A 115,343-nucleotide genomic window follows, 5' to 3' on the forward strand; every position below is an offset into this window, starting at 1 on the left:
CGCCGCGGTCGGCCTCGCGCTGATCGCCGGCAACCTGGCCTGGTCACTCTGCGAGTCGAGCGACCTGCGCGAGCTTGCTGCAAGAGCATACCGGCGATGTCTGTTTCGCACCGGCAAGGGCCCGGACCGTTCACTCGAGAATGCTTCAAGCGAGTAGTCGAACGCAGGTACCGTATTGCGTAGCCGGTAAAGCCGGCTCGCTTCGAAGCGAACCCTTTTCGGACGTTGCGCGACGATGAATCTTCGAGAACTGAAACATCGGCTTCTGCCGAAGCAATATTTTTCGCCTGCGGCTATGGCAGCCGGCAACGACCGTGACCGGGCGATTCTGTTCGTGGACCAGAGCGGCGAACTCGGAGGCGCGGAGTTTGCGCTGTTACCGCTCGCGGCCGCATGCTCCTCGCGCAGCGAGGTCGTGCTTTTGTCGGATGGTCCGTTTCGCGCGCGGCTTGAAGAGCGGGGCGTGAGCGTGCGCGTGCTCTCCAACGCACGCGTTTCGAAGATTGACCGTGAGGCGTTGCGGTTTGCCTGGTTATATGCGGCGCCGGGCATCATCCGACAGATCTGGGCGATTGCGCAGGTGGCGCGCCGTTACGACGTGCTCTTTCTCAATACGCAAAAAGCGCTGGTTCTCGGCGCGCTCGGCAAGCCTTTCCATCGGCGTCAGGTGGTCTGGTATCTGCACGACATCATGTCGCCTGCGCACTTCGGCCGAGCGCAATTGATGATCGTCAAGTGGCTCGCGCGCCATGCGGCAGACCGGATCGTCGTGAATTCACAAGCGAGTGCGCAGGCGCTGATGGAACTCACGGGGCTGCCCGCCGAGGCCATGTCCGTGGTCCACAACGGTATCGACGCTGCCGCATTCACGCAGGTCGACGCGCACGACATCCCTGCATTGCGCCGCCGTCTCGGGCTTCCGCAAACGGCATGGCTCGCGGGGTTGTTCGGACGACTCGCGGCATGGAAAGGCCAGCACGTTGCGATCGATGCGCTGGCGCAGTTGCCGCACGTGCATCTGGTTTTGGTGGGCGGGGCGCTCTTCGGCGAAGACGCCTATGCGGCGAGTCTGCGCGATCAGGCACAACGGCTTGGCGTTGCCGAGCGCGTGCATTTCGCGGGCTTTCAGGACGACATGCCTACGTGGATGAAGGCCGTGGACGTTATCCTGCATACATCGACCGAACCGGAGCCGTTCGGGCGTGTCATCGTCGAGGGAATGGCCGCCGCGCGGCCGGTCGTGGCGACGGGCGCGGGGGGCGTTTCGGAAATCATCCGGCACCGCGTGAATGGCTGGATCGTGCAGCCCCGCGACGTAGCGGGCCTGGTCGAAGCCGTGGAAACCTTGCGCCGGACACCGGAACTCGCGCAGCGCCTCGCGGACCAGGCATGTGTCGACGCGCAGCGCCGCTTCTCTGTTGAGCGCTACCTTCGCGAAATGACGGACGTGATCGAAGAGGTCAAGCGCCGGGCGTAATCAATCTTTGGTCCGGCACGCCGGATTGGGGCTCTAGCGCCACGGTCGCCCGCGGGCGCCGGCCCCCTGTCGCTCCGGGCGTGCCGTCGGCGAGATTGCCGCTACCGGGCGCCGTGTCCAGTGAAAACGCGCCATACGTTCGAGGTCCGAACGATTGGGACAAGCTGGGACAAGGCACCGCGCCGCGCCAGATAAACCGTCATGTGCCCGAAGTAGAAGAATACGAATCCCGCGAAGCGCATCAGATTCGGTTCGATCACCCGATACCGCTTGACGCCGATGTAAAGGCGCGCCGCCTCGCAGCACAATTGATAGCGCGTCAGCCCGGCCGCGCGGGTGGCCGTGAGTACGCCGCGGCCCGTCATCGTCTCCAGCGAGCGCAACCCGGGTTCCAGTTCGATCGAGTAACCACGCCGCAACATGCGCAGACACAGCTCGGCGTCTTCGGTGCCGAAGAAAATGTTCTCGTCGAACGTTTCCTGCGTAAACAACTCCAGTGGAAAGACCGAAGCGTTGATTTGCACCGTCTGCGGGACGTCGCCTTTCTTGAAATAGCAGGCGAACGACAGATGCATGGGCACGCACACGTGCAGATGCGGCCCGTTTGGGGCACCACCCGTCAGGACCGTCAGATACCGTCGCTGCGCGGGCGTGGCTTCATAGTGCTTGCGTGCCGCCGCGAAGAAATCCGCGTCGATCAGAATGTCGTCGTCCAGGAAGGAGAGATAGTCGCAGCGCGATGTCTGCGCGAGACAATGGTTGATTGCGTTGTTGCGATTGGCGCAGACGCCCCGCCTCGGTCCGGCCAGGTAGACCACACCCGGATGGGCCGCTACCGCCGCCTCATTTGCGGCGCGCACCGAAGGATCCGGCGAGTCGTCGGAAACGACCACGAGAGAGGGCGGTGGATCGCAGCGAGCCAGTTGATCGAGGCAGGCGGTCAGCCGGTCGACGCGATTCATGGTCGTCACACAGACCGCGAATCTTGGTTGTTGCGTCAAATCGCCAGTCTCCTTTGCCTTCGCACCGTCCGTTTCAGTTTCTGTCAGGGTTGATGCCATGGTCATCGCTGCGCTCCTGCGGGTGGGAACCCGGCGTCCGATGCGTTTGATCGGTCAGCCAAAGTCGCCTGGTAAGGTAGGGGTTCTCGACGAACACTCGCTGGATGGCTAAGAGCCTTCACTGTCGGTGTGGACCAGTTTGGACACCTGCCGCGATGCGGAATCATCCTTGCGCGCATTCGAAGCAGTGTCACTGAACGATGCATCGTGTCGTAAAGCACGATCGAGGGGAAGCCCTGAAAATTTGTGGACGACGTTGCGCGTGATCTGGTCGACGATGACATGACTTGCCGCGTTTGGATTCATCAGAACTCGGGCCCAATCCGTCGTGCCGCAATTGAATACCCATCCCTGCATCGGGTCGCTGCCGGAGGCGGGCTGCGGCGAAGGTTGAAACAGGCCCAGCGCCCCGGCGCCGGCGATCTCCCAGCCATGCAATCGAGGCGTGGCCGCCAGCGTCTCGAATCCATTGGCGACGGGCGGCACGCCATCGACCTCATAGCCTGCCAGTCGGTCTTCGGCGCCGAACTGCTGGCCGTTTTTCAGACCGGTGCCCGTGAACACCCAATGGTCCGCCTGACTGACAGTGAAACCGATCGGCTCGCGCCCGCACTCGACCCAGCCTCTGAACCTGCGCCAGGTGCCCCATTTTCCGCCACCATAGCCATAGCTCAGCCCGATCAGATCGCTCTCGTTGAAATTCGGCCAGCTATCGCCCAACCGATTCATTTCCTTCATGTCGTGCGAGCCGAAGTCGATTGGCCGGTAGCACGTGTTGCCGCTGAACACGGCCAGATTGCCGCCACCCGCGATGAAGCCCGCGACCTGATCGCGCATTTTCTGGCTCCAGTACTCGTGGTGCCCGACGCTCAGGACGCAGCGGTACTTCGCCGGATCCAGAACCGCGCCCCGATGCAGATCGAGATCGGTGTAGAAGTCGCAGGCCAGATTCGCGGCGCGCAGCCAGCGGATGAACTTCGCGTCCCAATGAGTGAACTGCTGTCGCGGAGACTTCGGATCGTAGGGATCACCCGGTTCGCCGAGTTGTGCGCCAAGCCCTCCGCCGGGACGGCGAAGGCTGACCTTCGTCGCGGGGTGCGTGCGATGAATCGGATCGCCGTAAAAACAGCCGCCGCCCGTGGAGTTGTACGCGTGATAGGTGGCTGTCGGAATGACATAGGCGAGCGACGCCTCGGGAGTCCGGGGGCGAGCGACGATCAAGGCCATGCTGTCGCTGTCGGGCGGCCAGCCGAACACCGCCTGGTGCGCCGAACACCGGCGGCCAAGATCAGTCAGAGGCTCGCCGCGCGGACCGACTTCGTAGGCAACGGCAACATAAGCGCCGCTCCGCAACTCGGGTGTGTTCGGCTTGATCGTAATGGTCGGCCACTCCCAGTCCTTGTCGAAACGAACCTGGGTTTCGGCGTCCACCGATTGGAACACGTACTTTCCATCGACGAGTTCGGCCTTGACGTTGTTCGTGGCCGAGACGATGACGCCACTTACGCTCGTTAGCGACTCGCTGCTCTGCTGTTGATAGATCGCAATGGAGAATCGCCGACGCGGCTGAACGGCAAGCTCAAAGAACTGACCCGAACTGAACGAAGGATAGATGGGATAGATCTGCATGCACCATGGACCTCGAAATGTCTCTGTTGGTATCCGGCTTCGGTTGCCGAAGCGTTGATTCTACACAGTCGCCGGTCAAGCCTTACGTAGTATTAATTACTGGAGCTTGTCAACCCTGAGCGCATCAATGGCCGGGTCCAATTTCATCGGCGCGCGCAATCGCTCAAACGATAGAGTCGAAAGCCACGTTACGTCTTTACATGCAGTTCGACTCACCGGAGTCGCGCGTGGAAAACGCATGCCGCGCAGCGAGTGCGCGATCGTGCACACGGGCGGCCCAGCCTCATTCAAGTTGGCCGGTGCATAGTGCGGGTTCCAGTATTTGCGGTACGTGCGAAAGCGCACGTTGGCCGTGCGGTTTTCTTTCAGCGAATGCGCTTCGAGCGCGGGCGCTACCGCAGCGATGACGAGGCAGCAAGAACGCGGCAACGTTCGTGCCGTAGGATGTAAAAACGCCCCATCGGTCGGGTTCGATGTCACGGCAGCGCGCCTCATCGAAAGAGCCCCGTTCCCGAGGCACTCGTGGTTTTCACAGCAGGCCGCAGCTCTTCCGTGCGCGGGGGCAGTTCATTCCCGCGCATGTCGGCACGAAAGCGCGCGAGACGTACTTCGATGAATGCGCTAAGCGCAGCGTTGAAGTGTTCGGCAGCGAAGCGCTCGGCATTTTTCCGGCAATGCTGAGGTGCGAACAGTCGTTGGTTCCGTTCAAACAGATCGACGGCAGCGAGCAGCGACTCGCCCGTTTGTTCGCGGAAGAAGACGCCTGTTGGACGTTCGTTCGGAAGTCCGACGACCGATTCGAGCGCGCCACCCTTGCCGAACGCGATCACCGGCGTACCGCACGCCTGGGCCTCGACGACCGAAATGCCGAAATCCTCTTCAGCGGCGAACACGAAGGCACGCGCTCTTTGCAGGTGGTCGCGCAAGACCTCGAACGACTGATAGCCCATGATCTCTACGTTCGGCCCGGCCGATGCCTTGATCTTGCGCATGTCCGGTCCATCGCCGATCACGACGAGTCTGCGTTGAGGGGTCTTTGAGAACGCCTTCACGATGAGGTCTATCCGTTTGTACGGCACCATGCGCGATGCCGTGAGGTAGAAATCATCCTTGTCCGTACGCAAGGGTAGCCCGTTGACATTCACGGGCGGGTAGATAACCGTTGCATCGCGCCCGTAGGCTTTCTTGATCCGGCGTGCGACGAAACGCGAGTTCGAAATCAGATAGTCGACGTTTTGGGCCGAACGAAAGTCCCATCCGCGAATGTAATGCAGCAGTACGCGTGCCAGGATCGATTTCAGACCCGATGTGAGACCTGATTCCCTGAGATATTGATGCTGCAAGTCCCATGCATAGCGAATCGGGGAATGCACATAGCTGACATGCAACTGGTCAGGCCCGGTGAGCACCCCTTTTGCTACTGCATATGAGCTGGAAATGACGAGATCATACGCAGAGAGATCGATCTGCTCGATGGCGAGCGGCATGAGCGGCAAGTACCCGCGATAGCGCTTGCGCGCAAACGGCAGCTTTTGAATGAACGTGGCCTGCACGGGCCTGCCCTTGAGACACGTGCGATCTTCGAGAAAGTCTACAAGAGTATAAATATCCGCCTGCGGAAAACATTCGACAATGTGCTGAAGGACCTTCTCGGCACCACCGGAGACCACGAGCCAGTCGTGAACAATCGCAACTCTCATACGCTTTATTCTCACTTGGTGACGTGCGTTCAGGGCGAACATGCAGAATCGTGTATTCAATGCGTCGCAGACATGCTTCGACGAATTGATGACGCGGGCACTACACCGTGCATGACGGCCATTCCATCGGGGCGGCTCGGGCCGGAACGATGACCATTCCGGTTCGAACCGCAAGGGCCGCCTCACGGCGGTTGACCTATGAATGCGTCTACAAGTGATGCGTGGGACGGGTATGCCTGACGCACGATTGCGAGCGGCATGCGTATCCATCCCCCGATTAACGACAAAGCTAGGCGCCGCAAGATCGGTCAAGCAAACGTCGTGCGGGGCGCCAGTGCTTCAATACTGACTTTCGTTCGTGAATGTTGGGTGAAGTGTCCGATAGGGACAGTGCGCTAGGCCACATATGACGATTGCGCATTTCATCTGACGAGTATAGGCAGGTCGTCAAATTAATTGGGATTCCGGATTAATTCAGGAAATGTGTGCGCCCCATACAATTTACCGCGTTTCAAAATAATCCGACCGTCGATTACACAAATTACCGAGTTCGGCGAGCGAAGGAGGAGACGGACGGTGGTAGGGCTCTGCGAGTCTCAATGACGCAGCCTTGGCGGCCTTCCATAAGGTCGTGCGGGCGTTGCGTTCAGCAATAGGACGTCGGGTTCGTCAAGGGCAGGCGGTCATTGTGTCCGCCTCGAAAATCGGCCATGTCATTTCGACTGCCGAAATGCGGGCACACTGACTCGATTCACTCGCGCGATCGTCCTCTGGACATTCGGCAGACGAAAGTTGCTCGGCTGCGATCGGTTCGTATGATGAATTGATTGAATTCACGCGCCTCGTGTTGCCAACGATGATGCCCCACACCGGTTGACCACCCGATTGCTACGAATAATTTCCTCCGCCACACGCGACACCGCCGACGCCCCATCGCGCATTTCATGGATGTAACCGCGTAACGCGCGGAAAAATACCTGTAGTCGAATTGGCAGATTCGCTCACTAGGATGCGACTCACGTGCTGTCGTCGCGTGCATGTCTCAAGTCCTGGAGAACGGAATGCTGAGTCCCCACGAAATTGCAACCTTGCTCCTGATCCAGCGCACGCCCTTTCAAGTGGAAGCGTTGGGTGAGGATACGGTTCGCCTTCTACATGAGCAACTTGTCGAAATCGAGCGGCTTGCGACCGGTCGCGCATTGCCGCGGCTGACATCGAGAGGCCGCGAGATGTTGCGCAGGCTCGATGCGTTCTCCAAACTCCAAGCGCTGTCGCACGACGAACCCAGCGAGCGCAACGCGTGAACAGAAAGGCGCGTCCGACTCGGAGGTGTCCGGCAGGACGCGCTGAGCTGGGACCGGAACCTGATCGCCTATGACATGTGCGCGACCTCGATCACCGCATCGGCGAACGCTTTTGGCGCTTCCTGCGGAAGGTTGTGTCCGATCCCGCCGCCGACGTTGCGGTGCGCATACTTGCCCGTGAACTTCTTCGCATAGGCCGAGGGTTCTGGATGCGGCGCGCCGTTGGCATCGCCTTCCATCGTGATGGTCGGCACCGCGATGGTGGGCGCCGTCGCGAGGCGCTGTTCGAGCGCGTCGTATTGCGGTTCGCCCTGCACGAGCCCGAGACGCCAGCGATAGTTGTGGATCACCACGGCGACGTGATCCGGATTCGCGAACGACTGCGCCGAGCGGTCGTAGGTGGCATCGTCGAAGTCCCATTTCGGTGACGCGAGATGCCAGATGAGTTTGTTGAAGTCGTTGCGGTTCGCCTCGTAGCCCGCACGGCCGCGCTCGGTGGCGAAATAGAACTGGTACCACCATGCAAGCTCCGCTTTCGGCGGAAGCGGAGCGCGGTTGGCGGCCTGGCTGCCGATCAGGTAACCGCTCACTGACACCATCGCCTGGCATCGATCCGGCCACAGCGCGGCGATGATGTTGACCGTGCGCGCGCCCCAGTCGAAGCCGCCGAACACCGCCTTCTCGATCTTCAGTGCGTCCATCAGCGCGATGATGTCGACGGCGACGACCGCCTGCTGCCCGTTGCGCGGGGTATCGGCGGACAGGAAGCGCGTCGTGCCGTATCCTCGCAGGTACGGCATGATCACGCGATAGCCGGCGGCCGCGAGCAGTGGCGCGACTTCGGCGAAACTGTAGATGTCGTAGGGCCAGCCGTGCAGCAGGATCACGACCGGGCCGTTGGCCGGTCCCGCTTCCGCGTAGCCGATGCTGAGCGTTCCGGCGTTCACCTGGCGAATGGTGTCGAACGATGCGACACGCGTGGAGGCCCGCGTCCGGGCGGCGCTCGCGTTCCCGGCCGATTGCGCGTGGGCGAGTCCGCCAAGCCCGAATTCGAGCAGGCCGACGCCTGCGATAGTCGTCTTCAGCAGACTGCGTCGGCGAGGGTTCATCTGGTCCGGCATCGCTGTTTCTCCTTTGAGCGTGATTCGATCATTATTCGATTGGGCGCGGTCGCGCGGCGGTGAGCCCGTGAATCTTCGGCCATGCGTTTCACCGCCCGCATCGCCGCGTTCAGACTACGCTGATCACGACATCGATGTTCCCGCGCGTTGCCTTCGAGTACGGGCAGGTCTCGTGCGCCGCGCGCGTCAGCGCCTCGGCGACTTCGCGCTCCACACCCGGCAGGCTGACGTTCAACCGGGCCTGAAGAAAGTAGGCGCCATCGGCATTGCGCAGGTCGACCTCGGCGTCGACGGCCGTATCGGCGGGCAGCGCGACCTTCATCTTCGCGGCCGCCAGTCCCATCGCGCCGATGAAACACGCGGACCAGCCGGCTGCGAACATCTGCTCGGGATTCGTTCCGCTGCCCGTCGATCCCGGCGCCGAGAGCTTGACGTCGAGGCGTCCGTCGGAACTGCGCGATGCGCCGTCGCGTCCGCCGGTGGTGTGGGTCTTGCCGGTGTACAACACTTTATCGATGGTGGTCATGGTAGTGCGCTCAGTGATGCGAATAGGTGGAAGAAGGATCGCCGGCCACGAACCGGACGCCCGATTGCGACGCCGTATCGGCCATTCCGCCGAACGCCGGCGTGGCGTGCTCAGCGCCGGCCTGATCGAGTGCGATGGTCTGGCTGACCGGCCCGCGTTGCGACGCGGGCGCGCCGGCGATCGGATCGTAGTGTGGCGCAGGGCCGTAGCCGCTGCTGGCGAAGGCGGAACCGGCAGCCGCCGCACTGACTGCGATCAGCAAGGTGGCGATGAGATGTTTGTTCATGATGGAACCTCGGTCAAGTGTGTGTGAGTGTGCGTGGACGGGCCGGTTCAGCTTCCGCGATAGAGCGTCTGGAGGCTCGCGATCTGGCCGTCCTTCTGCGCCCGCACCAGTTCGTGACGCACATCGGCACGCGTCTTCGGCGAGGCGCTGAACTGGCTCGAAACGGATTGCTCGGTGCGCACGGCAGTGGAGGTCGTGGCGGTGTCGGCGGCTTGGGCCAGTCCGGAAGCGGCGAATGCGGCAAAGGCCAGGGCGATGATCGAAGTTTTCATGGTGTTCTCCTTGAAGCGATGAAAGTTTGGGAAACGTCCGGATCGCATCGGCTGCTGGCAACTCGTCGCGATCCGTCGTTGATGCATTGGGTCAGGCGTGTGATCAATGAACCGGTTCAGCTTCCGCGATAGAGCGTCTGGAGGCTCGCGATCTGGCCGTCCTTCTGCGCCCGCACCAGTTCGCGGCGCACATCGGCACGCGTCTTCTGCGACGCGCCGGTCTGGCTCGAAGCGGATTGCTCGGTGCGAACGGCCGTAGAGGTCGCGGCGGTGTCGGCGGCTTGGGCCAGTCCGGAAGCGGCGAATGCGGCAAAGGCCAGGGCGATGATCGAGGTTTTCATGGTGTTCTCCTTGAAGCGATGATGGGTTGGGTACCGTCCGGATCGCATCGGCTGGTGGTAACTCGTTGCGATCCGTCGTTGATGCAATTTGAACGCGCCCACGTATCTGGCTTGTGTCGGGATCGGGGCGTTTTTGCAAGCCTGTGTATCAGCGGCTACGCAGATACATTGCGATACGAAAGGCCTCTCGTTCGCGCACTATTTCTGCGCCAGCAACTGCTTGATCGCCGCCTCGGTCAGCGCGTAGTCGCCTTCGCCGAAATGCGTGTAGACCACCTGTCCGTGCTTGTCGATGAGGTAGAAGGCGGGCCAGTACTGGTTGTCGTAGGCGCGCCAGGTCGCATAACGGTTGTCCTGCGCGACCGGGTAGGTGATGTCGAAACGCTTGAGCGCGGTCTTCACGTTGCCGGTGTCGCGCTCGAACGGATACTCCGGCGTATGCACGCCGATCACGACCAGGCCCTGGTCCTTGTACTTCTGGTTCCAGGTCTTCACGTAAGGCAACGTGTTCACGCAGTTGATGCACGAGTAGGTCCAGAAGTCGACCAGTACCACCTTGCCGCGCAGTTGCTGCAGGGTCAGCGGCTCGCTGTTGAGCCACTTGTCGATGCCGGTGAATTCCGGTGCGGGCGCCGGGTGCGAAAGTGCGCCGGCGTGAGCCGCGCCGGCGCTTGCCGCGAGGGCGGTGAAGAGCGTGGCGGCGGCGGTGAGCGTCCTGAGTCGGTTGAACATGTCAGAGTCCTTTGAGTGCAGGGAGGTGGCCGGAAAAGGCCAGCGGGGTTTCGATGAGGTTGTGCACGATGACGGTCCGTTCGTTGAACATGACCGTATTCAAAAGCCCGCGCGTATCTGGCATGTGTCGGCAATCGGGCTGTCGTGCAATGTTTTGTGTCCGGCGAAATGCCGGATACATTGCGATACAAAAGGCCGGCGGATTCCGTCTATAAAGCAGTCATCGATCGAAACGGAGAGTCACATGGATGCCGATGTGCTGAAGGGCGCCTGTCATTGCGGGCGCGTGAAATTCGAAGTGCGCACGGCCGTCGAGCCGGCGATGCGCTGCAATTGCAGCCTCTGCCGGCGCAAGGGCGCGCTGATGACGCCGCCGTTCCCCGTCGATGACCTGAAGATCCTCGACGGCGAGGAGGCGCTCGCGCTGTACGAGTTCAACACGCGCGTGGCGAAGCACTATTTCTGCAAGCACTGCGGCATCTACACGTTCCACCAGACCCGCACGGACCCGCGCTTCTGGCGCGTGAACATCGGTTGCCTGGAAGGCGTCGATCCGTATACGCTGAGTGCGAGCGTCGCCGATGGCGCCAGCTCCTCCGTGGTGGAGGACGCATGAGACGCTTGCTCGCGATCGTCGCATTCCTCGCGGGCGGGATCGCGGCTGAAATGACGCATCCGGTCCTGTGTCATCTGATCGTGCCGGCCCGGGTGCAGGTGAAACGCAGAAGGCAATGACCAGAGTATGGAAAACACCGACCACGTACTGATCGTCGACGACGATCGCGGCATCCGTGAACTGCTCGCCACGTATCTGGAGAAGAACGGCATGCGCGTCTCGCTCGCCGCGAACGGACGGCAGATGCGCGCCGTGCTGGAGCAGGGCGCACCCGACCTGATCGTGCTCGACCTGATGCTGCCCGGCGAGGACGGCCTCGTGCTGTGCCGCGAGCTGCGCGCGAGCAAGTTCCGCGCGGTGCCCGTGCTGATGCTCACCGCGCGCAGTGAAGAGGCGGACCGCATCGTCGGTCTGGAGATGGGCGCCGACGACTATCTGCCGAAGCCGTTCGCGGTGCGCGAACTCCTTGCGCGCATCCGCTCGGTGTTGCGCCGGGCGCGCATGCTGCCACCGGGCATGGAAGTCAGCGAATCGGTCCAGATGCTGAGCTTCGGCGACTGGCGGCTCGACACCACCGCGCGCCATCTGCTCGACGAGAACGACACGATGGTCGCGCTCTCCGGCGCCGAGTACCGGCTGCTGCGCGTGTTCCTCGATCATCCGCAGCGCGTGCTCACGCGCGATCAGTTGCTCAGCCTCACGCAGGGCCGTCAGGCCGATCCGTTCGACCGCTCGATCGACCTGCTCGTGAGCCGCCTGCGCCAGCGCCTGCGGGACGTCGCGCGCGAGCCGCGCTACATCAAGACGCTGCGCAGCGAAGGCTACGTGTTCTCCGCGGCGGTCGTGCCGGTCGAAGGTCCGAAATGAACCTGCATGCCCTGTTGCACTGGCCGCGCACGCTGTTCGCGAGGCTCGCGCTGATTCTCTTCGTCGGGCTCGCGCTCGCTCAGGCGATGTCGTTCTGGCTCACGATGACCGAGCGCGACCAGTCGATGACCAACGTGATGATGGGTTACATCGAACGCGAGGTCGTGAGTTCGGTCGCGCTGCTCGATCTTCTGCCGCCAGGCGAGCGCGCGGCGTGGCTTCCGCGTCTCGCACGGCGCAGCTACAGTTTCATCCTCGGGCCGGGCGAGGGCGGCGCGCCGCCCGATGCGCAGCTTTCCGCGCGGGTGGCGGAATCGATCGAGTCGGGGGTCGGCAAGCGCTATCCGGTCACCGTGAACGCGCTTCCCGGCGACACCGAGCATCTGCAAGCGCACCTGCGCCTCTCCGACGGCGCGCCGCTCACGATCGACATGCGGCCGATGCCGGGCACGCCGCTGTCGGGCTGGCTCCCGCTCGTGCTGGTGCTGCAGCTTGCCGTGCTCGCCGCGTGCTGCTGGCTCGCGGTGCGGCTCGCCACGCGTCCGCTCAAGCAGCTCGCGCAGGCGGCCGACACACTCGGCCCCGACCTGAAGGCCGACCGCCTCTCCGAAGACGGCCCCGATGAAGTGGCACGGGCGGCGCGCGCCTTCAATGCGATGCAGGACCGCGTCGCGACCTACATGGCCGAGCGCATGCAGATCCTCGCCGCCATCTCCCACGATCTCCAGACGCCGATCACGCGGATGCGTCTCAGGGTCGACGTGATGGACGACGACGCGCAAGGCGCGAAGCTGCAACAGGACCTGCAGGAGATGGAGTCGCTCGTGAAGGAGGGCGTGACCTACGCGCGCACGATGCACGGCGCGACCGAGGTCCTGCTCCGTGTCGATCCCGATGCGCTCTTCGACAGCCTCGTCTGCGATTACCTCGATGCGGGCAAGAGCGTGTCCCTTCATGGCCGCATTGGCGCCGAACTGGTGACGCGTCCGCAGGCGCTGCGGCGCATCGTCGGCAATCTCGTGGACAACGCGCTCAAGTTCGCCGGCGAGGCTGAAATCAGGGTGAACGAACCGCGCGACGGCACCGTGACGATCTCCGTGCTCGATCGTGGACCGGGCATCCCGCCCGAATCGCTGGGGTCGGTGTTCGAACCGTTCTTCCGGCTGGAGGGGTCGCGCAATCGTCAAACGGGGGGCACCGGGCTTGGCCTCGCGATCGCACGGCAACTCACGCTCGCGATGAACGCGACGCTCACGCTGCAGAATCGGCCGGAAGGCGGGCTGGAGGCGCGGATCGTGATGCGACGGGTGATTGAATCGGCCGACTGATCTGGACGGGTAAACCCGGTCAAACATCCCTTGGCGGTTCGAACGACACCTGAAAATTATTCAGCAATAGTTGAGCTGGACTGCATTGATCGAGAGGGTTGGAACGCTGAAACTGCGTCTACCAACTAACACGATCGATGGAGACAAACATGTTGCTCGACAGCAAAGTGGTAATCGTCACCGGTGCAGCCTCGCCGCGTGGTATCGGCCGGGCCACCGCCAACGCGCTTGCCGCACAGGGCGCAAAGGTAGTTATCCTGGACCTTAAGAAGCAAGACGCCGAAAGCGCCGCACGCGATCTTGGCGAAGCTCACCTCGGCCTCGCGTGCGACGTAACCGACAAGGTCGCGTGCATTGCAGCTGCTAAGGCAGTCATCGAAAAGTACGGCCGCGTCGACGGGCTGATCAACAACGCGGGCATCACCCAGCCGTTGAAGACGATGGACATCGAAGCGGGCAACTTCGATGCCGTTATTGACGTCAACCTGCGCGGCACGCTCTACATGTCGCAGGCAGTCATTCCGCAGATGAGAACGCAAAAGAGTGGCAGCATCGTGTGCATGTCGTCGGTTTCCGCGCAACGCGGCGGCGGCATCTTCGGCGGGCCGCACTATAGCGCTGCGAAGGCAGGCGTACTCGGTCTCGCTCGCGCGATGGCGCGCGAACTCGGCTCGGACAACATCCGCGTCAACTCGATCACGCCGGGCCTGATCCAGACCGACATCACCGGCGACAAGCTCACCACCGAGATGCGCGCGGACATCATCAAGGGCATTCCGCTAGGCCGTCTCGGCGATGCGGCCGATGTCGCCAACGCGTGCCTGTTCCTGTCCAGCGACCTGTCGGCCTATCTCACCGGCATCACACTCGACGTCAACGGCGGTATGTTGATCCACTAAGAACGGCATCCACCGCGATCGTGGCGGATGAGTCAATGCACCCGGGGACAACCGGGGCGATCTGCAGCCTTGCACAGAACCAGAGTAAGGCGCTAAAGCGCCAACTCTGGTCGACAGGAGACAAGCATGAAAACGAAGTCCGCTGCGCCGTCAGTGACGGCCGATGGGATGGCGCTCGCCGATACGTCGAGCTTCGAAGCAAAAACGTATGCCAAAGTCGGACGGCGCTTGATACCGTTCCTGATGCTGTGCTACCTGGGCGCGTATCTCGATCGCGTCAACGTGGGCTTTGCGAAACTGCAGATGCTCAACGACTTGCGCTTTAGCGAAACCGTCTACGGCTTTGGCGCAGGCATTTTCTTTCTCGGCTATTTCCTCTTTGAGGTGCCGAGCAATCTCATGTTGCATAAAGTGGGCGCGCGCAACTGGCTTGCTCGCATCATGCTGACGTGGGCGGTGATTTCCGCGTGCTTCGTCTTCGTGAAGTCGCCCACGACCTTTTATATCCTGCGCTTTCTGCTGGGTGTCGCCGAGGCTGGATTCGCACCGGGCGTGATCCTCTATCTGACGTACTGGTTTCCTTCGGCACGACGCGCCAAGGCGCTCTCGCTCTTCTTCATGGCGATTCCGCTGGCTGGCATTGTCGGTGGGCCGCTCTCCGGTTACATCCTGCATGCGTTCCAGGGCGTGCACGGCCTGGCCGGCTGGAAGTGGCTGTTCATCCTCGAGGCGCTGCCGTCGCTGTTGCTTGGCGTCGCGATCCTCTTCTACCTCGACAACGGCATCGCGGCCGCCAAGTGGCTCACCGGCGAGGAGAAGGCCCTGCTTGCACGCAACGTCGCGAACGACAACGCCCACAAGGTCGCCCACGTATCGATCCGGTCATTCATCGGCGACCGTCGCCTGTGGTTGATGGCTTCGATCTACTTCTGCGTGGTGCTCGGCCAGTATGGCCTGACGTTCTGGCTGCCGACGATCATCCGCAAATCCGGTGTCGCCGATCCGCTGTGGGTGGGTGTCTTCACCGCCATTCCGTACCTCTGCGCGATCATTGCGCTGCCGCTGGTAGGTGCAAGCGCCGACCGTCATCGCGAACGCCGTCTGCATCTGGCGATCCCGATGCTCGTATCCGCGGCAGGCTTCGCCACGCTGCCGATGCTGGGTGGAGTGGGCGCGTCGCTGGTGTGTGTCAGCCTGGCGGCTGCGGGCATTCTCGCTTCGTCGTCGCAGTTCTGGTCGTTGCCTACTGCGCTTCTTGGCGGCATGTCGGCTGCTGCGGGGATTGCCGCGGTCAACTGCTTCGCCAATCTCGCCGGTTTCTTCTCGCCGGCCATCGTCGGCTGGTTGAACGACCTGACCGGCAAATCGACGGCGGGACTCATCTTCATCTCAGTCGCCATCGTCATCGGTGCAGGACTTGTTTTCCTCGTGCCGGCCAAGAGCGTCAATCGCTAAACCCACTTCACTTTCAGGAGACACCATGAACACACCGTCATCAAATGCGGTGACGCTCGCCGAGCGCGCCTATCGGATTCGCAGAAACGCCTTGCTGATGGGCGAAGTGCAGGGGCAGGGCTATATCGGCCAGGCTCTCGACATCGCCGATGTACTCGCGGTTTCCTACTTCGGCGCGATGCGTTACCAGCCTCAGAACCCCGAATGGGAAGACCGCGACCGCTTCCTGCTCTCGAACGGTCACTATGCGATTGCGTTGTATGCGGCACTGTTCGAGGCCGGCTTCCTGCCGCCCGAAGAACTCGAAACCTACGGCAGCGACGACAGTCGGTTACCGATGTCCGGCATGGCGAGCTACACGCCGGGCATGGAGATGTCGGGCGGCTCGCTCGGCCATGGCCTCACTATCGCAGTGGGTCGCTGTCTTGGGTTGAAGCGCAAGGGTTCGGACGCATTCGTCTACACGCTCTTCTCCGATGGCGAACTCGATGAAGGCGCGATCTGGGAAGGCCTGATGTCGGCGGCGCACTGGAAGCTCGACAACCTGATCGCCATGGTCGACGTGAACAACCAGCAAGCCGATGGCCCGTCGTCGCAGGTCATGGCGTTCGAGCCGCTTGTCGAAAAGCTCGAAGCATTCGGCTGGTACACGCAACGCATCGACGGCAACGATATCGATGCAGTCAAAGCGGCCTTCGACAACGCGCGCAATCATCCGGAGGCCAGGCCGCGGATCATCGTCTGCGATACGCGCATGGGCTGCGGCGTGCCGTTTCTCGAAGAACGGGAAAAGAACCATTTCATCCGCGTTGATGCCCATGAGTGGCAACTGGCGCTCGCCGCACTCGAAGCAGGGAGACAAGCATGAGCGATACCACCATCACCAAGAAGCCGCGCCTGAAGACATCGGCGATGATCGCCTCGATCGCGGGCGAAGGACAAGTCACGCGTTCGGCGCCGTTCGGGCATGCATTGGCGCAGTTGGCCCGGGAAAAGACGAACGTGGTCGGCATGACGGCCGACCTAGGCAAGTACACTGACCTGCACATCTTCGGCAAGGAGTTTCCTGAACGCTACTATCAAATGGGCATGGCCGAGCAACTGCTGATGGGCGCGGCTGCCGGCATGGCGCATGAAGGTGCGCAGCCGTTCGTGACGACGTATGCCGTGTTCGCGACCCGACGTGCATACGACTTCATGCACCAGGCCATCGCGGAGGACAACCTCGATGTGAAGATCATCTGCGCGTTGCCCGGCCTCACGACCGGGTACGGCCCAAGCCATCAGGCGGCGGAAGACCTCGCACTGATGCGCGCGATGCCGAACATGACGGTAATCGATCCGTGCGATGCGCTCGATACCGAGCAAATGGTGCCCGCGATTGCGGCCCACAAAGGCCCGGTGTATGCACGTCTCCTGCGTGGCAATGTCCCGGCCGTGCTCGACGAATACGACTACCAGTTCGAACTGGGCAAGGCCAAGCTGCTGCGCGACGGCGCCGAGGTGCTGATCATCTCGTCGGGGATTATGACCATGCGCTCGCTCGAAGTCGCGAAGGCGCTGGCGGCGGACAAGGTCGGCGTCGCGGTGCTGCATGTGCCGACCATCAAGCCGCTCGACACCGAGACGATCCTGCGCGAAGCGAAGCGCACGGGACGCATGGTCGTGGTCGCCGAGAATCACACGGTGATCGGCGGTCTTGGCGAAGCGGTGGCGACCACGCTGCTCACGGCAGGCGTCACGCCGATGTATCGCCAGATCGCGCTGCCCGATGAGTTCCTCGCTGCGGGCGCGCTGCCGACCTTGCATGACCGCTATGGCATCTCGACCAATATGATGGCCGAGACCATCAAGGGCTGGCTTGGTTAGGCGCGAGGGCCCGTTCGGGCCCTGCTGAGCGGCGAGAGGTGATCACCACGAGGACGTACTGATCGCTTTTCGCTGCGTCAGTTCACCGACGCAACGTGAAGACAAAATGAAGACCGCGTGAAGTTTTCATTGAGCGGGGATCGTCGCTCAATTTAATAAAGTTTGGGAATGAAATAAAAAGTGCACGTCAATAAATGCACTCTTATCGATTGGATCGTGGCGCGCGATCAGAGTGCAGTCGTGATGTACACCTTGGTCGAGCGCGCGAACCTGAAACCGGAGCAGACAGGTGAAGGAACCGTCGGCTGCGGTTGGAAGACGGGACTGCCCACGGCCGTGATGGTTGCTCCGGACGCGGGCGAACGATCGCTTTCGTCGTTGAAGGGCCTGATTTCCGCGCGGCTTCAGCTTATTGCTCCCCGCGCGGTCCGAACTCAGCTGGACGCAGCGTGGGGTGCGGCCGACGCTGCGGACTTGGAACTGTGGTGCTTATGTTTGTGGGTGGGCCTGGGTTTGTTGTTCGGGTAAGCCGCAGCGCCGAACGACACGGAAGGGGCCGCAAAAGCAGCAACCAGGAGGAGGGCAAGGCTTGTTTTGCAGACGTTTTTCATGTTTGGCGGCGGGTTGGTTGGAGGTGGATTCAGAAAATGGGCAGACCGGCGCATAGCTGTAGTGCCAAACGATTGTACAGAACCATAAAAGTCGGTGAATACGGGAACTCCCGATGTCACGTCGATGCGACACGTGGCGCAGCGGACTTGCGCACGCTGCGCATTTGGTGCTTTCCAGTTGTATGGCAATCGTGCGCGCGCGTTAAATGCACCTCGCTGATGAGTGGCATCGGATTGGTGCATATGATCGCCAAGAGCCAAATGAAGAACCGCGCCCCAAGCGCACTGACGCTACACAAGCTTATTCGCTGACAGCATAAGCAATCCTCATTCACGCAGCATGCGCGGGAGCACAACGCTGCGGGCGTCGATCATCGTTTGATCATCACCGGCACGGCGAAAAGCAAAGCCGTCATCGTTCCGTGCGTCGCGGCGCACGAGTCGTGTGCGCATCGCGAGCGCGAGCAGACCGCCCAAGATCGAAGAGGGCAAGGTTGCATGCGCGGTTACGCCATTCGTCGTGAAGGTTCCGGCCCGCCCGTTCGGAATTCGCTGTGCGACGCGCGGCGGGTCCGTCGCTTGCTGGAAAGCGGCTGTCCATTCACTCCGCCCGAAGGGGAAATCGCCATGAGCCGGACTTCCTATCCAAAGCCACCATTTCCCGATCAGCAGCAAAACCGGCAGCCCGGCCTCACCGCGCCGATGGACCCACAGCCGGACCACGGCGAAAAGACCTATCGAGGCAGCGGACGTCTCGCCGGCAAGGTCGCGCTCATCACCGGGGCGGACAGCGGCATCGGCCGGGCGGTGGCGATCGCGTATGCGCGCGAGGGCGCGGACGTCGCGATCGCCTATCTGAACGAGGACGACGACGCCAAGGAAACCGCGCGCTGGGTCGAGGAAGCAGGGCGCCGCTCGCTGCGCTTGCCCGGCGACCTCACCGATCGTGCGCATTGCCGGGATCTGGTGGCGAAGACGGTGGCGGAGTTCGGGCGCATCGACATCGTCGTCAACAACGCTGCGTACCAGATGAGCTACGACGGCCTGGAAGACATCAGCGACGACGAATGGGACAAGACCTTCTCGACCAACATCGGCGCGATGTTCCGCATCGTCAAGGCGGCGCTGCCGCACATGCCGCCGGGCAGCGCGATCGTGAATACGAGTTCGGTCAATGCCGACGCACCGAACCCGGGTCTCATCGCCTACGCGACCACGAAGGGCGCGATCCAGAACTTCACCGGCGGGCTCGCGCAACTGCTTGCGGAGAAGGGCATCCGCGTGAACTGCGTGGCGCCGGGGCCGATCTGCACGCCGCTGATCCCGTCGACGATGCCGCCAGAGAAGGTGAAGAACTTCGGCTCCCAAGTGCCGATGAAGCGCGCGGGCCAGCCTGCCGAACTCGCCGCCGCCTATGTCATGCTTGCCTCCGACGAATCGAGTTACACGTCGGGCGCGACCATCGCCGTGACGGGCGGCAAGCCGATCATATAGAGAGGCGCATGCCGCCAGCCGTCTGCCTGCGAGGCGCGCAGGAAACCCGGCAGGCCGACCGCTAGCGGACACCTGTATTCGCGATTACTTGTCGCTTTTCTTGGGAATTTTCTTTCCGGACTTGCGTGCCTGATTCAACGCGATAGCCACTGCCTGCTTTTGCGGTTTGCCATGCTTCATTTCGGTCTTGACGTTCTTAGAGACCGTGTCTTTCGAGGTGCCTCTCTTCAGCGGCATGATGCCTCCTGTCAGGTTGATCGTGCGATTCAGCGGGTGACGATGTATTGCTGGCGACAGCCCGCACCGACAGGGCGAGCATCAATCGTTCCAGGCTGCGTGAGGGACAGCCGGGTCCATACCTTGCTCATTCAAGTGGCACGAAGACTTAGCCTGTCGGGGCCGCCTGCGCATGGAAATACGCGCGGCGTTGCCTCCTCGACGCCACTCAACGTACTTGCGGCCCAGCAGAAGCCGACCATGACCAACGACAAACCTGGCCGCCGCCCCCCTCGCGCCACGCAATCCGATCCGGACGTCCAGCGCGACCAGCAACCGGCGACCCTGGACGACTGCCGCCGTTGCGCACTATGGCGCGACGCGACGCAGGCGGTGCCAGGCGAAGGACCGCGGCACGCGGCGATCATGCTGGTAGGCGAGCAGCCAGGGGACGCGGAGGACGTGCAGGGCAGGCCTTTCGTCGGACCGGCTGGAGCACTGCTCGATAAAGCGCTCGAAGAGGCTGGACTGGAGCGCAAGGACGTCTACGTCACGAACGCGGTCAAGCACTTCAAGTGGACGCCGCGCGGCAAGCGTCGCATGCACAAGACGCCGGGACAGCGAGAGATCGAAGCCTGCGGATACTGGCTTGAGCAGGAACTCCAGACCGCAGGGGCACGCGTGATCGTCGCGCTGGGCGCTACCGCGCTAAAAGCCGTGCTGGACGATTCGCACGCCCGGTTACAGGACGTGATCGGCAAGTCGATCGAGCATGGCGCGCAGACGGTTGTCGCGTCCTATCACCCATCGTTCGCGTTGCGCGCGCCCGATCCCGAGACGCGGCGGCGTGTCTATGACGCGATCGTCGCGGCCCTTCAGGCAGCAGACAAGCTGAGCCACCAGCGAAAGCGATCGGGCTGATCCACACTGGCGCGGCGCGACGCGCGGACGCCATCCATGGAGCATCCGTGAGCGCGCGGAAGCAATGGACAGTAGAATTGTCACGAGCCACCCGCGGTGGCATCGGAAGAACGCACAGTTCGGCAGTCGACCCGTTCCAGGAATACCGCATGAAAGCCCGGCACGTCCCGTCATCACGTGGACGCGCCCTCTCTGCCCCAAGGAGATCTCATGAAGGTGCTCGCTGTTCACCCCAGTGGCTTGATGTACACCCGCGTATTTCTGCGTCTCGAACCGCTTGGCCTGGAGACGGTCGCTGCCGTCATTCGCGAGGCCGGCCACGATGTCCAACTGATCGACCTGCAAGTCGAATCGCATCGTGACCTCGACAAGCTGATGCGCAGTTGGCGCCCCGATGCGGTCTGCTTCTCCGGCAACTACCTTGCCAATATCCCCGAGATCGTCGATCTGTCGAAGTCGATCAAGGCGCAATGGCCAGATTGCTTCGTGTTCGTCGGTGGGCATAGCGCGTCGTTCACGGCCGCCGACATGCTGAAGCACGCCGACGGCGCGATCGATTGCGTGCTCAAGGGCGAAGGCGAAGCGAAGGTGGTCGAACTGCTCGATGCCGTCGCGCGTCGCGGCGAACTGTCGGCGATACCGGGCGTCGTCACGCGCAACGGCGAAGGGCCGCCACCCGGCTTCGCCGAGAGCCTCGATCAGATTCGCCCCGCGCGCGACCTGCTGCGGCACCGGCGCAAGTACTTCATCGGCGTGCTGGACCCGTGCGCGTCGATCGAATTCGCGCGTGGCTGCCCTTGGGACTGCACCTTCTGCAGCGCATGGACGTTCTACGGACGCAGCTATCGCTCACGCAGCCCCCAGGTCGTCGCAGACGAACTGGCGTCGATCCGCGAGCCGGGCGTGTTCATCGTCGACGATGTCGCGTTCGTGCATGCCGATCACGGCATGGCGATCGGACGCGAGATCGAACGCCGGGGCATCCACAAGAAGTACTACCTGGAGACGCGGGGCGACGTGCTGTTGCGCAACAAGGAAGTCTTCGAGTACTGGCGTACGCTGGGCCTGCAATACATGTTCATCGGCATGGAGGCGATCGATGCCGAGGGGCTCAAGGCGTTTCGCAAGCGCATCGATCTCGACAAGAACTTCGAGGCGCTCGGGTTCGCGCGTTCGCTCGGCATCACGGTCGCCGTCAACCTGATCGCCGATCCCGACTGGGACCACGACCGTTTCGAAGCGATCAGGCAGTGGTGCCTGGAGATTCCCGAGATCGTCAACATCAGCGTGAACACGCCGTATCCGGGCACCGAAATCTGGCTGCGCGAACATCGTCAACTGACGAGCCTCGACTACCGGCTCTACGACATCCAGCACGCGGTGCTGCCGACGAAGTTGCCACTGCGCGAGTTCTACACGGAACTGGTACGCACGCAGCAGGTGCTTAACCGCAAGCATCTCGGGTGGACGGCGCTGCGTGGCGCGGCCGGCGAGGCGACTCGTCTGTTGATGCATGGTCAGACGAACTTCGTGCGGATGTTGTGGCGTTTCAACTCGGTGTTCAATCCGAACCTGCAATTGAGCGACCACGCGCGGGAAGTGCGTTATTCGATGACGCCGCCCGCGGCTTCGTCCGAGCAAGCCAGCGTGAAGGTGCTGTACGTGCACCGGCCGGCGGGCCGCAAAGGACGCAAGATAGACGATGCGACGGAAAGCTTCGTCGACGAGACCCGCATGGGGGCGGGTTAGGGCTTCGTGTTGCAAGCAGCACCCAACCCCGAGGGGACAGACTTGGACAAAAAGAAGGGCGCCACGCGGAGGAGTTGCGTGGCGCCCTGAACGCTCTGGCGGTCATGACCGCTCGAGAACGTGGAGACAGGATCAAATATATCGAAAAGCCGATAAGGTAAAACGACGGACAGCGGGCGGGTTCTGCTTCAAATCGCTGAATTGGCGGACGCCGGGCGAGCGCATATTAAGGTGACGCTCGAAATCGAGCCACTCCTGGTCATCTCCGGGCCTCGTCAAAGTGCGAACAGCAATGCAAGCGTTACCCGTGGAGTCGTGGCCCATTCGAACGCGGCCAATGACTCTCTTCCTGGAATGAGGCTACTGCCGGAGTAATACCATGTACATCGGAATACTGGTCCCGCATGTTCGACAACCCGAAGATCATCGCCTGCACCACGAGCACGCGTCGCCGCAGGTCATCGCGCGACCGCTTCATCGCAGGACATTCTGGCAAGTAGTCAAATGGATGTTCGACAAAGTCATGTGATCGCAATGGCCGATTCGTGACTTGCGCAGGTGAGGGTCGTCCGGCCGTGAAGCTCTTGCGGCCTTTTTTCGGCGCCTCGCAGCGACGCAGCGACACGGACGATTCGACGATTGCCGGTCAGTTGCAACCGTAGCCGGTACGGCGATTCCACCAGCAAATCGCCTTGCCATCGGTGCAAACAAACATGCTGCCGACGGTGTCGCATTGAACGGTTGATTGCCGACTCGCTGCCGAGGACGAATTGTCCTTCGAAATCTCCAGGTCCGACGAGGCCACCGCGGCCTCTGTCGCCGCACGAACCTTCGCAACGCCTTCGGTGGGAGTTTTTGTCGTGGTAGCAGTGGGGACGACGCTACACGCCGAAACGGCGATGCTTAGACAAATGGTAACCCGGCACCATTGGGTCGTCGTTAGCGAAACCATGGTTTCCTCCTGCTTGGCGGGCGCAACCCGCACGAGTTCAGTTCTCACGGAGGTGATCCGTCTATCCGGTGGCCTTGAAACGGCAATATGCCAGCGGGCGCTACACGCGGAAATACCGGTTGGCGAAAGCGGACAAGTAACCATTTTATTCCCGCGTGTGTCGCCCGTTCCTGAACCGCTTCACCCTGATAAGGGAACACCCTAGCTTGTGAGTCGCTTCGCTTGCATTTGGGGCGTGTTAAAACCGCCTTTCCTTCAAAACCGGTGTTTCACGGGGCCATGCGTGGAGTAGCGACAGCGCGGCCGACATGGCGCCGCTTCAATTATTCCTTTCGAATGAAGTCAACGTCATATTTTTTCGGGCGTTAATCAACCAAGGCATCCAGCCTTACCTCTCGGAGAATACCCTCATGAACAAGATTTTTGCGGTCGCTGTGGCAGCATTCTTCTCGGTCGGAATCGCTTGTGCCCAAACGTCCGCCCCGGCTGCGGCAACCGCCAAGCCCGCTGCAACAGCAGGAGCAGCGTCGAACTGTGAGGCCCAGGCAATCGATAAAAATGGCAAGCCGCTGTCCGGCGCAGCCAAAACCTCGTCCATCAAGAAATGCGAAGGCAGCAACAAGAGCAACGCCGCCGCTGCGTGTGCGACCAAGGCTGTCGGAAAAGACGGAAAGCCGCTCGCGGGTGCTGCCAAGACATCGTTCATGAAAAAATGCGAGGCTGATGCCGCCAAATAATCCTGCGGCCACCGAAGGCCGGCTCGATGGCTGCTGGGTTCGTTCGCCGTGGAGCTGGTCTTCGTGGCGGCTGCATGCTTGCCGGAACGCGATGATGGTCGATGGTCAACGCGGCGCCGTGCGCGCTTCGGCGGCCGGAATGCCCGATGCCATGCCCGGGCTGGCGGTCTCACTCAGCAGAGGAACGGTCGATAGAAATCGGTCGAACCAGGGTTCCCAAATCGGAATTGCGCGGTCGACCATGAACATTCCATGACCGTCGCGACCGAACGGCGGCTCGATGACGAGCTGTCCGGTCCCGCCGGCGGACTGGAAGGCGCTAAACCACTGCCTGACTACCTCGGGTGCGAAATACTGGTCATTCTCGACGTAGTGCCAGAGCACCGGCACATGAGTGGTCGCGGCGAAGTGGCCGATGGTCGCTGTCATGCTTTCGGGCGCGCAGGGTTCACCGGGACGCTTGGTCGGGTTTCCGCCCCGCCCTCCGGAAAAATTGACCACTGCGATCACGCCAGGCGGTGAAAGGCTTGCTGCCGCGAGCGAGGCGAATCCGCCGGCCGACTGGCCCACGAGCACTATTTTTTGGCTGTCGACATACGACAGCGTCCCCGCGAATCGAATGGTTGCAAGCAGGTCTTTTGCAGCCTCCAACCCGGCATGCCCATAGTCAGGCGCTTCGCAAGACCCTGTGTCTTCGGCGAAGCTGCCGCCGGTGGCGCCATATCCGCGGCGTATGGGCACGATGACGGCGAATCCTCGGGCGACGAATTCCCGGATTTGCGCGATCTTCCTGAAGCGCCCGATTTTGCTTCGGTCGAATGCGTTCGGCGGGTTGCCGTGGCTGAGAACGATAAGCGGAAACGGTCCGTCGCCCTCGGGCCTGTAAACGGTCGCGGTCAGTTCGCGTTGCTTGTCGCCGAACAGGCCGCGCTCGGTCATCGGGACCTCAACAATCGTTTCGTGCAGGTCGGAAGCCAACTGCGCGGGTTCTTCTGCCTGTGCTCGTTGCGCGAGTCCCACGATCAAGCAGATGCAGCCGAGGATCCGCAGCAGCAGGGCGGCGGTGGCGATGCGCCTGGTGACATGAGCAAGCACACGCGCTTGTCCCGCAAGCGATGCATTTCTATCGATAGCGGGCTTCGATGGTCCGGTGGTCATGGAGGCAGCGTGATTGGAAGTTTCGGAACCGTTTGACGGATGATGGCGATACCGGACAAGAATCTTTTCTATTGCTTCCCTTGTCCGATAACCGGCTCAGTATCGCTTGATGTTCGTAAGCTCATGAGGGAATGCCAGACCTCGTCGGCGTAGATCGCAGAGAGTGCGGCGGATGAAACCTACATTATTTATTCATGAAACAGGCTTGCCGTGAACTACATTCGTTAGTAAAGGAATCACGCGGCGCTGATGGAAGAACGCGAAGTTAGGCAATCGTAAGTTCAAGAATCGACATATACCGGAACCGCAGTCGGGGAACAAATTTGCAATCACGATATTCAGCTTCGTAAGGATCACTATATACCAGGAAAGACGCGATCAAGTAGTGTCATTCAAGGGGCGACGCGCGTGACAGATTTCATTGTCTCGTCGTGTCGAGGATGACTTTGAGACTTCTTTGGCTCCAGCTCCCATCAACGTCTAACTGACCAATTTGGGTCACTTTCAGGGGTCTGTAATGAATACAGCTGCACGTAACGATGCTTTACCTGATGAACCGCTCGTCGATACGACGCCATACGGATACGGTCCGGACGATTCAATCACCGATGTCACCGAGAATGCCGCGATCACGCATCACACGTTGAAGATTCATGGAAAATCGATTTCCTATACGGCGCGGGCAGGTCATCTCGTGACGACCGATACTTATAACGCACGGCCTGGCGCGAAATTATTCTACGTGGCGTTCACCGTCGATGGCGCGGCGCCTTCCACGCGTCCGGTCACTTTTTTCTATAACGGCGGTCCCGGCTCATCGTCGGTTTTCCTGCTCCTGGGGTCGTTCGGACCGAGAAGGATAAAGACGAGTATGCCGAGCTTCACGCCGCCGGCGCCCTATGCGCTGGAAGACAACCAGGACAGCCTGCTCGACCAGAGTGACCTGGTGTTTATCGATCCGGTCGGCACGGGTTACTCGACAGCGGTCGAGCCTCATACCAACAAGGATTTCTGGGGCGTCGACCAGGATGCGACTTGCATCAAGCAGTTCGTCAAGCGTTATCTGACAGTGTTCAACCGTTGGAACTCGCCGAAGTATCTGTTTGGTGAATCCTATGGAACGCCGCGCACCTGTGTGCTCACCTGGCTGTTGCACGAGGACGGCGTGGACTTGAACGGGATCGTCCTGCAGTCTTCGATTCTCGACTATTCCCAAGCGGGCAATCCGATCGGCATTCTGCCGACGTTCGCGGCCGACGCCTGGTTCCACAAGAAAGTGACGCTCGACCCGGTTCCCGCCGACTTGCCCGACTTCATGGAGAAGGTGGCAGAGTTCGCAAGCGATCCCTATGCGAACGCATTGGCCGCTTTCCCGACAGTCGATCCCACCGTGCTGAAGTATCTCAGCGATATCCTTGGCATCCCGGGCATCGTTCTCCAGTACTGGCAGCTCAACCCCTCGATGGGAAACGGCTCGGTGTTCCTGACGAGCCTCCTGCTGGATGCGGGGCTGGCTATCGGCGCCTACGACGGCCGGGTGACGGGCGACGACACCGGCATCGCCGAATACGTCGCGCCGGACTCGGGCGGCAACGATCCCACGATGGCTGCCGTGGGCGGCGTGTATACGGCGATGTGGAACGTGTACCTCAACGAGGAATTGAAATACACCTCGATATCGCCGTTCATGGACCTGAACGATCTGGCGTTCGATAACTGGGACTTCAGCCATGTCGATCCGACGGGCGCCCAACGGGGTGGCATCGGAAGCCTCTACACGGCGGGCGATCTTGCTGCCGCGATGGAAATCAATCCGTACCTGAGAGTGTTTTCGGCAAACGGCTACTACGACGCCGTAACGCCATTCTTCCAGACTGTGATCAATTTTCAGTACATGCCGGTGGGAAGCCCGCAGCCGCTGAACAACCTGACGATCAAGTATTACCCGTCGGGGCATATGGTCTATCTGGACAATGCGTCCAGAACCGCGATGAAGGCGGACCTCGCGTCGTTCTATGGCGAGGCAGAGACACATGTCGCCAATATCAAGGCTGCGATCCAGCCCGAACAGAAGGCAATAACGGGCGTTGCGAGATATCGCAGGCGTTCCAGCCGCACGCCTTACTGAAAGCGTGGCCGGTATCGAGCGCGAGCCGGCTACCCTCAACCAGCGCTTTCTTCCTTGCGCCTCTTGCGATGTGCGGCAACCTTCGCGCGATTGCCGCAGATCGCCATGCTGCACCAGCGGCGCGCATGGCCGCGTGTGTGATCGGCGAACAGCAGCGTGCAGGCGGGGCCTTCGCACGCCTTGACTTGCGTGAAGTCCTCGTCGCACACGACTCTCGCCAGTGCTTCGACGATCGGCATCAGCAACGACTCCGCCGCCGGCCAGCGCCGGCGCATGTGGAAAGCGAAGCCAGTTGCACTGTGTGCATCGTCGATGACGATCTCGCCGTGCTGCTCATCGCGCTCCAGCACGCGATTGAGCGGCTCGAGATCGCGCAGGTCTTTCGCCGATAACGGGCGTCCCTTTCGCTTGTACACGAACGTCCTGAACCACTCGCGCAAGTCGCGTGCCTTCGCCGCGACTTCGTCGAGTTCGGCCGGCGTGGCTTCTCCGCGTATGCGCCGGATCACGTCCGCGGGTACGAACTCCGCCTGTTCAAGCCAGCTCAGCAAACCCTCTCCGTCGGCGATCCAGTCGATCGGCTCATCCACCGGTGTGGCCACCGAGTTCAGGAAATCCAGTCCGGGCGCATCGGCGAGAAAGATCGCCGGAATCTCACGGTAGTTCATTTTTCAGGTCAGGCGCGATGTCACGATGGTTTAATCGTAACCGCTAAAAATGGTCTTGACAAGTTACCGTATCGTTCAGTAACCTCACTATCAACGTTTTACAGGTTACATGAGCCGCCTGGTTGGAACCGTCCGGTTCGAGCCAAACCCCTCCACATCGGGAGACACGCCATGTCCAGGATTTCTCATCGTCATATTGACGTCGATGGTTTCAAGGTTTTTTATCGGGAAGCCGGTCCGGCCGACGCGCCGAAGCTTCTGCTGTTGCACGGCTTTCCAAGTTCCAGCCATATGTTTCGCGACCTGATCCCGTTGCTCGCGGACCGCTTTCATATAGTCGCGCCCGATCTTCCGGGCTTCGGTTTGTCGGACATGCCGAGCCGCCAGACCTTCGCCTACACGTTCGACAACCTTGCCGGCGTGATCGACCGCTTCACCGAAACGATCGGCTTCGATCGTTACGCGCTCTACGTGTTCGATTACGGCGCGCCGACCGGCTTCCGGCTTGCGTTGAAGCATCCGGAGCGCATTACGGCGATCGTTTCGCAGAACGGCAACGCGTATGAGGAAGGTTTGAGCGACGGCTGGAATCCGATTCGCGCCTATTGGCAAGCGCCCACGCAGGCAAACCGCGATGCGCTGCGCGCGTTGCTCACGAAGGAAACCACGACCTGGCAATACACGCACGGCGTGAGCGATCCGTCAGCGCTGTCCCCCGACGGCTATTCGCTCGATGACTACTACCTGAGCCGTCCGGGCGCGCATGAGATTCAACTCGACTTGTTCGGTGACTACCGGAACAACGTCGCGTTGTATCCGGCGTTCCAGGAATATTTCCGCGCGCACCGTCCGCGCTTGCTCGCGGTGTGGGGCAAGAACGACCCGTTCTTCCTCCCTGCGGGCGCGGAAGCCTTCAGGCGCGACATCCCCGACGCGGACGTGCGCTTCTTCGACACGGGCCATTTCGCGCTCGAAACGCACGCGGCGGAGATCGCGGCGGCCATCGCCAGTTTCCTGGCTCACTGACTACTCACCATCCAAGGAGAAGACTCATGCGCGCAATCGTCCTCGAAAAATTTGGCGGTCTGGATAGCCTCGTGTACACAAACATTCCTGAGCCCGAGCCGCTGGAAGGTCATGTGGTGATCGAGATCAAGGCCTTCGGCATCAACCACGCCGAACTGCACATGCGGCGCGGCGAGTGGGCGGAAGCGGCCCGGGTGAGCGGCATCGAATGCGTTGGCATCGTGAAGTCGTGTCCGGGCGGTGAATTTCCGGTCGGTGCAAAAGTGGCGGCGCTGATGGGCGGCCTCGGGCGGACCATCAACGGAAGTTATGCCGAGTACACGCGGGCGCCGGTGTCGAACGTCGCGCTGATCGAATCCGACGTTCCATGGGCCGAACTCGCGGCGATTCCCGAAACCTATGCGACCGCCTGGACGTGTCTCTTTCGCAACCTCGAAATCGTCGAGGGCCAAACCGTGGTGATACGCGGCGCGACATCGTCGTTCGGGCAGGCCGCGGTCAAGCTCGCTGTCAATGCGGGCGCAAAGGTGATCGCCACGACGCGCAATCCCGCGCGCTTTGCGATGCTCGAAGCAATCGGCGCATCGCGCGTCGAAGTCGAAAGCGCGGATCTCTCGAAGCGTATTGCAGAGGCCAGGCAGATCGACGCCGTGCTCGATCTCGTCGGCAACAGCACGATCCTCGATTCGCTCGCGATGCTGCGTCGCGGTGGCCGCGCGTGCCTCGCGGGATGGCTCGGCGGTCTTGCGCCCATCGCCGATTTCAATCCGCTCTTGCAGATGTCGAGCGGCGTGTATCTGACTTTCTTCGGCAGCTTCGTGTTCGGCACGCCGGGCTTCCCGCTGTCCGATGTGCCGCTGCAGGCGATTGCCGCTGATGTGGCGGCCGGTCGCCTCGACGCGAAGCCGTCACGCGTGTTCGCTTTCGACGAGATCCGCGAAGCGCATCGCGTGATGGAGGCTAACGAGGCCGGCGGAAAGATGGTCGTGGTTCATTGAAAGGGGAAGAGACATGTCCAGCAAGGTAGCCATCGTCACCGGCGCGAGCCAGGGGATCGGACGCGCGACGGCCGTGCGGCTCGCGCGCGATTTCACGTCGATCGTGCTCGTCGCACGCAACCGGGAAAATCTCGAACAGACTGCCGACGCAGTCCGGCAGGCGGGGGCGCATGCGCTCGCCATCGACATCGATCTTGCACTGGCCGATGCCGCGCAAAAGGTGGTGGATGCAACGCTCGCTTCGTTCGGACGGATCGACGCACTATTGAACATCGCGGGCGCGGTGCCGCAGATCGACGTCTTCGCCATGACCGATGAGCAATGGCACGACGGCCTGGCGTTAAAGCTCCATGGCGCGCGACGTCTGACGATTGCGGCATGGCCCTCGTTGAAGGCGAATTCCGGCGCGGTCGTGCTGATGTCGGGCAACTCCGCGCTGTTTCCGAAGGCGCCCTACGCGGCGGTCGGTACGATCAACGCCGCCATCGTCGCGCTGGCGAAAGCGTTCGCGGATCGCGGCATCGCGGACGGGGTGCAAGTGAACAGCGTGCTGCCCGGCCCCGTGATGACCGGACGACGGCGCTCGTATCTCGAACATTGGGCGCCTCTGCACGACATGACGGTGGAGGAAGCGACGGCACGATTTCCGGTCGAAGCAGGCATTGCGCGTTATGGCACGCCAGAGGAAATCGCGGAGTTGATGGCGTTCGTCGTGTCGCCCGCTGTCCGATGGATGACGGGGACGACGTTACGCATGGACGGCGGGGAAGTGAAGTCGATATGAGAAAGGGGCAGAGCCCGCCCCAGGCTCCCCGACTATCCCAATCCGGTCGCTTCCCTGTATTGCCTTGCCTGCCCCTCGACCCAACCACGAAACGCGCTCAGCGCCGCATTGTCGGACTTGCTTTCGGGAAAGGTCAGGTAGTACGAGCGCTCGCTCGGCTGCTCATGCTTGGTCGCCTGGACGAGGACACCGCGCCGCAATTCGTCCTCGATGAGCAGTCGCGGAATCAGCGCAATGCCCATGCCATGGACGGCCGCTTCGGCGAGCATCGAAAACAGTTCGAAGCGGGGGCCCGACATGTCTCCGTCGACCTGCATGCCGCGAGACGCAAACCACTCGCGCCATGCGTAGGGGCGGGTGCTCTGCTGCAGCAGCGTGTAACGTTGCCAGTCCGCGGCCGTCAGCCGGGTTCGCCGAGTGATCAGATGCGGGCTGCACGCAGCAATCAGCGTCTCCCGCATCAGGAACTGGCCTTCCGTTCCCGGCCATGTTGCGGTGCCGGCGTGGATCGCCGCGTCAAATCCGGTGCCGTCGAACAAGAATGGACGTGCACGCGATGTGAGATTGACCGTTATCCCGGGGTGCTCGTTGATGAATTGCGGCAGTCTGGGCAACAGCCACTTCGTGGCAAACGTGGGCACGACTGCCAGTTCCAGCGTGGCACCCTGGTCGCCTTTGGCCATTAGTTCCAGCGTGTCCCGCTCGACCTCGTCGAGGCGGGCCGCCACTCTGCGGCTATAGGTCAAACCGGCTTCGGTCAGTGCCACTCCGCGCCGGTCGCGTCTGAATAGCTTCAACCCGAGGAAATCTTCCAGCGACGCAATCTGCCGGCATATCGCGCTTTGCGTTACCGCCAGTTCATCTGCGGCCTTGGTGAAGCTTTGATGGCGCGCTGCCGTCTCGAATGCGGACAGGGCGGCCGTAGAAGGAATCTTTCGACGCATGGTAGCTGCTCACACAGGTTGCCAATTCAATTGTGCGAGTTTCGCACAGGTCGGTGCGAACAAGTCGTTTGTGAGGCGGGAGAATTGTGGATAAATTGACAACATCCGCTGATTCAAGTTGAGAGATGAAATGAGTATTGAGCACAAGTCCGCGTCATTCGAGCCGGCTTCGATGTCCGGACCCTTGCAGCAGGGAGCGCTTGCGGGCCTCCGTGTCCTCGACCTCTCGCGTGTGCTCGCGGGGCCGTGGGCCGGCCAATTGCTCGCCGATCTCGGGGCGGACGTCATCAAGGTCGAACGTCCCGGAACGGGTGACGATACGCGCACATGGGGGCCGCCCTGGCTTGCGGACGCCGACGGCGACGCAACGGGGGAATCGGCCTACTATATGAGCGCCAATCGCAACAAGCGATCCGTGACAGTAGACTTGAGCCAGCCCGAAGGACAGGCACTGGTCAAGCAACTTGCGAGCAAGGCGGATGTCCTTATCGAAAACTTCAAGGTCGGCGGACTGAGCCAGTACGGTCTTGACTACGCGAGTCTCGACGAAGTGAATCCCCGACTGGTCTACTGCTCGATCACGGGCTTCGGACAGACCGGACCTTACGCTCCACGCGCCGGCTACGACTTCCTGATGCAGGGCATGGGCGGACTGATGAGCCTGACGGGGCGTGCCGATGGCGCGGACGGAGAAGGTCCGCTGAAAGTCGGCGTCGCGTTGACGGACATCATGACAGGGCTGTATGCGACAGTCGCGATTCAGGCGGCTCTGGCACACCGCGAGCGTACCTGCAAAGGACAGCATATCGACCTCGCATTGCTGGATGTGCAGATCGCCTGTCTTGCCAACCAGGCTGCCAGCTATCTGATTGGCGGCGTGGTGCCGAAGCGGATGGGGAACGCTCACCCGAGCATCGTGCCCTATCAGGATTTCCCGACAGCCGACGGCTACATGATCATCGCGGTCGGCAACGACGGCCAGTTCGCGAAGTGCTGTGCAGCACTGGGCAGACCGGAGTGGTCCAGCGACGAACGCTTTGCGCGCAATCCGCAACGGGTGAAGCATCGCGACGAACTGATCGCATTGATCTGCGGTGTCACGGCGGGCCGCACCACCGGTGAATGGATTTCCATCATGGAAGCGGCGGGGGTTCCGTGCGGGCCGGTCAATACCATCGACAAGGTGTTCGAGGACGCGCACGTGCAATCGCGCGAGATGCGCATCGAGATGGCGCACCCTCTGTCCGAGAACGTGTCGTTGGTCGCGAATCCGATTCGGCTGTCGGAGTCGCCAGTGCAATACCGGCACGCTCCGCCGATGCTCGGCGCGCATACTGAAGAGGTGCTGGACGCGTGGCTCGATATGTCCGGTGCTGAAATCGAAGCGCTGCGTCACAATCGGATCATCTGACGGGCGCAGCCGAATTGCAGACTCGCTGTGCGGAGCGGCAGGCCCCGAGGATCACCACCGGGTCACGCCGCTTCGACCAATGATGGACAAGCGCCTTATCCGACGACCAATTTCGGGTAGCGCTTGGGCGGCCTGTCTTCAAGTATGTCTCGGCCTCGTGCGGTGTCGGCATAGAGACGGCCGTGGACGATCCGTCCGTCGCGCACTTCGAACAGGAACAGATGTTCGTTTTGCATCGAGTAGCCGTTGAGCGCTTTTGCACGGGCAATGACGGGAACGATAATGTAGTCGTCTGCTTCGAGGACTGCTCTGGCGTCGTAGTTGAACGACTCCCACTTCTGGTACACGTGCTTCCAGAATGCAAGAAACTCCTGTTTTCCCTCGTAGGTTCCGCCATAAGGGAGTGAGTCGGAGAACTCAAAGACGATGTCGTCGGCAAGTAACGCAACGAGGTCGGTTTTGTCGTTACGTTCGAATCCGGTGAACGCCTTCCGGCATGCTTCAATGATGTGGGGGTGCTTCATGCGCTTGACTCCGGTCCCATGCAAGATGGTTGATGTGCGATTGCGCGGACATGATGGGGATGTCGCCGATCAGGCGGCATACACCGCCGACGCCTGTCCGCCCGGCGCCGTTTCTAGTCGTTGGGCGTTGCGCCTTCGTTTTCCGCCCAAGGGCTAAAGCCGCTCTGCAGGACATTGCGCAATGAGTTGCGCAATGTGACTGCGCGCTTTTCACCGTAATGCCCTTCGAATTCCTGCTGAACCGCTTGCCAAAGCGGGAACGCCTCGCGATATCGCGATACGCCTGCGTCGGTAATCATGACGTTCTTCACCCGGCGATCCTGTCCGGGCACCCTCTCGAGCAAACCTTCACGATCGAGCGGCTTCAGGTTCGACGACAGCGTCGTGCGATCCATCGCCATCGCGGCGGCCAGTTCGCCGATCGTCAGCGGCCCGTCTTTGGCGAGCTTGTACAGGATGGAAAACTGCGTGGCACGCAGGTTCACGGGGCTAAGCGCCTGGTCATATACGGCTGTCAGATACCGCGATGCCTTACGCGCGGCGAGGCAATTGCAGAGGCCATCGATGTCTTCCAGCGGTTCTTGGCGGATTGGCATTTCGTATTCGCTCACGTTTCGTCGACCAACGGAATAGATGCATGAATCGACAGCTTCTACCCAGGCGCCGTCGCACAGGATTCAGCGGATTCGGTTAGAGCAGTGCGTTTTCGCGCTTGATCGAGTCGGGCTGCAACCATCCGAGGTGGCGCGCAATCAGTTGCGCGGTCTGTGCGGATTGCTCCAGATGCGGCCAGTGGCCGGAACGAGCCACGACGCGAAACTTCGCCGACGGAAAGCGCTCGCGGCATGCTGCGGCAATCTGGTCGAGCGTGATCACAGGATCGTCCTGTGCTCCGATGACCAGTGTAGGGCCGCGATACGTGCACGGTTCGTTGCCGCGCGGATCGCCTAGCGTGAACGCGTCGTAATACTGGCGAACCGCACCGTTGCTCATCAATACGCCAGGCGTAACCAGTGAATCGAGCTGTGCATCATTCAGATTGGTCGAGAAAGAAGCACGAATTCCTCGTTGCGCAACGGGATCGTCACCGCTTTCTCGCAGCAGGTTGCGTACTTCGTCCGGCAATGTGTTTCCGCGCAAGGGCGTCGGTGTGATCAGCGTCAACGAGGCGACGTGTCCGGGGCGTTCGCTGGCGACGAGTTCCGCGATCTGGGCACCCATGCTATGTCCGATCAACGCCACTCGTGAAAGGCGCGATTCATCGAGCAAATGCAGGATGTCCGATACCGCCTGCGCCAAGGTACATCCGTCGTCTTCGTCGCGACGATCACCCGCGCCGCGAAGATCGGGCGCGACCATGGGCACGGAGAAGGGCGCAAGCGCGCCGATCAATTCGTCCCAGACGGCGCGACTGTCGAGAAAGCCATGAATGAAAATCAGCGCGTCGTAGTGCGGTTGATTCGATCCATTCGTCACATCAGATGCTGCCGTCATGCCCGGCTCCTCGAAAGCGTGCTTGTCAAACTTCGTTCACGGTCATAATATGCGCATATCAACCTATTGTAAAGATGGAGTGCGGCATGATCACCAGGACCGAGATAGAGTTTGTGGGAGAGGACCGGGTTGCCTTGCGCGGCTGGTTATATGTGCCGGCGGGATCGGAGCGCCGCGCCGCGGTGTCGATGTGTCACGGCTTTGCCGGCGTCAAGGAGCATGGTCTGGACCGATTCGCAGCCGCTTTCGCGGAAGCTGGCTTCGTCGTCCTGGTTCACGACCATCGAAATTTTGGCGCGAGCGAAGGAACGCCGCGTCAGGACATCGATCCTTGGGCGCAAATTGCCGATTGGAGAAGAGCTATCACGTACCTGGAAAATCGGCCCGAGGTCGACCCTGAGCGAATCGGAATATGGGGCACCAGTTTCAGCGGCGGACACGCACTCGTTCTTGGCGCCACGGACCGCCGCGTCAAGTGCGTTGTCTCGCAGGTTCCCACCATCAGCGGATTCGAGCAGGTCCGGCGCCGCGTTGCGCCCGACATGATGCCAGGATTTCTCGCTTCGTTGACCGACGATCTCCGCGAGCAGCACCGTGGACAACCTCCCCGCGTTCAGGCCGTTGCAAGCGCGGACCCGAGCGTACCTGCGGCGTATCGTTCGCCCGAAGCGGTCGCCTTCTATACGCGGGAGCTAAACGGTGCGTCGTGGGATAACAGTGTCACGGTCCGATCGTCCTTTGCCGCGAGCATGTACGAGCCCGGCGTGTGGGTCAGCCGGATATCGCCAACGCCCTTGTTGATGATCGTTGCCCGCGACGATCGCGTGACCATGACCGATCTCGAACTCGAAGCCTACGAACGCGCGCTCGAACCGAAGCGACTCGTGCTGGTCCCCGGTCATCACTTCGATCCGTATGACGCGGCGTTTGCTTTGGCAAGCGGCGCTGCTGTCGACTGGTTCATCGCCCATCTCGCCGATGGCGACGCGCCTCGGCGGCAAGCGCATTAGACGGCTGGAAGGTTGTACTGTAATCACTTGAGTCAAATGGAGAACTCACATGCCAGTATTTCACGCGCATATTCCCAAGGGGCGCTTTACCCGCGAACAGAAGATTGCGATGGGCAACGCACTCAACCAATCGCTGGTTGAGGCACTCGATATTCCCAAGGGAGACCGGTTCGTGATGCTCAGCGAACACGGCGACGACGAACTGTTCATCGATCCCTCGTTCATGGAGATGAAACGAACAGAGAACGCAATGATCGTCACGGTGATGATCGGGGCGCATCGGCCTTCGTCGGACAAGAAGGCACTGCTGGCTGCGATTACCCGTCTGCTGGAACGGGACGTCGGCGTTTCGCCTGACGATGTCTTCATCGCGCTGGTGCCGGTGCCCAACGAGAATTTTTCGTTCGGCCGGGGGATTGCGCAGTTGGCGGATACGGCGCCGAAGTGGTGACAAGCGTGCGCTCCGGCAAGCCGTCGTAAGTCTACGCGCGGTTTCAGGCTCTCACCGCGCTTCGGCTTGACCGGCCATGTCCGGCAACTGTCCGAGCATTTTCTCGAGGTAGTCGGGCCCTGCCGCGACGGCGCTCAGGAACATGCCGATGGTGAAGTGAATCATGTGGTCAACCTGAACGGGCCGATCGGATCGCGGGACGCGATCCGAGAGGATGAGCGTGGCAAGCCCGTGTTCCATGCTCCACGCTGCATGCGTGACCAGCGTAAGCGCACTCGTAGGCCAGCCGTTTTCGAGTGCAGCCTGCTCGACCGACGAGGCGAACAGCCCGAACGAAACGGAGCCTTCCTCGCTAAGTTCCGGATACGAATCCCGTGCGACGATGCGAGGACCCACCATCAGATCGAATAGTCCCTTGTGGCTCTGGGCGAACTCGACATACACGCGCAACATCCTGTACGCGGCCGTCATCGCCGTGTGTTCGGAAGTCACGATCTCGCGGCGCAGGGCGGCTAGATCCCGCCATCCGTCGGCTGCAATCGCCGCCAGCAGGCCTTCCTTGCCGGCGAAATGGCGCGACGGCGCCGCTTCCGATACACCGACAGCCCGGGCAAGGTATCGAAGGCTCAACTCATGGGCGCCGATCTCTTCGAGCGCGCGGCGGCCTTCCACGATCAGCGCCTGGCGCAGGTTTCCATGATGATAGGGTACGGCCGCAGAAGGTTTCGGGCTCACGGGTTGGCAGTGGACAGTGATGGATGGCAGGCAATTATAGGCGCGCGAATTCTGCGCGCGCAACGCGCTTGCTGACTGGGGCCGATGCCATCCGCGAAGATCATTTGGCAACGTGAGTAGTGCCGTTAAAAGATTGCGGGAATACCCTTATTTGCATCTAAGTTAACACTGTTATCATTAATGCAAGCGGAGCTGATTTGCGATTGGCGTGCCAGTGCAAGCTTGGCAATCTGGTGGCGGAACGGCGCTTCCGTAGTTTGCGATCCTATTTAAATCAATCGATCGTCTTAACCCGCCTGACTGATGATGCGTCGGGCCCGAACGCAGGAAAGCACATGAGCACTGTCACGTTTGAAAAGGACGGCGCAGTCGGCGTCGTCACGCTGTCAAAGCCGCCGCATAACCTGATCGAGGACGCGTTCCTCAAGGATATGCTGGACGCGTATGGCCAGGCCGTCGAGCACGGCTGCCGGTCGATTCTGCTGCGCAGCGCGATGCGCCACTTTTGCGCGGGTGCCGACGTCGCCGGATTTGCGGGCGGCGGACGGCGGCGCGATCAGGCCGGGCTCGACGCGTTGCTCGACGCGCTTGAAAACGTGCCCCTTCCGTCCGTAGCAGCCGTTCACGGCGGCGCACTAGGCGGCGGCTTGGAGCTGGCGCTGACCTGCGACATGATCGTGGCCGCCGATACCGCGTTCTTCGGGATGGCCGAGTCCACGCTGGGCCTGCTCCCGCTGCTCGGCGGCGTGCAGCGCGTCGTGCAGCGCGCGGGCCTGGCTCGCGCAAAGGAAATGGCGATGTTCGGCCGGCGCCACGACCCGGTCGCGCTGGAACGCTGGGGCGTCATCAATCTCGTCACGGCGGAGTCCGAATTGCCGGCTGTGTCGATGTCGTGGGCGCGGCAACTGGCGGCGGGTCCGACCGTCGCCCTCAGAGGCATCAAGACGCTCGCCAACTTGTCGGCGCGCCACGGCATCGCGGGCGCGGATGCGCAACAGACCGACACCAACAACCTGATGTGGGAAAGCGCCGACCAGAAGCGCGGACTCACAGCGTTTGCGAAAACCGGTCCGGGCTCGGCCGTCTTCGAGGGGAACTGATCATGGGAGCACCTCTTGACGGACTGAAAGTCATCGACTTCACGCGGGTTCTGGCGGGGCCGCTATGCACGAAGACGCTGCGCGACCTGGGTGCCGAAGTCACCAAGATCGAGCCGCCCGGCGGCGACTCGGGACGAGGCGGCGTGCCGCATATCGGCACGATGTCGGTCTACTACGCGCAGCAGAATGCGGGCAAGCGCAATCTCAGTCTCGACCTGAACTGGCCCGAGGCCCGCGCGATCGTGACCGACCTGTGCCGTGAAGCAGACGTGATCGTGGAGAACTTTCGCCCCGGTACCCTCGCGCGCTTCGGGCTTGGCTATGAGCAGGTGCGCGAATTCAATCCTGCCGTCGTCTATGTTTCGATGAGCGGTTATGGGCAAACGGGACCGTGGCGCAACCGGCCCGCGTTCGCACCGACTGTGCAGGCGGAGACGGGCCTGACCGACATCCTGCGCGAGCATTACGGCTACACGCCCGATGCACTGAAGAACGATGCGTGCAGTCACGCGGATGTCTACACCGGCCTGCACGGCGCGATCGCGGTGCTGGCTGCGCTTGCGCACCGCAATCAGACGGGCGAGGGGCAGCACGTCGACGTGTCGATGGCGGCGACCATGCTGGCCGTCAACGAGCGCGCCGGCGCCCAGCTTTCGGGTGTCGACACGAACGGCGAGCCGCCTGCATTGAGCGCGCCGGAGTCTCACATCTTCATGCTGCCGGACGGGCGTCAGGTCACGATCGCGGCCAGCCCGATCTACACGCCGATGTTCCTTCGCTTCTGTTCGATGATGCGGCGAACCGATCTGCTGAGCGACCCGCGCTTTGCGACCGCGCCGTTGCGCCGGCAGAACCTCGATGCGCTGCTCGCTGAAGTACGCGCGTGGATTCTCACGTTCACCGATCTCGAGGAACTGCAGGCGCAGGTCAGTGAGCAGGGACTGGCGATCGGCGTCGTACGCAGCACCCGCGAACTGGCGGAGTCCGAGTGGGCGGCCGACTGGGGCGCCATCGTGGAAGTCGACAATCGCGCGGGCGGGACGATGCGCATGCCCGGGCCGCCGTGGCGCTTCAGCGTTGCGACGTTGCCGCAGCCGGGCGTCCCGGCGTTTCAGGGAGAGCACAACGTCGAACTGCTCGCCGAGCGCAACATGGACCCGGCGCTGATCCAGGAACTGCGGCAACGCAGGATCCTGTTGAGCCGCAATAGCCTGCGCGGTGAGTTCGATGAAGCTTGACCATACGCATGACGTCACCGCGACGAGCTGGCTCGCTTCGGCGAACGACGGCGCAACGCCGTTCCCGTTGCAGAACCTGCCGTTTGGGATCTTTCGGCGCGCCGGGACGGCCGAGGCTTTTCGCGGCGGGGTCGCGCTTGGCGATCGGGTGATCGACCTGAGCGCGCTGAGCGAGGCGAACTGCCTGTCAGGGCTTGCGGCACAGGCTGCGCGTGCGTGCATGCAGCCGGCGTTGAACGACTTCTTCGCGATGGGCGCCGATGCATGGCGTGCGCTGCGGCATGCGCTGTTCGAACTGTTCAGCGCGCAGCATCGCAGCGGACGCTCGGGACCCGTGACTGAGGCACTCGGGCGGTGCCTCGTGCCGCAAGCCGATGCGGAATACGGCTTGCCGGCGCGGATCGGCGACTACACGGATTTCTATACGTCGATCGATCACGCGCGCAACATCGTCAAGCTGTTGCGCCCGGACGGCACGCTGGCGCCGAACTTCCAATGGATGCCCGTCGCGTACCACGGGCGTGTGTCGAGCATCGGGATTGCCGGACAGCAGGTGCGGCGGCCGTACGGCCAGCGTCTTGCCGAGGGCGCGCGCAGTCCCGAGGTCGGGCCGTGCGCGCGGCTCGACTACGAACTCGAACTGGGCATTTTCATCGGGGTCGGGAACGGGCAGGGCACGCGTATTCCCGTTGGGTCGGCTGAGCAGCACGTATTCGGACTCTGCCTGCTCAACGACTGGTCGGCGCGCGATATCCAGGCGTGGGAGTCGGTCCCGCTCGGCCCGTTCCTCGCGAAAAATTTCGCCACTACGCTGTCGCCATGGATCGTCACGATGGATGCGCTTGCCCCTTATCGTGCGGCATGGGCGCGCTCGCCCGATGAGCCACAGCCGCTTGCCTATCTGTCGACGCCAGCGCTGGCCGCCGATGGTGCGATCGACATTCAACTGGAAGTCGCGCTCGAGACGGAGAACCATCGGCGTGACGGCTTGCCGGCCACGCGCCTTTCGCGCACCAGTTTTCGACACCAGTACTGGACGGTCGCGCAGATGGTCACACATCACACCGTCGGCGGATGCAATCTTCGCAGCGGCGATCTGCTGGGAAGCGGAACGATCTCGGGTCCGGCGCAGGACGAGGCTGGCGCGTTGATCGAACTGACGCAAGCGGGCCGTTCACCCATACGGTTGGCCACGGGCGAAACGCGCGCGTTTCTCGACGACGGCGATGTCGTCGTGATGACCGGCTGGTGCGAACGACCCGGTTACGCGCGAATCGGCTTTGGCGAGAACCGCGGAGAAGTGCTTCCCGCGAGCTGGGACTGATTGGGTTCAATCCCTTTGGAACAGCCGGTTGCGACACACGACACACGAGACATGGAGCGGGACAGGCATGACACCTGGGCCCGCGGATCAGGAGACGAATCGATGAACGCATTGTTGGAAACAGAGGCGCCAGCAGCCGGCGCGGAGTCAGACCTTGTGCTGCGCGATGCCTATCGGGCCGCGGAGTGGCGGATCATGCCGATCCTGTTTGGCCTGTGGCTGCTTGCGTGGGTCGACCGCGCAAACGTGTCGTTCGCCAAACTGCAGATGCTGTCGGATCTGCACTTCAGCGAGACCGTGTATGGACTTGGCGCGGGACTGTTCTTCCTTGGATACGTGGTGTTCGGCGTGCCGAGTTCGATGGTTCAGCAACGCGTCGGCGCGCGCTCGACGATTTCGGCGATCGCCTTCGGATGGGGCGTCACCAGTGTCGCGATGATGTTCGTCAAAAGCGCGGGGATGTTCTATGTGCTGCGCTTTCTCCTTGGCGCATTCGAAGCCGGCTTCTATCCCGGCGTCATCCTGTACCTGAACCAGTGGTTCCCGTCGAAGCGGCGCACGCGCAACTTCAGCATCTTTCATTCGGCGGCGATCTGCTCGACGGTCGCCGTGGGGCTGAGCGGCGGGTTCGTGCTCGACCACATGAGCGGCCAGTGGGGTGTTGCCGGATGGCGCTGGATGTTCCTCATCCAGGCCATACCGACGGTCCTGATGGGCTGTCTCGCGTTCGTCGTGCTTCCGGACGGACCGGGCACCGCGCGGTGGCTGTCGGCCCAGCAGCGGCGCCTGATCCAGGATGACGTCGCGCGGGACGTCGCGGGTGTCGCCTCGACCGCAAGCCGGTCAGGTTCGTTGCTCGCGAACCCGGTGGTCTGGGTCCTTTCCGCCGCGTATTTCTGCATCCTGACCGCCAACGCCGCGCTGAGCTTCTTTATCCCGACGATCCTTCACGAAGCCGGTTTCGGCGGTTACAGCGCAATCGGCAATGCGATTGCAGCCATATGCGTACTCGGCGCGCTCGGCAACATTGCGTTCTCGACCTTCGCAAGCCGCTATCGCGATGTGCGGTGGCACTGCGCGATGGCGTCGCTCCTCAGCGTCGCGAGTTTGCTGGTGCTCGTCTTCGTGTGGCACAGCAGCCGTCAAGCGACGTTCATCACACTGGTGCTCGCGCTCGCCGGAACGGGAGCGGGCATATCGCTGTTCTGGCAGATTCCCGTGCGCTTCCTGCACGGCAAGGCGGCGGCATTGGGTGTGCCGCTGATCAGCTCGGTGGCCAACGTCGCCGGATTTCTCACGCCCTGGTTGACGGGTTATGTGCGCGACGTCTCCGGCAGCTACACGAGCGGATTTGTCACGGCGGCCGTAGTCCAGGCGCTCGCGGTGATCATCCTGACGATGGGTATTCCGTTCGCGGCTCGCAAGCAGCAGGCAGGCGCGGCGACGCCGGGACACGAACCCGCCTGAACCTCCTCGCATGGCGTGACAATGCGTCTCGCTGGCTGGCTTGTTGCGTGGGATGCAAGATGGCCAGCACCAAATAACTAGACATACGAATAAAAAAGGAGATCTTCATGAAACCTTCCGTGCGGCTGGCAGGCGCGCTTGTCGCGTTGACGCCGGTGGCCGCGCTTGCTCAAAGCAGCGTGACACTTTATGGGCTGGTCGATGCAGGCATCAGCTACGCCAACAACGTTGCACCCAAGCTCGGCGCCGTTGGCGGACGCAAGATTCAGGAAACGAGCGGCATCGGCGTTCCATCGCGCTGGGGCCTTCGTGGCACCGAGGACCTTGGTAGCGGCAATGTGGCGGTGTTCGTGCTGGAAAACGGCTTCAGTGTTGCGAACGGAACCTTGTTGCAGGGTTCCCGTCTGTTTGGACGCCAGGCGTATGTCGGATTGGGCAACAAGGATCTGGGAACGGTCACGCTCGGCCGTCAATACGAATCCGTCGTCGACTTCGTCGGCCCGTTCGTGTCCGCGAGGCAATGGGGTACGCAGTACGGCGCGCACGTCGGCGATATCGACAATCTCTACACCACGTTCCGCCTCAACAATGCGGTCAAGTACCAGAGCCCGACCCTGTGGGGCGTCACGCTTGGCGGTTTGTACGCCTTCAGCAATCAGGCCGACGGCCCGAACGGAACCGGCTTCGCGAACAACCGCGCGTGGAGTGTCGGCGGCAGCTTCACGCACGATGCGTTGACGTTGGGCGTCGGCCACTTCCATCTCAGCAACCCGTCGGCGGGCAGCACCGACGGCAGCAATACGTCGGGCGCAGTGGTGGGCGACTACGCGAACCCGACGGCCATCTTCTACGTGCGCCCGGTGACTTCGCAGGATGTAACGGCGGCGGGCGTCGCCTATGCGCTGAACGCGTTCACGGTGGGCGGTGCGTATACCTATGCCAAGCTTCGCTACACCGACCACACCAGCTTCTCGATGTCGAACTACGAGGTCAACGCCAAATACCGGTTCACGCCTGCGCTGCTTGCTGGCGTGGCGGCCGTCTACAGCATCGGGGACGTCGAAGGCGCGTCGTCGATCGCCAATGTCAGCGATGGTCCGCATCCGCACTGGCTGCAGTTCAACGCCGGGCTGATCTACTCGCTCAGCAGGCGCACGGACGTATACGGCGCCGTGGTGTACCAGAAGGCATTGAACGGCGCGTTGACTGCTGCGATCGTCAATGTCGGCGGGCCGAGCGGGACCAACTCGCGGTATCAGGTCGCGACGACGATCGGCTTGCGGCACAGGTTCTAGGAGACGGGACTCAAGGTGGAACGCCATCTCCGCCGGCTTCACGTTGCATCCGAAGTCTCGCTCGGAAGGCTGAAGCTGAACGTCACGCCACGGACATCATTACGCACGACCCAGATACGGCCGGCGTGTGCTTCGACAATCGACCGGCAGATCGCGAGCCCCATGCCCATGCCCGTTTCCTTCGTGGTGGTGAATGGCTCGAATATCGTCTCCAGATTTGCGAGCCCCATGCCTTCGTCCTGCACGTCGACCACGGCGTTGTCACCGTCGCGCCGGGAGCGGATCAATAGCGACTTCGGTAGTTCCACGGTCGTCGCGAGCGCCTCGATGGCGTTGCGCACGAGGTTGACGATCACCTGCTGAATCTGCACCGCATCGGCTCGGATCATCGGCACGTCCTGGGCTAGCTGGGTCTCCAGCAAGATCGCGTTGCCGTGGATTTCATCAGCCATCAGCGTGCAGACCTGAAGTATCAGCTTGTTGATGTCGAGATCGACCTTGGCAGGAGCCGTGCGCTTGAAGAGCGCGCGGATGCGGCTGATCACATCGGCCGTAGCATATCCGTCGCGGACGATGGCTTCGGCGCTGAGGCGCGCTTTGTCGATGTCGGGCGGCGTTGCTGCGAGCCAGCGCCGGCACGCCTGCCCGTGGGCCACGACGGCCTGCAGCGGCTGGTTGATTTCGTGCGCGATCGAGGCGGACAACTCGGCTACCGTCGCCATCTGTGATGCCTGCGCAAGCTTTTCCCGCGCATGCCGCAGCGCGTCTTCCGCTCGCGTGCGCTCGATGAATTGCCCGACCTGGCTGCCGACGGAGGTCATCATCTGCACGAGCTCGGGATCGGCGTCGCGCACTTCGCGGCTAAAGAATTCGATCACGCCCAGTACGCCGCTTTTGAGCGTGATCGGGAAGGCGAAGGCCGCGTGGAGCCCTTCGTTCGCGGCTGGTTCTGCACGCTGGGACTCCCGATCGAGCGCCATGTCGGGAATCCATGCGGGTGCGCCGCTCGACCATACTCGCGCAGGGAGTTCCACGCCCATGCCGCCGGCCCCGGACACCAACTCGGACACAGGTCCGGAGCCAGCCCGCGCGAAGGCCGCCGACGGCCACGTTTGCATGCGCATCAGCACGCCGGCTTCCTGATCGACGCGCCAGAACGCTCCACGATCCCACTCGAGTGCCTCGCACATTTCGCTCAGGATGCGCGGCGCAGCCTCTTCGAGCGAGCCCGCTTCCGACAGCGTCCGCGTGACGTTGAATTGCGCGAGCAGCCGTTGCTCGCGGCGCCTGCGGTCGGTGATGTCGCTCGCAAGTGCAATCGCGAACAGGCGTTCGCCGCGTTCGAACGCCCGTGCACGCACCTCGACGGGAAAGAGACTGCCGTCCTTCCGTCGACGGCGGCCGTTGAACGTCACGCTACCGTCCTCGCGCAGTTGTCGCTTGATGCGCTGAAACTTCTCCGGCGTGATGTCGCGATCGAACTGAGAGGTGCGCATGCCGATGAGTTCCTCACGCGCATAACCCAGCGTCTCGCAGGCCTGACGGTTTGCGTCGAGCACGATCCCTTCCTCGTCGTACAGGAAGATGGCATCCGTCGCGTGGTCGACGAGCGTTCGGAAGCGTTCCTCACTCGTGCGCAGCGCGTCCTCGCTCACGAGCAGGCTGCGGTGCGCGAGCGCGCTCGTCAGCGCATCTTCCAGGCGTCTGCCGATCTCCTCGAACAGCCGCCGCTCCACGGTGGTCCAGTCGCGCACATGCGAGCACTGGTGCAGCCCGAACAGGTACGGCCTGTCGCCCCTTGGACGAACCGCGATCGCGATCGTCGACAGGATGTTGAACCGCTCGCGAATCGCCGGCGGGATGCCCGGGTCCACCACCGCGCCCGGGGCGTCCAGCATGTCGCTCAGGATCTGCGCCGTCGGGGCGTCCACCGGCAGCGCCTGGTCGAGCGCGAAGGCGCCCGGATGGTCAGGATGCGTATGCTCCATCACCGCACGACACGTCGGCGCATCGGGATCGCAGGGATAGAGCAGCCAGGCCCGATCGCAATCGAAGATCGCCAATGCCTCCTCGAGCACGCCGCGCGTCATGCCCTCGACCTCGTTGGTTCGCTGCATGGCACGGTTGATCCGGTTCATGCATTCGAGGAACCACAGGTGCTCTCTGCGTTCCTCCTCGGCACGCTTCTGCTCAGTGACATCGATCGTGCAGCCGATGTACTCGATTACCTGCCCCGAGCGGTCGCGAATCGGATGCCCCACGGAACGGAGCGTTCTCACCCCGGTGTCGCAGTTCCCGCATCGGTACTCGACTTCCAGGTCGGAACCTTCGCGTACGGCCTTCGTGAAGCTTTCCACCGTTCGGGCGCGGTCATCCGGAAAAACGTCCTCCGTGACTTGCTCGAACGAAGGCAGGCCCTTCGCAGGGTCCAGGCCGTGAACGCGATAACACTCGTCCGACCAATACAGAATGGCATTTGAGACAGGGCTCCATGCCCAGCTTCCGGTGTGGCTGACCTTCTGCGCTTCCGCAAGGTATTGGCGGCTGCGCCGCAATTCTTCCTCTGCGCGCTTTTGCTCCGTCATGTCGACGACGAAGGCCACACCGCGCTCGCATTGCGCGTCGAAAGCGGCCACGCCGATCAGCACCGGCACCAGGCTGCCGTCCTTGTGGAAATACTCCTTTTCATACGCGGGCAGGCTGCCGGTCTGCTTGAACTGCTGCAAGTTTCGTTCTTGCTGGCGGTCGAGCCATTCGCGGGGTGTCAGGTCGGTCCATCGCAAGCGACCCGCGACGAGATCCGCGCGCTCGTAGCCGACGATGCGAAGAAACGCGTCATTGGCCTCGAAAATCTGACCACGCTGGTCCCAGAAGATAATCCCGACGATGTTGGCGTCGATCAGTCGGCGGATCTGCGCTTCCCGTTCCCGGATTTCGCCGTACAGGTTGCTGTTTTCAAGCGAAATCGCCGCCTGGGAAGCGATCAGCTTCAAGACGCAGATCCTGTCGGGCGTGAAGACGCCTGCCGCAAGCCTGTTTTCCAGGTACAGCAGCGCGACCAGTGCGCCCTGCTTCATCAGCGGCAGGCAGAGTACCGAGCGGACACCCTGCGCGCCGATGTACGCGTCGGTGGAGTGCGGGTTCCCGGCTGACGTATCGTTGAGGATCACGCTCTCGTGGGTGCGCGCCGCATAACGGATCACCGACTCGGGAAGCTCGTCCGCGGAAACGGGCGTCTCGCGCAGGCTGACCGCGACGGTGCCGCCGCAAGTCTTCGCTTCCGCCTGGATCACGAATTCGCTGTCACACGGGAGAACCAGCAGCCCACGGTCCGCGCCCGCATATTCGATGGCCGTGCGCAACAGCGCTTCGATGAGCTTTTCCGGCACGAGTTCGCCCGACACCGCCTCGGACACCTTGATCACAGTAGCCAGATCCAGATCTTCGACTGGCGCGTCGATCATGCCAGCGGCGCCCGGCGCGCGATCGTCCTGCCTCAGCGCGGGATAGAGCCGATCGAGTTGTCGCACCTTTCCAGGGGCTCCCCAACGCGAATACGCGCGCCGTGCGTTTCCCCGGTACAGATGCGCAATTTCCTCGAAGCCGCGCGCCGCGTAGCAACGGGCAGCCAGCTCGTAGGCCAGCGCCTCGTTTTGAACGAAGCCATTTGAACGCGCCGCGCGAATAGCTCGCTCGTAGAGTTCCATTGCCTCGGGCAGTCGCCCCTCGATGCGTGCGATCTCCGCGCTGACCAACACCGCGCGATCCTCGAAGTTCTGCGGGCAGTTTCCCGCCCAGGCCCGGAGTTGCCGCTCATGGGTCGCCAGTGCCTCCCGATGCCTTGCATACGGATCGGGACCCATCGGCTCGCAGCATGCGGCATGAGAGAGGGCGGCATAGAGGTGGAATTCCGCTCTCTCCACCAGCATGACCGACAGCGACGCTGATGTCGCAAACCATTTTTCCGCCTGTTCCGCGGCATCGATAGCGGATGCGTAGTCGCCAGCGAAGAAGCGAGCCTGCAGCTTCCGGATCCAGTAGAAGCATTCGGGCAGGGCCAGAGCCGGGTGACCGGTGAGGCGCGCCTCGAACGCGTCCTCCGTGAACAAACCCATGTCGAGCGAGCCGAATTTCGCGGTTTCGCCGCGGAGCATGCGCACGAGCGCGAGCAGGACGGAGATCATGTCGGCAGCGAATCCGAACCGTACCGTGCGCGCAAACTCCAGTCCTTGTTCTGCTTCGCGCTCGACCCGATCGAGTGGATCGCCCGAAGCGAGAAGAGTGGAACTGGCGGTGCGGCAGGCGTATGCCGCAAACGTCGGGTCGCATTGCTCGTTCGCCATCTGAAATGCACGTCGGGCCGGATCGATAGCTTCCCGGAACGGTCGTGTCCATGGCACCACGAGTGCGAAGACGAGATAGGTTTTTCCACCCATGCGCTTCAACCCGCGACGCTCGGTCAGATCGCAGGCCATCTTGCCAAGCCGATAGCCTGCGTCGTAATGGCCGAAGCGGTCGCCGGCGATCAGCCCGACCGCGACGTAATGCGCAGGCGCGGCGTCGCTGTTGCCGTGCTCCAGGCTGAGATTCACCGCCCTGCAGACGGTGAGCGCGTACAAATTCTCGTCGGTGTATAACGTTGGCGCTCCGAGGGCGATGAGCACGTCGAGCGTGGCAAGCGACTCTGCATCCCTCATCAGCGGCAGGTCGACGAGATCCTCGATTGCCCGGCTTCCGACCTGGGACCAGATCCGCTCGTACTCGCGGCGCGCTTCCAGTTGAGCGGGATGCGCGGCCCAATCGATGCCGACATGCCGGAGGTATTCGAGGCCTACCGTGACCGCGCGGTCGCTGGCCCCGAACATCGTGTAAAGATCCACGCGCCGGATCGCGACGGCCGCTCGCTGGAGCGTGTCGGCGGCACGCGTGGCAAGCGCCGCGAGACGTTCCTCCACCGCAGGCAGTGCGCCCGTGCAAAGCTCGCAGTCGGCCCGGTCCAGTTCCAGGTCAAAGGCAAGCTCCTGCCGGCGCTCCCACGCATCGTCCCGCATCAGCGCCGCGCCGGCGCGCAGATACGTCAGCGCCGAAGCGTGCGCGGACGAGGTCTTCGCGCGCTTGCCGGCGATCAGGTTCAGCTCGGCAAGCCTCTCGCGCTCGTCCTGCGACGTGATGAGGTGAGCGCCGCGGTCGAGCTGGTTAACGATTTCGAAGATCATCTCAGGCAGCTTTTCCGGCGGGGTGCAGGCAGCAAGCACCCACCCTATCCGGAGATGGATCTGCGCACGCGCCTCCTCCGGGATCATCGAGTACGCCGCCTCCCGAACCCGGTCGTGGATGAAATTGCAGGAATGCTCCGTGCAGGCGATGAGACCCGCCCGAATGGCTTCCCAAAGCCGGCCATGGACATCGTCTGCCGCGCGCGGCGAAACGGCTTCCAGCAAGGCGAGCTTGGCGCTGTTCCCGATGCACGCAAGCAACTGCAGGTCTTGCCGCGTTTCGACGGACAGACGGGACAGCTTGCCAGCCATGAGCGCCGCCACGTTATCGGTATAGCCCTTCGTATGGATGCGATCGAGGTCCCACGACCAGCGCGCCGCATCATGATCGAAGACAAGCATCGCCTCTTCGGTTAGCGAAGCAATGAACTGAGTGGCGAAGAACGGATTGCCGCCGGTCTTGTCATGCACCAGCCATGCGAGCGGCGCGACCTGCTCCGGCTTGCAACGAAGAGCGTCCGCGATCATCTGTTCGAGATGTTCCCTTGCAAGCGGCGCGAGCGCGATTTCTGTCACCGTGCCGCCCGCGGCCCGGATGGCATCGAGTCTGTGCATCAGCGGATGCGCGGCATCGACTTCGTTGTCGCGATACGCGCCGACCAGCAACAGGTTCTGCGGATGGGACTGCGTCAGCAGGTCCTCGATCAGGTCGAGCGTCGCCGCATCGAGCCATTGCAGATCGTCGAGGAAGAGCACCAGCGGATGTTCCGGTTGGGCGAACACTTCGATAAACCGCCGGAACATGAGCTGAAACCGCTGGCGCGCATCCTGGGGAAGCAACTCGGCGACCGGCGCGGGCTGTCCAATGACGTGCGACACTTCCGGAACGAGATCCACGACGAGTCCGGCATTCGGTCCCAGTGCTTCCCTGAGCGCATCGCGCCAGGCCGCAAGCTCTGCTTCGCTTTTGCCAAGCAGCGGCGCTAACAGACTCCGAAACGCTTGCGCCAGCGTCGAATAGGGGATGTCGCGCTTGTATTGATCGAATTTTCCGGAGGCGAAGAGGGCGCGCGAAGGCACCAGCACGCGGTGCAGTTCGTTGACGACGGACGACTTGCCGATGCCGGAATATCCCGAGACCAACACGAGTTCCGGCGCCCCCGTTTCGACGACGCGACGGAAGGCGCCAAGCAAAGTCTCGACCTCGCGCGAGCGCCCGTACAGCTTCTCGGGAATCATCAACCGGTCAGGCGTGTCGCGCTCGCCGAGCGGGAAGTCACCGATGCGTCGCCCGGTTTCCCAATGCGCCAGGCAGCGTCGCAGGTCCGCTTCAACGCCTGCCGCGGTCTGATAGCGTTCCTCCGCGGTCTTGGCGAGCAGTTTCATCACGATCGCGGATAGGACCGGCGCCAGGTGCGCCACACGCTCGCGCGGCGGGACCGCCTCTCGCGCGATATGGCAGTGCACCCATTCCATCGGATCGGCAGCGGTGAACGGCAGGCTTCCCGTGAGCATCTGGTACAGCGTCACGCCGAACGCGTAGAGATCGCTGCGGGAGTCGACCGAACGATTCATCCGCCCGGTCTGCTCCGGCGCCATATAGGCGAGCGTACCGGCGATCGACTCGGGCGGCTCGGGTCGTTGACGCTCTCGCGCAAGCCGCGATGCAATGCCGAAACCTGTAAGCCTGACTTCACCGCCATCGGGATTCACCAGGATGTTGGCCGGCTTGATATCCCTGTGCACGAGCCCGCTCTGGTGGACTTTGGCCAGCGCCGACGCGATGCCGATAGCGAGGATGAGGAAGGCCTCCAGGTCCAGCGGTGCATCGAGGAGACCGTCGAGGGGCTTGTAGCCGGAATCTTCGGGACCGACGACTGTTCCGTCGCGCGCGCGGAGCCACGGAGTGCGGTCCACATCGGGTTCGATCTGGTTCATGGAATGCCGGTCCGTTCTGGTGCTTGCCCGGGTCGTGAGCGGCGTGATGACTGTCGAAACGGTATCAGAGAATAGAAGATACTAGTCGCCCAAAATAAACCTGTCCCGGTTGGCACGGACGACCGTGGTTGTCGAAAAGCGGTGATTGCGGGGCTGCATGGAGTCCTTACCCGGCGTCTGCAGGGTAGAGGAATGGCAACCGGCGGGGAAGGGCGCGGTCAGCGTCAAAGAGATCAATCCAAGGCTAAGAGACGAAGTTACATCTTCATGGCGGGTGGCGCCATTACATATTCATGTAATGCACAAGACGGCCGTCCGCGCTTCCGGACGACGATTCGCGCGACTATAATTTTCTGTCGACACGACCGCGCAAGAGCGACATTCGGCGAGATTTTCGTGGGCCTGCCGTGCCGAAGTTAGGAGAGGCTTTCAGGCTTTTATCTAACAACCGAGGGGTTCCATGGAATCCGCAAGCGAAGTGGTGTATGTGGTCGACGACGACAGACGGGTGCGGGAAGCGCTCTCCGCGCTGCTGCGCGCAAACGGAAGAGACGTCCACGCGTTCAGCTCCGGCAGGGAGTTTCTGGACACACCGCGTCAGGATGTCGTTGCATGTCTGATCCTGGATATGAGAATGCCCGGCATGAGCGGGCTGGAAGTTCAGGAGTTGGTCAGCAGGGACTCGCGTATTCCCGTCATTTTCATTACCGGCAGGGGAGATGTGCCGTCCACGGTCCTGGCCATGAAGGGCGGGGCGGTTGACTTTCTCACCAAACCCGTCGATGAAGACGCGCTGATGCGCGCGGTCGATTCGGCACTCGCCCGGGCGCACGTTCTTCGCGGGGAGGCGGAAGAGACAGCGGCGCTCCGCGCGCTCTACCAATCGCTGACGCCGCGTGAGCAGGAGCTTCTGCCGTTGCTCGCGAGCGGTCTGCTCAACAAGCAGGCCGCGGCAATGCTTGGCATTACGGAATATACCGTGCAGGTGCATCGCGGCCACATCATGAGAAAAATGCAGGCGGATTCATTTGCCACGCTGGTCAGGCAGGCAAGCAGACTGCGGCTCGAAGCATCGCCGACGACCGCGTTCGATGCCTGACGCCAACGCCAATTCCTTGCTGGACTCGACGACCCGGAGAAGATGATGATCACGCCTCCGGCGCGGACCGTTGCCGTGATTGACGATGACCGGCGCGTTCTGGCGTCTCTTGCGAACCTGCTCGCTTCGGGCGGCTATGGAACGCGGGCCTACGAATCTCCACTGGATTTTTTCGCCGATGGCTATGCGGGCCTCGTATGCGTCATCACCGACCTCGGCATGCGGCCCATCGACGGCATTCAGGTGCTGGAGAGAACGGTTCTTTCCCCCGCGACGACACCCGTCATCATCATCACAGGCAAGCCGAGCGAGCATACGGAAGCCTACTATCTCCAGAAAGGCGCGTTGGGTTTCTTTAGAAAGCCCGTCGACGGGGACGCGTTGCTGGACTTGCTCGATAGCATCGCTTGAACGCGCGGTTGGAAAAATTCAAACGTTATCGTCGACGACAACGGCCACTGCGTCCGCATTAACCGTGATCCGTGTCCGCGTTTTGGATGATGGAAAGTCGCCTTGCGCAATCTCCCAGCAACGCTAGAAGTCCACGGATTAAAACCGCTTGCGAGCAACGCGCTCACCCCCCGACGTACCTCTCCGAAATCTCGAAACGCGCAGACCTCGTCACCGCCACGGCGCCATCGCGCGAAACACCCCATCACGCCTGACCAGCGCATGGAACAGCGCCGCTGCCAGATGCACGACGATCAGCGCGAAGAAGCACAACGCGAGGAACTTGTGCGCATTCCACAGCACCGTATGCAACTCATTGCTATGCGGCAGCAGCGAAGGCAATTGCACCCCGAACACCACGACCGGATAATCCGCCGCCGACAGCATGCCGTACCCCAGCAACGGCAGCGCGATCATCAACGCATAGAACGCGAGGTGCGACAAATAAGCCGCGAGCTTCATCGGCACGGGCATGTCCGCGGGTAGTGGCGGCGCGCCGCGCACGAGCCGCACGACCAGGCGAATCAAAGCGAGCACGAGTATCACGATGCCCAAAGGCTTGTGGATGGACACCAGCTTCAGATAGTCGGGCTTGACGGTGGACACCATGCCCACGCCGATGAACAGCATCGCCAGGATGCAGATCGCCATGATCCAGTGCAAAGCGCGCTGCAGCGGCGAGAACCGCGTGTGGATCGGGGTCATCACTTGGCTCCTTGCGCGGCGGTATGCGGATAGTCCTTGTCCTCGGCGGCCCTGCGGTTGAACGAGACCGAATAGGCGGCCGAACGCGCGGCGGGGAACGGATCGTCGGAGACGCGCATGCCCGGCGGCAGAACGGTGGGATCGAAGTTGAGATCGCGGCATGGCCCGTCAGGCTCGGGCTCGATGGCTTTGACCACCAGCGTACCCGCCTCTACCGTGCGGCGATCCTCGCCCCAGGCCTTGCTCGGATCGGCCGTCGGATCGCCCGGATTGGCAACCGTGACCACCATCGACCAGCGCTGCGGCCCGCTGCCGACGCGCTGCGTGATGTCCGCATTCAGAAAATCGGCGCCCTTCTGCTTCAATTCGTCGGCGGATAGCTTCTCGGGCTTGGCCGCCGGCACGAACGACCAGCGCACGGTCTCGTCCTGCCCCTCGGCATTGGTGAAGATGAAGCTGTTAAGGCTGTTGTAGCGCTCCTCCGCATAGGACGCGGTCCATGGCGCGCTGCCCGCCCATGCGCCGAACGCACCGATCTCCGGGTGAGCGGCGGCGAAATTCTTCATCGCGTTCGGATCGCCCTTGTTGGCGAGCGCGTGCTGCAGTTCATAGAACGCCTGCGGCGTGGCCACGGGAAAGACCGGCGCATCGATCATCGCGGAGCGCCACTCGCTGCCATCCGGCATGACGATGCGCAAGCTCAGGCCGCGCACTCGCGCCATGGCGTCCGACGCTTTCGCGTCCGGCGTGGCGAGGTTGAAGCGCCCCGTGACCGGATAAGTGCCGGCGGCGAACATGCGCGCTTTGGACAGATGCGCGGCCGCGCCATTGGATTCGAACTCGCCGGTGAAGCAGATACCCTTCGCGTGGTTCCGGCGAAAGCCAAGCGCCGGGCCGCCGGGCGGCGCCAGACTGTCGACGATCTTCGCCGGCGTCAGTCGTTGCGGCGAAAGCCAGCCCGCCGTGTACGCGAAGGCCGCGACCAACGCCGCCGCGACGACGGCGATGATGATCAGCGAACGGACATTGGATGCGGGGGAATCGGGTCTGCCGGCCATTGGACGCTCTCGATCGACGGTTCTGCTCGGGAGTAATCTATCAGCAAGGCGCGAATCGTGCACGCGACGTGCAAACGCCGATCGCTGCGACCAACGAACGAACCCGCGTACGCCAGTGTCATCGGCGTACGCGTTGTGGACTTCGGCTTGACGGAGCCGATGCTCCCTCTTACGCACGGCCCGGGTGCTGATCGTCGGCGTGCTGACATTCATACCGATGCTGACCGACGTGTTCACCTGATGGACGCGGGCGTCTCCCACATCAGCAATCAGGGCGGATCATCGAACGGACAAGAAAGGTGTTGCCGAAAGGTCAGCTTCGCGCCGAATTTGTTCCATTCGCCCGCGCCGAAGGCCAGTTTCCCGGACCGAGAAATGCGGGCGCGAGACCTGACAACTGTTCGGCCGCAGCGCGCAATGCCGGCAAGATGTCCTTTGCGGCACGCTCCCGGCTCGTCTCGTCGGACAGCACGTTCGCGCTAATTGCCGCGACCACGTTGCGATGCTCGTCGCGCACCGGTACCGCGAGGCCGCAAATATGCCGGTCGAACTCACCATCCACCCACGCGTACCCATCGCGCACCACCACATCCAGTTCGGCCATGAGCGATGCCTTGCTGTCGACAGTGGAAGGCGTAAAGGCTTTCAGTTCCACCGCGTCGACATAGTGGTCGAGAAACTGCTGACTCTGATAGGCGAGAAGTGCGCGCCCCGGCGCGGTCGCGAATGCCGGCAAGCGACTGCCCATTCCCAAGCGCAACGACATGATCTTTGGCGATGGAATGCGAAGAACGTACACGACCTCGCTGCCATCGAACACCGCTAGCGCGCACGATTCCCCGATCTGGACGCACAGATTTTCCAGCGCGCGCTGCGCGTGACCCCAAAAAGGCAGAGACGTCAGATACGTCATTCCGAGATTGAGGACTTTCGGCGTCAGCCGAAATCCTTTCTCCTCGGACTCCGCCGCGAAGCCCAACTCACAGAGCGTCAAGAGAATCCGCCGCACCACGGTGCGCGGCAGATTTGTGGCGTTCGAAACGGTTGCCACCGTGTGTGTTCCGCTGCGTCCCATTGCTTCGATCACGGACAGACCGCGTGCAAAGGAGCGAATAAAACCTTCGTTGTCTGGATTTGCCATGAACGGATTGTCCACGATTCGCGACAAATTTTCCATCCGTACATCGGCCTCACGTAGCCGGAAAGATTTGACATTGTAAGAAAAACGGACTCTAATATCGAAAAACGGACTGTAATATCCGCTAGGCGGACGAAACAGATGCTTATGACCATAACAATGGAGACGACATTGACACTCACTGAAGTTTTCGCGGACGGCTGGCGCGTCAGGCCCATGCACCGCTCCAAGCGCATCGCGGTCGCGATCGCGCCCACTTGCCCCGCCCATCTCGTCGGCCGATCCGTGGGCCACGCAGCCTGAGCGCAGGGCAGCAACCATCCATCCGCACCGACAGCATCTCGCGGTCACACATCACGCAAACGGAATACACCATGAAAGATAAGGTCTTCGTCGTCACTGGCGCCGGTAATGGCATCGGTCGCGCAATCGCGCTTTTGCTCGGCACACAAGGGGCCAAAGTAGTCGTCAACGATCTCGGCTCAAGCGGCAGCGGCGACGGCAGCGACAGTGGACCAGCAAGCCTTGTGGCGAACGAAATTCGCGAGGCAGGCGGCACAGCCGCAGCTGACACCCACTCGGTCGCGACGCCCGAAAGTGCCGAAGCGATTGTGCGAACGGCAATAGACACTTTTGGCCGCATCGACGGTGTCATCAACAACGCTGGCATCCTGCGCGATCGAATCTTCCACAAGATGTCCAGCACCGAATGGCAGGGCGTGCTCGATGTGCATTTGAACGGCGCTTACTACGTGAGTCGCGCCGCTGCGCCGTTCTTCAAGGAGCAGCAGAGCGGGACCTATGTGCACATGACGTCCACTGCGGGTCTCATCGGCAACTTCGGACAGGCGAATTACGCAGCAGCCAAGCTCGGGATCGTGGCGCTTTCCAAATCCATCGCATTGGACATGGCGCGGTTCAACGTGCGTTCGAACTGCATTGCGCCGTTTGCGTGGAGCCGTCTGATCGGCACGCTGCCGAGCGAGACCGAAGCGGAAAAGAAACGCCTCGCACGCATGCAGGCGATGACACCCGAACAGGTTGCTCCCGTGGCGGCGTTCCTCGCCGGAGACGATTCGCGTGACGTGAACGGTCAGGTACTGGCGGTGCGCGGCAACGAACTCCTCGTGATCAGCCAGCCGCGGCCAGTGGCATCGGTGCATCGATCCGAGGGCTGGACGCTCGAAAGCCTCGCGGATCATGCTGTGCCCGCGATCAAACGAGCGTTCACGCCGCTTGAACGCTCCCCCGATGTGTTCAGCTGGGATCCGATCTGAGGCGCCCATCATGACCATCGATTTTCACCAGCTCAGACACTGGGCGTTTGACGACCAGATTTCGCCCTATGTAGAGGACGACTGCATCCGCTATGCGCTAAGCCTCGGCATCGCCAGCAATCCACTGGACGATGACGACCTCAAATACGTGCATGAAGACTGCACACGCGTCGTACCGACCTTTCTCGCCACAGTCGGGGCGCCAGGCCCATGGGCGGCTGACCCGCGCACCGGGATCGACTGGATGCAAATCCTGCACGGCGAGCATCGAATGCGCTTTTACGGAACGCTGTCCGCTGCTGGCAGATTGCAGAGCACGACCCGCGTGAGTCGCGTGATAGACAAAGGTGCTGGCCGTGGCGCGCTGGTCGTAACCGAGCGCAGTATTGCGGACCACGATAGTGGCCAGCTACTCGCGACTGTCGAGCATGTCTCTTTCTGTCGAGCCGACGGCGGCTTCGCTACGTCCGACATACCCGGGGACAAGCCGCTCGACGCGCTGCCGGCAACGCCGTCGGTTGAGCCGGACATGGTCATGGACATGCCCACCTTGCCAAACGCAGCATTGCTGTACCGCCTGAACGGCGACCGCAATCCGATCCACGTGCTCCCCGCGGCCGCGCAGAAGGCCGGGTTCGATCGCCCCATACTGCACGGGCTGTGCACGTACGGCATGGCTGCACGGGCCATCCTGAAACGGGCATGCGCGAGCGTGCCATCGCGGCTCGCCAGCCTGAGCGCGCGCTTCTCGTCGCCGGTTCTGCCGGGGGACACCCTGCGCGCCGAGATGTGGCGAGCAGAAGGAGGCGTGCGCTTTCGCATGGTCGCTGCGGAGCGCGGGGTCGCCGTGCTCACTAACGGTGTCGCCGACATCCGCCCTTCATAAGCCAACCGCAACGAGTTCGCCATGTCATCGATAGAACATCAAGCAAAGCTGACGCCTGAAGGTGTCGCCTACCGGATGGTGCCGTCCGGACGGACAGTCACCTGGCGCGAGCTCGAACTACGTTCGCGCAAGTGCGCTGCCGCATTGCTGGCCGCCGGACACGAGGTAGGAGACGGCATCGCGGTGCTGCTGGAAAATCATGTCAGATACTTCGAGATTCTGTGGGCGGCGCATCGCATCGGCCTGTATTACACGACTATCAGCCGACATCTGAAAGCGGACGAGGTGCGCTATATCGTCACCGATTGCAACGCGAAAACCCTTTTCTGCTCCACTGAAACGCTGGGCGATCTCGCGCCCGGCGTGCTGGAGGCGATGCCGCTGAATCGCGTGCTGGTCGGAGGAGAGCGCGAGGACTTCCTGCAATACGAGGCGTGGCTTGCTCAGATTCCCGACGACGTGCAACTGCCTGAAACGATCGAGGGCACGGATTTCTCGTATTCCTCGGGGACAACGGGCATGCCGAAGGGCATCAAGCGCGCACTCGCCGGGGCAAACAGTTTTTTCAAGGCAGGAGCCGACCCGCGCACCCAGTGGAAGGACTTCGACAGCAACTCGGTCTATCTGTCGACGGCGCCGTTTTATCACACGGCACCCGTGCGCTGGAACATGGCAGCGATGCGCGCGGGCGCAACCTGCGTGCTGCTCGAAAAGTTCGATCCGCTGACCGCACTCGATGCGATACAGCGTTACGGGGTCACGCATTCGCAATGGGTGCCGACCATGTTCGTGCGCCTTCTGCGCATCGCCCCTGCGGAGCGCGCGAGGTTCGATCTCTCCAGCCTGCGTTACGCCGTACACGCCGCGGCGCCGTGTCCGGTCTCCGTCAAGGAGCAGATGATCGACTGGTGGGGGCCGATCCTGTACGAGTACTACAGCGGGACCGAACTGGTTGGGCGCACGTCGCTGAGTTCGGCTGAATGGCTCACACATAAAGGTTCGGTCGGCAAGCCCGAGTTCGGCCAGGTTCACATCGTGGATGAGAACGGCCGCGAGCTTGCGCCAGATGAAGCCGGCGTCGTGTACTTCTCCGGCGGCAGCAGCTTCGCGTATCACAACGATCCTGACAAGACGCGCCAGGCCTACAACGAACACGGCTGGGCGACCTATGGCGACATCGGCTATGTCGATGCCGACGGCTTTCTCTACCTGACCGACCGGCTTGCCAACACGATCGTTTCGGGAGGCGTCAACATTTATCCGCAGGAATCGGAGAACGTCCTGATGACGCACGAAGCGGTCGCCGATGTTGCCGTCGTCGGTGTGCCGAACGAGGAGTTCGGCGAAGAAGTGAAGGCGGTCGTCCAGTTGCACGAACCCGAACGCGCGAGCGCAGCACTCGCGCAGGAGCTGATCGCGCTGTGCCGCAGCCGCATCTCCCCCGTCAAATGTCCACGATCAGTCGATTTCGTTCAGGCACTGCCTCGAACGGAGACGGGAAAGCTGCTCAAGCGTGCCGTCAAGGCGAGCTACTGGCCCACTGAAAACCGTATTGCTCATTAAGGGGCCAGTTGCAAATGACACGGGATCAAGAGACGTATCGCGCGCCGCGCGCGATGTTCACACACGACCATGAGCTGTACCGGTCCAGCGTTGCACGATTCATCGCCGAGAAGATCGAGCCGTCTCACGCGAAGTGGGAAGAGGACGGGCTAATCCCGCGCGATATGTGGAAGTCGGCAGGTCAGGCGGGGTTGCTGTTGCCCAGCATTCCGGATAGCTATGGCGGCTGTGGCGGCGACTTCCTGCACAGCGCAGTGGTCCTTGAGGAGATTGCTCGCGCGGGGGTCAGCGGCGTGACCGGGTTCACCACGCACTCCGAGAACGTTGCGCCCTACCTGCTCGAATTCGGCACGGAGGCCCAGAAGGCCGCCTTCCTGCCGAAGATGGCGAGCGGCGAGGTAGTGGGGTCCCTTGGAATGACCGAACCCGGTGCAGGCAGCGACCTCAAGGCGATACGAACAAGCGCGTCGAAGGTTGATGGCGGCTACCGCCTGAGCGGCCAAAAGACGTTTATCACCAACGGGTATCACGCTGACCGCGTGCTGGTCTTCGCCAAGACGGAGCCGGCGGCAGGCGCGCGTGGAATCAGTTTGTTCTGGGTCGATACGACCTCAGAGGGCTTCAGTCGGGGACGTTTGCTCGACAAGGTAGGCCAGAAAGCGCAAGACACTGCCGAGCTCTTTCTGGACGACGTGTTCGTGCCTCACGACATGCTCGTCGGCCAACTGAACGCCGGCTTTGGCTATGCGATGAGCGGACTCGTGCGTGAGCGTTTGCTGATTGCATTGCGCTGCGCCACGGCGCTCGAAGTGGCGCTCGAATGGACGCTGGCTCACGTCAAGGAACGCCGCGCATTCGACAAGGCGTTGATCGACAACCAGTTCATCCGCTTCAGGCTCGCCGAAATCAAGACGCACGCATGCGCGACGCGAGCCTTTGTCGACGGTTGCCTCATGCAGTATCTGGACGGAACGCTCACCCCGGACGGCGCAGCGATGGCGAAATTGTGGGCGAGCGAAGCGACGCGGGCCATCGACGACCTGATGCAGTTCTTCGGTGGCTACGGGTACATGCGTGAATATCCGATCGCGCGCGCCTACACCGATGTGCGGCCGAATCGGATTTACGGCGGTTCCTCTGAAATCATGCGTGAAGTCATCGCGCGTGCCCTCTGAACAATTCACGGACACCCCCATGACAAACAATTTGTCTCGCTCCGTCGCCATCGTCGGCGTGGCGGAGTCGGACCTTGGCAAAGTGCCGGGGAAAACGGCGCTCGAACTGCAGGCGCAGGCCGCGCACCAGGCGCTCAAAGACGCGGGTCTAAGCCTTCGCGATGTGGACGGCGTGTTCGCCCACACGGACGACAAGTTCTCCAGTCTGCAACTGTCGGAATTCCTCGGCGTCCGGCCACGTTACGTTGACTCAACCAACGTTGGCGGCATGTCGAACATCATGCATATCCGCCACGCGATGGCTGCGATTGCGGCCGGCATGTGTTCGGTGGCGTTGGTCACCTATGGAAGCACTCAGTTGTCGGACGGCTCGCGCAAGAGTGGTGCGGTCGCCGCCGACAGCCCGGCTTCGCCGCGTGGCCAATTCATCGCGCCTTATGGTCAATTGAGCCCGATCGGCTATTACGCGATGGTGGCGCAACTCCACATGCACCGCTATGGCACCACGCCGCGCGATCTCGCCGAAGTGGCGGTCGCCGCCCGTCAATGGGCACAGCTCAACCCGAAGGCATATCGTCGCGAGCCGACGAGCATCGACGAAGTGATGAACTCTCCGGTGCTGGCCACACCGTTGCGTCAACGGGATTGCTGCCTGGTGACCGACGGTGGCGGCGCTTTGATCATTACATCGGCCTCGCGAGCGCGCGACCTGCGCGGCAAGCCGGTTTATGTGATGGGAGCGGCGGAGTCGCATTCGCATCACTACACACCGTTCAACACCACAGACTGGCTCGACACGAATGTCGCCGAGACCGCGGAAGCCGCCTTCAGGATGGCCGGCGTGACGCGTGGTGACATCGATGTGGTGCAGATCTATGACCACTTTACGATCGGAGTCATCCAGTCACTCGAGGAACTTGGATTCTGCGAGCGCGGTGAGGGCGGCAGTTTCGTCGCCGATGGCGCGCTGGCACCAGGCGGACGCTTCCCCATCAATACATCGGGGGGAGGGCTCTCGTATGGGCACCCTGGCATGTTCGGGATTTTCGTCGTGATTGAAGCAGTCAGGCAATTGCGCGGCGAATGTGGCGAGCGCCAACTTCCCAAGGCCGAACTCGCGTTGTGCCATGCACCCGGCCTTGTCTTCTCCTGCAACACCACCATGATTCTGGGAGTCTGAGCATGACTGAAGTCCAACGCCCGCTGCCGCAGCCGACGCAGCTCACTGAGCCGTACTGGAACGCGGCGAATGAAGAGCGGCTGGTCGTGCAATGCTGCAGAGCCTGCGGTCAGCGACAATTTTTCCCGCGGCCGTTCTGCCTTGCGTGCGAGTCCGACCAGATCGACTGGCACGAGGTCTCGGGTCGGGGCACGGTGTACACCTTCACGATCAACCACCGTGCGCCGAACGCGGCCATGAAAGAGCGGCTGCCCTATGCGGTAGCGCTCGTCGATCTCGACGAGGGTGTTCGAATGATGGCCAATATCGTGAACAGCGACTTCGCCGCCATTGCCATCGGCAAGCGGGTAAAGGTTGTGTTCGAGAAGGTATCCGACCAGATCAAATTGCCTCAGTTCGAACTCGCCTCGTGAAGGAAGCGCCACGTTGCGAGGTATCAGGATTGTTTAAGTCCGCGGCATCGGCATCGATCCGTTCCGTGCGATCCATCGGGCGCGGCTTTCGACCGACGCCCGCAGATGGTCAAAATCAAATCAAGGAGACGTCGTGAACACTGTAATTGCGCGGGAACCGGTGACAGCCGCGACCCACACTTCGGAGGCTGCTGCAAGGACATATCGAAAGATCGCATGGAGGATCGTGCCGTTTCTGCTCGTGTGCTACATCGTCAGTTATCTGGACCGTGTCAACCTGAGCTTTGCGAAACTGCAGTTCATGCAGGATTTGGGCTTTACGGATGCAGTCTATGGTCTGGGTGGTGGTCTGTTCTACCTCACCTACGTGCTGTTCGAAGTGCCTAGCAACCTCTATCTGCAACGCGTGGGCGCGCGTGCGACCCTGCTGCGCATCATGACGTTGTGGGGCGCAGTCACCGTCTTGATGAGCCTGATTACCAGCCCGACGCATCTGTATGTTGCACGCTGCCTGTTAGGCGCTGCCGAGGCGGGGTTCTTCCCTGGCGTGATTCTGTACCTGACCTACTGGTTTCCTTCGACATACCGGGCCAGGATCATGTCGATCTTCCTGATGGGCATTCCCGTGTCGGGCTGGATTGGCGGTCCGCTGGCAGGGTGGATCATGCATGACCTTTCAGGCCTGCACGGTTTGAGAGGGTGGCAGCTTTTATTCATCTATGAAGGGCTGCCGGCCATCGCGTTGGGGATCACTGCGTATTTCTATCTCACCAACGGCGTCGCGCAGGCCAAATGGCTATCGGACTCGGAAAAAGCGATCGTACTTGCCGATTTGCAGGCCGAGCACGCCGACAAGTCCGTAACGAGCAGCGAATCAATAGGAACGCTGTTCCGCGATCCACGCTTCTATGCGGCGGTGTTTGCCTATTTCGCCATCACGTGCGCGACCGTCGCCATGAGCCTGTGGGTACCTACACTCATCAAGGGTCTGGCCGTGAATGACCTTCGCACGATTGGCTGGCTGTCTGCCGTTCCGTACCTCGCGGCGACCGTGGGTTTGTGGGCAATTGGGCGGCACTCGGACTATCGGCTCGAAAGGCGTTACCACGTTGCGGTGTCGCTCGTTGCATCGGCTGCGGGCTTTATTCTGCTGGGATTCACCGGCGGAAGCGTCGGCTGGACGATCGCGCTGCTGGCGCTTGCGGCGACCGGGCTGTACGGCGCGATCCCCGTATTCTGGGCGATCCCCACCAGTTATCTTTCCAGGTCCAACGCGCCTGCCGGAATCGCCTTGATCAGCAGTCTCGGGTGTCTGGGCGGCTTCTTGAGCACTGCAATCATCGGTTGGGTGAAGAGCCTGACCGGGAGTCTGGACCTTGCGATGGGCGCGGTGGGGCTGCTGTTGATCGTTGCCTCCGCAGGATTGCTGATCGCGTTTCCGGCCAGGATGATTCAGCCGGCGCGCGCGAACGCATCCTGAACGCGGAAGCCTCGTCACCAGAGCCCGTTTCAGGCTTCTCCGCAGATAAATCATGGTCAGAAGGCAGTGCTTCAATGCAGCGTCGATGCCGCTATCGACGTGCTGCGCGCAGCGAACACGATCTGACGCCCCTGTTGTTTCCGTTCATCCATTTTTCTACCACCATGACCGATCATCCCAGTCTTGATCTCGCAACCTTTGCCGCACAATTGCGCTTCGATACGATTCCACCGGACGTGGTCGAGCGGACCGTGAACCTCTACGTGGATTGGCTTGGCTCGGCACTCGCGGGAAAAGGTGCACGTCCGGTCGAAACGATTGCCGCTTTTGCCCGCCGCGCAGCCCCGGGCCACGGGGTGGGCGCGGGCGGCGTCGCTGAAGTACTGATTGACCGAACGCGCACGACGCCCTATTTCGCAGCGATGGTGAATGGCGCCGCGTCGCATTTTGCGGAACAGGACGACGTGCACAACGGTTCGGTGTTCCATCCGGCAACGGTCGTTTTTCCCGTTGCGTTGGCACTCGCGCAAGCTCGCGGCGCATCGGGCCGGGACTTTATTACGGCGGCGGTGGCGGGTTACGAAACAGGCATTCGCGTGGGCGAGTTTCTTGGCCGCTCTCACTACAAGGTGTTCCATACAACCGGCACTGCCGGGACGGTGGCGGCCGCGGCCACGGCGGGCCGTCTGCTTGGCCTGTCGCCGCAACAGATGCTTGATGCGTTCGGTTCGGCGGGGACACAGGCAAGCGGCTTGTGGGAGTTCTTGCGCGATGCGGCCGATTCGAAACAACTGCATACGGGAATGGCGGCAGCCAACGGCCTGATGGCTGCAGAACTCGCCGCTGACGGATTCAGGGGCGCAACGCGTATCCTGGAAGGGGCGCAGGGCATGGCGGCGGGCATGTCGAGCGATGCCGATCCGGCACGGCTCGTCGATCGTCTCGGCGAGCGGTGGGCGACGGCGGAAACGTCGTTCAAATATCACGCGTCGTGCCGCCACTCACATCCTGCCGCCGACGCGCTGCTTGCCGTCATGGGGCGCGAGCGTCTGGGTGCTTCCGATATCGCGCGCGTCACCGCGCACGTGCATCAGGCTGCGCTCGATGTTCTCGGGGCCGTGGTTGTGCCGCGCACCGTGCATCAGGCGAAGTTCAACATGGGAACCGTGCTTGGACTCGTCGCGTTGCATGGCTATGCGGGGGTCAACGAGTTCGAAGGCGGTTTCGACGCGGCGCCAGTGGCGGCGTTCCGCGACAAAGTGGAAATGGCTTACGACGATGAAGTGGAGCGCGCATATCCGGCTCGCTGGATCGGCAAGGTTACCGTCACTACACACGATGGCCGCCGCTATGCGGGTCGCGTCGATGAACCAAAGGGCGACCCGGGCAACACGTTAGCGTGACGAAATAGCTGAAAAGGTCCGCCGACTTGCTGCGTTCTCGGGCGCGGCATCGGAGCGCGAGGTGTCGAAGCTGCTCGATGAAGCGTGGCAGATAACCTCGTGTGCGGTGACGAAATCGGTCTTCACGGGCCGCCCGGTGGAAGCGTAACGGCACCGGGTTCATGGCTCGTCGCACCGCGAGCACTACGCCTCGCGACCGTGCGTGTCGCTATTGGATCAAGCCCCGCGTCCTGCCGATCGCGACCGCCTGCGTCCGGTTCTGCGCGCCAAGCTTCGAGTTGATCTTGCGCAGGTGCGACTTCACCGTCAGTTCAGAGACGAACAGCTTTTCCGCTATGACGCGGTTGCGGTGACCGGCCGACAGCATGCGTAGCACGTCGAGTTCACGCGCGGTCAGTGCATCGGCTGCGTCACCCGTGACCGCACGCGGCGAGACCGCGGCGGCTATTTCGGCATCGAGCGGAGCGGGCGCGAACTGCGCCAGCAATCGTTCGACGAAGCCCGGCACGATCCCGAACGACCCGAACCGCCCCTGATGATGCGCGGCCCAGAGCCCGATCAGGTTGCCAAGGTTTTCGCCCTCGTCGAGAAAGGTGCGCATGAAGCCTTCCTGGCTTGCCATGTGCAACGCCTCCGTCAATTCCGCGAACGATTGTTCCTGCTCCCCCATGCCGGCGAGCGCCATCGCGTGCAGCACGCGCAGCTTCAGCACGCGCCAGTGACGCTGCCGGGCGGTGGCCTGTTCCATCGCCTTCACCAGCGTGTCCGCTGCGCTCGCAGGGTTGCCCTGCGCGATGTCGAGCCGGCATTGAGCGATCAAGGAAAGATCGATTTCATTGGCGCGCAAGGAAACGTCGACACATTCCCATTCGCCATGCAGCGCGGCGGAGCGCAACGCCTGCGCGGCGGCGTCGAAGCGGCCTTCCAGGGTCGCGGCCCGCGCCCGTTCCAGCCACGCGGAGCCCCTCATCCGCGCCGAGCCGACTGCACGCCCCAGTTGTTCCAACTCCCCGAGCAGCCGCTGCCAGAGTTCCTTGTCGCCGCGTGCATAAGCGATGCGCGCGCTGGTCAGATGGCAAACGATCAATGTATCCGGAGGGCTGTTGCCCTTCGCGAAGGGCAGCGCGCCAGCCAGAAGGCGATTTGCTTCATCCAGTGAATTGGTCTCGTAAAGCACGAGCGCCCAGGAGACGTCGATGCTCGTCTTGCCGCCCGACATTCCGCCATAAAGATTGCTCCAGTCTCGCCCCGCTGCCGATTCGAGTCGGGCGAGCGCGGTGCCAAGCCGGCCCTGCACCATATCGATGTTGGCCTCGAGCGCCTCCGTGACGGCCCGCATCAGGATGAAGGGATGGTCCTGCGTGCGCTGCAGTGCGCGGGACAACACCCCACGGGCTTCATCGTAGCGATGGGTGCTCACGAGGCTGTACACGAGCGAGTTGGCGAGGCTGCAATACGCAAAGATTGCGTCGGGTCGCAACTGGTCGAGTATCGCCAACCCGGACCGGCGGCATTCGTCGACCTGGTCGTTCATCGCAAACAGCACACAACGGACTGCTTCGGCTTCAACCGCGAAACTGTCGCGATCGGTAGCGCTCTCGTTGTCCGCGAGAATGCGATGCACCGTCTTCATTGCGTCGGCGTATCGCCGGTTGAGCAGCAGCACCCAGGCGTAGGTCAGTCCCGTGCGGGGGCGGCTTGCAAGCACGTCGGCCGGGATCTTGTCGAGCCAGCGCGCCAGCATCCTGATGCGTCCGGCACCCAGCACGGAACCCGTATGCAGCGCGATCTGCTCGAGCGCTTCTTCAGGCCGGCCCGCGTCGAGCAGATGGTCGATGGCAGGCACGGGACGGCCCGCGTCGATGTACCAGCGCGCTGCGGCGGCGTGCAACTGCCGCTCGCGTTCCGGGTTTGCGACATGCAACCGGTGGCGCAGGAAACTGCCGAAAAGCCGGTGATAGCGATACCAGTCGCGCTCGTTATCCAGCGGCACCAGGAACAGATGGGCCCGCTCCAGGTAGTCGAGCATCTCGCGGCTGTCGTCGCGGCCGGTCAACGCGTCGCACAGTGGTGCCGATAGCTGGGTCAGTACGCTCGTGTCCAGCAGAAAGGTGCGGCACGATTCGCTCTGCCTGACGAGGATGTCTTCCGCGAGGAACTCGGCCAGATCGAGATTGGTGCCTGAGAACGATGCGACAAACGACGCATGATCGGAGCGCGTACGCAGCGACAGCGTCGCCAGATAGATCGCCGTGGCCCAGCCCTCGGTGCAGCGATGCAACGTCGCGATTTCGTTGTCGCCGAGCGGCAGTTCGCATTTTTCGCGTATGAACGCGGTGGCCTCGGCGAGCGTGAAGCGCAATGCCGCCGGGTTGATGTCGAGCAATTCGCCGCGCGCACGGATGCGCCCGACGCCAAGTTCCGGCGTGACGCGCGAACCGATGACGAGTGTGCCGCAAGGCGGCAGTGCCTGAATCAGACGCTGCACGAAGCTTAGTACCGGGACGCTCTGGATCGCTTCGAAATCGTCGAGGAGGATCGAGAACGGCCTTGCGCAGGACGCGATGCGTTCCAGAAGGCGATCAGGCAGGCGTCCCGCGGGCCGGGCGACCGTCTCGGGCGTCCCGCTACGCGGAATCGGCAACGCTTCCATGCCGGCCTCCAGATGCATCAGGAAACGCAGCAGATCGTTATCGGCGGCATCGACGCGCAGCCAGACGGCGCTACGCTGCGCGGCGCGGCAGCGCGCGGCGTACTGCTGCATCAACGTGGTCTTGCCGAAGCCTGCTCCGGCGCGGATCAGCACAAGCCGGGCGGTTTGCGCGCCGTACATGGCTTCGACGAGGTGCGGCCGGTCCAGTTGGGTCGGGCTGTCGGCAGGCGGCATCAGTTTCGATGCCAGCACGCCCGGCACACTGTTGTCGTTGCCGATGTCGTCGTCGGCACCAACGATGTTCATGAACGAATGTCTCCAGTCTGCGTCGCTTGAGAGGACGACTATTGCGATTGTTTCACATGCCAATGCCACCGTCGTAGTTCTTTCGAACTATTTGCCACCACGACCAAATTCCTCCGTTCGATGCACGACAGGGGGGGCGGATGGTCCTAAAGTCGGTGCCTGAGGCTGTCTGACGGCGGGCTCGTGCGATGCCATCGTGATGCCCGTGAGCACCCGATTGCACGCCTGCCCGTCACCGCCGGCGAGGGACGATGCCCGCCGGCGCGACGCATACGGCCATAAACCTATTGGATGGATCGGTTGAACAGCGCTTTCAGATGATTTCTTCAGGATCCGACATGAGCAACAAGGTGGTGGTCGCCGGCGTAGGGATGATCCCCTTCAGCAAGCCCGGCGCCAACGACGACTACGCAACGATGGGTGCGCGCGCGGCGCGTGCCGCGCTGGCCGACGCGCGGATCGATTACGCGCTGATCGGGCAGGCCTATGCCGGTTACGTATTCGGCGATTCGGCCTGCGGACAGGCGGCGATCTATGGCGTCGGCCTGACCGGCATTCCTGTCGTCAATGTCAACAACAACGGCGCGACCGGGTCGACGGCGCTCTACCTTGCGCGTCAGGCCGTGGAGAGCGGCGCCGTCGAGTGCGCGATTGCGCTCGGCTTCGAGCAGATGGCACCGGGCGCGCTAAAAGGCGCCTACCCGGACCGTCCGGCACCGATGGAACGCTTCGTCAGGACGATGACGGACGTCCAGGGTATCGACGAAGCGGCACCGCGCGCGGCGCAGCTTTTCGGCGGCGCGGGACGCGAGTACATGAAAGGGTACGACATCAAGCCGGAAACCTTCGGCCTGATCTCCGTGAAGGCGCGTCGGCATGCCGCCAACAATCCGTTCGCGGTGTTCCGCACTCCGCTCACGCTCGAAGAAGTGATGGCTTCGCCGGCGGTGTTCGATCCGCTCACGCGCCTGCAATGCTGCCCGCCGACCTGCGGCGCGGCAGCGGCGATCCTGTGCTCGGAGGCCTTTGCCCGCAGGCATGGCCTCGATACGCGAGTCGCGATCGCCGCGCAATCGATGACCACCGACCGCAACAGTACGTTCGACGAAGGCGACATGCGCAAGGTGGTCGGGTTCGACATGACCCGTGCGGCAGCCGGGCAGGTGTACGAGCGGGCAGGCGTCAGCCCGGCCGATATCGACGTAGTCGAACTGCACGACTGCTTCACCGCCAACGAACTGATCACCTATGAAGGCCTCGGGCTGACACCCGAAGGGACCGCCGAGAAGTTCATTCTCGACGGCGATAACACGTATGGCGGGCGCGTCGTGACCAATCCGTCGGGTGGGCTGTTGTCGAAGGGGCATCCGCTCGGCGCCACCGGTCTCGCGCAATGCGCCGAACTCGTCTGGCAGTTGCGTGGCGATGCGAAGCGGCGCCAGGTCGAAGGCGCGCGGCTCGCGCTTCAGCACAACCTCGGTCTGGGCGGCGCCTGCGTGGTCACGCTGTACGAACGTCAGTAACTACTTGCAATCGGGTTTCGACAAAAAGGACAGGCAGATGGATTTACGCTTTACCGCAGCGGAAGAGGCCTTCCGCGAAGAAGTCAGGGCCTTCGTGCAGGCGCAACTTCCGGCTGATATCCGCGACAAGGTGCTCGGACACCGGCGCATCGAGAAAGAAGACTACGTGCGCTGGCACCGCATTCTTCATGCGCAGGGCTGGGGCGCGCCGAGCTGGCCGAAGGCGTTCGGCGGCACCGGCTGGAACACGCTGCAACGGCTCATCTTCGATATCGAAACAGGGCGGGCGGGCGCGCCGCGTCTCTTGCCGTTCGGCCTCACGATGATCGGACCGGTGTTGATGAAGTACGCAAGCCCCGAACTTCAGGCGCGCTTCCTGCCGCGTATTCCGACCGTGGAAGACTTCTGGTGTCAGGGCTATTCGGAGCCCGGCTCCGGTTCCGATCTGGCTTCGCTCAAGACGCGCGCGGTCAGAAAAGGTGACCGCTATATCGTGAATGGCCAGAAGACCTGGACCACGATGGCGCATCACGCCGACTGGATCTTCTGCCTCGTGCGCACCAACGCAGAAGCGCGGCCGCAGGAAGGCATTTCGATGCTGCTGATCGACATGAAGTCGCCCGGCGTCAGCGTGCGTCCGATCGTGACGCTCGACGGTGGCCACGATGTTAACGAGACGTGGTTCGAAGATGTCGAGGTGCCCGTCGCCAACCTGGTCGGTGAGGAAAATCGCGGCTGGACCTACGCGAAGTATCTGCTCGGGCACGAGCGCACGGGCATTGCCGGAATCGGCCACTGCTACCGCGAACTGCGCCTGTTGAAGCAGTACGCTGCGCAGTCCCCGGACGGCTGCGGAGGCACGATGCTCGACGACGTGCGCATGCGCGACAAGATTGCGCGCGTCGAAATGGATCTGATGGCGCTGGAAATGCTGCTGCTGCGCGTGGCGACGGCCGACGCCGGCAAGGGGCCGGGGCCGGAGGCGTCGATCGTGAAGATCCGCGGCTCGGAAGTCCAGCAGGACATCGCGATGCTGCAGCAGGAGGTCGCGGGGCCGCATGGCTGGCCCTACTCGCCGCAATGGCTCGAGGCGGGCGCCGCGCAGCCGGTCAGCGGGCCGGCCTGGGCGGCACCCGCTGCGTCCACGTATTTCGACATGCGCAAGACGTCGATCTACGGCGGAGCGACCGAAGTGCAGAAAAACATCATCTCCAAGATGATCCTCGGGTTCTAGGAAACAGACATGGATTTCACTTACAGCGAAGAGCAGCAGATGCTCGCGGACAGTCTGCGCCGTTTTGTCGACACCGAATACACCTTTGCAAAGCGTCGCACGCGCGCCCGCGAAGGCGCGAGCTTCGACCCCCAAATCTGGACGATGCTGGCGGACATGGGCGTGATCGGCCTCACCGTGCCGGATGGTTACGGCGGCTTCGGAGAGGGTCCCGCGAGCCGGCTCGTCGTGCAGCGCGAACTGGGACGCGCATTGGTGCATGAACCGGTCATTCCGGCCGGCGTCATCGCGGCAGAAGTGCTGAGCGCGTTCGGCAGCCCGGCGCAGAAGGACACCTGGTTGCTCGCCATCGCAAGCGGCAAACGCATTGTGACCGCCGCCTGGCTCGAACCGGGTACGCGTTACCGGCCGGAAGGCGCGCGCACGGTCGCCCGGCGCACGCCGGCCGGCTATGTGCTGACTGGCGTCAAGTCGCTCGTATGGCACGGCGAAGCGGCCGATGCATTCCTGTTGACGGCGAAGATCGACGGCGGCGACGACATCGGGCTTTTCATCGTGCCACGCGATTCGGCGGGCCTGACCGTCACGGGTTATCCGACCATGGACGGGCAGCGTGCCGCAGACCTGAAGCTGGAAGGCGTGGCACTCGGCGAAGACGCCGTCGTCGGCGCGCCGGGCAACGGGCTCGACGCGCTCTCGCACGGCCTCGATCACGGCATCGCCGCGATGTGCGCGGAGGCGGCGGGCGCGATGGAAAAGCTGATCGAGATCACGGCGGAATATCTGCGCACGCGTCGTCAGTTCGGCCAGCCGCTGGGCGCATTTCAGGCGCTGCAGCATCGCATGGCCGACATGCTGGTGCAAAAGGAACTGGCGTTGTCGATGGCCTATGTCGCGGCGCAGGCGCTCGATGAAAGCGATCCGGCGCAGCGCCGCCGCATGCTGTCCGCCGCCAAGGTCACGGTCGCGAAAGCAGGGCGCTTTGTCGGCCAGCAGGCGGTGCAGTTGCACGGCGGCATGGGCATGACGGACGAACTGGAGGTGGGCGACTACCTGAAGCGGTTGACGATGTTCGATCCCCTCCTCGGCGACAGCGACTACCATGTGGCGCGCTATGCCGGGACCCTGCAAGACTGAACCCGCGATACGCCGCACCGCATCGCCGGACATCGCACAGGCGTTGTCCGGCGATGCCTGGCGTCCGGTTCGCACAAGGTAGTCGACCATGCTGTGGACGCACGACTTTTCCTCGACCCGTGCCGCCCCCCACCGCACGAACAGCCTGTCACGCTCACGAAGCGCGGCAGGGTGGCGCGAGCCGCTGAGGCTTTACAACCTGCGCCTGCCCTTCGTCGTTCGCGTCACCGCGCGGCGGGGCGAACACCGGCTCGCGAGTGCCCGGCGCTCGGGCATTCTGATTGAAGGCGCGTCGCTGGTCGTGCCAGCGTACCGGGTACTGCACTACGAGGGCGCGACGATCACCGACGCGCGAGCAGGGCACGAACTGCATCTGCATATCGACGATGATTCGCCGAATGCGGCGATTCGCGTAACCGATGGTGCGGCGCCGTCGCTGCGTCATTGCGATACCGATCAGGCGCTGTCGATCCGGCTGGCCCGTGCCGTGTTCCTGAACCCGGCCGCGGACTGGTCGTCGGGTCGAATGGCAGAGCACGCTGGCATGACGCCTCGCGAACTCAGCACACAACTTTTTCGCGAAGGCAGCGCGCTCACGGCGATCGTGCGGGAGCAGCGGCTGATGCGCGCGCTCCTTGCACTGCTTGCGCCGCCGCCCGCGCAAGCGGACCTGAAGCGTCTTGCCGTGCAGGCGGGCTTTGCATCGTTCGCGCGGTTCGACGCAACGGCTTCACGGCACTTCAGATGCAGCCCGGCGAAACTGGCAAAGCTCGCCTGGTGTCCTGCATTGACGTGGTCAACGGCGTCCGCGTCGTGGCCGTCCGATGGCATGAGCAATGCGGCCACGCCGGAAGGGGCAGGGTCGTTCCGCCACTTGATCCAGAGAGGTCACTTCGATGACAACGATAAAGGTTTCGGTTGAAAGGGGCGTCGCGACGCTGGTGCTCGACAATCCCGCCCGCAAAAACGCAATCAGCTCGGCCATGCTGCGCGAACTGGACGACGCCTTGCAGGCGCTACGTCGGGATGAGTCTGTCAGGGCGCTCGTGCTGACCGGCGCCGGGAGTGACTTCTGTGCCGGCGGCGATGTTTCCTCGATGCATAGCGGAATCGATGCAGTCACGACGCGTGCGCGTATGGTCGACAGCCATCGCGTGATCCGTGCGCTCGCCGACTTCGATCGTCCCGTCATCGCAGCGGTCGATGGCGTCGCCTACGGCGCCGGTTTTGGACTCGCGCTGCTGGCCGATTTTGTCGTGGCATCGGAGCGCACGCGCTTTTGCCTCGCTTTTTCCCGCATTGGACTCGTGCCGGATTTCGGCGTGGCCTACACGCTGCCACGCATGGTCGGCATGCAAAGAGCCCGCGAGCTGATCTATTCCGCGCGGGAGGTCTCCGGTGCCGAGGCGCTCGATCTCGGTCTGGTGCTGGAAGTGCACCCGCCGGAGCGGGTTGCGCCTCGCGCACGGGAGCTGGCCGAGGCGCTGGCTTCGCTGTCGCCGGACGGCTTTGCGATGACGAAGCGGCTGCTGGCCCGAACCCTGGAGCTTGACCTGGCTTCGCTGCTGGATGCCGAAGCGAACGCACAGGCCGTTGCAATGACCACTCCGTATTTGAGAGACGCCACCGGGCGATTCATGCGCAAGGAAGCGCTGGCGTTCCAGTGGCCGAAGCCGTAGTTCGTTAGGACGATGCAAATCGTCATTCACGTTCCTCCCTTCGGACCACGACGCATGTTTATGGTGGGCCTACGGTATGGGTAACGGCAAACAGCAATGACCAGTCGTGCGATCCGCACTGCGCATGAGCGCTGCGCGCTTTGGCCCGCCTGGCACAAAGAGGGTGGCCCGTGATGGGCGGTGCCTGACAGCCGACATCGAGTGCGCCGGTTACGTTGATACTTACCTATGGAAAGCGCGGCATGAAGCAATCAGGAAACGGGAAAGACTCGGCGTCGAACGCGATTGAATTCGACTATGTCGTCGTGGGCGCAGGCTCGGCCGGGTGCGCGATCGCATCGCGACTGGCGGAAGATCCGGGCGTGACGGTGGTGTTGCTGGAGGCCGGTCCCACCGATCACCACTACACCGTATCGGCACCGATTGGCATTGCGGTGACGGCGGTGCGCGCGGGGCCGCGCAATTACGGCTACTACAGCGTGCCGCAAGCGGCAATGAACGGCCGGCGCTCCTGGCAGCCGCGCGGTCGCGGTCTCGGCGGCAGTTCTTCGATCAACGGCATGGTCTACATCCGGGGCCATCGCAAGGACTATGACGACTGGGCAGCGGCCGGTTGTGACGGCTGGAGCTACCGCGATGTGCTGCCGTATTTCCGCCGTAGCGAATGTCATGAGCTGCATGCCGGCACCGATGACAATCCGTGGCACGGCGGCGAAGGCCCGCTGCATGTGAGCGAACTGCGCTCGCCCAACCCGTTTTCCCGGCGCTTCATCCAGGCCGCGCAGCAGGCCGGTTTTCCGTTCAACCACGACTTCAACGGCGAGAAGCAGGATGGCGTCGGGCTGTACCAGGTGACGCAGCACAACGGAGAGCGCTGGAATACGGCGCGCGCTTTCCTGCACGGCGGCGATGTGCGCGATACCCGCCTGAATGGCGGCCGGAGCCACCTCACCGTGCTGACCGACACCCAGGCGCTCAAGATTGTGTTCGAAGGCAAGCGTGCCCGCGGCGTATCGGTCGTGCGCGACGGCGTCATGCAGACGGTGCGGGCGAGGCGCGAAGTCGTGCTCTGCGCCGGGGCGTTCAACTCGCCGCAACTGTTGATGGCTTCGGGTGTCGGGCCAGCGGCCCATCTGCGCGAACTGGGTATCGAGGTCGTGCGTGACCTTCCTGGCGTCGGACAGAATCTGCAGGATCACCTCGACATCGTCGTCAACAAGCAGCTTCACTCGACGGACTTGTTCGGCCGTTCGCTGCCGGGTGCGTTGCGTCTCATCCGCGAGATTCACCGGTACCGACGGCATCGCACGGGCATGATCACGTCGAATCTCGCGGAGGCGGGCGGCTTTGTCAAAAGCCGCGCAGAACTCGACGTACCCGATCTGCAGTTGCATTTCGTGCCGGCCTTGCTTGGCGATCGCGGCAGCAAGAAGCGCCCGCGCGGCCACGGTTACTCATGTCACGTATGCGTGTTGCGTCCCCATAGCCGCGGGGAAGTGCGTCTGCGATCGCCCGACTTGCGCGACGCTCCGCTGATCGATCCGCGCTTTCTGTCCGACGAACGGGACCTCGACGGTCTGGTGGATGGCGTGCGGATCGTGCGGCGCATCTTCGCGCAGCGCTCGCTTGACGGAATGGGCGGCCGCGAACTTTCCACCGGCGATTTTGGCGACGACGATACCAACGAGGATGCGATTCGAAGCTTTATCCGAAGCCATGCGGATACGGTCTTCCATCCCGTCGGGACCTGCAGCATGGGGACAGGCTCGACGGCGGTCGTCGACCCTGCGTTGCGCGTGCGCGGCGTAGAGGGACTGCGGGTGGTCGATGCGTCGGTGATGCCGACACTGATCGGAGGGAACACGAACGCACCGTCGATCATGATCGCCGAAAAGGCCGCGGACATGATGCGCCATGCGCGGACGGACGCAAGGGCTGCTGCGACCGTCTGAAGCGGTCAGTCAACACAGGAAGGAAGCGCACGCTTCGGACGCAACGGCGCGTCGCAAAGGTCGCGCCGAGGCGCGCAAAGTCATGCCGGCAGAACAGACAGACCTGCTCGCCGACACGCTTTCGAACGCCTCGCACGCTCAGTGTCCGCTGCTCCATCCATTCGGCCGCCGGTTCCCATGCGTCAACCGGCGGGCTGTACCTTGCAGCCGGTTCTCCGGCAGCACAGCAATGAGACCGTATCCGCCATTGAGCGGAAATTAAAAGAGGAGACATGCGTGGATTTCAGGCATTTCAGCAAGTGCATTTGCAGCGCTACCCTGGTTGTCTCGGCAGGCGCCGCGATGGCCGACACGAACGTGACGCTTTACGGCGTCGTCGATGTGTTCGGTCAGTACCTGAACAATGGCGGGACCCATTCCTTTTCCGAGCGTAGCGGGGGGTCGACGGGTTCGTTGTTCGGCTTCAAGGGCAACGAAGATCTCGGCGGCGGCCTCAAGGCGAACTTCGTCCTTGAAAATGGCTTTAACGTCAACAATGGGACAGCCTTCGCCGACACGACGGCGATGTTCTATCGCCAGGCATGGGTGGGCCTCTCGCACGACGACTACGGCTCAGTGAGCTTCGGCCGTCAATATCAGCCGAGCTTCCGGGTCATCTATCCGACTGACCCATTCCGGGCCAACGAAATCCTGTCGCCGCTCGCGGCGGCGGTGCTGGCGATCGATCGCAACACGCTCGCAACGCAATACGCGGCCGGGCGGACCAGCAATTCGATCGTGTACCAGTCGCCCAACCTGCGCGGGGTGCAGTTCGGTGCGATGTACGGGTTCGCCGCGACGGTGACGCAACCGCTGCCTTCCACGACCGGTAACATGCTGGATCTCGGCTTGTCGTACTCGGGCTACGGGTTTTATGCAGGTCTCGCCTATCAGAACCAGCACGCGGGAGTGGAAACGTTCCCCGGATTGCCCGCCAGGCTGAATCTGCTCGCAACGGAACACTTCATCGGCGCGCTCGCGTACCGGCTCGGCATCGTGAACTTCCAGTTCAATTATTCGTATAACCGTCCGAAGGATGCGCCGGCAGGGTCGGTCGCCGCGCTGCTCGGGGCGGGGCATTCGCATAGCATTGCAGAGCTGGGCGCGACGATTCAGGCCACGCCGGCGGACGTCGTCGAAATCGCGGCATTCGAGCGTAATGTGCGCGGTGCGCACGACAACACGCCGGGAATCCAGATTGGCTACGATCACAATCTCTCCAAGCGCACCAGTCTCTACGCACGGGCCGGATACATGAAGAACAACGGCAGTGCGACCATGAGCTGGCCGGGCGTCGCCGTGACCGAGCCCGACGCGTCGCAGACCCTCGTCGTGGTGGGCATGACGCACCGCTTCTGATCGCGGCTCATGCAGATCGCGGCCCGACCGGGTCGGGCCGCGGTGCAGGGTGTCTGCCTGATCCGTCTCGTTCATTCTCCTGTGACGATCCCAATCTGGCGCTACGCCACACCGATTTTCCGTCTCCCATTCTGAGGAATCCAGTCAATGTCACGCCCACCCAAACCCATCATCCGCTCCGACATCGCGTACAGCACGCCGGACCGCATCGTCGTACGCGGCAAGGATCTGCCCAATGAGATCCTCGGCCATATGAACCTCGGCGATTTTGCATTGTTGCAGTTGACCGGCAACACGCCGACGCGCGAGCAGTCCGCGATGTTCAACGCAATCCTGATCACCCTCGTCGAGCACGGCATGACCCCGAGCGCGATTGCCGCTCGCATGACGTATGCCGGCGCGCCGGAGTCGCTGCAGGCCGCGGTCGCCGCTGGCCTGTGCGGGCTCGGCTCGGTGTTCGTCGGCAGCATGGAAGGGGCTGCACGCATGCTGTCCGAGGCATTGCCGAAGCCCGCCGAAGACGCTGACCTTGAACAGATCGCACGCGATACCGTTGCCGCGTATCGTGCGCGTGGCGCAACCATTCCGGGCCTCGGGCACCCGCTGCACAAGCCGGTTGATCCGCGCACGCCGCGCCTCTTTCAGCTCGCAGCGGAGAACGGCATGGCGGGCAACTACGTCCGGTTGATGAAGCTCATCGGTGCGGAAGCGGAGCGCGTTTCCGGCAAGTCGCTGCCCATCAATGCGACGGGCGCGGCGGGCGCGATCTGTTGCGAGTTCGGATTTCCGTGGACCATCGTGCGCGGTTTCGGCGTCATGGCACGGGCGATCGGGCTCGTGGGGCATCTGATGGAAGAAGCGCAAAAGCCGATGGCCGTCGAGATCTGGCAGCGCATCGAGGACGAGGCATCGGCGCACCTGCGCGGAGACGTGCGAGCGGATGCCGTGCGCCGCAGCGCCTGAGCGCGCATCGAGCGATGCCTGAAGGAAGTGTGGCTGATCGCGCCGCAGTCAGTGGCGCGGTCTGCATGCGCGGGCCTTCCGAAATGAGCGCGACGATGTCACGCTCGTTGCTTCCGGTTTCCAGAGCGGCTAGCTGCTACTCAGACGGTAGCCCGCGGTCATCCCCACGTCGTAGGCTGTTTCGAGGGCCCGTGCGAGACGTTCCACGTTCACGACGCGAAAATCCGTCGTCACCTTTCCGGTCGGCTCCAGCGTTTCGATGCCGAGGCTTTCGCTGGCGATCAATGTCAGCAAATCGAAGCGTGCATCGTTCAGGGTATCGAACATTTTTGTGCTCCCATCGACCCTCAAGGTCGGACTCAAAGGAATGACTCTCATCTGATGCAGAAGTCTCCGGGCGCACCTGGATGACGGCGGCGCCCTGGTTTCTTCGGGCTTCCGCGGTGAAGCGGAGGCGCGCTCAACGTCTTAGCGCGTGATCATCGAGTTCACGATCTTCCGCGCGTCTTCCGTAAACGGCGGGCGCGTCAGGTCTGGCGCGTTCACGGTCCGGTACACGGCCTTTGCGTGACTGAAGGTCAGGAAGCCTTCGCGTCCGTGGTAAGCGCCCATCCCGCTGTGCCCCACGCCGCCGAAAGGCAGGCTCTCGACGCTCGCATGCCGGACCACGTCGTTGATCGTCACGCCGCCCGAGCAGGTGCGCTCGAGCACCAGCGATTCCTCGGCGGCGTCCTCGCCGAAATAGTAGAGACCGAGCGGACGCGGACGGGCGTTGATGAAAGCGACCACTTCGGCCATCGTCTTGTACGGCTTGACCGGCAACAGCGGCCCGAAAATCTCGTCCTGCATGACCGTCAGTTCATCGCCGGGATCACGCAGCAGGGTCGGCGCCATCTTGCGATGCGGCTGGTCACTGAAATCTTCGCCAACGGGATTCAGTTCGATCAATTCGACGCCTGCGGCGCGGGCCTCGTCGAGATATCCGTGCAAGCGCTGAAAATGTCGCGCGTTGATCACCGACGTGTAGTCCGGATTGTCCCTGAGCGTCGGGAACATCTTGGAGACCGCTTCCCTTGCGGCGTCGATGAAGGCGTCAACCGATTCCTCCGGCACGAACACATAGTCGGGCGCCAGACACACCTGCCCGGCATTGAGCAGCTTTCCCGCGAGGATCTTGCTCACCGCGCCCTTGAAGTCAGCCGAGCGCGAGACGATGGCCGGAGACTTGCCGCCCAGCTCCAGCGTCACGGGAACCAGATGCTCGGCGGCGGCGCGCAACACGTGCTTGCCGATGCTGGTCGCGCCGGTAAACAGCAGGCGATCGAACGGCTGGCTGCAAAACGTCTGGCCGACCTCCGGGCCGCCCGTGATCACCGCAACTTCATCTTCCGCGAACACTGACGGAAATATCCGCGCCATCAGCGCGGACGTTTCCGGATTGAATTCCGAGACTTTGATCATCACCCGGTTGCCGGCGGCGAGCGCGCCCGCCAGACCGGCGAACACCATGTTCACCGGAAAGTTCCAGGCGGTCAGAATCCCGACCACGCCGAGCGGCTGATACTGCACCCAGGCGTCGCCGCGCTGACTCGGGCGCGGTTCCGCTTTCATCCACTCCGCGATCTGTGTCCGGGTGTGCTTCAGGGTAGCGATGGGGGACAGCACGTCGACGATTCTTGAAAAGTCGCGACTCCGGTGACCGAAGTCCGCCGCCAGGGTCTCGACGATTGCCTGTTCGTGATCCACCAGCAGGCCGATGGCGCGGTCGATCAGTTCGCAGCGTTGTGCGGCGCTCCACGGCTCGCCGGCGAGGCTGGCGAGGCGCTGCCGGGTCAGGATGTCGTGGATCTGGGCACGGGAGTCGTTTTCAATCGTGCGCATGGTATTTCCCTCTGGCTGTTTTCGAATCAAGGGGCGTAGCGCCCCGGGCTTGCGCTGACGGGTTCCGCCACGCCTTGTGCATAAGCTACGATGCACCGGGACGCCGGCACCTCCCCGAAACGGGGAGGTGCCCGGGCAGGCGCCCCCTGGTTGGTCAGGGTTTCGTCGGCATGTTTCTGCCGCGCCTCACCGATCTACTCGATCCCTTTTGTGCCAGCGCATCCGATCCCCCCCAAACCGGGTAGGGAGGGCGCCTGCCTGCGCGACCATCATCGTCCTGTTGCATCGTCGTACCCCATCAATGGCGGCCAGCCAACACAGACAGGATCGGGAGAGTCGTTCAATGGAAGTGAATCGCACCGTTTTCCGCGAGGATCACGAAATGCTGCGCGAGAGCGCGCGTCGCTTTTTTGACCGCGAATGCGTGCCGCGCCAGGCGGCGTGGGACGAAGCGGGGCGTGTCGACCGCGAAACCTGGCTGAAGGCGGGCCGCGAGGGCCTGTTGTGCGTCGCCATCCCGACCGAATACGGCGGCGGCGGCGGGGATTTCGGGCATTCGGCCGTCGTGCTGGAGGAAATGCACCGCGCCGGCATCTCGGGCGCAGGATTTTCCCTGCATTCCGACATCATCGCGCCGTACGTCAATCGCCTCGGCACCGAGGAACAGAAGCGGCGCTGGCTTCCCGGCATTTGCGCGGGCGAAACCATTCTCGCGGTTGGCATCACAGAGCCGGGTGGGGGTTCCGATGTGAAGGCGTGCCGCACCACGGCCGTGCGCGATGGCGACGAGTTCGTCATCAATGGGAGCAAGACGTTTATTTCGAACGGCATGAGCGCCGACATGATCATGCTGGTCTGCAAGACCGATCCGCCTGCCGGCGCGAAGGGCGTGAGCCTGATCATGGTCGAGACGGATCGTGCCGGGTTCCGTCGTGGCCGCAAGCTCCAGAAGGTCGGTCAGCCCGCAGCGGACACCGCCGAGCTGTTCTTCGACGATGTGCGCGTGCCCATCGGCAACCTGCTGGGTGAATTGAATCAGGGCTTCGGCTATCTGATGCAGGAGCTTGCCCAGGAGCGCCTGATCATTGCGCTGTACGCAGCGGCGGCGCTCGAGCGCCTGCTTGGCATCACGCTCGACTACGTGAAGGATCGCAAGGCGTTCAACCAGACGGTGTGGGATTTCCAGAACACGAAATTCAAGCTTGCCGATGTCAAGGCGCATTCGGTGGCGTTGCGCACGATGGTGGACTACTACCTCGGCGAACACATGCGCCGCAAGCTGACCGTGAACGAGGCGGCCATTGCGAAGATGCATGCCACGGAAACGCTGTGGAAGTGCATCGACGACATGGTTCAGCTGCATGGCGGCTATGGCTACATGCTGGAGTATCCGATTGCGCGCGCATTCACCGACTACCGCGTATCGCGCGTGGTGGGCGGTGCGAACGAAGTGATGCGTGAGCTGATCGCGCGAAAGCTATAGAGCAGTGAACTACGGCGGCTGCCGATCGTTTGCAGGCCGGCGGTCACACCCTTTCACATCAAAGGAAGCGAAATGAGCGAGAAGGTACTGGTTGGCGGCGTCGGGATGATCCCGTTCTCGAAGCCCGGTGCAAGCCCGAGCTACACCGACATGGGCGCCGATGCGGTGCGCCGCGCGCTGGCTGACGCCGGCATTGGCTATGAACTGGTGCAGCAGGCTTATGTCGGCTATGTGTATGGCGATTCGACCTGCGGCCAGACCGCGCTGTACGAAGTGGGCATGACGGGCATTCCCGTCGTCAACGTCAACAACAATTGCTCGACCGGCTCGACCGCGCTCTATATGGCGCGCCAGGCCGTCGCGCTGGGCGATGCCGATTGCGTGCTGGCACTCGGTTTCGAGCAGATGCAGGCGGGCGCGCTGAAGTCGCACTGGGATGACCGCCCGCCCACGCGGGCGCGCTTTCAGCCGGTGGTGCAGCAGCTCACGGGCGATGTCGAAGGCCTGCCCAACGCGCTGCGCAGCTTTGGCGGCGCCGGTCGCGAACACATGCAGAAGTACGGCACGAAGATGGAAGCCTTTGCGGCGATCCGGGCCAAGGCCAGCCGTCACGCCTCGAACAATCCGCTGGCGCTGTTCAAGAACGTCGTCTCGACTGAAGACGTCATGAACGACAAGGTGATGTGGCCGGGCGTGATGACGCGTCTGATGGCTTGCCCGCCGACCTGCGGCGCCGCTGCCGCGCTGATCGTGTCGGAGCGCTTCGCGAAGAAGCACAACCTGCGCACCGACGTGCAGATCCTCGCCCAGGCCATGACGACCGACCCGGTCGAATCGTTCGATCCGCCTTCGATGATCGCCTACGTGGGCGGTTACATGGCGCGTGCCGCTGCGAAAAAGGTCTACGAACAGGCCGGCGTGGGTCCGGAAGACATCAAGGTTTGTGAATTGCACGACTGCTTCGCCCATAACGAACTGTTGACCTACGAGGCGCTCGGCTCTTGCCCGACCGGCGAGGCCGAGAAATTCATCATGGACGGCGACAACACGTATGGGGGCAAGGTCGTGACCAATCCGTCGGGCGGCCTGTTGTCCAAGGGCCACCCGCTTGGCGCCACCGGTCTCGCACAGTGCTACGAGTTGACGAATCAACTGCGCGGCACCGCCGACAAGCGTCAGGTGGAAGGCGCGAAGCTGGCGCTTCAGCACAACCTGGGTCTGGGCGGCGCGTGCGTCGTCACGCTGTACGGCAAGAACTGAAATCGAAGCGGAAGCATCGGCGCTGCCGCTTGAACCTTTGATTGGAGTAACAAGACTATGAGCAAGACCTTGCAAGGCAAAGTGGCCATCGTGACGGGCGCGGGCCGCGGGATCGGACGCGAAGTGGCGCTGAAGCTGGCGAGCCAGGGTGCTCGCGTGGTCGTCAACGACCTCGACGCCGCGCCGGCCAATGAAGTCGTCGCGGAGATCGCGAACGCGGGTGGCGAAGCACTGGCTTTCGCCTGCAACGTCACCGACAGCGATTTCGGTTCACGTCTGGTGAAGGCCACGCTGGAGAAATTCGGCGCCATCGACATCATCGTCAACAACGCAGGGTACACGTGGGACAACGTGATCCAGAAGATGAGCGACGAGCAGTGGGACGCCATCATCGACTGCCATCTGAAGGCCCCGTTCAACCTGCTGCGCGCGGTCCAGCCGTACTTCCGCGAAGTCAGCAAGGCGGAAGCCGAAGCCGGCAAGGAAGTGTTCCGCAAGGTGGTCAATATCTCGTCAGTCTCCGGCACCCAGGGCAATGCCGGCCAGGTCAATTATTCCGCCGCGAAGGCGGGCGTGATGGGCATGACCAAGACGCTCGCACGCGAATGGGGCCGCATGAAGGTCAACGTGAACTGCGTTGCATTCGGCTTCATCGCCACGCGTCTGACCGAGCCGACCACCGAAGAGAAAACCGTCAGCATCGAAGGCCACGCGATCAAGGTCGGCGTGAATCCGGACCGCATCGTGGCGGCCAGCAAGGAGATCGCGCTGGGTCGTCCGGGCACGGCGGAGGAGGCGGCGGGATCGGTCTACATGTTCTGCATCCCCGAGTCGAATTACGTGACGGGCCAGACGCTGATTTGCGGCGGCGGTCGCGGCGGCTTCTGATCGGTTGACCCAGTGGCGGCCGGTGCGATCGCGTCGGCCGTTCCGCCATCCCTGGACTGAAATTCGTCGTTGGAGCGGTCCGTAAAGAGACCGCGTCAGCCCCGCGCATGTCGGGGCTAAACGGAGACACTCGCATGTATATGACGCAGGGCCTGCATCGTTCGATGCAGCAGCGCCCCAACAAGATCGCGGTACGATTCAACGATCAGACCCTCACCTATGCGAAACTCGGCAACCGGGTGGCGCGTCTCGCTGCAGCCCTGCGCAAGCTGGGCGTGCAGGACGGCGACCGCGTGGCGATGTTTTCGCTCAATTCGGCGCGCTATATCGAGTACTACATGGCCGTCCCCTGGGCCGGCGCCGTGCTCAACCCGGTGAATATCCGCTGGAGCGCAGCGGAAGTCCTGTATTCGTTCAATGACTGCAGCACGTCGGTGATGATCGTCGACGATCCGTTTGTCGATCTCGGCCGGAAAGTCGCCGCACAGTGCCCGAGCATGCGTCACGTGATCTATGCGGGCGACGGCGAGACGCCCGCCGGCATGCTGAACTACGAAGCGCTGGTGGCGGACAGCCAGCCGATGGAGGACGCATACCGGCGCGGCGACGACCTCGCAGGCATCTTCTATACGGGTGGCACGACCGGCGTTCCGAAAGGGGTGATGCTGAGCCATACCAACCTGATCTCGTCGGCCTGCAACCAGCCCATGTCCGGCACGCTGGAAGAGACAGTGACGTATATGCACGTCATGCCGATGTTTCATCTCGCCTGTTTTGCGGCGATCAATGGCGTCTTTCTCGTGGGAGGCACGCACGCGGCACTCGCTTCGTATGATCCGGGCCGCATGATGGAATCGATCGCAGCGTACAAGGTCACGCATTTTCTTCTGGCGCCCACGATGATCCAGATGGGCCTGGACTGGCTGGAACAGAATCCCGCGCGCGCGGCGCAACTGGATGTGTCGTCGCTGCGAAGTTTCCGTTACGGTGCCTCGCCGATGACACCTGCACTGATGGCCCGCGCGCGCGCAGCCTTTCCGGGCGTCACGTTTTCCCAGGGCTACGGCATGACTGAAATGGCGCCCGTGGTCAGCATTCTTGGGCCGGAACATCACACGGACGAAGGCCTTCTCAACGGCAAGATGCATTCGGTGGGCCGCCCGGCGCATACGGTGGAGGTCCGGATCGTCGACATGGAGGGCAAGGAAGTGCCGCGCGGGACGGTCGGCGAGATCGTGGCACGCGGTCCCAACGTGATGCTCGGCTACTGGAACAAACCCGACGCGACCGCCGAAGCGATTCGCAATGGCTGGATGCATACCGGTGACGGAGGCTACATGGACGAGGACGGCTTTATTTTCCTTGTCGACCGTATCAAGGACATGATCGTGAGCGGCGGCGAGAACGTCTATTCCGCCGAAGTCGAAAAGGCGCTCGCAAGTCATCCGGCGATTGCGCAGTGTGCGGTGATCGGTGTGCCGCACGAGAAGTGGGGGGAGTCGGTGCACGCCGTGATCGTGCTCAAGCCAGGCGCGCAGACGACGCTTGAGTCCGTCCGTTCGCATTGTCGCGAGCAGATCGCGGGCTACAAGTGTCCCGTGAGTGTGGACTTTCGCGAGACGCTGCCGCTGTCGAGTGTCGGGAAGATCCTCAAGACCGAACTGCGCGCGCCTTACTGGAAGCAACCGGCGTAATCCGGTCCGCGCGGACCGGTACGGGCGTGCTGCTCACTGCCCGTGACGCCAGACCCGATCCACCCATTGATGAACCTCGTTCGCAGAAAGGCCGCCGCTGCACATCGACGCGCCGGGCGGCGAACGAAATGACAGACCCATGGAGACATGACATGCTATCCGCCGTTGACGAAACCCGCCCCGCAGTAACCCACGCTCAAGACTCAGGAAGCTGGCCTTTCACGATCAGGCGCCATACGCCGACGATCGGCGCCGAGGTCGGTGATATCGATCTGCGCGAGCCGCTCGACGATGACACGTACCTCGCGCTGCGCCGCGCGCTGGTCAAGTTCAAGGTGCTGTTTTTCCGCGACCAGAACATTACCCCGGCGCAACACGTCGCGGTGGCCCGGCGCTTTGGCGAACTCGAAGTCCATCCGATGATCTCGCACCATCCGGACCATCCGGAACTGGTCGTGTTCGGCCACGGCAAGGGTAATCCCGGTCGCGAAAACCTCTACCACTCCGATGTCTCGTGGCGCGAAGTGCCTTCGATGGCATCGATGCTGCGTTGCGTGGAGTGCCCGGAAGTGGGTGGCGATACGATCTGGATCAACATGGTCGCGGCCTATGAAAATCTGTCCGACGACGTGAAGACCCGCATCGCGCGACTGCAGGCCGTGCATGACGCCATGCCGACATTCGGCCAGGCGCTGTCAGACGAGCAATACGCGAACATGCGCAAGAAGTATCCGCCGATGGTTCATCCGGTGGTGCGCACGCATCCCGAAAGCGGCGAAAAGATCCTTTACGTGAACGAGGGCTTCACGACGCACCTCGCCAACTTTGCGAAAGAGCAGCCATACCGTATCGGCTCCGACTTCCGGCTCGGTGAAATGGATCTGCTGCAATATCTCTACCGTCAGGCGGCAGCGCCCGAGTACCAGGTTCGCCTCAAATGGCAGCCGAACACGATCGCCTTGTGGGACAACCGGTCGACCCAGCACTATGCGGTTCAAGACTACTATCCCGCAGTCCGTCACATGAACCGCGCGACCATCATCGGCGACCGGCCAGTGTGAGCCGCGAGGCATCGGTGCGGACCTGAGAGCACACTGGATGACGGATGCGTTCTTCTTCCAGTCATCCAGTCATTCATGGCCGGGCGGCAGGTTCCGCTACTTCCGCACCGGTCAGCAACGACCGGCGATGCCACATCGAGGCTGTCAGGCGCGACCTTCGCGCGCTTTTTTTCATGACGGGCGGCGCCCGGCTGCGTCTTGCCGGGACGCCCTGCTGGACGTCAATCCCCGGTGCCTTCGGCCTTCGGCCGGTCCTGCACCGTCATACGCCTTCCTTCTGGCCATATCACCTTCACGGCTTCGCCATCCATGCGATACGTGTGGCAGGTGCCGATCACCCAGGGCTTTGGCATTGGCAACTCGGAGTCGGTGAGCATGCGCACCCGCTCCGCCGTCTGCATCTGGGCGAGCGACGCCTGAATGACCGTGGTCGCCATTGGGCCGAGCAGGTCGGTCAGGTGCGTGCAGCCTTTCGCGCCGCCCACACGAGCTTTGACCTCGGCCTTGAAACCCGGCCCGATCGATACGCCGACCAACGACGCGTACGTCGCATTCATTTCAGTGCAGTACGGCGTCGGTGCGGCCGCCGTGCGCGCTTCGACGTGCCGGATCACCATGTCCGAATCCACCGCCATGGTGATGCGCATGTCGTGAAACGGCACCCCCGGCGCCACGGTCTTGAAGGGTAGCACGGCCTCGTAGGTCTTCTGGTCGACCATGCGGCCTTCGATCTCATACAGGCCGTCGCTGCGCACATACGCGTCGCAGGTGATCTGGCGCGTGTGGACCAGCGTTCGTTCGGACGTTGGGTGACTGGTTGCGTTCATGAGGTTTCACCTGGGTAAATCGGCGTCGAAGGGCGCCAGCGTTGCCGTTGACTGTCTGGCGACGCATTGAGGCGTGCCGGACCGCCGCGCGTATGACTGAAGCCAAGTTGCATCGCTCGCGGTTGCGAAGAGGTGCCATGTTCATGGTCGCCGCACGTGAGCGGCTAGCGACTCCCCATATCGGGGGGGAAGTCCGAAGGCACAGGTGTGGAATCCTGCATGAAGCTCGGGCCACAGGCCACTTCCGCCGCACGTTTGCCGGCTTCGGCCATGGCTCGGTGTAATCCCGCGCCTACCCACTTTGGGTAGGTCATCCAGACGAGGTGGCCAGCACCATGAGCGTCGAGGAAATCGTGGTCACGAGGTGCGCCGCGATAATTTCGTCATTGGATTCAGTACGGCCGAATCACACACGGATACGTCTTTTGGAGGAACTCATTTTGAAGATCGTTGTGGCAGTCAAACGCGTGGTCGACGCGAACGTGAAGGTTGGCGCGAAGTCGGACGGCACGGGTGTCGATATTGCGAACGCGAAGATGTCGATGAATCCGTTCGACGAGATCGCGGTCGAGGAGGCGGTGCGTCTGCGCGAAGCGGGCGCGGCGACCGAGGTGATCGCTGTTTCTTGCGGTGTCGCACAGTGTCAGGAAACATTGCGCACGGCGCTCGCCATCGGCGCGGATCGCGCGATCCTGGTCGAATCGAATGAGGACTTGCAGCCGCTGGCGGTTGCGAAGCTGTTGAAGGCGGTGGTCGACAAGGAGCAGCCGCAACTGGTGATCCTCGGCAAGCAGGCCATCGACGACGATTCGAACCAGACCGGCCAGATGCTCGCCGCGCTGGCGAACCTGCCGCAGGCGACGTTCGCATCGAAGGTGACGATCGCCGATGGCAAGGCCACCGTCTCGCGTGAAGTCGATGGCGGCTCGGAAACGCTGTCGCTGAAGTTGCCCGCCGTGGTCACGACCGACCTGCGCCTGAACGAGCCACGCTATGTGACGCTGCCTAACATCATGAAGGCCAAGAAGAAGCCGCTTGAGACGCTCAAGCCCGAGGACCTCGGTATCGATGTCACATCGCGCCTGAAGACGATCAAAGTCAGCGAGCCGCCGAAACGCTCGGCCGGCGTAAAGGTCGCCGACGTAAAGGCGCTGGTCGAGAAACTCAAGACCGAAGCCAAGGTGCTTTGAACAGGCAAAACAGGAGACGCACGAAATGACGAATCTGGTAATTGCAGAACACGATGGCGCATCGATCAAGGCGGCGACGCTGAACACGATCGCAGCGGCTCAAAAGATCGGCGGTGATGTTCACGTGCTGGTCGCGGGCCACGACGCGCAGGCCGCAGCAGAAGCTGCCGCAAGGATCGCGGGGGTGTCGAAGGTGCTGCTGGCCGATGCGCCGCAACTCGCCGTCGGTCTGGCGGAAAACGTCGAAGCGACGGTGCTGAAGATCGCGAAGGATTATTCGCATATCCTCGCGCCGGCAACCGCCTATGGCAAGAACATTGCCCCGCGCGTCGCGGCGAAACTCGATGTCGCGCAGATCAGCGACATCACCGCGGTCGACAGCGCCGATACGTTCGAACGCCCGATCTACGCGGGCAACGCGATCGCCACGGTGCAGTCGGCTGACCCGATCAAGGTCGTCACGGTCCGCACGACCGGTTTCGACCCGGTGGCAGTCGAAGGCGGCAGTGCATCGATTGAGAAAATCGAAGCCGCCGCCGACGCAGGCGTTTCGCAGTTCGTAAGCCGCGAAGTGACGAAGCTGGACCGTCCGGAACTGACCTCGGCGAAGATCATCGTCTCGGGCGGCCGGGGCCTGGGCAGCGGCGAGAACTACACGACGGTGCTGGAACCACTCGCCGACAAGCTCGGCGCGGCAATGGGCGCGTCGCGCGCGGCCGTCGATGCCGGCTTCGTACCCAACGACTATCAAGTGGGCCAGACCGGCAAGATCGTCGCGCCGCAACTGTATGTCGCAGTGGGCATCTCGGGCGCGATCCAGCATCTGGCCGGGATGAAGGACTCGAAGGTGATCGTCGCGATCAACAAGGACCCTGAAGCGCCGATCTTCAGCGTCGCCGATTACGGTCTCGTGGGCGATCTGTTCACGGTGGTGCCGGAAGTCGTCAGCGCGGTATAGGAGAACAGTGCGATGGCGCCGCTGCGACAGTGCTTAGAGAAACGACGCATGAAGGACGGCGCATGATGGGCTCCGAATGGGAACCACGCTCGTCGATCCATGCCGACTCCCCATCAGACGACGATCGTGACGTGTCGGCCCTCCGCCAGTTGCGTGGAAGCCTCGTTGACCCTACTGGACTGCAAGCAACCGCCCCTTCCAGGCAACTCGTCTATCCCTGTGGCGTGCCGCCTGCGCCGGGTGTCGCACGTGAAGTTGCGCCCGGTGTCGCGTGGTTGCGCATGCCGATAGCGGGCGACCCGGCTCATATCAACCTGTGGGCCGTGCGCGACGGGGAAGACTGGGACGTGGTCGATACCGGCATGCATACCCCGCAGGCTTCGGCAGCGTGGGAGAAGCTTGCCGGCCCGGAGGGTCCGTTCGGTATGCGCGGACCGCGCCGGGCGTTCGTCACGCACATGCACCCGGATCACATCGGCATGGCGGGCTGGCTTGCCCGCCGCTACGACACGACATTGTGGATGACACGCGGCGAATACCTGAGCAGTCGCGTGCTCGTCGGCGACACGAGCGAAGCCGTGATCGACGAGGGCGTGCGCTTCTATCGTCGCGCCGGCTGGGACACGCAGGCCATCGAGCGCTACCGGCTGTCGGCCGGAAATCTCCGCAAGATCGTGGCGCCCTTGCCAGTCAGTTATCGGCGTCTTCGCGATGGCGAGTGCGTCACGATCGGCGGGAAGCGGTGGCGGGTCGTCGTCGGATCAGGGCACTCGCCGGAACACGCGTGCTTCTACTGCGCCGAGCTGGGCGTATTCATTTCCGGCGACCAGGTGCTGCCGCTTATCTCGTCAAACGTATCGGTGTCTCCGATGGAACCTGCGGCCGATCCGCTCGCCGAATGGCTTTCTTCGATCGAGAAGATCGGGCAGTCCGTGCCGGCGAACGTGCTCGTCCTGCCGGCCCATGGCGAGCCTTTTCATGGACTGCACGAGCGTCTCGCGCGCCTTGCCACCGGTCGGCAACGGACGCTGGATCGGCTGAGAAAGCTTCTCACCGGAGAGCCGCGCCGAGCCATCGATGTGTTCGCGACGCTCTTCTCGCGCGACGTAGACACCGATCCGTTCTTGCTCAAGCTTGCCACCGGAGAGAGTCTGGCGTACCTGAATCACCTCGTTCGGCGTGGCGAGGTGCGTGTGACAGACGATAGCCACGGCGTCGCCTGGTATCGGCTCTGCTAACACAGGGCACACCTGTGCGTCGAATGCCTGTGCGCTCGTCCTGCGAGGAAAACCACGCAGTGCTTTCCACGTTAGCCGCTGACCAGCGGGAGATTCGTGATGCCTTTCGCCTTCATCGCGGAGAAGGTGCCGGGCCTGCCGAAATCGTACTGATAGGGCGTCGCGCCTTTTACCGGACATCAACATGCAAGACACACAACTCAACTGCGGTTTCTACTGGAGTGCCCAACCGTCTGCACGGATGGCGCATGGCACCCGGTACCGAACTGTCCTGCGCGATGCGGGTCGGCGACGCACTGATGACAAGTGAAGCAACATCGATGATCGATTTCGTCCGCGTGCGACTCACGTCCGGTGCGTCGGGCGGGCGTGCGATGACGCCGGAATTTGCAGGGAACCGCGACTAGATGCGATCTCCCGAGGAGACAGCGGCCATGGGGCCGCTATCCGGCCGGAGTAAAGATCGTCGAGCGGACGTCACGGCGACCGCGCCTCCACCGTCCGTGACCATGCAACACTGCCCGGGCACACAGACGGCGGTGATCAGCAGGCCTTCCAGCAGTGCTCACTGCCGCCGTCTTCGAGAGCAGCGGCGATGAGCGCGGTATGCTCGCCTCGAAGTGGTATGCGGCCGGGCGTCGTGCGCTTGCCGTCAAAGCGTGGTGCGGGCGCAACCTGCAACTCTCCGTCGCGTTCGAAGTACACGCCACGCGCCACATTGTGCGGATGCAACGCTGCTTCGGACGGACTCAGCACCGGGCCGAAACAGACGTCAGTGTTCTCGAGCAGCGCACACCATTCGTCGCGTGTCCTGGACGCGAACAGTTCGACGAACGCCCGATGCTGGTCGGGCCACATTTCGCGGTCCCACTGATGCGCAAAGCGCGGATCGTCCTTGAGACCCAGCTTCTCCAGCAGGAGCGAGTAGAACTGCGGCTCGATCGAGCCGACGGTAATGAAGTTGCCATCCGCACAGCGATAGGTCGAATAGAAGTGGGAACTGTCGTGAACGTTCTTGCCGCGTTCGCCGACCACCAGACCTTTCTTGCGGGTGTGCAGAAGCAGTTGCAGCATGTGGGCGGAACCGTCGACGATCGACGCATCGACCACGGTGCCCTTGCCGGTAGCGCGTGCCCTGAGGATGCCCGATAGCAGTCCGACCGCCAGGTACAGCGCACCGCCGCCGATGTCGCCGATCATCGTGATGGCGGAGGAAGGCGGTTCGGCGGGCGTGCCGTTGTAGTAGAGCGCGCCCGACAGCGAGATGTAGTTGTTGTCATGGCCCGCTGCCTGCGCCATCGGACCGGATTGCCCCCATCCCGTCATGCGCCCGTAGACGAGACGCGGATTGACCGCTTGCAAGACCTCCGGGCCGAGCCCGAGACGCTCCATGACGCCGGGGCGCATGCCTTCGATCAACGCATCGGCGCTCTCGATCAACCGCAACACCAACTGGCGCCCCTCGTCGGTCTTCAGGTCTGCCACGACGGAGCGCTTGCCGCGGTTGAGCACCGAACCTTCCGGCGCCTTGCCCGCCGCGCCAGCGTCCGCGCGTTCGACGGCGATCACGTCAGCGCCCAGGTCGGCCAGATGCATGGCGCAAAACGGTCCGGGGCCGATACCGCAGATTTCAACGATTTTGATACCTGAAAGCATGCTGTCTCCTTTTCTTCAAACGTGCGTGATGGCGTGACCCTGATGGTTCAGGGTCCATGTGATGACGAAGCGCTGCGCCCCGCGCCCCTCTCTTTCTGCCCGAGCGCACAAAGCCGCGCGGGTTGTGCGTCGAAACCCGTCCGGCAAGCGTAAGGCGGGAGGTGCCCGGCCCACCTACCCGATTCAGGGAGGTCGGGCGCCGCTGCGCCGGGACATCCTCACTCCACGTCGACCCTCAGCGTGCGACCCGCCCGAAGGCTGGCGAGAGGCGCGTCCACAGGGATCGAGATGCCTGCCTAAGCGCCCTACCTCCCCGTTTCGGGTAGTCGTAGGGGGTGAGTGGACATCGATGATGGGCGGCATCAGGACAGCGCTGCGGTTTGGGCTGTCGACCTTCAAGTCAAAGAGGAGTGAGACCCGTGGAAGTGAATCGTAACGTCTATCGAGAAGACCATGAGCAGTTCCGCACCAGCGTGCGCCGCTTCATGGAGCGGGAATGCGTGCCGCGCCAGGAGCAGTGGAACGAGGCCGGGGAGGTCGATCGCGAGACGTGGCTGAAGGCGGGCCGCGAGGGTCTGCTGTGCACGACGCTGCCGGTGGAGTACGGCGGGGGCGGGGGCGACTTCGGCCACGCGGCGGTGATCGCGGAGGAACTGGCGCGCGCCGGGGTGGGCGGACTGTCCATCGGGCTGCATTCGGACATCGTGGCGCCGTATGTGAACCGGTTGGGCACCGAAGAGCAGAAGCAGAAGTGGCTGCCCGACATCTGCAGCGGCAAGACGATCCTCGCGGTGGCGATGACCGAGCCGGGCGGAGGCAGCGACCTGAAGGCGATCCGCACGACGGCTGTGCGCGACGGTGACGAGTACGTGATCAACGGCAGCAAGACGTTCATCAGCAACGGCTTCATCTCGGACATGGTGATGGTCGTGTGCAAGACCGATCCGGCGGCCGGGGCGAAGGGCGTGAGCCTGATCATGGTGGAGACCACTCGCGAGGGGTTCCGCCGCGGACGCAAGCTGAACAAGGTGGGCATGCACGCGCAGGACACGGCGGAGCTGTTCTTCGACAACGTGCGGGTGCCGGTGGGCAACCGTCTGGGGGAGGAGGGCAAGGGCTTTATCTACATGATGCATGACCTGGCTCAGGAGCGCTTCATGATCGCGGTGACCGCGGCGACGAAGGTGGAGCGGCTGCTGGAACAGACGCTCGAATACGTGAAGGATCGCCGCGCGTTCGGGCAGACGGTATGGGACTTCCAGAACACGAAGTTCAAGCTGGCTGACGTGAAAGCGCACGCAGTGGCGCTGCGCACGATGGTGGACTACTACCTGGGCGAGCACATGCGCCGGCGGCTTTCCGCGGAGGAGGCGGCGATCGCGAAGCTGCATTCGACCGAGACGATGTGGAAGTGCATCGACGACATGGTGCAACTGCACGGCGGCTACGGCTACATGCTGGAGTACCCGATTGCGCGGGCGTTCGTGGACATGCGCGTGGCGCGCGTGTACGGCGGCAGCAACGAGGTGATGCGCGACATCATCACCCGCAAGATGTAAAGCGCCGCCGCGCTACGGGCTCACGGCACGCGGCTCTCGTGAGCCGCAGCCCGCCGTGGCGGCACGACGCAGTATCAACATTCAAGAGAGGAGATTGGTGTATGTCGAAGCATGTGGTAGTAGCCGGGGTCGGCATGATCCCGTTCAAGAAGCCGGGCGCGAGCGGCACTTATGTCGAGATGGGCGCCGAGGCCGCGCGCATGGCGCTGGCTGATGCCGGTGTGGCCTATGACATGGTGCAGCAGGCGTATGTCGGCTATGTCTACGGTGACTCCACCTGCGGGCAGGCGGCACTGTATCAGGTTGGCCTGCCGGGCATCCCGGTGGTCAACGTCAACAACAACTGCTCCACCGGTTCGAGCGCGCTCTTTCTCGCACGTCAGGCGGTCGAGAGCGGCGCAGTGGAATGCGCGATCGCGCTGGGTTTCGAGCAGATGCAGTCGGGCGCGCTGACGTCGCGCTGGAATGACCGTGAATCGCCGCTCGACGGCTTCAACCGCGTGGGTGGTCACCTGATCGCCGATGCCATCGAAGCGGGCGTGCCGCGCGCGCTGACGCTTTTCGGCGGCGCCGGGCGCGAGCATATGCAGAAGTACGGGACCAAGCTCGAGACCTTCGCCGCGATTCGCGCAAAGGCCAGCCGCCACGCGGAGAACAACCCGCTGGCCATCTTCCGCAAGGTGGTGAGCACGGACGACGTAATGAACGACGTGCCGGTATGGCCCGGTGTCATGACGCGCCTGATGGCCTGCCCGCCCACGTGCGGTGCCGCGGCCGCCATCGTTTGCTCCGAGGCGTTCGCGAAGAAGCACAACCTGCGCACCGGCGTGCGCATCCTCGCGCAGTCGATGACGACCGATGTGCCGGGCACGTTCGAGCCGCCCTCGATGATTCGCCTGGTGGGCTTCGAAATGGCGAAGAAGGCCGCGAACGAAGTCTACGAGAAGGCCGGCGTGAGCGCGTCGGATATCGACGTCTGTGAGTTGCACGATTGCTTCGCCCATAACGAACTGCTGAGCTACGAATCGCTGGGCTTCTGTCCGGAGGGCGGCGCCGAGAAATTCGTGATGGACGGCGACAACACCTACGGCGGGCAGGTCGTGACGAATCCGTCGGGCGGCCTGCTTTCGAAGGGGCATCCGCTGGGCGCCACAGGGCTCGCGCAATGCTATGAGCTCACGAACCAGTTGCGTGGCACGGCCGACAGGCGGCAGGTCGAGAAAGTCGACCTGGCGCTGCAGCACAACCTTGGCCTCGGCGGCGCCTGCGTCGTGACGCTGTACGGCCGCGGCTAGTCCGTTATGAAAGGCGGGCGCGTGGCGAAGCTGGACCGGCGCGCGCCGCACAACCTGAGTAGAGGAGACATACAGATGGCAGACAAGAGCATGATCGGCCGGGTGACCTCGCACGGCACGGTCGAAGTGGAGAAGGGACGCCTGGCATTCTTCGCCAAGGCGATTGGCGAAACCGACCCGGTGTATGTCGACAGCGCTGCCACGCACGATGCGGGGCATCCGGCACTGCCCGTGCCGCCGACCTTCCTGATGTGCCTGAACAGCGAAGTGGCGCGGCCCTTTAACGTGCTCGACACGCTGAAGCTCGATCTCGCGCGCATTCTTCACGCCGAGCAGGCATTCGACTATCACCGCATGGCTTATGCGGGAGACACGCTCAGTTTCGAGACCAAAGTGGCAGACGTCTACGACAAGAAGGATGGCGCGTTGCATTTCGTGGTCAGCAACACGCGGGTGACCAACCAGAACGGCGAACACGTCGCCGATGTGCGCGGCACGCTCGTCGAGCGTCGCGGTTAAGGAGACAGAGAACATGCAAGCACCTCGTTACGCCGATGTGAAGGTGGGTGACCGCCTGCCCTCGCTGGCGCTGCCGGCCATCGACCGCACCACGCTCGCGCTCTACTGCGGCGCGTCGGGCGATCACAACCCGATTCACATCGACATCGATTTCGCCCGCAAGGCGCGCATGCCGGACGTGTTCGCGCACGGCATGCTGTCGGCAGCCTATCTCGGGCGCTTGCTGACCGGCTGGGTTCCGCAGCAGCAGATCCGCAATGTCTCGGTCCGCTTCACGGGAATCACCCACCTCGGCAACCAGCCGACCTGCACCGGCGAAGTTGCCGAGAAGTTCGAGGCCGACGGCGAGCAGCGCGTCAGGCTGCGTCTGAAGTGCAGCAACCAGTACGGGGAAGACAAGCTCGTGGGCGAGGCGATCGTCGCGCTGAAGTGAAGCGCCGAATCGCGAATTGATTGATTGAACGGACCGGCCGTGACCGGTCCGTCGCATCCAGCAAAGACAGGAAGAGACAGATGAGCAAGCTCGCAGGAAAGTCCGCACTCGTCACCGGCTCGGGCCGTGGCATCGGCCGTGAAGTGGCGCTGAAGCTGGCCGCCGAAGGCGCGCGCGTGGTAGTGAACGACCTCGATGCCGATCCGGCCAACGAAGTGGTGGAGACGATCCGCTCGCAGGGCGGCGAAGCGGTCGCATGCGTGGGCAGCGTCACGGCCACCGACTTCGCCGAGCGTTTCGTCAAAACGGCCGTGGAGAACTTCAAGGGCATCGACATTGTCGTCAACAATGCTGGCTTCACGTGGGACAACGTCGTGCAGAAAATGAGCGACGAGCAGTGGTACGCCATCATGGATTGCCACCTGACCGCGCCGTTTCGCATCCTGCGCGCCGCTTATCCGGTCATCAGCGCGGCGGCGAAAGCCGAAGCCGCCGAAGGCCGTGAAGTGTTCCGCAAGATTGTGAATATCTCATCGGGTGCGGCAGGCGGCAACCCTGGGCAGATCAATTACTCGTCGGCGAAAGCGGGCCTGCTGGGCATGACCAAGACGCTCGCCAAGGAGTGGGGTCGCCTGAAGGTCAACGTGAATGCCGTCGCGTTTGGCCACATTGAAACGCGCCTGACGGTGCCGTTTGCCGGAACGGAAAGTGCGACCGTGAACATCGAGGGCCGCGAGATCAAGGTGGGCATCAGCGAGGCGCTGGTGGAAAAATCGAAGAAGATGACCCCGTTGGGCCGCCCCGGCACGGCGGTCGAAGCGGCGGGCTCGGTGTACCTGTTCTGCACGCCGGAGTCCAACTATCTGTCAGGGCAGGTCGTCTTCTGCGGCGGCGGCCCTGGCGGCAATTTCTAGTTCTGGTTTGCGCAACAGGCAGCGTTGCCCGCGATGGTTGCGGGCGATGTTGCATGAGCGGAATTCACGACCTCCACTGTTCCGGATGGCACGCCCTATAGGCGGCCATTCGGCGTTGTCGTTTCAGTTATAGCCTCTGACGATCGTCGGCAGGTCTGCGACGTCGATCGACCTGCAAAGCTTGCCGATCACTTCCGACACGTATCCCAACGCGTCTTCGACCTGCCCCGACCTGTGCGGGCCCGGCTCGCCGCCGATCCCGGGCACGCGGTCCCATGTGTATGCGTCGATGTTCCATCTGCTGTCCGTGTCCAAGCCAGGCGTCCTCGTCAGAAAATAAATGGGAAGGTGCGAATCGTCCACCGGGTTGCTCGATTGACGGCCGCTGTGCGGCACATTGTGTGATGTCTGGTCCGCTGGCCGTCCGTCTGCGCTAACCAGGCGCGTTTCGTCGAGTGCACGGGCAGTATTGTCGTCGTGCTGATTCATACACCCCCCCGTTTCGGGTAGGGGCGGCGCCAGTGCCTGAGACAATCATGATCATGATCGACGCGCAGGCCGTCCCTGCGTCTCCCGTTCCGGGGGGCAGGCGGCGACGGCGCGTGACACCGACAGACCGCGCATGAAGCGCGGCAGGACGTTTCATGGAGACGAGATGACAGACAGCACCGAAACCGCGCGCCGGGCCGCATTGGCCGCCGGAGGCAAGGGGGCAGGGTCGCGACCCTGCCCGTCAAGGGCATCAAGCCGTGCATCGGTGCCAACGTTCGCGAGGCCCGGTCAGGCTTGCCTCGGCAGATCGACGGGTTGGGTGGCCCGATGAACGACCCGTTCCGCTATCAACCGCGCGCCGCCTGGGCCATGACGGCGATGGTGCTGTTTCTGATGTTGGTGAACTTCCTCGACAAGGTTGTACTGGGCATGGTGGCCGTGCCCTTGATGGCCGAACTCCATCTGTCTCCCGCGACATTCGGTTTGATCGCAGGCGCGTTTTACTGGTTGTTTTCGATCTCGGCAATCGTCGTGGGCTTCCTGTCGGATCGCATCGCCACTCGCTGGCTGCTGCTGGCGATGGGCGCGAGCTGGGCCGTTCTTCAATTGCCCATTGCGCTGGCCGGCGGAGCGTTCACGATCCTCCTTTGCCGCGTGCTGCTCGGCGCAGCGGAAGGTCCGGCATTTCCGGTCTCGGTCCACTCGCTCTACAAATGGTTCCCTGATGAAAAGCGCAGTATGCCGGTGGCGGTGATCAGCCAGGGCGCCTGCGCCGGGCTGTTGCTGGCGGGCCTGCTGATTCCGCTCGTCAGCCGGCATTGGGGCTGGCGCATGAACTTCGTGATCCTGGCGGCCGCCGGCGCGCTCTGGAGTGTGGTGTGGGCATGCGTTGCCCGTGAGGGTCAGCTTCACGAACGAAACGCGCAGCCCAGTACTACCGATATTTGCCCGACCGCTATGCCGCTGCGATTGCCGTACCGCAGGATATTGCTCGACCCTTCGGCGCTGGCGCTCTTCCTGCTGAGTTTTGCAGGCTACTGGACGCTCGGCATGAGCCTGACGTGGCTGCCCGCGTATCTTGAGAAAGGGCTGGGTTTCGGCAGTGCCGAGGCGGGCCGCTGGTTTGCGCTTGTCGTGGTATCGGCGATGCCTGTCACGATCGGCATGAGCTGGCTGTCGCAACGCATGGTGAGGCGCGGCGCGACGACACGTCGAGCGAGAGCTCAACTGGCGAGCCTGAGCGTCCTCGCGAGCGGCCTGCTTTTCATCGCACTCGTGGCGACCGGTCTGCCTGCCGGGCAAAAGGTCGTCCTGCTTGCGCTCGCGAGCGCGCTGGCGCCCATTGCCATTACGCTGGGTCCGGTCATGATCGGGGAAATGGTGCCCGCGCGCCAGTGTGGCGCCGTGGTGGCGGTTTTCACGGCAGCGGGCAATGTGGCCGGCGCCATCGCACCCGCCGTCATGGGTCGTCTCGTGCAGGCATACGGCAGCACGGACGCGCACGGTTACGAAGCCGGATTTCTGTGCGGCGCGGTCCTGCTGATCATTGCTTCGCTCGTGGGTCTGCGCTGGCTGTATCCGGCGCGCTCGAAGCACGCACTCATGCGTGCGACCGTCATGGCGAGCCCGGGTACGTTGGGGCAAGCCGACGCAAGTTGAAGCAGACGGTCAGGCGGCCACGTTCCTGACCGTGGTCGCAGGGCGGGGGCGGGGGGCGGGCGAGCAGGCAGCGCGACCCCCGCCGTTTCCGTTAGCGATCCTGCTTCGTGTCGTCGAGCGGATAGGGGTCCATGAGGCTGATCTTGAGATCCCGCGCGCGTCCTACTGCTTCGTCGCGCCCGGCCACGCCGAGCTTGCCGAAGATGTTCTTCAGATGCCACTTCACCGTCTCCGGTGACACATTGATCGCACGCGCGATTTTCTTGTTGGGCATCGCTTGCGCGACCAGACTCAGCACTTCGCGTTCGCGCTCGCTGAGCGCTTCGACCATCGCGGTCGCGACCGGCTTCGCGGCCGTGACGGATGCGGGTCCGGCGGCGGCTGCCGCCTGCAGTCGCTTCGCGTAGAACGCGAGCACGGGATCAAGTACACCCTCTTCGATCAGGGCGCCGAGCATCTGCGGCACGGCGGGCGACGCATCCAGCAAGGTGCGTACGATCCCGGAGTTGTGTGCGAGCGTGAGGGCGGTGAGCATGTGCTCGCGCGCGGACTGTCCGTAGCCGAGCGCCTGCCGCGCGACGGCGGACTGCGCATGAAGCGCGACGAGGCGTCGAGACCTTCCCATTGCTTCGATCGCCGGAATCAGCGTGTCGATGCGGGCTGAAGCGCCCGCAAAGTCTCGTTCGTGCAGCATCATGATGATTCGCCCGTGCTCGGCCACACCATTGATCTCCGCCGCGACAATCCTGCTGGGACCTGCGTACCTGGCCGCGATCGACTCCATGCGCAGCAGGTTCGCGTGCGCATGGTCCATCGAGTCCTGCCACAGGTGAAAGCGCAGACGGGCCATGAGCGTAAAGACGAGCAACCGATCCAGTTGGTGCCTGACGGCATAGTCCTCCAGCCGGTCGAGGGACGCATGCGCTTCGAGCTTGCGTCCGGCCTGCCAGTGACACGCGGCAAGCGTGTAGAGGGCGCGTATCACGGTATCGGGAATCGAGACCCGTTCCAGCAACTCGATGCGCGGCGCCATCATCCGGATGGCAGCCTCCGGTTGATTGGATTCGTAGAGCGCGTAGCTAAGAATGCCCGCGGCCATGCAGGCCATCCCGACATACGGGGGGCCACTCCGCTCGGACTCTTCAAGCACCTCCCGCAGGATCTGCTCGGCACGCGCCATATGACCTGCAATGGTCAGGCTCATGGCGCCTATGCATCGTCCCGCCATTTGCTGGAATGGCGCTCCGCCGTGTTCCTGTGCCTCGTCGAGTATTTGATGCATCTGCGCGTATTCGCCGCGACACATGAACATCCAGGAAAGCGCGGTCGCGCCGCTGGCTCGAACGCGATCGCTTGCGTCGGACGGCACGTTCAGCAGTTCGTCCCGGATGGCGAACACCGCGTCGGGATCGTCCAGCCGCAGGGCAAGCCCGGCGCGAAGGACGTTCAGGCCGTAAGTCTGACAGGCCTCGAGGGAGGCGCGTTTCGATTCGATCCGTTGCAGACTCCCTTCGAGGCCCTCGATGTCCTGCGCATAGAGCTGGATCTGGGCCGCCGCCAGTTGAAGGTCGACGCTCGCCTCGACATGTTCGGGCGGCAGGTTGCGAAGCAAGCCGGCCAGCTGGCCGACATCGCCCCTCGTCAGGAGATCCTCGACGCAGGATTCCACCATCTCGGTGGCCGCGTTGGCGTCATCGGCCTGGACCGCGTGATGCACGGCTTCGTCGAGATAGCCCCGCGAGGCGAACCAGTTCCACGCCGCTGAATGCAGCGCTCGCTGTTCCGCTTCCGGAAGGCGAGCCACGCGTTCAAGAAGCACCTCGCGCAGCAGCGGGTGCAGCCGATACCAGGTTTCACGTTCGTGGCTTTGTACCTGCGTGATGAACAGATTGTTGCTGTCCATTTGCGTGAGCCACGTCATCTTGCGGGCCAGCGCCTGGGGACGTCCGGAGAGGCTTGCGCATAACGAGGCGCAGAACCGGCTGCATACCGCCACGCGGGTCAGCAGGTCGAGATCGCCAGGCGACAGACGCACCAGCACTTCGCGCTCGAAATAGCTCGCAAAGGTGCGGGCGTCGCGGATCTGTTCCCGCGAATAGGGGGCACCCTGTTTCGCCTTAAGGTCGATGGCAAAGAGTTGCAGCCCGGCCACCCAGCCGTCGGTCAGCTCGTGCAGGATCTCGGCGTCGCGTTTGTCGATACGGCCAAGTTGCTCGCGCAGGAAGCGCTCTGACTCGGCCGCGGTGAAACGCAGGTCGCGCAGATCGATCTCTTCTACCTGGTCCTGTGCCCGCAGCCGCGCCAGCGACAGCGGTAGCGCGCTGCGCGAGCCGAACGCCACGTGCAGTTGCGGCGGCGCATAGTCCAGCAGCCACTGCAGCGCCTGCATGATGCGTCTGTCGTCGATATGGTGGATGTCGTCGAGCACCAGCACGAGGTCGCGCTGTCGCTGGGCGATGGCCTCCACGAGCGTGATCACCCAATGCTCGACGGCCGAATCATTGCTGTCATGACCCATCAGCAGCGCAGCGGTGCGCACGATGGCGGAGTCGACCTCAGCGAGACTCGCGAGCAGGCAGTCGAAAAACCGCGACAGTCCGTTATCTTCCGGCGCGAGCGAGAGCCACGCGATGTCGAAGTTCAACGAGATCAGGGCCTTGCGCCATTCCACGAGGGCGCTGGTCTTGCCACTTCCCGCGGCGCCCTGAACAACCAGGCAGCGCCGCCGCCGGCCGTCCACCATGCGCGCCATCAGCGCGTCACGCGGGATCAGATTCCGGGAACCGCGAGGCGGCATCAACTTCGTGCCTGCGACTGGCTGTACTGTGCCACGCGACGGCGACGTCACTCCTGCAAACGATATTCCTTGTTGGGACATCAGGTAGAACTCTGCGATCAGTAAATGGGGGCGCTACCCTTCGGTGCTGTGAGGCCGGGGCTGACTGATTCGACAAAAATGCCGCGTCACACGGTCATCGCGCGATTTATTTGAGTGCCCGTCAGCGGATATCCGCCGCGCATCGCCGCGGCCGCATCGATGTCACGATACGCGTCGCGGACGCCGCCGAAGGGTCCCGCTCAGGTTCGTGCTCCGGTGCGCTCGAAAAGAACAGTCTGGTGGATCGCCGTTTTTCGATCTTGCGATGCGGTTGCGGGCCTGACTTCGGCTTCGGCGACACGCAGCGCGTATTCACGCGCGGGTAGGCTGACCTGTGATTTTGCGGTCTCTGCGCGTAGTTTGTCCATGGAGGCTTGTACTAGGTGGAAAATGCGTCGCCTATTGTGGAACGGTCAGTCCAATTATCGCGTTGGATCGCGGGTTGCTTCGAGTGCGCGCGAGGGAACGGATAGCGCAGGCCTCCAGTTGCCCCGCCAGACCCGCCAGGCGATCGCAGGGCTGAGCAGCGACGGCGGCGGGATCATCAGGTTGACAACCTTCAGAAACTCAGTCGCCAGCGTGCTGTCGCGGGTCGCAGCAAGATGAAGCTTACCGATGTACCAGTTGATGAAACGCAGCATCGGCGGACGCTCGCCCTTGACTTGCGGATGGCGGAGGTCGTTGCGAACCGCGATGTCCCACGGAATGTCGACGATCTTAGCGGCCGCCCTGAAGAATCGCCGCGCAAGATCGTTCGAGCCCGCGAGCAGGCACTGTTGCAGCGTTAGCGCCTCCTGTGCCGCGACCGTCATGCCCTGCCCGTAGATCGGGTTGAAACTGCAGATGGCGTCACCGAAAACCAGGTAGTTCTCGGGGAAGCGTGCAAGCTTCTCATACCGCCAGCGCACGCTGGAGGCGTAGCGGTAGCGCCTGTAATCGCTGATCGGCTCAGCCCTCGCGACAACGTCGCGAATCGCCATGGTCGGCAGCGTCGCCAGATACGCGAGAAAGCCTTGATCGTTATCGGGTGCGTCATCACCCAGAAAGCCGCCAGTACTGACGATCCAGCTGTCATGCTCCTGCGCGAGCATGACGCCGTTCCGCCAGTTCGGCGCACTACCGGCGACAACGATGCCGAGCTTGCCGTCAAGATCAGTCGGCCGACGTCGATAGGTACGGGTCATGTAGCCAATGCCGATCTCGACCTTCTCGTTGACAGGAGGTTGGTAGCCGAGCTCTTCAAGCCAGGCCGCGCTGGACGAGCCGCGCCCGGTAGCATCAACGACGAGGTCCGCGTTGACGGTCTCTTCCAGCTTGCCCTCAACGCGCATGCGCACACCGGTCACGTTCTTGCGAGCGGGGTCGATGGCAAGACCCTGCACAGCGCAATTCTCCATGGCGCGCACGTTCGGCAACCCCAGGACCCGTCGGCGCAGATGGCCTTCGAGCACGGGACGACTCGCAATCAGACCGATCAGGCCGCTCGTGCCCGTAGCAAGCGTAACGTTGCGACCGATCCAGGTCACATCGTTGGCGACATCGCCGAGCAACCCGCCGCTCTGCGCGACGACTTCGTCGTTATACCCTGGGAAGAATTGCTCGAGTATCGCGCTGCCGCGCGCAAGAAGCCCATGGATGTGGCGACCCTGTGGCACGCCCTTGCGCGGAGTGTCTGTTGCTGGAAACGCATCGCGTTCGAGCACGGTGACGGTGGTATAGAAATCCGATAGTGCGCGTGCGGCCAGCAGCCCGCCCATGCTCGCGCCGATTACGACCGCATGCTCGCCCAGGTTCTTCATGACAATCCTCCAGTTCAATCCGTCGCAGTGTGTCCGGCGACGATCGTCTGCAGTGGATGATAGTATCGCCTCGTCCCCTGAGCGTCCCCTGGACGCCGTCATTGAGGCTCGCATCACGATGACTCTGTTCAGTGTACGGACGCTTGGATTTCCGGAGATCCGCCGGGACGACCGGCTGTGCGAGCTGGCCTTGCGCAAAGGCCTGGCCCTGCTGATCTATCTGGCCGAAGCGAAGGGCTCAGTCGGGCGCGACGTCGTCGCAACCCTGTTGTGGCCGGATAGCGGCGAGGACGTCGTTCGGGCGCGGCTGCGGCGCCTCTTGCATCGCCTCCAGCTCACGCTCGGCGACGACGTTCTCACAACCGACCGGTCGACGGTACGATGGTCATCAGGGATCGACCTGCAGGTGGATGCTCAGTTGTTCGAGCAAGCCTGCGACCGCGGCGAGTTCGAGCGGGCCTGCCGTCAGTATCCCGGCGACTTTCTCGAAGGTTTTTCGCCCGGCGACTGCCCGCAGTTCGACGAGTGGGCTTTCTTTCGCCGTGAGGCCTTGCGGGGTCGGGCGATCCAGGCGCTCGAACGGGTGGTGCGCGACAAGAATGCGGCCGGCGACTACGCGGCTGCGGCTGCGCACGCGTGGCGTCTCGTTGAGTTCGATCCGCTCAGCGAAGTGTACGGCCGGCACCTCATCCACAACCTCCTGCTCGCCGGGGATCGGGCTGCGGCCGAGCGCCACCTCGAAGCCCTGACGCTGCGCCTTCGCGACGAACTCGATGTGGCGCCCGAAACCGAGACCCGCGCGCTGCTTGACGCCGGCACAACGTTGCCGACCGAGGCCCCACCGCCGACGCGCTTTGTCAGCGGGCGCGACATCCATCTCGCGTTCCAGACCTACGGCGCCGGCCGCATTGATATTCTGGTGCTGCCGGGTTTCGTGTCCCACGTCGAACGGGTTTGGGAGGAGCCCCGGTGCCGGGCATTCCTGTCCTCTCTCGCCAAGATGGGACGTCTCATCCTGTTCGATCGTCGAGGCATCGGGCTCTCCGACAGGGTCGGATTCAATCCCGGCGTCGACGCGACCGCGCAGGACATCGGCACCGTGCTCGACGCCGCCGGCAGCCGCCGGGTCGTGCTGTTCGGCGCGTCCGAGGGGGGACCGCCCTGCATCAAATTCGCCGTTGATCACCCCGATCGTGTCTCCGGTCTCATTTTGTTCGCCTCGTTGGCGAAGGGAAGCGCGACGCCCGACTATTCGCACGCGCTGCACGCTAGTCAGTACGACATGTGGCTGCAGCAGCTCGTTGCAGTCTGGGGCGGCCCTGCGGGCATCGAGACATTCGCGCCGAGCCTGTCTGACGATCCTCAAGCACGAGCCTGGTGGGCAGGCTTGCTGCGGGCCGCTTCGAGCCCGGGCGCCATCAAGGGCGTGCTCGAGGCGTTGCGCGATATGGATGTGCGGCACTTATTGGGCCGAGTTTCCGTTCCGACTCTGGTGCTCCATCGTCTCGACGACCGCGCCGTTCGCATCGGCGCCGGCCGGTATCTCGCCAGCCACATCGCGCAGGCGCGATTCGTCGAACTCGACGGCGCCGATCATTGGGTCTTCGCGGGCGATCAGCAACCCGTCCTGGCCAGTATCGAGCAATTTGTCCGCAATCTCGCGGCGTGACTGCGAACGAGAGATACAGGCCAGGATGGGAAACGTTGTTAGCGGCTAGTCATCAACGCATGCATTGGGCGGCGATTGCCGGTGGCCAGTTCGGGTGAGGCGCGCTGTCGAGTCTGCCACTCGACTACCCCCCGCTTCGGGGAGGCATCCAGGGAAGTCGCAAGCACGACAATCGTTGCCAAGCGTCGTGATGCGCCGCCTTCACAGATATTTCCGCTGACTGAAACGCGGGCCTGTCGACGCCCCCTGTTCGGCCGCGTTTGCAGAACCGGCCGGCAACAAAGGACAGGCAACGGGGTTTGCAAGAACACCTTTAGCTGGAAACGATCCTACCTGATAGCAGCAAAGGAGAGACATGACTACAGTTTTTCGCGAAGATGCTTTGGCGGGCAAGACCGTATTTGTCGCTGGCGCGTCGTCCGGCATCAACCTCGGCATCGCGCAGCGCTTCGCGCGCGCAGGCGCCCGGCTGGCGCTGATCAGCCGCGATCCGGAGCGGATCGCAGCAGCAGCGGCCACGATCAACGATGCCGGCGGCAAGGCCATCGGCATTGCCGCCGACGTGCGGGACTACGGTGCCGTAGAAGCAGCCATGACGCAGGCGCGCGATACGCTAGGGCCATTCGACGCCGTCATTTCCGGTGCCGCAGGCAATTTCCTTGCGCCGGCGGCGGCCATGTCGGCCAACGCCTTCAAGACCGTGGTCGATATCGACCTGATCGGCACCTTCAATGTATTTCGCACCTCCTTTGACTTTCTGCAGGCGCCGGGCGCATCGCTGATTGCGATCTCCGCACCGCAGGGTGAGCAGCCCAAGATGTTTCAGGCCCACGCATGCGCGGCCAAGGCCGGCATCAACATGCTGATCAAATGCCTGGCGATGGAATGGGGTCCCGCCGGCGTGCGCGTGAACGGCATTTCGCCTGGGCCTATCGCCGACACCGAGGGCATGGCCAGGCTTGCCTCCACGCCTGAGATGGAAGCCCGTGTCAAGGGCGCACTGGCGCTTCGCGACTACGGCACCAAACAGGACGTCGCCGATGCGGCGCTATTCCTGTGCTCGGCCAGCGCCCGCTACATCACCGGCACTATCCTTGATTGCGATGGCGGAGCCTTGCTGGGCGACGCCTCGGCCGATGCGTTGAAGAAATCCGCCTGACTTCGTCGCCATGCCCCGAAGGTGTCACCTCTCAGCGGGACAGACGCTCGCGTGACTGAATCAGTGCTCTGTCACGCTAGTGAAGGCGTTGCCGCCATTACACTGAACCGCACCTGAGGTGCTCAACGCCTTCAGTCGCGAAATGCTGGAATCGCTGGGCGAAGCAATCGAACGTGCGGCACAGGACGCCACCGTGCGAGCGGTGGTGTTGACGGGGGCTGGCCGGGTTTTTCGTGAGGTGCCGATTCGGGCGGCGGGATGCCTGCAGGTCCCGGCAGGGAACTGGGTGCTTCATGCGCGAGCGCATGAAGCATACGAGGGGTTCCCATTACGCTCGATGCTCCGATAACGACAGCTTTCGAGCGCGGAGTTGAACAGTTGAACTGCATGCAAAAGGAGCCACGCGAACCGTTTTGGTGAGCGCGGCGATTGCTCATCAGCATCTCGTGATGAAGGTCCTCGGTGAGCGGAACTGGTGTCTTGTGGCGAGTCCCGCGCTGCTTGAAAAGTACGGCGTCCCGCTTATGCCGGCCGATCTGACGGCGCTGCCCAGTCTCGATTTCGGGCCACCGCGTGGCGAACACGTCTGGCAACTCGAAGGGCCTCATGGCGCTGCCGCAACGGTTCGGCACACGCCGAGATTTGTCACCGACGACATGATCGCCCTTCGGCAGGCGGCGGTCGCGGGGGCGGGCGTCGTCCTGTTACCCGTCATGATGGTGTGCGATGAAACAAAGGGAGGCGCGCTGGTCGGACTGACGCCCGAGCGGGTTCCGAAGGGCGGCATCATCCATGCTGTCTTTCCTTCGAGGCGAGGGCAGCTACCGTCCGTGCGCAAGCTAATCGATTATCTTGCAATGCGCTTTGAGCAGGTCGACGAGTCATAGCGAATGAGCGCTGGCCGACTTCTTCTCAACGGTCTGCAGATCGCAGCGCCGCAAAGTACGAGTAGGCGCTGCTTCCACAGGTAGGGTCATTATCGAGGCGTCCTGGTTCGAAGGGCAGGTGTTACGGGCGAGAGGGCTTCGTTTATCGTTCGCTTATCGAGCAGTGGCCGAGTCGCCGGGCGTGACCCTTTTTGCAAATAGATCGCGACAGTCCCCCGGAATGCGCCCACACTGTGTGACGTGGCGATCGCCTTCGCGGCCGTCGATGCAGGAGCAACATGATGGCCAAGAGTCAAGCACGTGGTAATCGAGAGTCAAAGAAACCGAAACAGCCGAAAAAAGTAGCCTCGCCCGCGGAAGTCCTGTCCTGGGCGACGACCCCAAAAGGCACTGCGGCCAACGCACCCATAAAGAAGAAATAGCGGCACGCGCGTAAGCGGATCGATCTGTCTGCCACGCTGTCCGGTACGACGGCATACCCATACGTCGACGCCTCCATCCCAGTCTCTCGTGCAGTTCTGGACCGGTCACGGAAGTGGTCTACGTCCGGTACGCACCCTTGTATCTCCCGATGACCCGTCGCCAAGGGCCTCAGTCCGTCGCGCTCTGTGCACCCGGCATCGTCCTGGCGGATCTTCGATCAGCGGCGACCGCGACTCTCGCGAGCAATGTTCGATCGCGCAGCATCACGGGCGTCCCCTCTCGTTCCCGAGCGCATCCGCCAGATGGCGCGCGTACGCGGAACGTCCTCTAGCGGACGCACGCACCCGCACAACCCGTGTCGTCCTGAAGGAATACGTGGTCACGTCCAGTTCGACGAGCCGCACGGCGACGCACCCACTGCATCCGGCGCACGCGCCGCCAATTGACTCGGCACTGGAAACGCGCCTATGAACGCAGTCTTTCGCTATGTCGCCTCGCGTCGCCGGAGGCCGTCCCTATGGGCCGATACCGCGCCGGTTCGTGAAGAGCTGTTCGGTATCGAACGGCTGGAACAGCACGCTCAGAGCCTCGCCGCCGCGCAGCCGGTGACGAAGGCGCCGCCGGTCGTTTTGTCACTGCACACCAGATTGAACGACAACGCGGCGGTCCTGCTGCAAGCCTATCGCGCGAGCGCCGAAGAACTGGAGCGCGGCGGAGGCGTAGTGCCCGCCGCCGAATGGCTGCTCGACAACTACCACCTCGTCGAGGAGCAGATCCGCGAAATCCGGGAGGACTTGCCACCTGGCTACTACCGTCAGTTGCCGAAGCTCGCGGAAGGCCCGTTCGCCGGCTACCCGCGGGTGTTCGGTGTCGCCTGGGCGTTCGTGGCGCACACGGACAGCCACTTCGACCCAGAGACGCTGCGGCGCTTCATCGACGCCTATCAGCGCGTTCAGCCGCTGACCATCGGCGAGTTGTGGGCGGTCGCGATCACGCTGCGCATCGTGCTGATCGAGAACCTGAGACGTCTCACCGACCAGATCACGGCGGGTCGCGCCGCGCGCGCGGACGCCGATGCGCTGACCGAGCGCCTGCTTGTCTCGGGCAGCGCGCGCTCGGCGCTCGAAGCCGATATCGTCACGCGTTCGTCGGACCTTTTGTCGGAGCTCTTTGCCGCGCAACTCGCGAAGCGTCTGCGCGATCAGGACCCGCGCACCACGCCGGCCCTCGGCTGGCTGGAAGAGCGGCTGAAACTGCAGGGCGTGTCGATCGACGCAGTCGTCCAGCACGCGCAGCAGCGGCAGGGCGCATCGAACGTCACCGTGCGCAACGTGATCACCAGCATGCGGCTGATTTCCGACATCGACTGGGCGGAACTGGTCGAAAGCGTCAGTCTCGTCGACGCGCGACTGCGCGCAGAAAGCGCGTTCGCCGCGATGGATTTCGCTACGCGCAACCTGTACCGCAGCGCGGTCGAGCAGCTTGCGCGCGGCTCGGCGTTCACCGAACTCGACATCGCGGATCTGGCGCTTCGCTCGGCGCAAGCGGCGACGGCGCAAGCAGGCGATCCCGCGCACGCGGAGCGAGCCGGCGACCCGGGTTACCACCTGATCGCGGAAGGCCGCCGCGCGCTCGAACAGACCATTGGATTTCATGCGCCGCCGCGGCTGCGGTTTACGCGATTCAGTGTGCGCCTCGGTATCAACGGTTATGTCGGGGCGATCCTCGTGCTCGCCAGCGCGTTGTTGGGGCTGGCGTCGTGGGCGCTGTGGTCACTTGCCCCGCACGGTCTCGATGCGCCTCTGTTCGTGCTGTTTGCCGTATGCGCATTGCTGCCCGCCACCGAGATCGCGACCGCCCTCATCAACCGGACGATCACGTGGAGTTTCGGCGCGATCACCTTGCCGGGTCTGGAACTGACGGCGGGCGTCCCCGCGTCGTTGCGCACGCTCGTCGCGGTGCCGACGCTCCTGACCGGCGAAGCCGATCTGCGCGAGCAGATCGAACGCCTCGAGGTGCATCATCTAGCGGGCGCGGGCGGCGACCTCTCGTTCGCGCTGCTCGTGGACGGGCTCGATGCGGATCAGGAAGTCGTGGCGGGCGATGCGCATCTGCTCGCCGTCGCCGCCGACGCGATCGACGCGTTGAACCGCCGTTACGAGCCAGGCCCGGGCGGCAGCCGTTTCCTGCTGCTGCACCGTCGCCGCGTGTTCAATGCGAGCGAGAACACATGGATGGGCTGGGAGCGCAAGCGCGGCAAGCTGCACGAACTCAACCGGCTGCTGCGCGGCGCGACCGATACGACCTTCACGTCGATCGGCGGGAGTGCCCCGCAGGTGCCATCCGATGTGCGCTACGTCATTACGCTCGATGCCGATACGCGCCTGCCACGCGATGCCGCCGTGCGACTCATTGGCAAGATGGCGCATCCGCTGAACCGGCCGAGATTCAGCGGCGTCGAACAACGCGTGGTCGACGGGTACGCGATCCTTCAACCGCGCGTCACGCCTTCGCTGCCGGTCGGGCAGGAAGGCTCGCTGCATCAACGCGTCTTCTCCGGCCCCGGCGGGATGGACCCGTATGCAGCGGCCGTGTCGGACGTCTATCAGGACCTCTTCGGCGAAGGCTCGTACACCGGCAAGGGCATCTACGACGTCGATGCATTCGAAGCGGCCTTGCAGGGACGCGTGCCGGACAACGCGCTGCTTAGTCACGATCTGTTCGAAGGGGTGTTTGCGCGGGCGGGGCTGGCGTCGGATGTCGAAGTGGTCGAGGAGATGCCGTCACGCTACGACGTCGTGGGCAAGCGGCAGCATCGCTGGACGCGCGGCGACTGGCAGTTGCTGCCCTGGATAGTCGGCCATCGGGGACACGACCGTCTCGCGATGCCGTCGCTCGGCCGCTTCAAGATGCTCGACAACCTTCGCCGTTCGATGCTGGCGCCGTGCATGGTTGCGGCGCTCGCTTTGTGCTGGCTGATGCCGTTGCGCGCCGGTATCGCGGGCGCGGCGTTCGTGCTGGCTGCGCTCGCAATACCCGCCTTCCTGCCGACGGTGTTCGCGATCCTGCCGCGACACGCCGGCATCCAGTTGCGCAATCATCTGGGCAAGCTCGCCGCCGACCTGCGCGTTGCCGGGTTGCAAACCGTGTTGTCGGCCGCATTCCTGACCGACCAGGCGTGGCGCATGGGCGACGCGATCGTGCGGACGCTGACGCGGCTTTACGTAACCCGCCGGCGTCTGCTCGAATGGACCACCGCCGCCCAGTCGCAAGGCAGTCCACGCCTCGACTTGCGGGGCTTTTACCGCCGCATGGCGGGAGGCACGGCGCTTGGGCTTGCGCTCGCTGCTGGCGCGATCGCGTTCGCGCCGCGGCACTGGCCGCTCGTCGTGCCATTCGCGTTGTTGTGGCTCGCGGCTCCGGCGCTGGCGCTGTATTCGAGCCGATCGCCCGCCGTCGCACGGCGTCTCGCGATGTCGGACCCGGACGCGCGCGACCTGCGTCTGATCGCGCGGCGCACGTGGCGTTTCTTCGAGACCTTCGTCACGCCAGCGGAGAACATGCTGCCGCCCGACAACTTCCAGGAAGACCCAAAACCGGTGGTCGCGCATCGTACCTCGCCGACCAATCTCGGCCTTTATTTCCTGTCGGCGATTGCCTCGCGCGATTTCGGCTGGGCCGGCACGACGGAGACGGTCGAGCGCATCGAAGCCGCGTTCGCTTCGATGCAGAAGCTCCCGCGTTTCAATGGACATTTCTACAACTGGTATGGGACGCTGGATCTGCAGGCGCTGGCGCCGGCCTATGTGTCCTCGGTCGATAGCGGCAATCTGGCGGGTCATCTGATCGTTCTCGCCAACGCATGCGACGAGTGGCTGCACGCATCGCTCGCACCCGCTGCCCGGCTCGGGATGATGGACGACCTGCAACTCGCGCGTGAGGCCGTCGGCGCGCTGCCCGCCGCGGGCGGCGAGCGCGGCGCGCAGCTTGCCGCGATCTTCGACGAGATCGACGCGCAACTGCACGGGCCGCAGACGCTCGAAGCGGTGTCGCCATCGTTGGCGCGCCTGACGGAAAAGGCCGCCAGGACGACGCGCGACATCGTGCCCGCAAGCGGCGACGACACGTCCACCGACCTGATGTTCTGGATCGATGCATTGAGCAGGAGCGTGGTCGAACATGGCCGCGACCGCCAGCAACTCGCCGATGCGCCCCATCTTCTGCAGGATCGCCTGAAGTCGCTCGCGGAGCGGTCGCGCTCAATGGCGCTCGGCATGGACTTCGCGTTCCTGCTCGATCCGGAACGCAAGCTGTTGTCGATCGGCTATTCGCTGGCCGACAACACCCTCGACCCGAACTGCTACGACTTGCTGGCGTCGGAAGCACGGCTTGCGAGCCTTTTCGCGATCGCGAAAGGCGACGTGACGACGCGCCACTGGTTCCGCCTCGGCCGTTCCGCGACACCGGCCGGCGACGGCTCGGCGCTGATTTCCTGGTCGGGATCGATGTTCGAATACCTGATGCCGTCGCTCGTCATGCGCGCGCCGGTCGGCAGCCTGCTCGAACAGACGAGCCGTCTGGTGGTGGAACGGCAGGCGGCGTATGGAAAGTCGCTTGGCATTCCGTGGGGCATTTCGGAGTCGGCGTATAACGCCCGCGATATCGAATTCACCTACCAGTACTCGAATTTCGGCGTGCCGGGACTCGGCCTCAAGCGCGGTCTATCGGAGGATCGCGTGATCGCGCCATATGCGACGGGACTGGCCGCGATGGTCGATCCGCAGGCAGCGCGAGAGAACTATGCGCAACTTGCCGCGATGGGTGCGCTTGGCCGCTATGGGTTCTACGAAGCGCTCGACTTCACCCGCTCGCGTCTGCCCGACGACGAGGACGTTGCGATCGTCCGCAATTTCATGGCGCATCACCAGGGGATGACGATCGTCTCGATCGCGAACACGTTGCTCGACGCGCAGATGCGGGCACGTTTTCACCGCGAACCGATGATCCAGGCGAGCGAGTTGCTGTTGCAGGAACGCATGCCGCGCGACGTCGCCGTGGCTCACCCGCGCGCCGAAGAAGTGAATACGGCCGCCGCCGTGGCCGGCGCGGTGACGCCGACAGTCCGCCGCATCGACGCGCCCGCAACGGCGGGTGGTTCACCGGTCACGCATCTGTTGTCGAACGGGCGCTACGCGGTGATGCTGACCGCGACCGGCGCCGGCTACAGCCGCTGGCGCGACATCGCCGTGACGCGCTGGCGCGAAGACCCGACTCGCGACGACTGGGGCTCGTTCATCTACCTGCGCGACAGGCAGAGCGGCCATTTGTGGTCGGCGGGCGCTCAGCCGGCAGGCCGCGAGGCGGATCACGAAGAAGTCGTGTTCGGCGAGGACCACGCGCAATTCATCCGCCGCGACGGGTCGCTGACAACCACGATGGATGTGCTGGTTTCCGGGGAAGCCGACGGCGAAGTGCGCCGCGTGTCGCTTGCGAACAGTGGACGCCGCACGCGCGAAATAGAACTGACGTCGTACGCCGAAATCGTCCTTGCGACGCCCGCCGCCGACAACGCACATCCCGCGTTCTCGCGGATGTTCGTCCAGACCGAGCATCTTGCTGAATTCGGCGCGCTGGTCGCAACGCGCCGCTTGCGTTCACACGATGAGCCACAGGTGTGGGCCGCGCATTTCGCGGTGGTCGAAGGGGACATCGCCGCCGAGCCTCAGTACGAGTCGGATCGTGCCCGCTTTCTGGGCCGGGCGCGCAATGCACGCACGGCGGAAGTGATCGTCGGCGATGAACCGCTGACAAACACCGTGGGCACCGTGCTCGACCCTGTTTTTGCGCTCCGGTATCGCGTGCTGGTGCCGCCGGGCAAAGTGGCGCGCGTAACATTCTGGACCGTGGTCGCGACCTCGCGAGCGGAGCTCATGGATCTCATCGACAACCACCATGACCGCAACGCCTTCGATCGTGCCAAGACGCTCGCATGGACGCAGGCCCAGGTCCAGTTGCGCCATCTCGGCATCGAGGCCGAGGAGGCCGCGGACTTTCAGCGCCTCGCGGCACCCCTCATTTACTCCGATCCGCGTTTCAGGGCATCGTCGGACGCGATCGTTCGCGGGGCGGGGATGCAATCCGGCCTGTGGCAGCACGCCATTTCCGGCGACCTGCCGATCTTCCTGCTGCGCATCGATCACATCGAGGATATCGCTCAGGTCCTGCAGCTACTGAGAGCGCACGAATACTGGCGAATGAAGCGTCTTGGCGTCGATCTGGTGATCGTCAACGAGCGAACCTCGTCGTATCTACAGGAGTTGCAGGCCGCGATCGAAGCAGCCGTGCGCAGCAGTCAGTCGCGACCGCGCTTCGGCGAAGAACTCGCGCAAGGTGCCGTCTATACGCTCCGCGCGGATTTGATGAGCGTGGAGGCGCGGGCGCTGCTTCGATCCGTGGCTCGCGTCGAACTCGTTGCGCGCCGTGGTTCGATTGCCGAGCAGCTCGCGCGCTTGCCGCAAGCGCAGGTCAGGCGCACAGCGTGGCTCAGGCCGAAGCCGGCGATGCTGTCGCCTCCGACCGCGCCGGCCTATGCGCCGGGTGCGCCCTCGACGGCTCCGGTCAGGCTCGAGTTCTTCAATGGCCTCGGCGGCTTCGACAAGAACGGCCGCGAATATGTCACGGTCCTTTCGCCCGGCGCGACGACGCCCGCGCCGTGGATCAACGTGATCGCCAATCCCGGCTTCGGCTTCCAGGTCTCGGCGGAAGGCAGCGGCTACACGTGGGCTGAAAACAGTCGCGAGAACCAGATCACGCCATGGTCGAACGATCCGGTCGAAGACCCCGCCGGCGAAGCCTTCTACGTCCGCGACGAAATGAGCGGCGCGTTGTGGTGCGCCACCGCGCAGCCGATCCGCGACGACGGCACGTACATCGCGCGTCACGGCTACGGCTACAGCCGCTTCGAACACGAGGCGAACGGCATCGCGCTCGACTTGCTGCAATTCGTGCCGCTCGCCGATTCCGTGAAGATCTCCCGGCTCACGTTGCGCAACCTGTCGGGTGTGCCGCGCCGGCTGTCGGTCACGGCGTGGATGGAATGGGTGCTCGGCACCTCGCGCGGCGCGTCGGGACCGTTCATCACGACGGAGATCGACCGGGTCACGGGCGCGATGCTGGCGCGCAACCCATGGAGCGTCGCCATGGCCGGGCGCGTGACGTTCGCCGACCTCCGCGGCCAGCAGACTGCGTGGACCGCGGACCGCACCGAATTCCTTGGCCGTCACGGCGGTCCTGCGGCGCCGGCCGCACTGACCGGCAAGACGCCGTTGTCCGGCGCGACGGGCGCCGGCCTCGATCCGTGTGCGGCACTGCAGGGCGTCATCGAACTGGGCGTCGACGAGATTGCCGAAGTGGTGTGCTTCGTCGGGCAATGCGCTTCGGTGGAAGAGGCGCGGGAACTGATCGAACGCTATCGCAAGGCCGATCTCGACGCTGTTCTCGCCGAGGTGACGCGTTACTGGCAGACGGTGCTTGGCACCGTTCAGGTCAAGACACCCGACCGCGCGATGGACCTGATGTTGAACGGCTGGCTGCTGTATCAGACGCTCGCGTGCCGTATCTGGGCGCGCTCCGCGTTTTATCAGGCGAGCGGCGCGTACGGGTTTCGCGACCAGTTGCAGGACGGCATGGCGCTGACCCACGCGCAGCCCGGCGAAACGCGGCGGCATTTGCTGCGCGCCGCGTCGAGGCAGTTTGTCGAAGGAGACGTGCAGCACTG

At 63.1% G+C, this 115,343-nt stretch carries 96 protein-coding genes and 1 pseudogene (1 of these 97 running past the window's edge); 65 read left to right on the plus strand and 32 right to left on the minus strand.

Going from position 1 to position 115,343, the window contains the following annotated elements; translation table 11 throughout:
* Window positions 1-295: 295 nt before the first annotated feature.
* A complete protein-coding gene (locus tag AWB68_RS01105) occupies window positions 296-1,477 on the plus strand; it encodes a glycosyltransferase family 4 protein (RefSeq protein WP_235028149.1) in 1,182 nt (393 codons plus the stop codon).
* Between the two features lie 101 nt (window positions 1,478-1,578).
* On the opposite strand, the gene AWB68_RS01110 is transcribed toward AWB68_RS01105, so the two are convergent.
* The 4 genes from AWB68_RS01110 to AWB68_RS01125 form a co-directional block, all read right to left on the minus strand.
* Complete coding sequence (locus AWB68_RS01110) at window positions 1,579-2,544, minus strand: glycosyltransferase family 2 protein (RefSeq protein ID WP_087642532.1); 966 nt, start codon at window positions 2,542-2,544, stop codon at window positions 1,579-1,581.
* A gap of 102 nt (window positions 2,545-2,646) precedes the next feature.
* Window positions 2,647-4,167 (minus strand): N,N-dimethylformamidase beta subunit family domain-containing protein, encoded by a 1,521-nt coding sequence (locus AWB68_RS01115; protein WP_235028150.1) that lies wholly within the window; start codon window positions 4,165-4,167, stop codon window positions 2,647-2,649.
* Between the two features lie 96 nt (window positions 4,168-4,263).
* Window positions 4,264-4,647, minus strand: a complete 384-nt coding sequence (locus AWB68_RS01120; RefSeq protein ID WP_125482845.1) for a hypothetical protein — start codon at window positions 4,645-4,647, stop codon at window positions 4,264-4,266.
* An 11-nt stretch (window positions 4,648-4,658) separates the two neighbouring features.
* Window positions 4,659-5,867, minus strand: coding sequence for a glycosyltransferase family 4 protein (locus AWB68_RS01125; protein WP_087642534.1), 1,209 nt, complete (start codon window positions 5,865-5,867; stop codon window positions 4,659-4,661).
* Window positions 5,868-6,955: 1,088 nt separating this feature from the next.
* Here AWB68_RS01125 and AWB68_RS01130 point away from each other — a divergent pair.
* A complete protein-coding gene (locus AWB68_RS01130; protein ID WP_200828601.1) occupies window positions 6,956-7,171 on the plus strand; it encodes a hypothetical protein in 216 nt (71 codons plus the stop codon).
* A 68-nt stretch (window positions 7,172-7,239) separates the two neighbouring features.
* Here AWB68_RS01130 and AWB68_RS01135 read toward each other — a convergent pair whose 3' ends face one another.
* The 7 genes from AWB68_RS01135 to AWB68_RS50735 all read right to left on the minus strand — a co-directional run bounded on the left by AWB68_RS01135 (window position 7,240) and on the right by AWB68_RS50735 (window position 10,573).
* Window positions 7,240-8,292: an alpha/beta hydrolase gene (locus AWB68_RS01135; RefSeq protein WP_087642535.1), complete on the minus strand. Its 1,053-nt coding sequence runs from the start codon at window positions 8,290-8,292 to the stop codon at window positions 7,240-7,242.
* A 109-nt stretch (window positions 8,293-8,401) separates the two neighbouring features.
* Window positions 8,402-8,818 carry an organic hydroperoxide resistance protein gene (locus AWB68_RS01140; RefSeq protein WP_087642536.1) on the minus strand — a complete coding sequence of 139 codons (417 nt, stop codon included), beginning with the start codon at window positions 8,816-8,818 and terminating at the stop codon, window positions 8,402-8,404.
* Window positions 8,819-8,828: 10 nt separating this feature from the next.
* Entirely contained in the window at window positions 8,829-9,104 is a 276-nt protein-coding gene (locus AWB68_RS01145) for a hypothetical protein (protein ID WP_087642537.1), read from the minus strand.
* A 47-nt stretch (window positions 9,105-9,151) separates the two neighbouring features.
* On the minus strand, window positions 9,152-9,376 hold the full coding sequence (locus AWB68_RS01150) for a DUF4148 domain-containing protein (RefSeq protein ID WP_087642538.1): 225 nt from the start codon (window positions 9,374-9,376) through the stop codon (window positions 9,152-9,154).
* A 116-nt stretch (window positions 9,377-9,492) separates the two neighbouring features.
* The gene (locus AWB68_RS01155; RefSeq protein WP_087642539.1) at window positions 9,493-9,717 is read right to left on the minus strand and encodes a DUF4148 domain-containing protein; all 225 of its coding nucleotides are present in this window, start codon (window positions 9,715-9,717) and stop codon (window positions 9,493-9,495) included.
* Window positions 9,718-9,915: 198 nt separating this feature from the next.
* The gene (locus tag AWB68_RS01160) at window positions 9,916-10,449 is read right to left on the minus strand and encodes a thioredoxin family protein (RefSeq protein WP_087642540.1); all 534 of its coding nucleotides are present in this window, start codon (window positions 10,447-10,449) and stop codon (window positions 9,916-9,918) included.
* 1 nt (window position 10,450) lies between these two features.
* Window positions 10,451-10,573 (minus strand): hypothetical protein, encoded by a 123-nt coding sequence (locus AWB68_RS50735; protein WP_268810904.1) that lies wholly within the window; start codon window positions 10,571-10,573, stop codon window positions 10,451-10,453.
* A gap of 120 nt (window positions 10,574-10,693) precedes the next feature.
* Here AWB68_RS50735 and AWB68_RS01165 point away from each other — a divergent pair, with 120 nt between their 5' ends.
* The 10 genes from AWB68_RS01165 (at window position 10,694) to AWB68_RS01205 (ending at window position 19,588) form a co-directional block, all read left to right on the plus strand.
* A complete protein-coding gene (locus AWB68_RS01165) occupies window positions 10,694-11,065 on the plus strand; it encodes a GFA family protein (protein WP_087642541.1) in 372 nt (123 codons plus the stop codon).
* Complete coding sequence (locus AWB68_RS50740) at window positions 11,062-11,184, plus strand: hypothetical protein (RefSeq protein ID WP_268810905.1); 123 nt, start codon at window positions 11,062-11,064, stop codon at window positions 11,182-11,184. The genes AWB68_RS01165 and AWB68_RS50740 overlap by 4 nt, the downstream gene beginning before the upstream one ends.
* 7 nt (window positions 11,185-11,191) lie before the next feature.
* Window positions 11,192-11,932: a response regulator gene (locus AWB68_RS01170; protein ID WP_087642542.1), complete on the plus strand. Its 741-nt coding sequence runs from the start codon at window positions 11,192-11,194 to the stop codon at window positions 11,930-11,932.
* The gene (locus AWB68_RS01175) at window positions 11,929-13,260 is read left to right on the plus strand and encodes an ATP-binding protein (protein ID WP_087642543.1); all 1,332 of its coding nucleotides are present in this window, start codon (window positions 11,929-11,931) and stop codon (window positions 13,258-13,260) included. Before AWB68_RS01170 ends, AWB68_RS01175 begins: the two co-directional genes overlap by 4 nt.
* A gap of 149 nt (window positions 13,261-13,409) precedes the next feature.
* Entirely contained in the window at window positions 13,410-14,159 is a 750-nt protein-coding gene (locus AWB68_RS01180) for an SDR family NAD(P)-dependent oxidoreductase (RefSeq protein ID WP_087642544.1), read from the plus strand.
* Between the two features lie 126 nt (window positions 14,160-14,285).
* Window positions 14,286-15,614 (plus strand): MFS transporter, encoded by a 1,329-nt coding sequence (locus AWB68_RS01185; RefSeq protein WP_087642545.1) that lies wholly within the window; start codon window positions 14,286-14,288, stop codon window positions 15,612-15,614.
* A gap of 25 nt (window positions 15,615-15,639) precedes the next feature.
* The gene (locus AWB68_RS01190; protein ID WP_087642546.1) at window positions 15,640-16,482 is read left to right on the plus strand and encodes a transketolase; all 843 of its coding nucleotides are present in this window, start codon (window positions 15,640-15,642) and stop codon (window positions 16,480-16,482) included.
* Window positions 16,479-17,483: a transketolase family protein gene (locus AWB68_RS01195; RefSeq protein ID WP_087642547.1), complete on the plus strand. Its 1,005-nt coding sequence runs from the start codon at window positions 16,479-16,481 to the stop codon at window positions 17,481-17,483. Before AWB68_RS01190 ends, AWB68_RS01195 begins: the two co-directional genes overlap by 4 nt.
* Window positions 17,484-17,663: 180 nt before the next feature.
* Window positions 17,664-18,011, plus strand: coding sequence for a hypothetical protein (locus tag AWB68_RS01200; RefSeq protein WP_087642548.1), 348 nt, complete (start codon window positions 17,664-17,666; stop codon window positions 18,009-18,011).
* 710 nt (window positions 18,012-18,721) lie between these two features.
* Window positions 18,722-19,588, plus strand: a complete 867-nt coding sequence (locus tag AWB68_RS01205; protein ID WP_087642658.1) for an SDR family oxidoreductase — start codon at window positions 18,722-18,724, stop codon at window positions 19,586-19,588.
* A gap of 84 nt (window positions 19,589-19,672) precedes the next feature.
* Here AWB68_RS01205 and AWB68_RS48780 read toward each other — a convergent pair whose 3' ends face one another.
* A complete protein-coding gene (locus tag AWB68_RS48780) occupies window positions 19,673-19,825 on the minus strand; it encodes a hypothetical protein (protein WP_200828602.1) in 153 nt (50 codons plus the stop codon).
* Window positions 19,826-19,867: 42 nt separating this feature from the next.
* On the opposite strand from AWB68_RS48780, the gene AWB68_RS01210 reads away from it, so the two are divergent.
* The 3 genes from AWB68_RS01210 (at window position 19,868) to AWB68_RS01220 (ending at window position 24,163) form a co-directional block, all read left to right on the plus strand.
* Window positions 19,868-20,725, plus strand: a complete 858-nt coding sequence (locus AWB68_RS01210) for a UdgX family uracil-DNA binding protein (RefSeq protein ID WP_268810906.1) — start codon at window positions 19,868-19,870, stop codon at window positions 20,723-20,725.
* A 210-nt stretch (window positions 20,726-20,935) separates the two neighbouring features.
* A complete protein-coding gene (gene hpnR, locus AWB68_RS01215) occupies window positions 20,936-22,474 on the plus strand; it encodes a hopanoid C-3 methylase HpnR (RefSeq protein ID WP_087642550.1) in 1,539 nt (512 codons plus the stop codon).
* 1,362 nt (window positions 22,475-23,836) lie between these two features.
* Window positions 23,837-24,163, plus strand: coding sequence for a hypothetical protein (locus AWB68_RS01220; RefSeq protein ID WP_087642659.1), 327 nt, complete (start codon window positions 23,837-23,839; stop codon window positions 24,161-24,163).
* Between the two features lie 105 nt (window positions 24,164-24,268).
* Here AWB68_RS01220 and AWB68_RS01225 read toward each other — a convergent pair whose 3' ends face one another.
* Window positions 24,269-25,258, minus strand: a complete 990-nt coding sequence (locus AWB68_RS01225) for an alpha/beta hydrolase family protein (protein WP_160109940.1) — start codon at window positions 25,256-25,258, stop codon at window positions 24,269-24,271.
* A 580-nt stretch (window positions 25,259-25,838) separates the two neighbouring features.
* Here AWB68_RS01225 and AWB68_RS01230 point away from each other — a divergent pair.
* Window positions 25,839-27,449: a S10 family peptidase gene (locus AWB68_RS01230; RefSeq protein ID WP_087642552.1), complete on the plus strand. Its 1,611-nt coding sequence runs from the start codon at window positions 25,839-25,841 to the stop codon at window positions 27,447-27,449.
* Window positions 27,450-27,484: 35 nt separating this feature from the next.
* Here the strand turns inward: AWB68_RS01230 and AWB68_RS01235 are convergent, their stop codons facing one another.
* Window positions 27,485-28,117 (minus strand): CGNR zinc finger domain-containing protein, encoded by a 633-nt coding sequence (locus AWB68_RS01235; RefSeq protein ID WP_087642553.1) that lies wholly within the window; start codon window positions 28,115-28,117, stop codon window positions 27,485-27,487.
* A 171-nt stretch (window positions 28,118-28,288) separates the two neighbouring features.
* Here AWB68_RS01235 and AWB68_RS01240 point away from each other — a divergent pair, with 171 nt between their 5' ends.
* Genes AWB68_RS01240 through AWB68_RS01250 form a run of 3 tightly spaced genes read left to right on the plus strand, consistent with a single transcriptional unit; the run spans window position 28,289 to window position 30,925 of the window.
* Window positions 28,289-29,143, plus strand: coding sequence for an alpha/beta fold hydrolase (locus AWB68_RS01240; RefSeq protein WP_087642554.1), 855 nt, complete (start codon window positions 28,289-28,291; stop codon window positions 29,141-29,143).
* A gap of 26 nt (window positions 29,144-29,169) precedes the next feature.
* Entirely contained in the window at window positions 29,170-30,141 is a 972-nt protein-coding gene (locus AWB68_RS01245) for a zinc-binding alcohol dehydrogenase family protein (RefSeq protein WP_087642555.1), read from the plus strand.
* 13 nt (window positions 30,142-30,154) lie between these two features.
* Window positions 30,155-30,925, plus strand: a complete 771-nt coding sequence (locus AWB68_RS01250) for an SDR family oxidoreductase (RefSeq protein WP_087642556.1) — start codon at window positions 30,155-30,157, stop codon at window positions 30,923-30,925.
* A gap of 32 nt (window positions 30,926-30,957) precedes the next feature.
* Here AWB68_RS01250 and AWB68_RS01255 read toward each other — a convergent pair whose 3' ends face one another.
* Window positions 30,958-31,869: a LysR family transcriptional regulator gene (locus AWB68_RS01255; protein WP_087642557.1), complete on the minus strand. Its 912-nt coding sequence runs from the start codon at window positions 31,867-31,869 to the stop codon at window positions 30,958-30,960.
* 172 nt (window positions 31,870-32,041) lie between these two features.
* Between AWB68_RS01255 and AWB68_RS01260 the strand changes: the two genes are divergently transcribed.
* The gene (locus AWB68_RS01260; RefSeq protein WP_087642660.1) at window positions 32,042-33,280 is read left to right on the plus strand and encodes a CaiB/BaiF CoA transferase family protein; all 1,239 of its coding nucleotides are present in this window, start codon (window positions 32,042-32,044) and stop codon (window positions 33,278-33,280) included.
* A gap of 95 nt (window positions 33,281-33,375) precedes the next feature.
* On the opposite strand, the gene AWB68_RS01265 is transcribed toward AWB68_RS01260, so the two are convergent.
* The 3 genes from AWB68_RS01265 to AWB68_RS01275 all read right to left on the minus strand — a co-directional run bounded on the left by AWB68_RS01265 (window position 33,376) and on the right by AWB68_RS01275 (window position 35,298).
* A complete protein-coding gene (locus AWB68_RS01265) occupies window positions 33,376-33,804 on the minus strand; it encodes a nuclear transport factor 2 family protein (RefSeq protein ID WP_087642558.1) in 429 nt (142 codons plus the stop codon).
* A 113-nt stretch (window positions 33,805-33,917) separates the two neighbouring features.
* A complete protein-coding gene (locus tag AWB68_RS01270; RefSeq protein ID WP_087642559.1) occupies window positions 33,918-34,400 on the minus strand; it encodes a MarR family winged helix-turn-helix transcriptional regulator in 483 nt (160 codons plus the stop codon).
* A gap of 94 nt (window positions 34,401-34,494) precedes the next feature.
* Window positions 34,495-35,298: an alpha/beta fold hydrolase gene (locus AWB68_RS01275; protein ID WP_087642560.1), complete on the minus strand. Its 804-nt coding sequence runs from the start codon at window positions 35,296-35,298 to the stop codon at window positions 34,495-34,497.
* Between AWB68_RS01275 and AWB68_RS01280 the strand changes: the two genes are divergently transcribed.
* Together AWB68_RS01280 and AWB68_RS01285 are read left to right on the plus strand one after the other, a co-directional pair.
* On the plus strand, window positions 35,286-36,308 hold the full coding sequence (locus AWB68_RS01280; protein WP_235028151.1) for an alpha/beta hydrolase: 1,023 nt from the start codon (window positions 35,286-35,288) through the stop codon (window positions 36,306-36,308). The two genes, AWB68_RS01275 and AWB68_RS01280, sit on opposite strands and share 13 nt — an antisense overlap.
* Before the next feature lie 49 nt (window positions 36,309-36,357).
* Window positions 36,358-36,759: a tautomerase family protein gene (locus AWB68_RS01285; RefSeq protein WP_087642562.1), complete on the plus strand. Its 402-nt coding sequence runs from the start codon at window positions 36,358-36,360 to the stop codon at window positions 36,757-36,759.
* Between the two features lie 51 nt (window positions 36,760-36,810).
* On the opposite strand, the gene AWB68_RS01290 is transcribed toward AWB68_RS01285, so the two are convergent.
* Window positions 36,811-37,494, minus strand: a complete 684-nt coding sequence (locus AWB68_RS01290) for a TetR/AcrR family transcriptional regulator (RefSeq protein ID WP_087642661.1) — start codon at window positions 37,492-37,494, stop codon at window positions 36,811-36,813.
* 335 nt (window positions 37,495-37,829) lie between these two features.
* Between AWB68_RS01290 and AWB68_RS01295 the strand changes: the two genes are divergently transcribed.
* The 5 genes from AWB68_RS01295 to AWB68_RS01315 all read left to right on the plus strand — a co-directional run bounded on the left by AWB68_RS01295 (window position 37,830) and on the right by AWB68_RS01315 (window position 43,918).
* The gene (locus AWB68_RS01295; RefSeq protein ID WP_087642563.1) at window positions 37,830-38,594 is read left to right on the plus strand and encodes an enoyl-CoA hydratase/isomerase family protein; all 765 of its coding nucleotides are present in this window, start codon (window positions 37,830-37,832) and stop codon (window positions 38,592-38,594) included.
* Between the two features lie 2 nt (window positions 38,595-38,596).
* On the plus strand, window positions 38,597-39,832 hold the full coding sequence (locus AWB68_RS01300) for a CaiB/BaiF CoA transferase family protein (protein WP_087642564.1): 1,236 nt from the start codon (window positions 38,597-38,599) through the stop codon (window positions 39,830-39,832).
* Window positions 39,822-41,156: a fumarylacetoacetase gene (gene fahA / locus AWB68_RS01305; protein WP_087642565.1), complete on the plus strand. Its 1,335-nt coding sequence runs from the start codon at window positions 39,822-39,824 to the stop codon at window positions 41,154-41,156. Before AWB68_RS01300 ends, fahA begins: the two co-directional genes overlap by 11 nt.
* Before the next feature lie 102 nt (window positions 41,157-41,258).
* Entirely contained in the window at window positions 41,259-42,623 is a 1,365-nt protein-coding gene (locus AWB68_RS01310) for an MFS transporter (protein WP_087642566.1), read from the plus strand.
* A gap of 107 nt (window positions 42,624-42,730) precedes the next feature.
* A complete protein-coding gene (locus AWB68_RS01315; RefSeq protein WP_087642567.1) occupies window positions 42,731-43,918 on the plus strand; it encodes a porin in 1,188 nt (395 codons plus the stop codon).
* Window positions 43,919-43,956: 38 nt separating this feature from the next.
* Here the strand turns inward: AWB68_RS01315 and AWB68_RS01320 are convergent, their stop codons facing one another.
* Entirely contained in the window at window positions 43,957-51,072 is a 7,116-nt protein-coding gene (locus AWB68_RS01320) for a PAS domain S-box protein (RefSeq protein WP_087642568.1), read from the minus strand.
* Between the two features lie 460 nt (window positions 51,073-51,532).
* Here AWB68_RS01320 and AWB68_RS01325 point away from each other — a divergent pair, with 460 nt between their 5' ends.
* Both AWB68_RS01325 and AWB68_RS01330 read left to right on the plus strand, forming a co-directional pair.
* The gene (locus tag AWB68_RS01325) at window positions 51,533-52,171 is read left to right on the plus strand and encodes a response regulator transcription factor (protein ID WP_087642569.1); all 639 of its coding nucleotides are present in this window, start codon (window positions 51,533-51,535) and stop codon (window positions 52,169-52,171) included.
* 45 nt (window positions 52,172-52,216) lie between these two features.
* On the plus strand, window positions 52,217-52,582 hold the full coding sequence (locus AWB68_RS01330; RefSeq protein WP_087642570.1) for a response regulator: 366 nt from the start codon (window positions 52,217-52,219) through the stop codon (window positions 52,580-52,582).
* Between the two features lie 210 nt (window positions 52,583-52,792).
* On the opposite strand, the gene AWB68_RS01335 is transcribed toward AWB68_RS01330, so the two are convergent.
* From AWB68_RS01335 to AWB68_RS01345, 3 genes are all read right to left on the minus strand, one after another.
* Complete coding sequence (locus AWB68_RS01335; protein WP_087642571.1) at window positions 52,793-53,326, minus strand: cytochrome b; 534 nt, start codon at window positions 53,324-53,326, stop codon at window positions 52,793-52,795.
* Window positions 53,326-54,384, minus strand: a complete 1,059-nt coding sequence (locus tag AWB68_RS01340; protein WP_087642572.1) for a catalase family peroxidase — start codon at window positions 54,382-54,384, stop codon at window positions 53,326-53,328. The genes AWB68_RS01335 and AWB68_RS01340 overlap by 1 nt, the downstream gene beginning before the upstream one ends.
* A gap of 313 nt (window positions 54,385-54,697) precedes the next feature.
* The gene (locus tag AWB68_RS01345; protein WP_235028152.1) at window positions 54,698-55,843 is read right to left on the minus strand and encodes an IclR family transcriptional regulator domain-containing protein; all 1,146 of its coding nucleotides are present in this window, start codon (window positions 55,841-55,843) and stop codon (window positions 54,698-54,700) included.
* Window positions 55,844-55,896: 53 nt separating this feature from the next.
* Between AWB68_RS01345 and AWB68_RS01350 the strand changes: the two genes are divergently transcribed.
* From AWB68_RS01350 to AWB68_RS01385, 8 genes and pseudogenes are all read left to right on the plus strand, one after another.
* Window positions 55,897-56,799: an SDR family oxidoreductase gene (locus AWB68_RS01350; protein ID WP_087642573.1), complete on the plus strand. Its 903-nt coding sequence runs from the start codon at window positions 55,897-55,899 to the stop codon at window positions 56,797-56,799.
* Between the two features lie 10 nt (window positions 56,800-56,809).
* A complete protein-coding gene (locus tag AWB68_RS01355) occupies window positions 56,810-57,685 on the plus strand; it encodes a MaoC/PaaZ C-terminal domain-containing protein (protein WP_087642574.1) in 876 nt (291 codons plus the stop codon).
* Between the two features lie 21 nt (window positions 57,686-57,706).
* Window positions 57,707-59,248: an AMP-binding protein gene (locus AWB68_RS01360; RefSeq protein ID WP_087642575.1), complete on the plus strand. Its 1,542-nt coding sequence runs from the start codon at window positions 57,707-57,709 to the stop codon at window positions 59,246-59,248.
* A gap of 14 nt (window positions 59,249-59,262) precedes the next feature.
* Window positions 59,263-60,423 (plus strand): acyl-CoA dehydrogenase family protein, encoded by a 1,161-nt coding sequence (locus AWB68_RS01365; protein WP_087642576.1) that lies wholly within the window; start codon window positions 59,263-59,265, stop codon window positions 60,421-60,423.
* A 19-nt stretch (window positions 60,424-60,442) separates the two neighbouring features.
* Window positions 60,443-61,603 (plus strand): acetyl-CoA acetyltransferase, encoded by a 1,161-nt coding sequence (locus AWB68_RS01370; protein ID WP_087642577.1) that lies wholly within the window; start codon window positions 60,443-60,445, stop codon window positions 61,601-61,603.
* A gap of 2 nt (window positions 61,604-61,605) precedes the next feature.
* Window positions 61,606-62,016 carry a Zn-ribbon domain-containing OB-fold protein gene (locus AWB68_RS01375; protein WP_087642578.1) on the plus strand — a complete coding sequence of 137 codons (411 nt, stop codon included), beginning with the start codon at window positions 61,606-61,608 and terminating at the stop codon, window positions 62,014-62,016.
* Window positions 62,017-62,149: 133 nt separating this feature from the next.
* Window positions 62,150-63,496 (plus strand): MFS transporter, encoded by a 1,347-nt coding sequence (locus AWB68_RS01380; protein ID WP_087642579.1) that lies wholly within the window; start codon window positions 62,150-62,152, stop codon window positions 63,494-63,496.
* Between the two features lie 164 nt (window positions 63,497-63,660).
* Window positions 63,661-65,047: pseudogene (locus AWB68_RS01385) on the plus strand (MmgE/PrpD family protein).
* A 60-nt stretch (window positions 65,048-65,107) separates the two neighbouring features.
* Here AWB68_RS01385 and AWB68_RS01390 read toward each other — a convergent pair.
* A complete protein-coding gene (locus AWB68_RS01390; protein ID WP_087642580.1) occupies window positions 65,108-67,858 on the minus strand; it encodes a winged helix-turn-helix domain-containing protein in 2,751 nt (916 codons plus the stop codon).
* A gap of 338 nt (window positions 67,859-68,196) precedes the next feature.
* Here AWB68_RS01390 and AWB68_RS01395 point away from each other — a divergent pair, with 338 nt between their 5' ends.
* The 8 genes from AWB68_RS01395 to AWB68_RS01430 all read left to right on the plus strand — a co-directional run bounded on the left by AWB68_RS01395 (window position 68,197) and on the right by AWB68_RS01430 (window position 77,744).
* Window positions 68,197-69,381 (plus strand): lipid-transfer protein, encoded by a 1,185-nt coding sequence (locus AWB68_RS01395; RefSeq protein ID WP_087642581.1) that lies wholly within the window; start codon window positions 68,197-68,199, stop codon window positions 69,379-69,381.
* A 37-nt stretch (window positions 69,382-69,418) separates the two neighbouring features.
* Window positions 69,419-70,615: an acyl-CoA dehydrogenase family protein gene (locus AWB68_RS01400; RefSeq protein WP_087642582.1), complete on the plus strand. Its 1,197-nt coding sequence runs from the start codon at window positions 69,419-69,421 to the stop codon at window positions 70,613-70,615.
* A 9-nt stretch (window positions 70,616-70,624) separates the two neighbouring features.
* Complete coding sequence (locus tag AWB68_RS01405) at window positions 70,625-71,752, plus strand: acyl-CoA dehydrogenase family protein (protein WP_087642583.1); 1,128 nt, start codon at window positions 70,625-70,627, stop codon at window positions 71,750-71,752.
* A gap of 88 nt (window positions 71,753-71,840) precedes the next feature.
* Window positions 71,841-72,674 (plus strand): helix-turn-helix domain-containing protein, encoded by an 834-nt coding sequence (locus AWB68_RS01410; protein WP_087642584.1) that lies wholly within the window; start codon window positions 71,841-71,843, stop codon window positions 72,672-72,674.
* Window positions 72,649-73,431 (plus strand): enoyl-CoA hydratase/isomerase family protein, encoded by a 783-nt coding sequence (locus AWB68_RS01415; protein ID WP_087642585.1) that lies wholly within the window; start codon window positions 72,649-72,651, stop codon window positions 73,429-73,431. Before AWB68_RS01410 ends, AWB68_RS01415 begins: the two co-directional genes overlap by 26 nt.
* A 242-nt stretch (window positions 73,432-73,673) precedes the next feature.
* Window positions 73,674-75,383 (plus strand): GMC family oxidoreductase, encoded by a 1,710-nt coding sequence (locus AWB68_RS01420; RefSeq protein ID WP_087642586.1) that lies wholly within the window; start codon window positions 73,674-73,676, stop codon window positions 75,381-75,383.
* Window positions 75,384-75,659: 276 nt separating this feature from the next.
* The gene (locus AWB68_RS01425; RefSeq protein ID WP_268810907.1) at window positions 75,660-76,781 is read left to right on the plus strand and encodes a porin; all 1,122 of its coding nucleotides are present in this window, start codon (window positions 75,660-75,662) and stop codon (window positions 76,779-76,781) included.
* A 147-nt stretch (window positions 76,782-76,928) separates the two neighbouring features.
* On the plus strand, window positions 76,929-77,744 hold the full coding sequence (locus AWB68_RS01430; protein ID WP_087642588.1) for a citryl-CoA lyase: 816 nt from the start codon (window positions 76,929-76,931) through the stop codon (window positions 77,742-77,744).
* A gap of 129 nt (window positions 77,745-77,873) precedes the next feature.
* Here AWB68_RS01430 and AWB68_RS01435 read toward each other — a convergent pair whose 3' ends face one another.
* On the minus strand, window positions 77,874-78,071 hold the full coding sequence (locus AWB68_RS01435) for a DUF6900 domain-containing protein (protein WP_087642589.1): 198 nt from the start codon (window positions 78,069-78,071) through the stop codon (window positions 77,874-77,876).
* A 141-nt stretch (window positions 78,072-78,212) separates the two neighbouring features.
* Entirely contained in the window at window positions 78,213-79,625 is a 1,413-nt protein-coding gene (locus AWB68_RS01440; protein ID WP_087642590.1) for a coniferyl aldehyde dehydrogenase, read from the minus strand.
* Between the two features lie 343 nt (window positions 79,626-79,968).
* Here AWB68_RS01440 and AWB68_RS01445 point away from each other — a divergent pair, with 343 nt between their 5' ends.
* The 5 genes from AWB68_RS01445 (at window position 79,969) to AWB68_RS01465 (ending at window position 86,011) form a co-directional block, all read left to right on the plus strand.
* Window positions 79,969-81,108 carry an acyl-CoA dehydrogenase family protein gene (locus tag AWB68_RS01445; protein WP_087642591.1) on the plus strand — a complete coding sequence of 380 codons (1,140 nt, stop codon included), beginning with the start codon at window positions 79,969-79,971 and terminating at the stop codon, window positions 81,106-81,108.
* A 72-nt stretch (window positions 81,109-81,180) separates the two neighbouring features.
* Window positions 81,181-82,368: a lipid-transfer protein gene (locus tag AWB68_RS01450; RefSeq protein WP_087642592.1), complete on the plus strand. Its 1,188-nt coding sequence runs from the start codon at window positions 81,181-81,183 to the stop codon at window positions 82,366-82,368.
* Window positions 82,369-82,425: 57 nt separating this feature from the next.
* Window positions 82,426-83,256, plus strand: coding sequence for an SDR family NAD(P)-dependent oxidoreductase (locus AWB68_RS01455; protein ID WP_087642593.1), 831 nt, complete (start codon window positions 82,426-82,428; stop codon window positions 83,254-83,256).
* Window positions 83,257-83,390: 134 nt separating this feature from the next.
* The gene (locus AWB68_RS01460) at window positions 83,391-84,950 is read left to right on the plus strand and encodes a long-chain-fatty-acid--CoA ligase (RefSeq protein ID WP_087642594.1); all 1,560 of its coding nucleotides are present in this window, start codon (window positions 83,391-83,393) and stop codon (window positions 84,948-84,950) included.
* A gap of 152 nt (window positions 84,951-85,102) precedes the next feature.
* The gene (locus AWB68_RS01465; protein WP_087642595.1) at window positions 85,103-86,011 is read left to right on the plus strand and encodes a TauD/TfdA dioxygenase family protein; all 909 of its coding nucleotides are present in this window, start codon (window positions 85,103-85,105) and stop codon (window positions 86,009-86,011) included.
* Window positions 86,012-86,232: 221 nt separating this feature from the next.
* On the opposite strand, the gene AWB68_RS01470 is transcribed toward AWB68_RS01465, so the two are convergent.
* Complete coding sequence (locus AWB68_RS01470) at window positions 86,233-86,838, minus strand: DUF2889 domain-containing protein (RefSeq protein ID WP_087642596.1); 606 nt, start codon at window positions 86,836-86,838, stop codon at window positions 86,233-86,235.
* A 440-nt stretch (window positions 86,839-87,278) separates the two neighbouring features.
* Here AWB68_RS01470 and AWB68_RS01475 point away from each other — a divergent pair, with 440 nt between their 5' ends.
* The 4 genes from AWB68_RS01475 to AWB68_RS48070 all read left to right on the plus strand — a co-directional run bounded on the left by AWB68_RS01475 (window position 87,279) and on the right by AWB68_RS48070 (window position 90,631).
* On the plus strand, window positions 87,279-88,028 hold the full coding sequence (locus AWB68_RS01475; protein ID WP_087642663.1) for an electron transfer flavoprotein subunit beta/FixA family protein: 750 nt from the start codon (window positions 87,279-87,281) through the stop codon (window positions 88,026-88,028).
* 25 nt (window positions 88,029-88,053) lie between these two features.
* On the plus strand, window positions 88,054-88,986 hold the full coding sequence (locus AWB68_RS01480) for an electron transfer flavoprotein subunit alpha/FixB family protein (protein WP_087642597.1): 933 nt from the start codon (window positions 88,054-88,056) through the stop codon (window positions 88,984-88,986).
* A gap of 62 nt (window positions 88,987-89,048) precedes the next feature.
* The gene (locus AWB68_RS01485) at window positions 89,049-90,224 is read left to right on the plus strand and encodes an MBL fold metallo-hydrolase (RefSeq protein WP_235028153.1); all 1,176 of its coding nucleotides are present in this window, start codon (window positions 89,049-89,051) and stop codon (window positions 90,222-90,224) included.
* A gap of 248 nt (window positions 90,225-90,472) precedes the next feature.
* The gene (locus AWB68_RS48070; protein ID WP_160109941.1) at window positions 90,473-90,631 is read left to right on the plus strand and encodes a hypothetical protein; all 159 of its coding nucleotides are present in this window, start codon (window positions 90,473-90,475) and stop codon (window positions 90,629-90,631) included.
* 136 nt (window positions 90,632-90,767) lie between these two features.
* On the opposite strand, the gene AWB68_RS01490 is transcribed toward AWB68_RS48070, so the two are convergent.
* A complete protein-coding gene (locus tag AWB68_RS01490; protein WP_087642598.1) occupies window positions 90,768-91,880 on the minus strand; it encodes a CaiB/BaiF CoA transferase family protein in 1,113 nt (370 codons plus the stop codon).
* Window positions 91,881-92,299: 419 nt separating this feature from the next.
* On the opposite strand from AWB68_RS01490, the gene AWB68_RS01495 reads away from it, so the two are divergent.
* The 5 genes from AWB68_RS01495 to AWB68_RS01515 all read left to right on the plus strand — a co-directional run bounded on the left by AWB68_RS01495 (window position 92,300) and on the right by AWB68_RS01515 (window position 96,600).
* Window positions 92,300-93,439, plus strand: a complete 1,140-nt coding sequence (locus AWB68_RS01495) for an acyl-CoA dehydrogenase family protein (protein WP_087642599.1) — start codon at window positions 92,300-92,302, stop codon at window positions 93,437-93,439.
* A 101-nt stretch (window positions 93,440-93,540) separates the two neighbouring features.
* Window positions 93,541-94,734 (plus strand): lipid-transfer protein, encoded by a 1,194-nt coding sequence (locus AWB68_RS01500; RefSeq protein WP_087642600.1) that lies wholly within the window; start codon window positions 93,541-93,543, stop codon window positions 94,732-94,734.
* Between the two features lie 75 nt (window positions 94,735-94,809).
* Window positions 94,810-95,253: a MaoC family dehydratase N-terminal domain-containing protein gene (locus tag AWB68_RS01505; protein WP_087642601.1), complete on the plus strand. Its 444-nt coding sequence runs from the start codon at window positions 94,810-94,812 to the stop codon at window positions 95,251-95,253.
* A 13-nt stretch (window positions 95,254-95,266) separates the two neighbouring features.
* The gene (locus tag AWB68_RS01510; protein WP_087642602.1) at window positions 95,267-95,686 is read left to right on the plus strand and encodes a MaoC family dehydratase; all 420 of its coding nucleotides are present in this window, start codon (window positions 95,267-95,269) and stop codon (window positions 95,684-95,686) included.
* A gap of 80 nt (window positions 95,687-95,766) precedes the next feature.
* Complete coding sequence (locus tag AWB68_RS01515) at window positions 95,767-96,600, plus strand: SDR family NAD(P)-dependent oxidoreductase (protein ID WP_087642603.1); 834 nt, start codon at window positions 95,767-95,769, stop codon at window positions 96,598-96,600.
* Window positions 96,601-96,723: 123 nt separating this feature from the next.
* Here AWB68_RS01515 and AWB68_RS01520 read toward each other — a convergent pair whose 3' ends face one another.
* Entirely contained in the window at window positions 96,724-96,915 is a 192-nt protein-coding gene (locus tag AWB68_RS01520; RefSeq protein WP_125482847.1) for a hypothetical protein, read from the minus strand.
* A gap of 504 nt (window positions 96,916-97,419) precedes the next feature.
* On the opposite strand from AWB68_RS01520, the gene AWB68_RS01525 reads away from it, so the two are divergent.
* Window positions 97,420-98,751, plus strand: coding sequence for an MFS transporter (locus AWB68_RS01525; RefSeq protein WP_087642605.1), 1,332 nt, complete (start codon window positions 97,420-97,422; stop codon window positions 98,749-98,751).
* Window positions 98,752-98,842: 91 nt separating this feature from the next.
* On the opposite strand, the gene AWB68_RS01530 is transcribed toward AWB68_RS01525, so the two are convergent.
* The 3 genes from AWB68_RS01530 to AWB68_RS01540 form a co-directional block, all read right to left on the minus strand.
* A complete protein-coding gene (locus AWB68_RS01530; protein ID WP_235028154.1) occupies window positions 98,843-101,548 on the minus strand; it encodes a winged helix-turn-helix domain-containing protein in 2,706 nt (901 codons plus the stop codon).
* A 281-nt stretch (window positions 101,549-101,829) separates the two neighbouring features.
* Window positions 101,830-101,997 (minus strand): hypothetical protein, encoded by a 168-nt coding sequence (locus AWB68_RS48075; RefSeq protein ID WP_160109942.1) that lies wholly within the window; start codon window positions 101,995-101,997, stop codon window positions 101,830-101,832.
* A 54-nt stretch (window positions 101,998-102,051) separates the two neighbouring features.
* On the minus strand, window positions 102,052-103,428 hold the full coding sequence (locus AWB68_RS01540; protein ID WP_087642608.1) for an FAD-dependent oxidoreductase: 1,377 nt from the start codon (window positions 103,426-103,428) through the stop codon (window positions 102,052-102,054).
* A 118-nt stretch (window positions 103,429-103,546) separates the two neighbouring features.
* Between AWB68_RS01540 and AWB68_RS01545 the strand changes: the two genes are divergently transcribed.
* From AWB68_RS01545 to AWB68_RS01570, 5 genes are all read left to right on the plus strand, one after another.
* The gene (locus AWB68_RS01545; protein WP_200828603.1) at window positions 103,547-105,097 is read left to right on the plus strand and encodes a bifunctional AfsR/SARP family transcriptional regulator/alpha/beta hydrolase; all 1,551 of its coding nucleotides are present in this window, start codon (window positions 103,547-103,549) and stop codon (window positions 105,095-105,097) included.
* 355 nt (window positions 105,098-105,452) lie between these two features.
* Entirely contained in the window at window positions 105,453-106,256 is an 804-nt protein-coding gene (locus AWB68_RS01550) for an SDR family oxidoreductase (protein WP_087642609.1), read from the plus strand.
* A gap of 142 nt (window positions 106,257-106,398) precedes the next feature.
* Entirely contained in the window at window positions 106,399-106,605 is a 207-nt protein-coding gene (locus AWB68_RS01555; protein ID WP_235028163.1) for a hypothetical protein, read from the plus strand.
* A gap of 67 nt (window positions 106,606-106,672) precedes the next feature.
* Complete coding sequence (locus AWB68_RS01560) at window positions 106,673-107,143, plus strand: LysR substrate-binding domain-containing protein (protein WP_374729543.1); 471 nt, start codon at window positions 106,673-106,675, stop codon at window positions 107,141-107,143.
* An 890-nt stretch (window positions 107,144-108,033) separates the two neighbouring features.
* Window positions 108,034-115,343, plus strand: the 5' portion of a protein-coding gene (locus AWB68_RS01570) for a GH36-type glycosyl hydrolase domain-containing protein (RefSeq protein WP_087642611.1). 1,300 nt of this gene lie beyond the right edge of the window; 7,310 of the gene's 8,610 nt are visible here — the first part of the coding sequence; it begins with the start codon at window positions 108,034-108,036; its stop codon lies beyond the right edge, outside the window.

This window comes from Caballeronia choica, from assembly GCF_001544535.1.
Lineage (GTDB): Bacteria > Pseudomonadota > Gammaproteobacteria > Burkholderiales > Burkholderiaceae > Caballeronia > Caballeronia choica.

Bases quoted from the DNA above. Each gene is read 5' to 3' on its own strand.
- AWB68_RS01300 (WP_087642564.1), top strand. From the start codon at position 38,597: ATGGGAGCACCTCTTGACGGACTGAAAGTCATCGACTTCACGCGGGTT.
- AWB68_RS01400 (WP_087642582.1), top strand. From the start codon at position 69,419: ATGGATTTACGCTTTACCGCAGCGGAAGAGGCCTTCCGCGAAGAAGTC.
- AWB68_RS01405 (WP_087642583.1), top strand. From the start codon at position 70,625: ATGGATTTCACTTACAGCGAAGAGCAGCAGATGCTCGCGGACAGTCTG.
- AWB68_RS01210 (WP_268810906.1), top strand. From the start codon at position 19,868: ATGTATTGCTGGCGACAGCCCGCACCGACAGGGCGAGCATCAATCGTT.
- AWB68_RS50735 (WP_268810904.1), bottom strand. From the start codon at position 10,573: ATGCCAGATACGCGCGGGCTTTTGAATACGGTCATGTTCAACGAACGG.
- AWB68_RS01500 (WP_087642600.1), top strand. From the start codon at position 93,541: ATGTCGAAGCATGTGGTAGTAGCCGGGGTCGGCATGATCCCGTTCAAG.
- AWB68_RS01365 (WP_087642576.1), top strand. From the start codon at position 59,263: ATGACACGGGATCAAGAGACGTATCGCGCGCCGCGCGCGATGTTCACA.
- AWB68_RS48780 (WP_200828602.1), bottom strand. From the start codon at position 19,825: ATGCCGCTGAAGAGAGGCACCTCGAAAGACACGGTCTCTAAGAACGTC.
- AWB68_RS01320 (WP_087642568.1), bottom strand. From the start codon at position 51,072: ATGAACCAGATCGAACCCGATGTGGACCGCACTCCGTGGCTCCGCGCG.
- AWB68_RS01160 (WP_087642540.1), bottom strand. From the start codon at position 10,449: ATGTTCAACCGACTCAGGACGCTCACCGCCGCCGCCACGCTCTTCACC.
- AWB68_RS01540 (WP_087642608.1), bottom strand. From the start codon at position 103,428: ATGAAGAACCTGGGCGAGCATGCGGTCGTAATCGGCGCGAGCATGGGC.
- AWB68_RS01395 (WP_087642581.1), top strand. From the start codon at position 68,197: ATGAGCAACAAGGTGGTGGTCGCCGGCGTAGGGATGATCCCCTTCAGC.
- AWB68_RS01390 (WP_087642580.1), bottom strand. From the start codon at position 67,858: ATGAACATCGTTGGTGCCGACGACGACATCGGCAACGACAACAGTGTG.
- AWB68_RS01280 (WP_235028151.1), top strand. From the start codon at position 35,286: ATGCTGCCGTCATGCCCGGCTCCTCGAAAGCGTGCTTGTCAAACTTCG.
- AWB68_RS01185 (WP_087642545.1), top strand. From the start codon at position 14,286: ATGAAAACGAAGTCCGCTGCGCCGTCAGTGACGGCCGATGGGATGGCG.
- AWB68_RS01310 (WP_087642566.1), top strand. From the start codon at position 41,259: ATGAACGCATTGTTGGAAACAGAGGCGCCAGCAGCCGGCGCGGAGTCA.
- AWB68_RS01250 (WP_087642556.1), top strand. From the start codon at position 30,155: ATGTCCAGCAAGGTAGCCATCGTCACCGGCGCGAGCCAGGGGATCGGA.
- AWB68_RS01115 (WP_235028150.1), bottom strand. From the start codon at position 4,167: ATGCAGATCTATCCCATCTATCCTTCGTTCAGTTCGGGTCAGTTCTTT.
- AWB68_RS01480 (WP_087642597.1), top strand. From the start codon at position 88,054: ATGACGAATCTGGTAATTGCAGAACACGATGGCGCATCGATCAAGGCG.
- AWB68_RS01350 (WP_087642573.1), top strand. From the start codon at position 55,897: ATGAAAGATAAGGTCTTCGTCGTCACTGGCGCCGGTAATGGCATCGGT.
- AWB68_RS01510 (WP_087642602.1), top strand. From the start codon at position 95,267: ATGCAAGCACCTCGTTACGCCGATGTGAAGGTGGGTGACCGCCTGCCC.
- AWB68_RS01490 (WP_087642598.1), bottom strand. From the start codon at position 91,880: ATGCTTTCAGGTATCAAAATCGTTGAAATCTGCGGTATCGGCCCCGGA.
- AWB68_RS01275 (WP_087642560.1), bottom strand. From the start codon at position 35,298: ATGACGGCAGCATCTGATGTGACGAATGGATCGAATCAACCGCACTAC.
- AWB68_RS50740 (WP_268810905.1), top strand. From the start codon at position 11,062: ATGAGACGCTTGCTCGCGATCGTCGCATTCCTCGCGGGCGGGATCGCG.
- AWB68_RS01155 (WP_087642539.1), bottom strand. From the start codon at position 9,717: ATGAAAACCTCGATCATCGCCCTGGCCTTTGCCGCATTCGCCGCTTCC.
- AWB68_RS01170 (WP_087642542.1), top strand. From the start codon at position 11,192: ATGGAAAACACCGACCACGTACTGATCGTCGACGACGATCGCGGCATC.
- AWB68_RS01435 (WP_087642589.1), bottom strand. From the start codon at position 78,071: ATGTTCGATACCCTGAACGATGCACGCTTCGATTTGCTGACATTGATC.
- AWB68_RS48075 (WP_160109942.1), bottom strand. From the start codon at position 101,997: ATGGACAAACTACGCGCAGAGACCGCAAAATCACAGGTCAGCCTACCC.
- AWB68_RS01110 (WP_087642532.1), bottom strand. From the start codon at position 2,544: ATGACCATGGCATCAACCCTGACAGAAACTGAAACGGACGGTGCGAAG.
- AWB68_RS01135 (WP_087642535.1), bottom strand. From the start codon at position 8,292: ATGCCGGACCAGATGAACCCTCGCCGACGCAGTCTGCTGAAGACGACT.
- AWB68_RS01220 (WP_087642659.1), top strand. From the start codon at position 23,837: ATGAACAAGATTTTTGCGGTCGCTGTGGCAGCATTCTTCTCGGTCGGA.
- AWB68_RS01485 (WP_235028153.1), top strand. From the start codon at position 89,049: ATGATGGGCTCCGAATGGGAACCACGCTCGTCGATCCATGCCGACTCC.
- AWB68_RS01205 (WP_087642658.1), top strand. From the start codon at position 18,722: ATGAGCCGGACTTCCTATCCAAAGCCACCATTTCCCGATCAGCAGCAA.
- AWB68_RS01420 (WP_087642586.1), top strand. From the start codon at position 73,674: ATGAAGCAATCAGGAAACGGGAAAGACTCGGCGTCGAACGCGATTGAA.
- AWB68_RS01505 (WP_087642601.1), top strand. From the start codon at position 94,810: ATGGCAGACAAGAGCATGATCGGCCGGGTGACCTCGCACGGCACGGTC.
- AWB68_RS01235 (WP_087642553.1), bottom strand. From the start codon at position 28,117: ATGAACTACCGTGAGATTCCGGCGATCTTTCTCGCCGATGCGCCCGGA.
- AWB68_RS01515 (WP_087642603.1), top strand. From the start codon at position 95,767: ATGAGCAAGCTCGCAGGAAAGTCCGCACTCGTCACCGGCTCGGGCCGT.
- AWB68_RS01315 (WP_087642567.1), top strand. From the start codon at position 42,731: ATGAAACCTTCCGTGCGGCTGGCAGGCGCGCTTGTCGCGTTGACGCCG.
- AWB68_RS01455 (WP_087642593.1), top strand. From the start codon at position 82,426: ATGAGCAAGACCTTGCAAGGCAAAGTGGCCATCGTGACGGGCGCGGGC.
- AWB68_RS01165 (WP_087642541.1), top strand. From the start codon at position 10,694: ATGGATGCCGATGTGCTGAAGGGCGCCTGTCATTGCGGGCGCGTGAAA.
- AWB68_RS01340 (WP_087642572.1), bottom strand. From the start codon at position 54,384: ATGGCCGGCAGACCCGATTCCCCCGCATCCAATGTCCGTTCGCTGATC.
- AWB68_RS01295 (WP_087642563.1), top strand. From the start codon at position 37,830: ATGAGCACTGTCACGTTTGAAAAGGACGGCGCAGTCGGCGTCGTCACG.
- AWB68_RS01360 (WP_087642575.1), top strand. From the start codon at position 57,707: ATGTCATCGATAGAACATCAAGCAAAGCTGACGCCTGAAGGTGTCGCC.
- AWB68_RS01370 (WP_087642577.1), top strand. From the start codon at position 60,443: ATGACAAACAATTTGTCTCGCTCCGTCGCCATCGTCGGCGTGGCGGAG.
- AWB68_RS01140 (WP_087642536.1), bottom strand. From the start codon at position 8,818: ATGACCACCATCGATAAAGTGTTGTACACCGGCAAGACCCACACCACC.
- AWB68_RS01245 (WP_087642555.1), top strand. From the start codon at position 29,170: ATGCGCGCAATCGTCCTCGAAAAATTTGGCGGTCTGGATAGCCTCGTG.
- AWB68_RS01470 (WP_087642596.1), bottom strand. From the start codon at position 86,838: ATGAACGCAACCAGTCACCCAACGTCCGAACGAACGCTGGTCCACACG.
- AWB68_RS01355 (WP_087642574.1), top strand. From the start codon at position 56,810: ATGACCATCGATTTTCACCAGCTCAGACACTGGGCGTTTGACGACCAG.
- AWB68_RS01150 (WP_087642538.1), bottom strand. From the start codon at position 9,376: ATGAAAACTTCGATCATCGCCCTGGCCTTTGCCGCATTCGCCGCTTCC.
- AWB68_RS48070 (WP_160109941.1), top strand. From the start codon at position 90,473: ATGGCACCCGGTACCGAACTGTCCTGCGCGATGCGGGTCGGCGACGCA.
- AWB68_RS01445 (WP_087642591.1), top strand. From the start codon at position 79,969: ATGGAAGTGAATCGCACCGTTTTCCGCGAGGATCACGAAATGCTGCGC.
- AWB68_RS01525 (WP_087642605.1), top strand. From the start codon at position 97,420: ATGAACGACCCGTTCCGCTATCAACCGCGCGCCGCCTGGGCCATGACG.
- AWB68_RS01125 (WP_087642534.1), bottom strand. From the start codon at position 5,867: ATGAGAGTTGCGATTGTTCACGACTGGCTCGTGGTCTCCGGTGGTGCC.
- AWB68_RS01180 (WP_087642544.1), top strand. From the start codon at position 13,410: ATGTTGCTCGACAGCAAAGTGGTAATCGTCACCGGTGCAGCCTCGCCG.
- AWB68_RS01270 (WP_087642559.1), bottom strand. From the start codon at position 34,400: ATGCCAATCCGCCAAGAACCGCTGGAAGACATCGATGGCCTCTGCAAT.
- AWB68_RS01260 (WP_087642660.1), top strand. From the start codon at position 32,042: ATGTCCGGACCCTTGCAGCAGGGAGCGCTTGCGGGCCTCCGTGTCCTC.
- AWB68_RS01325 (WP_087642569.1), top strand. From the start codon at position 51,533: ATGGAATCCGCAAGCGAAGTGGTGTATGTGGTCGACGACGACAGACGG.
- AWB68_RS01285 (WP_087642562.1), top strand. From the start codon at position 36,358: ATGCCAGTATTTCACGCGCATATTCCCAAGGGGCGCTTTACCCGCGAA.
- AWB68_RS01190 (WP_087642546.1), top strand. From the start codon at position 15,640: ATGAACACACCGTCATCAAATGCGGTGACGCTCGCCGAGCGCGCCTAT.
- AWB68_RS01330 (WP_087642570.1), top strand. From the start codon at position 52,217: ATGATCACGCCTCCGGCGCGGACCGTTGCCGTGATTGACGATGACCGG.
- AWB68_RS01410 (WP_087642584.1), top strand. From the start codon at position 71,841: ATGCTGTGGACGCACGACTTTTCCTCGACCCGTGCCGCCCCCCACCGC.
- AWB68_RS01375 (WP_087642578.1), top strand. From the start codon at position 61,606: ATGACTGAAGTCCAACGCCCGCTGCCGCAGCCGACGCAGCTCACTGAG.
- AWB68_RS01450 (WP_087642592.1), top strand. From the start codon at position 81,181: ATGAGCGAGAAGGTACTGGTTGGCGGCGTCGGGATGATCCCGTTCTCG.
- AWB68_RS01415 (WP_087642585.1), top strand. From the start codon at position 72,649: ATGACAACGATAAAGGTTTCGGTTGAAAGGGGCGTCGCGACGCTGGTG.
- AWB68_RS01145 (WP_087642537.1), bottom strand. From the start codon at position 9,104: ATGAACAAACATCTCATCGCCACCTTGCTGATCGCAGTCAGTGCGGCG.
- AWB68_RS01545 (WP_200828603.1), top strand. From the start codon at position 103,547: ATGACTCTGTTCAGTGTACGGACGCTTGGATTTCCGGAGATCCGCCGG.
- hpnR (WP_087642550.1), top strand. From the start codon at position 20,936: ATGAAGGTGCTCGCTGTTCACCCCAGTGGCTTGATGTACACCCGCGTA.
- AWB68_RS01335 (WP_087642571.1), bottom strand. From the start codon at position 53,326: ATGACCCCGATCCACACGCGGTTCTCGCCGCTGCAGCGCGCTTTGCAC.
- AWB68_RS01265 (WP_087642558.1), bottom strand. From the start codon at position 33,804: ATGAAGCACCCCCACATCATTGAAGCATGCCGGAAGGCGTTCACCGGA.
- AWB68_RS01530 (WP_235028154.1), bottom strand. From the start codon at position 101,548: ATGCCGCCTCGCGGTTCCCGGAATCTGATCCCGCGTGACGCGCTGATG.
- AWB68_RS01105 (WP_235028149.1), top strand. From the start codon at position 296: ATGGCAGCCGGCAACGACCGTGACCGGGCGATTCTGTTCGTGGACCAG.
- AWB68_RS01175 (WP_087642543.1), top strand. From the start codon at position 11,929: ATGAACCTGCATGCCCTGTTGCACTGGCCGCGCACGCTGTTCGCGAGG.
- AWB68_RS01230 (WP_087642552.1), top strand. From the start codon at position 25,839: ATGAATACAGCTGCACGTAACGATGCTTTACCTGATGAACCGCTCGTC.
- AWB68_RS01440 (WP_087642590.1), bottom strand. From the start codon at position 79,625: ATGCGCACGATTGAAAACGACTCCCGTGCCCAGATCCACGACATCCTG.
- AWB68_RS01555 (WP_235028163.1), top strand. From the start codon at position 106,399: ATGCTGGAATCGCTGGGCGAAGCAATCGAACGTGCGGCACAGGACGCC.
- fahA (WP_087642565.1), top strand. From the start codon at position 39,822: ATGAAGCTTGACCATACGCATGACGTCACCGCGACGAGCTGGCTCGCT.
- AWB68_RS01345 (WP_235028152.1), bottom strand. From the start codon at position 55,843: ATGGTTGCTGCCCTGCGCTCAGGCTGCGTGGCCCACGGATCGGCCGAC.
- AWB68_RS01550 (WP_087642609.1), top strand. From the start codon at position 105,453: ATGACTACAGTTTTTCGCGAAGATGCTTTGGCGGGCAAGACCGTATTT.
- AWB68_RS01255 (WP_087642557.1), bottom strand. From the start codon at position 31,869: ATGCGTCGAAAGATTCCTTCTACGGCCGCCCTGTCCGCATTCGAGACG.
- AWB68_RS01240 (WP_087642554.1), top strand. From the start codon at position 28,289: ATGTCCAGGATTTCTCATCGTCATATTGACGTCGATGGTTTCAAGGTT.
- AWB68_RS01460 (WP_087642594.1), top strand. From the start codon at position 83,391: ATGTATATGACGCAGGGCCTGCATCGTTCGATGCAGCAGCGCCCCAAC.
- AWB68_RS01430 (WP_087642588.1), top strand. From the start codon at position 76,929: ATGTCACGCCCACCCAAACCCATCATCCGCTCCGACATCGCGTACAGC.
- AWB68_RS01465 (WP_087642595.1), top strand. From the start codon at position 85,103: ATGCTATCCGCCGTTGACGAAACCCGCCCCGCAGTAACCCACGCTCAA.
- AWB68_RS01195 (WP_087642547.1), top strand. From the start codon at position 16,479: ATGAGCGATACCACCATCACCAAGAAGCCGCGCCTGAAGACATCGGCG.